General features: G+C 69.7%; 115 protein-coding genes, 1 tRNA gene and 1 riboswitch (1 of these 117 running past the window's edge). Of the genes, 62 read left to right on the plus strand and 54 right to left on the minus strand.

Translation table 11 applies throughout. The features are described from left to right. Positions 1 to 305: 305 nt before the first annotated feature. Together msrQ and msrP are read right to left on the minus strand one after the other, a co-directional pair. The gene (gene msrQ / locus DFP88_RS04705; RefSeq protein WP_110813329.1) at positions 306 to 971 is read right to left on the minus strand and encodes a protein-methionine-sulfoxide reductase heme-binding subunit MsrQ; all 666 of its coding nucleotides are present in this window, start codon (positions 969 to 971) and stop codon (positions 306 to 308) included. Beyond that, positions 971 to 1,879, minus strand: a complete 909-nt coding sequence (msrP, locus tag DFP88_RS04710; protein ID WP_110813330.1) for a protein-methionine-sulfoxide reductase catalytic subunit MsrP — start codon at positions 1,877 to 1,879, stop codon at positions 971 to 973. Before msrP ends, msrQ begins: the two co-directional genes overlap by 1 nt. 187 nt (positions 1,880 to 2,066) lie before the next feature. On the opposite strand from msrP, the gene DFP88_RS04715 reads away from it, so the two are divergent. Beyond that, positions 2,067 to 2,645 carry a HupE/UreJ family protein gene (locus tag DFP88_RS04715; protein ID WP_110813331.1) on the plus strand — a complete coding sequence of 193 codons (579 nt, stop codon included), beginning with the start codon at positions 2,067 to 2,069 and terminating at the stop codon, positions 2,643 to 2,645. Positions 2,646 to 2,731: 86 nt separating this feature from the next. Here DFP88_RS04715 and clpB read toward each other — a convergent pair whose 3' ends face one another. Both clpB and DFP88_RS04725 read right to left on the minus strand, forming a co-directional pair. Continuing rightward, positions 2,732 to 5,347, minus strand: a complete 2,616-nt coding sequence (clpB, locus tag DFP88_RS04720; RefSeq protein ID WP_110813332.1) for an ATP-dependent chaperone ClpB — start codon at positions 5,345 to 5,347, stop codon at positions 2,732 to 2,734. Positions 5,348 to 5,486: 139 nt separating this feature from the next. Continuing rightward, positions 5,487 to 6,035, minus strand: a complete 549-nt coding sequence (locus tag DFP88_RS04725; RefSeq protein WP_181418564.1) for a flavin reductase family protein — start codon at positions 6,033 to 6,035, stop codon at positions 5,487 to 5,489. A 131-nt stretch (positions 6,036 to 6,166) separates the two neighbouring features. Here DFP88_RS04725 and murB point away from each other — a divergent pair, with 131 nt between their 5' ends. Further along, positions 6,167 to 7,153 (plus strand): UDP-N-acetylmuramate dehydrogenase, encoded by a 987-nt coding sequence (murB, locus tag DFP88_RS04730; RefSeq protein ID WP_110813334.1) that lies wholly within the window; start codon positions 6,167 to 6,169, stop codon positions 7,151 to 7,153. A gap of 81 nt (positions 7,154 to 7,234) precedes the next feature. On the opposite strand, the gene DFP88_RS04735 is transcribed toward murB, so the two are convergent. Continuing rightward, on the minus strand, positions 7,235 to 7,480 hold the full coding sequence (locus DFP88_RS04735) for a hypothetical protein (RefSeq protein ID WP_110813335.1): 246 nt from the start codon (positions 7,478 to 7,480) through the stop codon (positions 7,235 to 7,237). Between the two features lie 118 nt (positions 7,481 to 7,598). Between DFP88_RS04735 and pyrF the strand changes: the two genes are divergently transcribed. Both pyrF and DFP88_RS04745 read left to right on the plus strand, forming a co-directional pair. After that, on the plus strand, positions 7,599 to 8,333 hold the full coding sequence (gene pyrF / locus DFP88_RS04740) for an orotidine-5'-phosphate decarboxylase (protein ID WP_110813336.1): 735 nt from the start codon (positions 7,599 to 7,601) through the stop codon (positions 8,331 to 8,333). 160 nt (positions 8,334 to 8,493) lie between these two features. Continuing rightward, positions 8,494 to 8,709, plus strand: coding sequence for an orotidine 5'-phosphate decarboxylase (locus DFP88_RS04745; RefSeq protein ID WP_110813337.1), 216 nt, complete (start codon positions 8,494 to 8,496; stop codon positions 8,707 to 8,709). Positions 8,710 to 8,827: 118 nt separating this feature from the next. Here DFP88_RS04745 and DFP88_RS04750 read toward each other — a convergent pair whose 3' ends face one another. Beyond that, positions 8,828 to 10,075 (minus strand): D-amino acid dehydrogenase, encoded by a 1,248-nt coding sequence (locus DFP88_RS04750; RefSeq protein ID WP_110813338.1) that lies wholly within the window; start codon positions 10,073 to 10,075, stop codon positions 8,828 to 8,830. 122 nt (positions 10,076 to 10,197) lie between these two features. Then, positions 10,198 to 10,289, minus strand: a riboswitch (glycine riboswitch). A 57-nt stretch (positions 10,290 to 10,346) separates the two neighbouring features. Next, the gene (locus DFP88_RS04755) at positions 10,347 to 10,784 is read right to left on the minus strand and encodes an NUDIX domain-containing protein (RefSeq protein ID WP_110813339.1); all 438 of its coding nucleotides are present in this window, start codon (positions 10,782 to 10,784) and stop codon (positions 10,347 to 10,349) included. A 28-nt stretch (positions 10,785 to 10,812) separates the two neighbouring features. On the opposite strand from DFP88_RS04755, the gene DFP88_RS04760 reads away from it, so the two are divergent. Continuing rightward, on the plus strand, positions 10,813 to 12,063 hold the full coding sequence (locus tag DFP88_RS04760) for a DNA polymerase IV (RefSeq protein ID WP_110813340.1): 1,251 nt from the start codon (positions 10,813 to 10,815) through the stop codon (positions 12,061 to 12,063). 53 nt (positions 12,064 to 12,116) lie between these two features. Here the strand turns inward: DFP88_RS04760 and DFP88_RS04765 are convergent, their stop codons facing one another. From DFP88_RS04765 to DFP88_RS04775, 3 genes are all read right to left on the minus strand, one after another. Beyond that, positions 12,117 to 13,022: an alpha/beta fold hydrolase gene (locus DFP88_RS04765; RefSeq protein WP_245904696.1), complete on the minus strand. Its 906-nt coding sequence runs from the start codon at positions 13,020 to 13,022 to the stop codon at positions 12,117 to 12,119. 111 nt (positions 13,023 to 13,133) lie between these two features. After that, positions 13,134 to 14,930 carry a sodium:proton antiporter gene (locus tag DFP88_RS04770; RefSeq protein ID WP_245904697.1) on the minus strand — a complete coding sequence of 599 codons (1,797 nt, stop codon included), beginning with the start codon at positions 14,928 to 14,930 and terminating at the stop codon, positions 13,134 to 13,136. Positions 14,931 to 14,999: 69 nt separating this feature from the next. After that, positions 15,000 to 15,866 (minus strand): N-formylglutamate amidohydrolase, encoded by an 867-nt coding sequence (locus tag DFP88_RS04775; RefSeq protein WP_110813342.1) that lies wholly within the window; start codon positions 15,864 to 15,866, stop codon positions 15,000 to 15,002. Positions 15,867 to 16,023: 157 nt separating this feature from the next. Between DFP88_RS04775 and DFP88_RS04780 the strand changes: the two genes are divergently transcribed. The 3 genes from DFP88_RS04780 to DFP88_RS04790 all read left to right on the plus strand — a co-directional run bounded on the left by DFP88_RS04780 (position 16,024) and on the right by DFP88_RS04790 (position 17,797). Continuing rightward, a tRNA-Val gene (locus tag DFP88_RS04780) sits at positions 16,024 to 16,098 on the plus strand. A gap of 83 nt (positions 16,099 to 16,181) precedes the next feature. After that, the gene (gene ykgO, locus DFP88_RS04785) at positions 16,182 to 16,307 is read left to right on the plus strand and encodes a type B 50S ribosomal protein L36 (RefSeq protein WP_008884645.1); all 126 of its coding nucleotides are present in this window, start codon (positions 16,182 to 16,184) and stop codon (positions 16,305 to 16,307) included. A 167-nt stretch (positions 16,308 to 16,474) separates the two neighbouring features. After that, positions 16,475 to 17,797 (plus strand): ABC transporter substrate-binding protein, encoded by a 1,323-nt coding sequence (locus tag DFP88_RS04790; protein WP_245904698.1) that lies wholly within the window; start codon positions 16,475 to 16,477, stop codon positions 17,795 to 17,797. Between the two features lie 98 nt (positions 17,798 to 17,895). On the opposite strand, the gene DFP88_RS04795 is transcribed toward DFP88_RS04790, so the two are convergent. The 4 genes from DFP88_RS04795 to DFP88_RS04810 form a co-directional block, all read right to left on the minus strand. Next, positions 17,896 to 19,557: a peptidoglycan-binding domain-containing protein gene (locus DFP88_RS04795; protein ID WP_110813343.1), complete on the minus strand. Its 1,662-nt coding sequence runs from the start codon at positions 19,555 to 19,557 to the stop codon at positions 17,896 to 17,898. Between the two features lie 99 nt (positions 19,558 to 19,656). After that, entirely contained in the window at positions 19,657 to 20,445 is a 789-nt protein-coding gene (locus tag DFP88_RS04800; protein ID WP_110813344.1) for an exodeoxyribonuclease III, read from the minus strand. 183 nt (positions 20,446 to 20,628) lie between these two features. Continuing rightward, positions 20,629 to 20,955 (minus strand): hypothetical protein, encoded by a 327-nt coding sequence (locus DFP88_RS04805; RefSeq protein WP_110813345.1) that lies wholly within the window; start codon positions 20,953 to 20,955, stop codon positions 20,629 to 20,631. An 81-nt stretch (positions 20,956 to 21,036) separates the two neighbouring features. After that, positions 21,037 to 21,723: a response regulator transcription factor gene (locus DFP88_RS04810; protein ID WP_110813346.1), complete on the minus strand. Its 687-nt coding sequence runs from the start codon at positions 21,721 to 21,723 to the stop codon at positions 21,037 to 21,039. A gap of 168 nt (positions 21,724 to 21,891) precedes the next feature. On the opposite strand from DFP88_RS04810, the gene ribA reads away from it, so the two are divergent. The 7 genes from ribA (at position 21,892) to DFP88_RS04845 (ending at position 28,279) form a co-directional block, all read left to right on the plus strand. Next, a complete protein-coding gene (ribA, locus tag DFP88_RS04815) occupies positions 21,892 to 22,977 on the plus strand; it encodes a GTP cyclohydrolase II (RefSeq protein ID WP_110813347.1) in 1,086 nt (361 codons plus the stop codon). Continuing rightward, on the plus strand, positions 22,974 to 23,453 hold the full coding sequence (locus DFP88_RS04820; RefSeq protein WP_245904699.1) for a L,D-transpeptidase family protein: 480 nt from the start codon (positions 22,974 to 22,976) through the stop codon (positions 23,451 to 23,453). The genes ribA and DFP88_RS04820 overlap by 4 nt, the downstream gene beginning before the upstream one ends. A gap of 51 nt (positions 23,454 to 23,504) precedes the next feature. Next, the gene (rnhA, locus tag DFP88_RS04825) at positions 23,505 to 23,960 is read left to right on the plus strand and encodes a ribonuclease HI (RefSeq protein ID WP_110813348.1); all 456 of its coding nucleotides are present in this window, start codon (positions 23,505 to 23,507) and stop codon (positions 23,958 to 23,960) included. Between the two features lie 94 nt (positions 23,961 to 24,054). After that, positions 24,055 to 24,582: a 2Fe-2S iron-sulfur cluster-binding protein gene (locus DFP88_RS04830; protein WP_110813349.1), complete on the plus strand. Its 528-nt coding sequence runs from the start codon at positions 24,055 to 24,057 to the stop codon at positions 24,580 to 24,582. Continuing rightward, entirely contained in the window at positions 24,579 to 25,562 is a 984-nt protein-coding gene (locus DFP88_RS04835; RefSeq protein WP_110813350.1) for an FAD binding domain-containing protein, read from the plus strand. The genes DFP88_RS04830 and DFP88_RS04835 overlap by 4 nt, the downstream gene beginning before the upstream one ends. Further along, positions 25,559 to 27,754 (plus strand): xanthine dehydrogenase family protein molybdopterin-binding subunit, encoded by a 2,196-nt coding sequence (locus DFP88_RS04840; RefSeq protein ID WP_110813351.1) that lies wholly within the window; start codon positions 25,559 to 25,561, stop codon positions 27,752 to 27,754. Before DFP88_RS04835 ends, DFP88_RS04840 begins: the two co-directional genes overlap by 4 nt. A 105-nt stretch (positions 27,755 to 27,859) precedes the next feature. Beyond that, the gene (locus DFP88_RS04845) at positions 27,860 to 28,279 is read left to right on the plus strand and encodes a c-type cytochrome (protein ID WP_110813352.1); all 420 of its coding nucleotides are present in this window, start codon (positions 27,860 to 27,862) and stop codon (positions 28,277 to 28,279) included. Between the two features lie 6 nt (positions 28,280 to 28,285). Here the strand turns inward: DFP88_RS04845 and glpK are convergent, their stop codons facing one another. From glpK to DFP88_RS04865, 4 genes are all read right to left on the minus strand, one after another. Beyond that, complete coding sequence (gene glpK, locus DFP88_RS04850) at positions 28,286 to 29,764, minus strand: glycerol kinase GlpK (protein ID WP_110813353.1); 1,479 nt, start codon at positions 29,762 to 29,764, stop codon at positions 28,286 to 28,288. Between the two features lie 52 nt (positions 29,765 to 29,816). Beyond that, on the minus strand, positions 29,817 to 30,251 hold the full coding sequence (locus DFP88_RS04855; protein ID WP_110813354.1) for a hypothetical protein: 435 nt from the start codon (positions 30,249 to 30,251) through the stop codon (positions 29,817 to 29,819). After that, positions 30,248 to 31,855: a glycerol-3-phosphate dehydrogenase gene (gene glpD, locus DFP88_RS04860; RefSeq protein WP_110813355.1), complete on the minus strand. Its 1,608-nt coding sequence runs from the start codon at positions 31,853 to 31,855 to the stop codon at positions 30,248 to 30,250. The genes DFP88_RS04855 and glpD overlap by 4 nt, the downstream gene beginning before the upstream one ends. A gap of 67 nt (positions 31,856 to 31,922) precedes the next feature. Further along, positions 31,923 to 32,957: a LacI family DNA-binding transcriptional regulator gene (locus DFP88_RS04865; RefSeq protein ID WP_110813356.1), complete on the minus strand. Its 1,035-nt coding sequence runs from the start codon at positions 32,955 to 32,957 to the stop codon at positions 31,923 to 31,925. A gap of 162 nt (positions 32,958 to 33,119) precedes the next feature. Here DFP88_RS04865 and DFP88_RS04870 point away from each other — a divergent pair, with 162 nt between their 5' ends. The 5 genes from DFP88_RS04870 to DFP88_RS04890 are packed head-to-tail and all read left to right on the plus strand — an operon-like array spanning position 33,120 to position 37,939. Continuing rightward, the gene (locus tag DFP88_RS04870; protein ID WP_110813357.1) at positions 33,120 to 34,388 is read left to right on the plus strand and encodes an ABC transporter substrate-binding protein; all 1,269 of its coding nucleotides are present in this window, start codon (positions 33,120 to 33,122) and stop codon (positions 34,386 to 34,388) included. Positions 34,389 to 34,396: 8 nt separating this feature from the next. Continuing rightward, positions 34,397 to 35,398 carry a carbohydrate ABC transporter permease gene (locus DFP88_RS04875; protein ID WP_181418565.1) on the plus strand — a complete coding sequence of 334 codons (1,002 nt, stop codon included), beginning with the start codon at positions 34,397 to 34,399 and terminating at the stop codon, positions 35,396 to 35,398. After that, positions 35,395 to 35,817 (plus strand): GNAT family N-acetyltransferase, encoded by a 423-nt coding sequence (locus tag DFP88_RS04880; RefSeq protein WP_110813358.1) that lies wholly within the window; start codon positions 35,395 to 35,397, stop codon positions 35,815 to 35,817. The genes DFP88_RS04875 and DFP88_RS04880 overlap by 4 nt, the downstream gene beginning before the upstream one ends. Further along, positions 35,814 to 36,872 (plus strand): ABC transporter permease subunit, encoded by a 1,059-nt coding sequence (locus DFP88_RS04885; protein ID WP_110813359.1) that lies wholly within the window; start codon positions 35,814 to 35,816, stop codon positions 36,870 to 36,872. The genes DFP88_RS04880 and DFP88_RS04885 overlap by 4 nt, the downstream gene beginning before the upstream one ends. 8 nt (positions 36,873 to 36,880) lie before the next feature. Then, positions 36,881 to 37,939 (plus strand): ABC transporter ATP-binding protein, encoded by a 1,059-nt coding sequence (locus tag DFP88_RS04890; RefSeq protein WP_110813360.1) that lies wholly within the window; start codon positions 36,881 to 36,883, stop codon positions 37,937 to 37,939. Between the two features lie 97 nt (positions 37,940 to 38,036). Here the strand turns inward: DFP88_RS04890 and DFP88_RS04895 are convergent, their stop codons facing one another. Together DFP88_RS04895 and DFP88_RS04900 are read right to left on the minus strand one after the other, a co-directional pair. Next, on the minus strand, positions 38,037 to 38,438 hold the full coding sequence (locus DFP88_RS04895) for a VOC family protein (RefSeq protein ID WP_245904700.1): 402 nt from the start codon (positions 38,436 to 38,438) through the stop codon (positions 38,037 to 38,039). After that, positions 38,435 to 39,598: a MalY/PatB family protein gene (locus tag DFP88_RS04900; protein ID WP_110813361.1), complete on the minus strand. Its 1,164-nt coding sequence runs from the start codon at positions 39,596 to 39,598 to the stop codon at positions 38,435 to 38,437. The genes DFP88_RS04895 and DFP88_RS04900 overlap by 4 nt, the downstream gene beginning before the upstream one ends. A 96-nt stretch (positions 39,599 to 39,694) precedes the next feature. On the opposite strand from DFP88_RS04900, the gene def (DFP88_RS04905) reads away from it, so the two are divergent. The 5 genes from def (DFP88_RS04905) to fmt are packed head-to-tail and all read left to right on the plus strand — an operon-like array spanning position 39,695 to position 42,509. Beyond that, entirely contained in the window at positions 39,695 to 40,216 is a 522-nt protein-coding gene (def, locus tag DFP88_RS04905) for a peptide deformylase (RefSeq protein ID WP_110813362.1), read from the plus strand. Further along, positions 40,216 to 40,662: a hypothetical protein gene (locus DFP88_RS04910; RefSeq protein ID WP_110813363.1), complete on the plus strand. Its 447-nt coding sequence runs from the start codon at positions 40,216 to 40,218 to the stop codon at positions 40,660 to 40,662. Before def (DFP88_RS04905) ends, DFP88_RS04910 begins: the two co-directional genes overlap by 1 nt. Continuing rightward, complete coding sequence (def, locus tag DFP88_RS04915; protein ID WP_110813364.1) at positions 40,662 to 41,120, plus strand: peptide deformylase; 459 nt, start codon at positions 40,662 to 40,664, stop codon at positions 41,118 to 41,120. The genes DFP88_RS04910 and def (DFP88_RS04915) overlap by 1 nt, the downstream gene beginning before the upstream one ends. Then, on the plus strand, positions 41,117 to 41,611 hold the full coding sequence (def, locus tag DFP88_RS04920) for a peptide deformylase (RefSeq protein WP_110813365.1): 495 nt from the start codon (positions 41,117 to 41,119) through the stop codon (positions 41,609 to 41,611). The genes def (DFP88_RS04915) and def (DFP88_RS04920) overlap by 4 nt, the downstream gene beginning before the upstream one ends. Position 41,612: 1 nt before the next feature. Then, positions 41,613 to 42,509: a methionyl-tRNA formyltransferase gene (gene fmt / locus DFP88_RS04925; RefSeq protein WP_110813366.1), complete on the plus strand. Its 897-nt coding sequence runs from the start codon at positions 41,613 to 41,615 to the stop codon at positions 42,507 to 42,509. Between the two features lie 69 nt (positions 42,510 to 42,578). On the opposite strand, the gene DFP88_RS04930 is transcribed toward fmt, so the two are convergent. The 4 genes from DFP88_RS04930 to DFP88_RS04945 form a co-directional block, all read right to left on the minus strand. Further along, on the minus strand, positions 42,579 to 43,022 hold the full coding sequence (locus tag DFP88_RS04930) for a DUF3429 domain-containing protein (protein ID WP_110813367.1): 444 nt from the start codon (positions 43,020 to 43,022) through the stop codon (positions 42,579 to 42,581). Continuing rightward, positions 43,019 to 43,630 carry a LysE family translocator gene (locus tag DFP88_RS04935; protein ID WP_110813368.1) on the minus strand — a complete coding sequence of 204 codons (612 nt, stop codon included), beginning with the start codon at positions 43,628 to 43,630 and terminating at the stop codon, positions 43,019 to 43,021. The genes DFP88_RS04930 and DFP88_RS04935 overlap by 4 nt, the downstream gene beginning before the upstream one ends. Before the next feature lie 87 nt (positions 43,631 to 43,717). Continuing rightward, positions 43,718 to 44,671, minus strand: a complete 954-nt coding sequence (gene ispH, locus DFP88_RS04940) for a 4-hydroxy-3-methylbut-2-enyl diphosphate reductase (protein WP_110814136.1) — start codon at positions 44,669 to 44,671, stop codon at positions 43,718 to 43,720. Between the two features lie 54 nt (positions 44,672 to 44,725). Beyond that, the gene (locus DFP88_RS04945; protein ID WP_110813369.1) at positions 44,726 to 45,295 is read right to left on the minus strand and encodes a LabA-like NYN domain-containing protein; all 570 of its coding nucleotides are present in this window, start codon (positions 45,293 to 45,295) and stop codon (positions 44,726 to 44,728) included. A gap of 90 nt (positions 45,296 to 45,385) precedes the next feature. Here DFP88_RS04945 and folK point away from each other — a divergent pair, with 90 nt between their 5' ends. The 4 genes from folK (at position 45,386) to DFP88_RS04965 (ending at position 49,385) form a co-directional block, all read left to right on the plus strand. Next, positions 45,386 to 45,973: a 2-amino-4-hydroxy-6-hydroxymethyldihydropteridine diphosphokinase gene (folK, locus tag DFP88_RS04950; RefSeq protein WP_110813370.1), complete on the plus strand. Its 588-nt coding sequence runs from the start codon at positions 45,386 to 45,388 to the stop codon at positions 45,971 to 45,973. A 105-nt stretch (positions 45,974 to 46,078) separates the two neighbouring features. Continuing rightward, on the plus strand, positions 46,079 to 46,432 hold the full coding sequence (gene rpoZ / locus DFP88_RS04955) for a DNA-directed RNA polymerase subunit omega (RefSeq protein WP_110813371.1): 354 nt from the start codon (positions 46,079 to 46,081) through the stop codon (positions 46,430 to 46,432). Then, positions 46,429 to 48,609: a RelA/SpoT family protein gene (locus DFP88_RS04960; RefSeq protein WP_110813372.1), complete on the plus strand. Its 2,181-nt coding sequence runs from the start codon at positions 46,429 to 46,431 to the stop codon at positions 48,607 to 48,609. The genes rpoZ and DFP88_RS04960 overlap by 4 nt, the downstream gene beginning before the upstream one ends. 128 nt (positions 48,610 to 48,737) lie before the next feature. Then, complete coding sequence (locus tag DFP88_RS04965; RefSeq protein WP_110813373.1) at positions 48,738 to 49,385, plus strand: DUF2062 domain-containing protein; 648 nt, start codon at positions 48,738 to 48,740, stop codon at positions 49,383 to 49,385. Between the two features lie 66 nt (positions 49,386 to 49,451). Here DFP88_RS04965 and DFP88_RS04970 read toward each other — a convergent pair whose 3' ends face one another. Further along, entirely contained in the window at positions 49,452 to 49,625 is a 174-nt protein-coding gene (locus DFP88_RS04970; RefSeq protein ID WP_110813374.1) for a CsbD family protein, read from the minus strand. Here DFP88_RS04970 and DFP88_RS16815 point away from each other — a divergent pair. Further along, the gene (locus tag DFP88_RS16815) at positions 49,624 to 49,812 is read left to right on the plus strand and encodes a hypothetical protein (protein ID WP_146227422.1); all 189 of its coding nucleotides are present in this window, start codon (positions 49,624 to 49,626) and stop codon (positions 49,810 to 49,812) included. The two genes, DFP88_RS04970 and DFP88_RS16815, sit on opposite strands and share 2 nt — an antisense overlap. Next, positions 49,809 to 50,207: a holo-ACP synthase gene (gene acpS / locus DFP88_RS04975; RefSeq protein ID WP_110813375.1), complete on the plus strand. Its 399-nt coding sequence runs from the start codon at positions 49,809 to 49,811 to the stop codon at positions 50,205 to 50,207. Before DFP88_RS16815 ends, acpS begins: the two co-directional genes overlap by 4 nt. Here acpS and DFP88_RS04980 read toward each other — a convergent pair. Then, positions 50,204 to 50,734, minus strand: a complete 531-nt coding sequence (locus DFP88_RS04980) for a hypothetical protein (protein WP_110813376.1) — start codon at positions 50,732 to 50,734, stop codon at positions 50,204 to 50,206. The genes acpS and DFP88_RS04980 overlap by 4 nt on opposite strands. A gap of 212 nt (positions 50,735 to 50,946) precedes the next feature. Here DFP88_RS04980 and lepB point away from each other — a divergent pair, with 212 nt between their 5' ends. The 6 genes from lepB to DFP88_RS05010 all read left to right on the plus strand — a co-directional run bounded on the left by lepB (position 50,947) and on the right by DFP88_RS05010 (position 55,120). Further along, on the plus strand, positions 50,947 to 51,801 hold the full coding sequence (gene lepB / locus DFP88_RS04985) for a signal peptidase I (RefSeq protein WP_110813377.1): 855 nt from the start codon (positions 50,947 to 50,949) through the stop codon (positions 51,799 to 51,801). Between the two features lie 10 nt (positions 51,802 to 51,811). After that, a complete protein-coding gene (rnc, locus tag DFP88_RS04990; protein WP_110813378.1) occupies positions 51,812 to 52,492 on the plus strand; it encodes a ribonuclease III in 681 nt (226 codons plus the stop codon). Positions 52,493 to 52,544: 52 nt separating this feature from the next. Continuing rightward, positions 52,545 to 53,459, plus strand: a complete 915-nt coding sequence (gene era, locus DFP88_RS04995) for a GTPase Era (protein WP_110813379.1) — start codon at positions 52,545 to 52,547, stop codon at positions 53,457 to 53,459. Continuing rightward, complete coding sequence (locus DFP88_RS05000; RefSeq protein ID WP_110813380.1) at positions 53,456 to 53,788, plus strand: DUF1491 family protein; 333 nt, start codon at positions 53,456 to 53,458, stop codon at positions 53,786 to 53,788. The genes era and DFP88_RS05000 overlap by 4 nt, the downstream gene beginning before the upstream one ends. 78 nt (positions 53,789 to 53,866) lie before the next feature. Further along, on the plus strand, positions 53,867 to 54,589 hold the full coding sequence (recO, locus tag DFP88_RS05005) for a DNA repair protein RecO (RefSeq protein WP_110814137.1): 723 nt from the start codon (positions 53,867 to 53,869) through the stop codon (positions 54,587 to 54,589). A 159-nt stretch (positions 54,590 to 54,748) separates the two neighbouring features. Next, positions 54,749 to 55,120 carry a hypothetical protein gene (locus DFP88_RS05010; protein WP_245904702.1) on the plus strand — a complete coding sequence of 124 codons (372 nt, stop codon included), beginning with the start codon at positions 54,749 to 54,751 and terminating at the stop codon, positions 55,118 to 55,120. Here DFP88_RS05010 and DFP88_RS05015 read toward each other — a convergent pair. Further along, positions 55,117 to 55,866 carry an SDR family oxidoreductase gene (locus tag DFP88_RS05015; RefSeq protein WP_110813381.1) on the minus strand — a complete coding sequence of 250 codons (750 nt, stop codon included), beginning with the start codon at positions 55,864 to 55,866 and terminating at the stop codon, positions 55,117 to 55,119. The genes DFP88_RS05010 and DFP88_RS05015 overlap by 4 nt on opposite strands. Positions 55,867 to 55,998: 132 nt before the next feature. On the opposite strand from DFP88_RS05015, the gene DFP88_RS05020 reads away from it, so the two are divergent. Continuing rightward, positions 55,999 to 57,543 (plus strand): DUF2125 domain-containing protein, encoded by a 1,545-nt coding sequence (locus DFP88_RS05020; protein ID WP_110813382.1) that lies wholly within the window; start codon positions 55,999 to 56,001, stop codon positions 57,541 to 57,543. Between the two features lie 48 nt (positions 57,544 to 57,591). Here DFP88_RS05020 and DFP88_RS05025 read toward each other — a convergent pair whose 3' ends face one another. Continuing rightward, entirely contained in the window at positions 57,592 to 58,764 is a 1,173-nt protein-coding gene (locus DFP88_RS05025; RefSeq protein ID WP_110813383.1) for an acetyl-CoA C-acetyltransferase, read from the minus strand. A gap of 149 nt (positions 58,765 to 58,913) precedes the next feature. Between DFP88_RS05025 and DFP88_RS05030 the strand changes: the two genes are divergently transcribed. After that, a complete protein-coding gene (locus DFP88_RS05030) occupies positions 58,914 to 59,495 on the plus strand; it encodes a DNA-3-methyladenine glycosylase I (RefSeq protein ID WP_110813384.1) in 582 nt (193 codons plus the stop codon). Here the strand turns inward: DFP88_RS05030 and DFP88_RS05035 are convergent. Genes DFP88_RS05035 through pgsA form a run of 3 tightly spaced genes read right to left on the minus strand, consistent with a single transcriptional unit; the run spans position 59,482 to position 60,789 of the window. Then, on the minus strand, positions 59,482 to 59,922 hold the full coding sequence (locus DFP88_RS05035) for a molybdenum cofactor biosynthesis protein MoaE (protein ID WP_110813385.1): 441 nt from the start codon (positions 59,920 to 59,922) through the stop codon (positions 59,482 to 59,484). The genes DFP88_RS05030 and DFP88_RS05035 overlap by 14 nt on opposite strands. Before the next feature lies 1 nt (position 59,923). Next, positions 59,924 to 60,169, minus strand: coding sequence for a molybdopterin converting factor subunit 1 (moaD, locus tag DFP88_RS05040; RefSeq protein ID WP_110814139.1), 246 nt, complete (start codon positions 60,167 to 60,169; stop codon positions 59,924 to 59,926). 2 nt (positions 60,170 to 60,171) lie between these two features. After that, complete coding sequence (gene pgsA, locus DFP88_RS05045; RefSeq protein ID WP_110813386.1) at positions 60,172 to 60,789, minus strand: CDP-diacylglycerol--glycerol-3-phosphate 3-phosphatidyltransferase; 618 nt, start codon at positions 60,787 to 60,789, stop codon at positions 60,172 to 60,174. 84 nt (positions 60,790 to 60,873) lie between these two features. On the opposite strand from pgsA, the gene selD reads away from it, so the two are divergent. Together selD and DFP88_RS05055 are read left to right on the plus strand one after the other, a co-directional pair. Next, on the plus strand, positions 60,874 to 63,015 hold the full coding sequence (gene selD, locus DFP88_RS05050; protein WP_110813387.1) for a selenide, water dikinase SelD: 2,142 nt from the start codon (positions 60,874 to 60,876) through the stop codon (positions 63,013 to 63,015). A gap of 325 nt (positions 63,016 to 63,340) precedes the next feature. Further along, entirely contained in the window at positions 63,341 to 63,577 is a 237-nt protein-coding gene (locus tag DFP88_RS05055; RefSeq protein WP_110813388.1) for a hypothetical protein, read from the plus strand. Here DFP88_RS05055 and DFP88_RS05060 read toward each other — a convergent pair. Continuing rightward, positions 63,564 to 64,211, minus strand: a complete 648-nt coding sequence (locus tag DFP88_RS05060; RefSeq protein WP_110813389.1) for a carbonic anhydrase — start codon at positions 64,209 to 64,211, stop codon at positions 63,564 to 63,566. The genes DFP88_RS05055 and DFP88_RS05060 overlap by 14 nt on opposite strands. A gap of 210 nt (positions 64,212 to 64,421) precedes the next feature. Between DFP88_RS05060 and DFP88_RS05065 the strand changes: the two genes are divergently transcribed. The 3 genes from DFP88_RS05065 (at position 64,422) to DFP88_RS05075 (ending at position 67,055) form a co-directional block, all read left to right on the plus strand. Continuing rightward, a complete protein-coding gene (locus DFP88_RS05065; protein WP_110813390.1) occupies positions 64,422 to 64,736 on the plus strand; it encodes a hypothetical protein in 315 nt (104 codons plus the stop codon). A gap of 124 nt (positions 64,737 to 64,860) precedes the next feature. Further along, on the plus strand, positions 64,861 to 66,246 hold the full coding sequence (locus DFP88_RS05070; protein WP_425450812.1) for a leucyl aminopeptidase family protein: 1,386 nt from the start codon (positions 64,861 to 64,863) through the stop codon (positions 66,244 to 66,246). Continuing rightward, a complete protein-coding gene (locus DFP88_RS05075) occupies positions 66,243 to 67,055 on the plus strand; it encodes a C40 family peptidase (protein ID WP_110813391.1) in 813 nt (270 codons plus the stop codon). Before DFP88_RS05070 ends, DFP88_RS05075 begins: the two co-directional genes overlap by 4 nt. Positions 67,056 to 67,132: 77 nt before the next feature. Here the strand turns inward: DFP88_RS05075 and DFP88_RS05080 are convergent, their stop codons facing one another. Together DFP88_RS05080 and DFP88_RS05085 are read right to left on the minus strand one after the other, a co-directional pair. Next, on the minus strand, positions 67,133 to 67,471 hold the full coding sequence (locus DFP88_RS05080) for a DUF2794 domain-containing protein (RefSeq protein WP_110813392.1): 339 nt from the start codon (positions 67,469 to 67,471) through the stop codon (positions 67,133 to 67,135). A 47-nt stretch (positions 67,472 to 67,518) separates the two neighbouring features. After that, a complete protein-coding gene (locus DFP88_RS05085) occupies positions 67,519 to 67,827 on the minus strand; it encodes an I78 family peptidase inhibitor (RefSeq protein WP_110813393.1) in 309 nt (102 codons plus the stop codon). A 139-nt stretch (positions 67,828 to 67,966) separates the two neighbouring features. On the opposite strand from DFP88_RS05085, the gene DFP88_RS05090 reads away from it, so the two are divergent. After that, the gene (locus DFP88_RS05090) at positions 67,967 to 68,698 is read left to right on the plus strand and encodes an NYN domain-containing protein (RefSeq protein ID WP_110813394.1); all 732 of its coding nucleotides are present in this window, start codon (positions 67,967 to 67,969) and stop codon (positions 68,696 to 68,698) included. Positions 68,699 to 68,702: 4 nt separating this feature from the next. Here the strand turns inward: DFP88_RS05090 and DFP88_RS05095 are convergent, their stop codons facing one another. After that, complete coding sequence (locus DFP88_RS05095; RefSeq protein WP_110813395.1) at positions 68,703 to 69,338, minus strand: TetR/AcrR family transcriptional regulator; 636 nt, start codon at positions 69,336 to 69,338, stop codon at positions 68,703 to 68,705. A 153-nt stretch (positions 69,339 to 69,491) separates the two neighbouring features. Between DFP88_RS05095 and DFP88_RS05100 the strand changes: the two genes are divergently transcribed. From DFP88_RS05100 to DFP88_RS05115, 4 genes are read left to right on the plus strand one after another with little or no spacing between them, the layout of a single operon-like run. Beyond that, positions 69,492 to 69,935, plus strand: coding sequence for a YaiI/YqxD family protein (locus tag DFP88_RS05100; RefSeq protein WP_110813396.1), 444 nt, complete (start codon positions 69,492 to 69,494; stop codon positions 69,933 to 69,935). Continuing rightward, complete coding sequence (locus tag DFP88_RS05105) at positions 69,932 to 70,552, plus strand: HAD family hydrolase (RefSeq protein ID WP_110813397.1); 621 nt, start codon at positions 69,932 to 69,934, stop codon at positions 70,550 to 70,552. The genes DFP88_RS05100 and DFP88_RS05105 overlap by 4 nt, the downstream gene beginning before the upstream one ends. Continuing rightward, entirely contained in the window at positions 70,549 to 71,451 is a 903-nt protein-coding gene (locus DFP88_RS05110; protein ID WP_110813398.1) for an ornithine cyclodeaminase family protein, read from the plus strand. Before DFP88_RS05105 ends, DFP88_RS05110 begins: the two co-directional genes overlap by 4 nt. Before the next feature lie 29 nt (positions 71,452 to 71,480). Continuing rightward, positions 71,481 to 72,296, plus strand: coding sequence for a GNAT family N-acetyltransferase (locus DFP88_RS05115; RefSeq protein ID WP_110813399.1), 816 nt, complete (start codon positions 71,481 to 71,483; stop codon positions 72,294 to 72,296). Between the two features lie 5 nt (positions 72,297 to 72,301). Here DFP88_RS05115 and recQ read toward each other — a convergent pair whose 3' ends face one another. The 5 genes from recQ to DFP88_RS05140 all read right to left on the minus strand — a co-directional run bounded on the left by recQ (position 72,302) and on the right by DFP88_RS05140 (position 78,282). Next, positions 72,302 to 74,356: a DNA helicase RecQ gene (gene recQ, locus DFP88_RS05120; RefSeq protein ID WP_110813400.1), complete on the minus strand. Its 2,055-nt coding sequence runs from the start codon at positions 74,354 to 74,356 to the stop codon at positions 72,302 to 72,304. A 94-nt stretch (positions 74,357 to 74,450) separates the two neighbouring features. Continuing rightward, on the minus strand, positions 74,451 to 75,518 hold the full coding sequence (locus DFP88_RS05125) for a betaine/proline/choline family ABC transporter ATP-binding protein (RefSeq protein ID WP_110813401.1): 1,068 nt from the start codon (positions 75,516 to 75,518) through the stop codon (positions 74,451 to 74,453). An 11-nt stretch (positions 75,519 to 75,529) separates the two neighbouring features. Next, positions 75,530 to 76,564 carry an ABC transporter permease gene (locus tag DFP88_RS05130; protein WP_110813402.1) on the minus strand — a complete coding sequence of 345 codons (1,035 nt, stop codon included), beginning with the start codon at positions 76,562 to 76,564 and terminating at the stop codon, positions 75,530 to 75,532. 119 nt (positions 76,565 to 76,683) lie between these two features. Continuing rightward, entirely contained in the window at positions 76,684 to 77,676 is a 993-nt protein-coding gene (locus DFP88_RS05135) for an ABC transporter substrate-binding protein (protein WP_110814141.1), read from the minus strand. Between the two features lie 318 nt (positions 77,677 to 77,994). Next, the gene (locus DFP88_RS05140) at positions 77,995 to 78,282 is read right to left on the minus strand and encodes a YggT family protein (RefSeq protein WP_110813403.1); all 288 of its coding nucleotides are present in this window, start codon (positions 78,280 to 78,282) and stop codon (positions 77,995 to 77,997) included. A 146-nt stretch (positions 78,283 to 78,428) separates the two neighbouring features. On the opposite strand from DFP88_RS05140, the gene DFP88_RS05145 reads away from it, so the two are divergent. The 5 genes from DFP88_RS05145 (at position 78,429) to DFP88_RS05165 (ending at position 83,070) form a co-directional block, all read left to right on the plus strand. Further along, positions 78,429 to 78,971, plus strand: a complete 543-nt coding sequence (locus DFP88_RS05145; protein WP_110813404.1) for an acyl-CoA thioesterase — start codon at positions 78,429 to 78,431, stop codon at positions 78,969 to 78,971. Positions 78,972 to 79,120: 149 nt separating this feature from the next. Next, on the plus strand, positions 79,121 to 80,506 hold the full coding sequence (locus tag DFP88_RS05150) for an MFS transporter (RefSeq protein ID WP_110813405.1): 1,386 nt from the start codon (positions 79,121 to 79,123) through the stop codon (positions 80,504 to 80,506). Continuing rightward, positions 80,503 to 81,450 carry a penicillin-insensitive murein endopeptidase gene (gene mepA, locus DFP88_RS05155; protein ID WP_245904703.1) on the plus strand — a complete coding sequence of 316 codons (948 nt, stop codon included), beginning with the start codon at positions 80,503 to 80,505 and terminating at the stop codon, positions 81,448 to 81,450. Before DFP88_RS05150 ends, mepA begins: the two co-directional genes overlap by 4 nt. 4 nt (positions 81,451 to 81,454) lie before the next feature. Further along, positions 81,455 to 82,342, plus strand: a complete 888-nt coding sequence (locus DFP88_RS05160) for an esterase-like activity of phytase family protein (protein WP_110813406.1) — start codon at positions 81,455 to 81,457, stop codon at positions 82,340 to 82,342. A 104-nt stretch (positions 82,343 to 82,446) separates the two neighbouring features. Next, positions 82,447 to 83,070, plus strand: a complete 624-nt coding sequence (locus DFP88_RS05165; protein ID WP_110813407.1) for a queuosine precursor transporter — start codon at positions 82,447 to 82,449, stop codon at positions 83,068 to 83,070. 271 nt (positions 83,071 to 83,341) lie between these two features. Here the strand turns inward: DFP88_RS05165 and DFP88_RS05170 are convergent, their stop codons facing one another. Next, positions 83,342 to 85,192, minus strand: a complete 1,851-nt coding sequence (locus DFP88_RS05170) for a hypothetical protein (RefSeq protein ID WP_110813408.1) — start codon at positions 85,190 to 85,192, stop codon at positions 83,342 to 83,344. Positions 85,193 to 85,310: 118 nt separating this feature from the next. On the opposite strand from DFP88_RS05170, the gene arfB reads away from it, so the two are divergent. After that, the gene (gene arfB, locus DFP88_RS05175) at positions 85,311 to 85,724 is read left to right on the plus strand and encodes an alternative ribosome rescue aminoacyl-tRNA hydrolase ArfB (protein WP_110813409.1); all 414 of its coding nucleotides are present in this window, start codon (positions 85,311 to 85,313) and stop codon (positions 85,722 to 85,724) included. Between the two features lie 40 nt (positions 85,725 to 85,764). Here the strand turns inward: arfB and DFP88_RS16820 are convergent, their stop codons facing one another. Both DFP88_RS16820 and pncB read right to left on the minus strand, forming a co-directional pair. Continuing rightward, a complete protein-coding gene (locus tag DFP88_RS16820; RefSeq protein ID WP_146227424.1) occupies positions 85,765 to 86,775 on the minus strand; it encodes a hypothetical protein in 1,011 nt (336 codons plus the stop codon). A 51-nt stretch (positions 86,776 to 86,826) separates the two neighbouring features. Continuing rightward, positions 86,827 to 88,119, minus strand: a complete 1,293-nt coding sequence (gene pncB, locus DFP88_RS05180; RefSeq protein ID WP_110813410.1) for a nicotinate phosphoribosyltransferase — start codon at positions 88,117 to 88,119, stop codon at positions 86,827 to 86,829. A gap of 119 nt (positions 88,120 to 88,238) precedes the next feature. Between pncB and DFP88_RS05185 the strand changes: the two genes are divergently transcribed. Beyond that, positions 88,239 to 89,246, plus strand: coding sequence for an NADP-dependent oxidoreductase (locus DFP88_RS05185; RefSeq protein ID WP_110813411.1), 1,008 nt, complete (start codon positions 88,239 to 88,241; stop codon positions 89,244 to 89,246). Positions 89,247 to 89,261: 15 nt separating this feature from the next. Here the strand turns inward: DFP88_RS05185 and pncA are convergent, their stop codons facing one another. From pncA to DFP88_RS05205, 4 genes are all read right to left on the minus strand, one after another. Next, positions 89,262 to 89,861, minus strand: a complete 600-nt coding sequence (gene pncA / locus DFP88_RS05190; protein ID WP_110813412.1) for a bifunctional nicotinamidase/pyrazinamidase — start codon at positions 89,859 to 89,861, stop codon at positions 89,262 to 89,264. A 10-nt stretch (positions 89,862 to 89,871) separates the two neighbouring features. Beyond that, positions 89,872 to 90,954 carry a tRNA 2-selenouridine(34) synthase MnmH gene (mnmH, locus tag DFP88_RS05195; protein ID WP_110813413.1) on the minus strand — a complete coding sequence of 361 codons (1,083 nt, stop codon included), beginning with the start codon at positions 90,952 to 90,954 and terminating at the stop codon, positions 89,872 to 89,874. 151 nt (positions 90,955 to 91,105) lie between these two features. Continuing rightward, positions 91,106 to 92,704: a phosphoglycerate dehydrogenase gene (serA, locus tag DFP88_RS05200; RefSeq protein WP_110813414.1), complete on the minus strand. Its 1,599-nt coding sequence runs from the start codon at positions 92,702 to 92,704 to the stop codon at positions 91,106 to 91,108. Between the two features lie 86 nt (positions 92,705 to 92,790). Further along, entirely contained in the window at positions 92,791 to 93,948 is a 1,158-nt protein-coding gene (locus tag DFP88_RS05205) for a phosphoserine transaminase (protein WP_110813415.1), read from the minus strand. A 139-nt stretch (positions 93,949 to 94,087) separates the two neighbouring features. Here DFP88_RS05205 and serB point away from each other — a divergent pair, with 139 nt between their 5' ends. After that, a complete protein-coding gene (gene serB / locus DFP88_RS05210) occupies positions 94,088 to 94,969 on the plus strand; it encodes a phosphoserine phosphatase SerB (RefSeq protein ID WP_110813416.1) in 882 nt (293 codons plus the stop codon). A gap of 224 nt (positions 94,970 to 95,193) precedes the next feature. Here the strand turns inward: serB and DFP88_RS05215 are convergent, their stop codons facing one another. Beyond that, positions 95,194 to 96,195: an asparaginase gene (locus DFP88_RS05215; RefSeq protein ID WP_425450818.1), complete on the minus strand. Its 1,002-nt coding sequence runs from the start codon at positions 96,193 to 96,195 to the stop codon at positions 95,194 to 95,196. Positions 96,196 to 96,393: 198 nt separating this feature from the next. Between DFP88_RS05215 and DFP88_RS05220 the strand changes: the two genes are divergently transcribed. The 3 genes from DFP88_RS05220 (at position 96,394) to DFP88_RS05230 (ending at position 99,110) form a co-directional block, all read left to right on the plus strand. Continuing rightward, positions 96,394 to 96,921: an invasion associated locus B family protein gene (locus DFP88_RS05220; protein ID WP_110813418.1), complete on the plus strand. Its 528-nt coding sequence runs from the start codon at positions 96,394 to 96,396 to the stop codon at positions 96,919 to 96,921. Between the two features lie 138 nt (positions 96,922 to 97,059). Next, positions 97,060 to 98,295 (plus strand): dual-specificity RNA methyltransferase RlmN, encoded by a 1,236-nt coding sequence (gene rlmN, locus DFP88_RS05225; RefSeq protein WP_110813419.1) that lies wholly within the window; start codon positions 97,060 to 97,062, stop codon positions 98,293 to 98,295. Beyond that, a complete protein-coding gene (locus DFP88_RS05230) occupies positions 98,292 to 99,110 on the plus strand; it encodes a hypothetical protein (protein WP_110813420.1) in 819 nt (272 codons plus the stop codon). The genes rlmN and DFP88_RS05230 overlap by 4 nt, the downstream gene beginning before the upstream one ends. Here DFP88_RS05230 and DFP88_RS05235 read toward each other — a convergent pair whose 3' ends face one another. Next, complete coding sequence (locus tag DFP88_RS05235) at positions 99,111 to 100,013, minus strand: dihydrodipicolinate synthase family protein (protein ID WP_110813421.1); 903 nt, start codon at positions 100,011 to 100,013, stop codon at positions 99,111 to 99,113. It lies immediately after the preceding gene. A 103-nt stretch (positions 100,014 to 100,116) separates the two neighbouring features. On the opposite strand from DFP88_RS05235, the gene DFP88_RS05240 reads away from it, so the two are divergent. Beyond that, the gene (locus tag DFP88_RS05240; RefSeq protein WP_110813422.1) at positions 100,117 to 100,332 is read left to right on the plus strand and encodes a hypervirulence associated TUDOR domain-containing protein; all 216 of its coding nucleotides are present in this window, start codon (positions 100,117 to 100,119) and stop codon (positions 100,330 to 100,332) included. A 127-nt stretch (positions 100,333 to 100,459) separates the two neighbouring features. Here DFP88_RS05240 and DFP88_RS05245 read toward each other — a convergent pair whose 3' ends face one another. Further along, entirely contained in the window at positions 100,460 to 102,331 is a 1,872-nt protein-coding gene (locus tag DFP88_RS05245) for a phosphatase PAP2 family protein (protein WP_110813423.1), read from the minus strand. Positions 102,332 to 102,636: 305 nt separating this feature from the next. Between DFP88_RS05245 and DFP88_RS05250 the strand changes: the two genes are divergently transcribed. Continuing rightward, positions 102,637 to 103,686, plus strand: coding sequence for a homocysteine S-methyltransferase family protein (locus tag DFP88_RS05250; RefSeq protein ID WP_110813424.1), 1,050 nt, complete (start codon positions 102,637 to 102,639; stop codon positions 103,684 to 103,686). 45 nt (positions 103,687 to 103,731) lie between these two features. On the opposite strand, the gene gyrB is transcribed toward DFP88_RS05250, so the two are convergent. The 4 genes from gyrB to recF all read right to left on the minus strand — a co-directional run. After that, entirely contained in the window at positions 103,732 to 106,152 is a 2,421-nt protein-coding gene (gene gyrB / locus DFP88_RS05255; protein ID WP_110813425.1) for a DNA topoisomerase (ATP-hydrolyzing) subunit B, read from the minus strand. 92 nt (positions 106,153 to 106,244) lie between these two features. Continuing rightward, on the minus strand, positions 106,245 to 106,769 hold the full coding sequence (locus DFP88_RS05260) for a GNAT family N-acetyltransferase (RefSeq protein ID WP_110813426.1): 525 nt from the start codon (positions 106,767 to 106,769) through the stop codon (positions 106,245 to 106,247). Beyond that, positions 106,759 to 107,205, minus strand: coding sequence for a VOC family protein (locus tag DFP88_RS05265; protein WP_110813427.1), 447 nt, complete (start codon positions 107,203 to 107,205; stop codon positions 106,759 to 106,761). The genes DFP88_RS05260 and DFP88_RS05265 overlap by 11 nt, the downstream gene beginning before the upstream one ends. Further along, positions 107,202 to 108,329 carry the 3' portion of a DNA replication/repair protein RecF gene (recF, locus tag DFP88_RS05270; RefSeq protein ID WP_110813428.1) on the minus strand. 27 nt of this gene lie beyond the right edge of the window, so 1,128 of the gene's 1,155 nt are visible here — the last part of the coding sequence; its start codon lies beyond the right edge, outside the window; it ends in the stop codon at positions 107,202 to 107,204. Before recF ends, DFP88_RS05265 begins: the two co-directional genes overlap by 4 nt.

The following is a 108,329-nucleotide window of genomic DNA, read 5'->3' on the forward strand; positions in this document are numbered from 1 at the left end:
CTCCGCCGCTCCGTCCGTCCCGCCCGTCTGGCGCCCCGTGGCGCCTCAGCGCCGCCGGTGAAAGGGGTTCTACGGTTAGTGACGGATCCCCGCAACAGGAAAATGCACCGAACTCGAAGAATTTGTGACAAAGCCAGTGTTCACGCGCGGAGGTGCCTTTTGCACAGGCATCGTTGCGCTCAGACCGTCACTGGCGAAACTTCCGAGAAGGCCCCTGGTTCCGGGCCCTCCCTCTCTCTGCTGCCGTTGGGCCCACCCCCCCCTTCGGGAGTGAATCAGGCCCCTTCCAGCGACTCGAAAGGGGCTCAGGCGGCCTTGTTCGGGCTCTTCCTCTCCATGAGGCCCCGCCAATCGACTCGCAGCGCCAGCAGAAGCGCCGTTCCCACGAGGTAGAGGATGGGTTCGATCTGGAATCCCTTGGCCAGCCAGAGGAAGTGCACCCCCGCCAGGGGGACGATCACGTAGACGAGGCGGTGCATCTGCTTCCATCCCTGCCGCATGCGCCGCATCGCCCAGTCGTTCGATGTCAGGGCCAGGGGGATAAGCAGCACCAGCGCCGCCATGCCCACGGTGATGTAGGGACGCTTGATCGTCTCGGTCCAGACCTGCGCCAGCGCATAGCCCGGATCGAAGAAGCCCCCGAGGTCCAGCAGGACGAAGACGGCGAAATGCGCGAGCACGAAGTAGAAGGCCATCAGGCCGATCGCGCGGCGAAAGCGGATCAGGCTGACGCGGGTCCAGCGCATCAGCGGCGTCACCACCAACCCCGCGACCAGCAGCTGCAAGGCTCGCAGCCCGTATTCCCGCTCGAGGACGTTGATCGGCTCCACCGCATATGGGCCAATGGCCGAGAGAGCGCGCCAGAACTCCCACCCCATCCAGGCAAAGCCGATGACATAGATCAGCCAGGGCGGCACGCGGCGCAGCCCCTTGTTGATGCGCTGCGCGAAAGTCGGGGCCTTGGCCGCCATCAGAACTGCGCCTGCAGGTCCATGCCCTCGTAAAGGCTGGCGACCTCGTCATAGCCGTTGAACATCTGCGTCGGCTGGCGCTGCGCGAAGAGACCGCCGCCGATCACCCGCTCCGTCGCCTGCGACCAGCGCGGATGGTCCACGTTCGGGTTCACGTTGGAATAGAAGCCGTATTCACGCGGGTTCAGCCTGTTCCAGGTCGCCGGCGGCTCCTCTGCCGTCAGGCTGATGCGCACGATGCTCTTGATCGACTTGAAGCCGTACTTCCACGGAACGACCAGCCGGATCGGCGCGCCGTTCTGCTTGGGCATCGGCTGATCGTAGAGGCCCGTGGCCAGAAGCGTCAGCGGATGCATCGCCTCGTCGAGGCGCAGCCCCTCGACATAGGGAAAGTCCAGCACCCCGCGCCGGACGCCCGGCATGTTTTCGGGCTGCACCACGGTCTCGAAGGCGACGTAGCGCGCCTCATCCTGCACGCCGAGGCGGGTCAGGATGTCGGCAAGCTCCACGCCCTGCCATGGCACGACCATCGACCAGGCCTCCACGCAGCGGAAGCGGTAGATCCGCTCCTCCGGGGTCAGGTCGCCCAGCAGCTCCGCAAGGCTGTACTCCCCCGGATTATCGACGAGGCCGTCGACCGTGATGCTCCAGGGTTCGATCACCATCTCGTCGGCGTAGCGCTCGGGGTCCTGCTTGCCGGTGCCGAACTCATAGAAGTTGTTGTAGCTGGTGATCTCCTCGAGGCTGTTGGGCTCGAGCGTCTCCTGTGCGGCGGCCATGCTCGGGCCAAGGCCCAGGCCGGCTGCACCGGAGGCGCCCATGGCGGCGATCAGCCGGCGGCGGTTCATCCAAAGGGCCGGCGGGGTCACATCCGCCCGCGTCAGATCGTTCTTCCAGCGATGGGCCATGGGTCTCTCCTCTGCTGCACCGGTCTCTACCATCATCTACGCGCGAGACCGGCATCGGTCTCAAGGCATCACGACGGCTTTATCGCGTCCCATCGGGCCGCGGGGGCGCGGAAGCCCCGGCAAGACCGTTGCCGCCATGGCCGGCCCATGCTCAAGTCATGCAGATATTCCTGCCGGACCGGAGACCATGACCAGATCCCTGCTTCTCGCCGCCCTCGCCCTGACCCTCGCCTCGCCGGCCGCCGCGCATCTTGCGCCGGGCGAGCATGGCTCCTTCGCCGCCGGCGTGTCGCATCCGCTCTTCGGGGCGGATCACGTGCTGGCCATGGTGGTGGTCGGTATCTGGGCCGCGCTCATCGGCGGGCGCGCGACCTGGGCGGTGCCGCTGGCCTTCGTCGGCGCGATGGGGGTGGGCTACGGGCTGGCGCTGGCGGGCACGCCGCTGCCGCTGGTCGAGCCGGTGATCCTGGCCTCGATGATCGTCTTCGGCGCCCTCGTCGCGCTGACCCTGTCGATGCCGCTCCCGGCGGCCATGGCGACGGCTGCCTTCTTCGGCCTGTTCCACGGCCATGCGCATGGCGGCGAACTGGGCGAGGCGGGCGCCCTGGCCTTCGGCCTGGGCTTCGTGCTGGCCACCGCCGCGCTTCATGCCGGCGGCGTGGCGCTGGGGTCGGCCCTCGCGCGGGCGCGCGTAGAGACAGGTCTTCCGGCCCGCATCGTCGGCGGCGCCGCGGCCCTGGCGGGGCTGGTGATCGCCTTCGGCTAGGCCCCTGCCCCAGCGCTGAACGGAAAAAGGCCCCGGCGGATCGCTCCGCCGGGGCCTTTCTCATCACGCATGGCGCCTCTGCCGGATCAGTGCAGCGGCATGCCCTCGGGGCGCGGGCGCCCCGTGCCGGCGACGCGGTCGCCGATCAGCAGCCCGTCGGGGCCGGCGCTGATCGTGACCTCCTGCCCGTCGCGGATATCACCGGCCAGCAGCATCTCGGCCAGCGGGTCCTGGATGGCGCGCTGGATCACCCGCTTCAGCGGGCGCGCGCCAAAGACCGGATCGTAGCCCTCGTCCGCAAGCCACTGCCGCGCCTCCTCGTCGAGGGACAGCACGATGCCGCGCCCGGCAAGCCGCCGCTCCAGCCGCGCGAGCTGGATCTCGACGATGCCGCCCATGTCGTGCCGGCCCAGACGGTCGAAGATGACCGTCTCGTCCAGCCGGTTCAGGAACTCGGGCCGGAAGTGCGCCCGCACGGCATCCATCACGTCCCGCTTTGCCCCCGCCGCATCGCCGCCCTCGGGCAGCTGGCTGAGGGCCTGACTGCCGAGGTTCGAGGTCAGCACGATCAGCGTCTGCTTGAAGTCGACCCGGCGGCCCTGCCCGTCGGTCAGAACGCCGTCGTCCAGAACCTGCAGCAGCACGTTGAAGACATCCGGATGCGCCTTCTCGACCTCGTCGAAGAGCACGACCTGATAGGGCCGGCGCCGCACCGCCTCGGTCAGCACGCCGCCCTCGTCGTAGCCGACATAGCCCGGCGGGGCGCCGATCAGGCGGCTGACGGCGTGCTTCTCCATGAACTCGCTCATGTCGATGCGCACCATCGCGTCGTCATCGTCGAAGAGGAACTCCGCCACCGCCTTGGTCAGCTCGGTCTTGCCCACCCCGGTCGGCCCGAGGAAGAGGAAACTGCCCAGCGGACGGTTCTCGTCGTTAAGACCCGCCCGCGCCCGGCGCACGGCATTGGCCACGGCGCGCACGGCGACATCCTGTCCGATGACCCGCTTGTGCAGACCATCCTCCATGCGCAGCAGCTTCTCGCGCTCCCCTTCCAGCATGCGGCTGGTGGGGATGCCGGTCCAGCGTTCGACCACCTCGGCGATCTGCTCGGGGCGCACCGCCTCTTCGACCATCAAGGGGTCGTCCGAGGCTTCGGCCTCCGACAACTCCCGCTCGAGCTGGGGGATCACGCCGTAGGACAGCTCCCCGGCCTTGGCGAGGTTGCCCTCGCGCTTGGCGATCTCGAGCTCGGCGCGCGCCTTGTCCAGCCGCTCCTTCAGGGTGCGGCTGCCTTCCAGCTTGTCCCGCTCGGCCTGCCACTTGGCGGTCATCGCATCGCCGCGCTCGGACAGATCGCCCAGCTCCTGCTCGAGCTTGGCGAGACGCTCCTTGCTGGCCTCATCGTCCTCGCGGCGCAGGGCCTCGGCCTCGATCTGCATCTGCAGGATCTGGCGGTCGATGGCGTCCAGCTCCTCGGGCTTGGAGTCCACCTCCATCCGCAGCCGGCTCGCCGCCTCGTCGACGAGGTCGATCGCCTTGTCCGGCAGGAAACGGTCGGTGATGTAGCGGTTCGACAGCTGCGCCGCCGCGACGAGGGCCGAGTCGCCGATCCGCACGCCGTGGTGCAGCTCGTACTTCTCGCGCAGGCCGCGCAGGATGCTGATCGTATCCTCGACCGTCGGTTCCTCGACCATCAGCGGCTGGAACCGCCGCGCGAGGGCCGCATCCTTCTCGACGTACTTGCGGTACTCGTCCAGCGTGGTGGCGCCGACGCAGTGCAGTTCCCCGCGCGCGAGGGCGGGCTTGATCAGGTTGGCGGCATCCATCGCGCCCTCGGATTTCCCGGCGCCGACGAGGGTGTGCATCTCGTCGATGAAAAGGATGATCTCGCCCGAGGCGGCCTCGATCTCCTTGAGGATGGCCTTCAGCCGCTCCTCGAACTCGCCCCGGTATTTCGCGCCCGCGATCAGCGCGCCCATGTCGAGCGCCATCAGCCGCTTGTTGCGCAGCGATTCCGGCACGTCGCCGTTGACGATCCGCAGGGCAAGGCCCTCGGCGATGGCGGTCTTGCCGACGCCCGGCTCGCCGATCAGCACCGGGTTGTTCTTCGTGCGGCGCGACAGCACCTGCATGGCGCGGCGAATTTCCTCGTCGCGGCCGATGATCGGGTCGATCTTGCCCTGCTCCGCAGCCTCGGTCAGGTCGCGCGCGTATTTCTTCAGCGCGTCATAGCCCTCTTCGGCATTGGCGCTGTCGGCGGTGCGGCCCTTGCGGATATCGTTGATCGCGCCATTCAGGCCCTGCGCCGTGACCTTGCCGGCCTCCAGCGCCTTCTTCGCCTCGCTGCGCACCATGGCCAGCGCCATCAGGATACGCTCCACGGGCACGAAGCTGTCGCCGGCCTTCGTGGCCAGTTTCTCGGCCTCGTCGAGCACCCGGCCCGTCGATTGATCGAGGTAGGTCTGCCCGGCATCGCCCGAGACCTTGGGCAGCTTGCCCAGCGCCAGGTCCGTGGCCTGCCGCACGGCCGCGGCATCGCCGCCCGACTGCGCGATCAGGTTGCCGGCAAGGCCCTGCTCGTCGTCCAGTAGCGCCTTGAGCAGGTGCTCGGGCGACAGTTTTTGATGGCTTTCGCGCATCGCGATGGTCTGTGCGGCCTGCATGAAGCCGCGCGACCGCTCGGTGAACTTTTCCAGATTCATCCTGAACCCTCTCCTTCACAAGCATCCGGTCTGCGCGCCCGCCCAATGCGGCACACGTCCTCCGGACCTTGCAAAACAGATGGGTGCAGCCTCTCCGTTGCGCAAGTGTCACACTGCGCGCGGGGCGGGATTTTGCGCCTCAGCCGGCCAGGGGCCCCGGCGCCTTGTAGCTGCGGCCGTGCCAGATCAGCGGGCTGCAGGCCGGGTTCGTCTCGACCCGCGTCACGCCGCCGATCAGCAGGATATGCGTGCCCGTCTCGACGGCCGTCAGCACCCGGCAGTCCATCGCCGCGACGGCGCCCTGCAACTTCGGCTCACCCGAGGGCCAGGCATCCCAGGTCCCGCTCTCGAAGCGTCGCGCCGCCTCGACCTTGCCGGCAAAGGCATCGGCCACCGCCTGCTGCCCCTCCGAGAGCATCGCGAAGGAGAAGCGCCCGCTCTCGCGGACTGCCTGCGCCAGCGCGCTCTCGGTGTTGAGCGAGACAAGAACCGCCGGCGGCTCTGCCGAGAGCGACAGGGCGGCGGTCACGGTGCGGCCCAGCCGCGCCTCGTCCCGCCCGCCGGTGACGACGCAGACCGTCGCCCCCATCAGGGCCATCGCCTCGCGAAAGGCTGCGGCGTCGACAAGGCCCTGCTCGGCGCCATTGAGGTTCAGTTGCAGCGGTGCCAGCGGGCGGTCAGGTGTCATGGCGGGTCCTTCACGGTCTTCACGGATACACATAGCAGAAAACGGCGCGTCTTCATCCCCGCCGGCCTGTGCGGTGGCGCAGGGCGCCCCGCACTGCTAGCTATCCCCGACCCCAAAGCCCGGAGGCGCCCGTGCAGCTTCAGCCCGATTTCGACCTGACCGGCCGCAATACCCTTGGCCTTCGGTCCCGCGCACGTTTTGGCGTGGTGATCGAGCGGCCCGAGGATCTTGCCGCCGCAGCCGAGGCCGCGCGTGCAAAGGGTCTGCCGCTGCGGATCCTGGGCGGCGGCAGCAATACCCTCGCCTCCGAACAGGTGGAGGCGGTCGTCGGCGTCATGCGGATCGAGGGCCGGCAGATCGTGACCCTGCCGGATAGCGGCAGGGCCGTGACCGCAGGCGCGGGCGAGGACTGGGACGAGATTGTCGCCTGGACCATCGCACAGGGCCATGGCGGGCTCGAGAATCTCTCGCTGATCCCGGGCACCATGGGCGCGGCCCCGGTGCAGAACATTGGCGCCTACGGCCTGCAGCTCTCTGACCTCCTCTACAGCGTCACCGCCTGGGACGGCGCCAGCGGCGCGTTCCACACGTTCGGGCCCGAAGACTGCCGCTTCGGCTATCGCAAGAGCCGGTTCAAGGAGGCAGGCAATCGCCATGTCATCACCGAAGTCACGCTGCGCCTGCCGCAGCCCTGGGCGCCGGTGCTAATCTACGCCGGCCTCGACACCCTCGACGCCTCCGCCACCCCCGAAGAGGTGCGCCAGCGCGTGATCGCCCTGCGGCAGTCAAAGCTGCCCGACTGGCAGGTGCTGGGCAATGCCGGCTCCTTCTTCCACAACCCGGTGGTTCCGCCGGACCATGCCGCCCGCGTGCCAGACGCGCCGCAATGGCCGCAGGCGGACGGAACGGTGAAGCTGTCGGCCGGCTGGCTGATCGAGCGCTGCGGCTACAAGGGCGCGACGCGCGGCCCGGCCGGCGTCTACGAGGGCCACGCCCTGATCTTGGTGAACCATGGCGGCGCCACCGCCGCCGACATCGACGCCCTCTCATCCGAGATCAGAACGGCGGTCGAGGACTGCTTCGGCGTCAGCCTGGTGCAAGAGCCGATCCGCCTCTGACCCTCTCTTCTCTTAGCCAAATATCCCGGGCGAGGCCCGGCGCAGCCGGGGCGGGGGCAGCGCCCCCTCTTCCACATCGCGTCAGTTCTGCGGGTCGGCGACCGTCGTGTCATCGGCATCGGGCCGTACCACGACCTCATCCGGCGCGGCATCGCCCTCTTCGCCGGAGACCACGGGCACCTCGGGCTCCGGCACCTCATCGGCCTCGTCCGCACGGAAGACACCGCCCAGCACGAGGACGAGGACCAGCACGATGAAGGCGATGGGGATCGCCGCGTACCAGACCGCCTTGCCGGATCCGCCGCTCTTGCTTGTCTCTCGTGCCATGCGCTCACCTTTTTCAATCTGAAAGGACAACACCCGGCGCTGCCCCGGCGTTCCGCGGCGCTTGACCGCCCGGCACCCGCCCCGCAATAAGCGCCGGATGCCAGACAAGGAGACCGCCATGACGGACGCCACCATCGCCGCCGACGACCGCCTGATCGTCGCGCTCGACGTCGCGGATGCGGTCACGGGGCTGACGCTGGCGCGCAAGCTGGGCGAGCAGGTCTCCTTCTACAAGATCGGGCTGGGGATGCTGACCGGCGGCGGCCTCGCGCTGGCGCAGGAGCTCAAGGACCAGATGGGCAAGCGCATCTTCCTCGACATGAAGCTCTTCGACATCGGCGCAACGGTCGAGGCGGCGGTGCGCGGGCTGGTGCGCTTCGATCTCGATCTGCTGACGGTGCATGGCGATCCGCATGTGGTCCGCGCCGCGCGCGAGGGCGCCGCCGGCTCGCAGACCAAGATCATGGCCGTGACGATCCTGACCTCGCTCGACCGCGCCGACCTCGACGCCTCGGGCATCAAGGCAGGTGACCTGCCCGATCTCGTGGTGGAGCGCGCCGCCCGCGCGCTCGAGGCGGGGGCCGACGGCGTCATCGCCTCGCCGCAGGAGGCGGCTGCGATCCGCGCCCTGCCCGAGGCCGCGGGCAAGCTGATCGTGACGCCGGGCGTGCGCCCTGCAGGCGCCGATCTCGGCGACCAGAAGCGGGTGATGACGCCCGCCCAAGCCATTGCTGCCGGTGCCGATCATGTCGTCGTCGGCCGCCCCGTCTGGCGTGCCGCGAACCCGGCCTCCGCCGCCCGCGACATCCTGGCCGAGATGGCCTCGCCACAGGCGCTGTCGCCGAACCGTTAGGCGCAGCAGCCTTCGGGCCACAGGCGGCAGGCCTGGGTCCGGAAACAAGCTGTTGCCACTTGACAACCGAAGGTCTTTAAAAACTTAGGAACCTTATCCACAGGACCGGTGTTGCCTGCTCAACAGATCGAGCAGATCAAGCACAAAGGCCTGTAGGACCATGAACAACATCCAGATGGGCGACATTCGCTACAATGCCCAGGTCGGCGCCTTCGAAGCCCGCGTCGACGTCATCCGCGGCGGCTCCACCTTCCGCTATCCTTGCCAGGTCGCCGGACCGATCGACATGGACGACGCGCAGGTGCGCGCAAGCCTTGCCAGCCACGCCCTGCGCCAGTCCGACAGCGGCAGCGCGCTGTGGTCGCACCTCGGCTAACCCGTAATTCCCGACATTCCTGCGCCGTTTTCCCGAGTGGCGCTTGAATCAGGGGCTGCCTGCCCCGCTTCTGCCCGACTTGGCCCGCCTTCATGGCGGGCCTTTTTTTCGTCCGGGCTCAGGCCGCGACGGTCGAAAGCCGCCCGGTGCTGCGCGCCGGCGCCTCGATCTGCCCGGCAAGGCTGCCGGCAAGAACCTCGGCCGTGGCGGCCGACAGCGTCCAGCCCAGGTGACCGTGGCCGGTATTGTAGAAGACGCGCGCCCGGCGCCCCGGGCCGACCCGCGGCATCATGTTCGGCATCATCGGCCGCAGCCCGGCCCAGGGCACGCAGCTTTCGGTGGAAACGTCGGGGAAATGCCGCTCGACCCAGGCGATAAGCGGCTGCACGCGGTCCGCGCGGATATCGCGGTTCTCGCCGTTGAACTCGGCTGTGCCGGCAACCCGGAACCGCCCGTTGCCAAGGCGCGAGGTGACGATCTTGGCCGCATCGTCGAGGAGAGAGGCCGTCGGCGCCGCCTCGCGGCTGGCCTGATCGGCAAGGTTCACGGTGATCGAGTAGCCCTTGACCGGGTAGACATTGACCCGGTCGCCCAGCCGCCGCGCCAAGGCGCGCGAGCCGATGCCCGCGGCCACGACCACGGCGTCAAAACGATGCGGCTCGTCCGTGGTGACCACGGCGGCATCGGGGCCGGTCGAGACATCGCGGATCTCGCGGCCCATGCGGAAGGTGACGCCCTGCCCGCGCAGCCACTCGGCCAGCCCGAAGGTGAAGCGGTGGATATCGCCGGTGGAATCGCTCTCGGTCAGGAAACCGCCGACGACGGGGCCGTGCAGCTGCGGCACGGCGGCGCGCACCTCATCCGCGCTCAGCTCCTCGCGCGGGAGGCCGCCCTTGGCCAGCAGCGCCGAGACCCGGCGCGCGGCCTCAAGCTCTTTCTCGGTCTTGTAGAAATGCACGATCCCGGCGCGGCTGAAATCGAAGTCGAGGCCCGCCGTCTCGGCCATCTCGGCCATGCCGGCACGGGCGGCGATCGCGAGGCGCGCGGTCTCGACGGTATTGCGCTCGTAGCTGGGGATTGCGGCAAGGAATTCGGCCATCCAGCTCAGCTTGTGCCAGGAGGGGCGCGGGTTCACCGAGAGCGGCGCCGCCGGGTCGAGAAGCCATTTCAGCCCCTTGGCGACGGTGCCCCAGCGGTTCCAGACCTCGGCGTTCGAGGCAGAGAGCTGGCCGCCATTGGCAAAGCTCGTGTCCATGCCGGCATAGCGCTGGCGATCGAAGACGGTGACATCGTAGCCGCGACGATGAAGCGCGTAGGCGGTGGTGATACCGGTGATACCGGCACCCAGAACGGCGACGTGGGGCATGAAAGCCTCCGATACAGTCGCGCCCCGCCCGTCCTTTTGCCTGAGAGATTCGCTGCCCCGACCTCATGCCGGTGACGACTTTCCCCTTCGGCGGACCCCGAGGGGCCTCTCTCCGGTTCTGCTTGGCCTCGCCGGTCCTTTTGCCTGAGAGACCCGCGGGACGCGGCATGCTCCTTCGGCGGCGGACCGATCCGCGCTCTCCCGGCGGACCAATTCGAGTATTGTACCGCGTGCGCCCCGCATCGCGCAACGGTGAATGCTCTCCGCAGGCTTAGCCCTGCGCAAGGTAAAGCCGAAGCCGGTCCTGCAGGGGCTGTATGGCATCGGGCGCGGCGAGAAAGGCCTCTGGCGTCATCAGCGCCCATCCCTGCCCCTCGTCGCCGAAGGTGATGTCCGCCTCGGCACCCTCGGGCAGGGCGAGGACGAAGTACCAGACCGGCCCCGGCTTCAGCGCATGGGGAAATTGCCGCCCCCAGAGCAGGCGCCCCGCCTCCAGCCGCAGGCCGACCTCCTCGTCCATCTCGCGGGCGGCGGTCTGCAGCGGCGTCTCGCCCGGCTCGCGCCCGCCGCCGGGCAGGTCGAGTAGGCCGGGGTAGTCGATATGCGCAAAATCGTCGCGCCGCGTGATCAGCAGGCGCTGCCCGATATAGACCGCGACCTTGGCGCCGACGAAATCGCTGCCGTCCCAGTCCTGAACCGCCTTTTGCATCGCGTCCCTCCGGCTTATCTTCCTGCCCATGCCATCCCTCTGCCGCGCCTGTCTGACCCGCTTCGACGCCGGGGGCCGCTGCCCCGCCTGCCGGTCGCCGCGCGTGCTGTCGCACCCGGAGCTTTGGGACCTGAGCATCGCGCATATGGATTGCGACGCCTTCTTCGCCAGCGTCGAGAAGCGCGACAACCCCGAACTGGCGGACAAGCCGGTCATCATCGGCGGCGGGCGGCGGGGCGTCGTCTCGACCGCCTGCTATCTCGCGCGGATCAAGGGCGTCCGCTCGGCCATGCCGATGTTCCAGGCGCTGAAGCTTTGCCCCGAGGCAGTGATCATCAAGCCCCGGTTCGAGGCCTATGTCGAAGCCTCGCGTGCGATCCGCCAGATGATGGACGAGATGACGCCCGTGGTCGAGCCGCTCAGCCTCGACGAGGCCTTCATGGACCTGACCGGCACCCAGCGGCTGCACGGCGCGCCACCCGCCGTGATGCTGGCCCGGCTGGTGAACCGGATGCACAAGGAGCTGGGGCTGACAGGGTCCATCGGGCTCAGCCACAACAAGTTCCTCGCCAAGGTGGCGAGCGATCTGGACAAGCCGCGCGGCTTTTCGGTGATCGGCAAGGCCGAGACGGTCGATTTCCTGCGCCCGCGTCCGGTGCGGCTGATCTGGGGGATCGGTCCGGCAGCGCAGGCCAGCCTCGAGGGCGCCGGGATCACCACCTTCTCCGATCTCGAGCGCTGGGACCGGCGCGAGTTGCACGCCCGCTTCGGCGGCATGGGCGAGCGGCTCTGGCATCTGGCCCGCGGCGAGGACGCGCGCCGCGTCAGCGCGAACGAGCCGATGCGCTCGGTCTCGAACGAGACCACCTTCGACACCGACACGGGCGATCCCGATATCCTCGACGGGCATATCTGGCGCATGGCCGAAAAGGTCGCCGGCCGCGCCAAGGCCAAGGGCATCGCTGGCCGCGTCGTGGTGCTGAAACTCAAACGCGCGAACCACACAAGCCTGTCGCGGCGGGTCAGCCTGCGGGCGCCGACGCAGATGGCGGACACGCTTTACCGCACGGCCCGCGGCCTTTTCGACGCGCTGGACGAACGTGGGCCCTACCGCCTGCTGGGCGTCGGGCTGTCCGACCTCTGCCCCGCCGGCACCGGCGGCGAGGCCGATCTTCTCGATCCCGATGCCGCCCAGCGCGAAAAGGCGGAGCGGGCGGCGGATGCGATCCGCGCCCGTTTCGGCGACAAGGCGATCCTCAAGGGCCGGGCCCTGCGCTGACGTGAAAAGGGGGACCAGCGGCCCCCCTTTCCGTCGCGGCCATGGTGCCGTGGTTACTGCGACGCCATCCAGTCGCGGATCGCCGTCACGCTCGCCTCGGGCTGCTCGAAGATCGCGGCATGGCTGGCGCCGTCGATGATGGAGAGTGTCGCATTCGGCGCCGTCTCTTCCATCTGCTGGGCGATCTCGACCGCGTAGACCGGGTCGGCCAGCCCCACGAGGACGAGGACCGGCACCTCGACGCTTGCCAGCGTCTCGCTGCTGTCGGGCCGGTTCGCCAGCACCGTCGCGCCGCCCAGCGCCCCCTCGACCGAGGCCTGGCCGACCACCGCTGACAGGTAGTCCGCCTGCGCCGGCGCGGTCTCGATCCGGGTCTCGCCGGTCAGCATGTTCGGCAGCAGGAAGGGCACGATGGACTGCACGTCCTGCGTCTCCTCGAGCGTCTGGTGCGCGCCGTCCCAGATGCCCGCCTCGATCGCATTGGCCGGCATGTGGTTGCTGTCGATCAGGATCATGCCGTCGAAGACCTCGGGGGCTTCGCGGTACATCTCGAAGACGACGGGGCCGCCCATCGACATCCCGCCGATGGTGGCGCTTTCGATGCCAAGCTCATCCAGCACCGCAAGCGCGTCCTGCGCGTAGGTGGCCACATCCGTCACCTCCTCGGGCGCGGTGGAATTGCCGAAGCCGCGCTGGTCGATGGTGATGACGCGGTGATCGTCATCCAGATCGCCCCGCACCCGCTCGAACAGGGCGCCCGACAGGGGATAGCCATGGATCAGGTAGATCACGTCCCCTTCGCCGCTGTCCTGAACGAAGATATCGGCGCCATTGACGCTGATCGTCTCGCCCTCGCGGTCGGCGGGCATCGGGATGCCAAGGGTCTCTCCGGCTTGCTGCGCCGACAGGGGCGCCGCCAGAAGCCCGGCGGCCGCGCCGCCGAGCAGGGTCGTTTTCAACAGGGTCTTCATCGTGAACCTCCACACTCGTATCGGGCGGTCAACGACGGCGCGGCGCCGGGCGTTGCCTTATGTCCCGATCACGAAGTGCGTGAGATCGCTTTGGTACGCTCAGCCCTGAAGAGGGAACCAGATCGGGATCACGAGGATCGCGGTGATGCCGACAATGACGTTCATCAGCACGCCGATCTTCAGGAAGTCGGTGAACTTGTAGTCGCCCGCGCCGTAGACCAGCGTGTTGGTCTGGTAGCCCACCGGCGTCGCGAAACTGGCCGAGGCGGCGAGCATCACCGCCACCACCAGCGCCCGCGGATCAAGGCCGGTCTGCTGCGCCAGCGCGATGGCCACCGGCGTGACCACCACGGCGACGGCATTGTTGGTCACCAGCTCCGTCAGGATCGAGGTCAGCGTGTAGACCGCCGCCAAGAGCACGATAGGCGGCAGGCCTTCCAGCCAGGGCGCCAGCCCCCCGACCACCAACTCGACCGCGCCGGAGTTCTGCAGCCCCTGCCCGACCACCAGCATCGACAGGATCAGCACGAGGATCCCGGCGTCGACCGAGGACCATGCCTCGTCGCTGTCGATGCAGCGAAAGGCGAGGATCGCGGCCACGGCCAGAAGCGCCAGCACCTCGATCGGGGCCACGCCGAAGGCGGCAAGGCCGACGACCATGACCAGCGCCAGAAGCGCCAGCGGCGCGCGGCGGCGGCGGTAGGCGCGGCCCGGCGCGCGGCCGATGCTCACCAGCTCTCCGCCCTGGGCCAGCCGCTCGAAGCCGCGGTCGGTGCCCTCCAGCAGGATGCGGTCGGCGGGGCGCAGGCGCACGCTGCCCAGTTCGGGCCCGGCGACATGGCCGGGCCGATTCGCGCCCAGCACGCGCAGCCCGTAGCGGTAGCCGACCGACAGCTGGGACACCGTCTCGCCGCCCGAGGCCGCGGCGGGCGAGACCATGGCCTCGGCCACGGTCAGATCGTCCTCGGGGTTGCGCGGGCCGACGCCGCGGCGCAGGCCGACCTCGATCCCCGGCAGGTCGCGCAGCGTCAGGATCTCGGAGGTCGTCGCCTGCGCCACCAGAACGTCGCCCAGCTCCACGACCCGCTCGGCCAGCGCCTCGCGGCTGAGGGTGCGGCCCCGGCGCACGGCGGTCACCTTGATGCCCTGCCGGTTGAAATCGGCGATCTCGCCCAGCGCGCTGCCGATGCCGCGATATCCCTCGAGAACCCGCAGCTCCGTCAGGAAGGCCCGCTCCCCGTCCTCGGCGCCGGTGACGCCGCGGCTGCGCCGGTCCGGCAGCAGCAGCGGCGCGAGGATGCCCAGCGCGGTGCCCCCGATCAGCACGCAGACGATCCCGGGCAGGGTGATCGAGAAGATCGAGAAGTTCTCGAGGCCCTGCGCCTCGGCGACGCCGGCCACCAGCAGGTTGGTCGAGCTGCCGATCAGCGTCAGAGTGCCGCCCAGAACCGCCGCGTAGGACAGCGGGATCAGCAGCCGCGTCTCGGCGATGCCGAGGCTGCGGGCCAGCCGGATGATGACCGGGATCAGCACCAGCACGACCGGCGTGTTGTTCACGAAGCCCGAGGCGATGACCGTCGCCCCGAGAAAGACCACCACCGCCAGCGCCGGATGCCCCTCGGCCCGGGCGATGGCCTGCGCCGCAAGCGCATCCAGCAAACCGGTGCGCACCAGCGCGCCAGAGATGACGAACATCGCCGCGATGGTGACGGGCGCCGAGTTCGCGAAGACGCCGAGGATCTGGTCCTGCTGCACGAGGCCCAGCACCACGAAGACGCCGGCGGCGATCACCGCCGTCACCTCGGGCGGATATTTCTCGAACATGAAAGCGGCGAAGAGAAGGACGAGCAGGGCGAGCGCAACGTAGGGCTGCAGCTCTGCGGGGATGAGAGGCACGCCGTCTCCTTTGGATGAAGGCCACAGCTGAACATAGCTGCGGGCTCGGCGGTTCAATGACCTGAGGGTTTATTCCGCGGCGACCGGCAGCTCGGCCCCGCCGGCGGGCCGCCCCAGCTTCGCGATTTCGGCGATCACCCCCGCCAGCAGGGCGGCGAAGGCGTCGAAGCCGCCATGCGGCTCGATGCGGGCTTCGTCCATGTAGAGGCTGCGGTCAATCTCGACCTGCACGGCATGGGCACGGCGCGCGGGGCGCCCGTATTGCTGCGTCACATAGGCCCCGGCGAAGGGCATGTTGCGCGCCACTCGCAGCCCCGCGGATTTGAACGCGGCCTCCACCCCCTCCATGATCTCTAGCGCGGCGGCGGCGCCGAAGCGGTCGCCCAGCACGACGTCGGGCCGGGGGCCGCCCACCACGCCGGAGGCTTCGATCGCCTCGTGCGGCATCGAATGGCAATCGATCAGGATCGTCTGCCCGAACTGCGCATGAGTCTCGGCCAGCACCGCGCGCAGCGCCTCGTGGTAGGGACGCCAGCACAGGGCCAGCCTGTCCTGCGCCTCATCGAGGCCGATCTTGCCGCGGTAGATCGCGCGGCCATTGGCCACGACGCGGGGAATCACCCCAAGGCCGCTGGAGATGCGCGGGTTGTGCGTGGGGCGCTGCACCCCCTCGACCAGCGCGGGGTCAAGCTCTTCGGCCGCGCGGTTGAGGTCGACATAGGCGCGCGGCACCCGCGCCGTCAGCAGCGGCGCCCCGAGCGACGGCGCCCGCGCGAAGAGCCGGTCGACGAAGGCATCCTCGGACGAGCGCACCGCCAGCGGATCGAGCACGATTCGCCGCAGGAAGGCCTCCGGGTAGGCGCTTCCGCTATGCGGAGAGGCGAAGACCACGGCGGTGGTCTGGATTGCCGGGCGATGAAGGTCGAAGGCGCGCATCCGCGGCTGCCCCTGCACTGGTCTGCACCGAAGATAGCGCCCGAACCCGATTTGCCGAAAGCCCTTGATCCCCCCCGAACGCTCTTTTATAGACCGCGCACCCGACGCGGCCTGGCTGCGCCTCCTGTTCACGGAGAGGCTGGATCGCAAAGGGTACGGGCGGTTAGCTCAGCGGTAGAGCACTACGTTGACATCGTAGGGGCCACTGGTTCGATCCCAGTACCGCCCACCAGTGTTATTCCACCGGCCCCCTTCGGGGGCGCCACGACTGCAACCCAAAGGCGCACCAGCGCGCCGCGAAGATGGAGAGCCGCCATGAAGGTCGCCAACTCGCTCCGCTCGCTCAAGCAGCGCCACCGCGATTGCCGCGTCGTGCGCCGCAAGGGCCGGGTCTATGTGATCAACAAGACCCAGCGCCGGTTCAAGGCCCGCCAGGGCTGAACCGGAGGGCAGGCCCGCAGGGGCCAGCTCCTAGAACAATGGGCCGTCTTCCCCCGGGAAGGCGGCCCTTTCTTCATGTTTCCGCCGATTTTCCGCCTCTCTGCTGGGCAGGACGGGCACGACTGCGCTAGGTTTGCCCCACAGAAGGCAACGAAGGATCGCCGGATATGACAATGCATGCACGCCTACTCCTGGGGGCAACGGCTCTGGCGCTGCTTCCTCTGGCCGCCACGGCGCAGGACGATGACGCCGCGCAGGACGACAGCGCCGCGCAGCAGGCCGAGGCACCGGACGCGGCAGAGAGCGCGGCCGCCTGCGGCGGGCTCAGCGGCGGACAGTGGATCGGCGGCAGCGAAGCCGCCTCGGACGTCAGCACCGCCTCCGCCGCGATGGAGCAGATGGCCCTCGTCCTGCAGGGCAACGAATACGTCGCCCTCTTCACCGCCTCGGAGCCGGCCGAGATCCGGGTCGAGGCGCAGGGCCGCGGGGGCGGCGATCCCTACATCGACCTCTACGACGAGAGCGGCGAGATCCTCGTCTCGGACGATGATTCGGGCGGCGGCCTCGACAGCCGGGCCGAGATCGCGGTCGAGCCGGGCCAGTACTGCCTGACCATGTCGAGCTACGACGGCGCGCCGATGACCGGCTTCGTCAGCGTCGGCCTGTCCGAGCACGAGGCGCTGACGACCGGCGAGGATCCGGCCTCGACCGACGATGGCTGGGACGACCCCTACTACGACGACATGCCCGAGATCGCCGAAGGCTCCTGCGAAGCGCCGACCCGCCAGCTTGGCGACGGCCCGCTCGACCTGACCTCCGCGGTCAGCGACACGGCCTCCGCGGCCGAGGTGCCCTACTGGGGCTTCACCCTGGGCGAGCCGACCGGCGTGATGATCACCGCCGACAACCCGAATGCCGACCCGGTCGTCACCCTCTACGACGGCAACGGCGGCTATCTGGCCGAGAACGACGACTACGACGGGCTCAACAGCCGCATCGACATGACCGCCCCGCTGCCCGCCGGCGACTACTGCGTCGAGATGACGGCCCTCAGCGACCGGTCCGAGCCGATCACTCTGAGCGTCGCCGCCTACGATTCGGAAACGGCGATGCGCGAGATGGTCGCCCGCGGCGAGACCAGCCCGACGATCGGCGGCGACTACCCGATCACCGAACTGGGGGTGCTGGGCGGCCGGCTGCGGCAGGACGTGCAGACCAATGACGAAACCTCGTGGTTCTCCATCGAGGTGCCCGAGAACAGCCTGGTGATGATCGACGCGGTCGCTGGCGGCATGGGCGATCCCGTCCTCTTCCTCTACGACGACTTCGGCCGCCTGGTGGAGCAGAACGACGACGGCGGCGACAGCCTCGATTCGCGCATCGCCACCGAGGTCACCCGCGGCACCTACCTCGTCGGCGTGCGGCAGGTCGGCTCCGGCCAGCAGGGGCTGATCCGGCTGCTGATGCAGCGCTTCGTCCCCGCCGAGTGATCCGGCACCGCAGCGCCATGGGCGCTGCCTGAGAAAACGCAAAAGCGCCCCCGCGATCAGCGGGGGCGCTTTTTCATTTAGGCTACCCGGCGGCGGCGCTACTGGCCGGTGATCGCATCCGCCAGCAGGCGGACCACCGTCTGCTCGTTCAGGTAGCCCGTCACCTCCAGCTCGCGGTCGGTCTGGAAGCGGCGCAGGGCGCGGCGGGTGTTCTCGTCGAAGACGCCGTCGACCCCCCCGGGTTCGAGGTTCAGCCCGTCGAGCCGCGCCTCGACCAGGCGCCGCGTCAGCGGGTTCAGCCCCAGCGCCGTCTCGGTCGCCTGCGCCGATTGCGCTTCGTCGCTGCTGGCCTGTTGCAGCGCCTGAATGCGGGACTGCGCCTCGGCGCGGAAGGCGCCGTTCTGGTAGGAGTTCAGGTAGTCCTCGTAGCCCGCGATGGCATCCGCCTCGCGTGCGCGATCCCAGGCGGCGCGGTCCTGCGCCTCCGCGGCCTGACGCTTCTCCTCCTCGATCATCGACAGCCGGTCTGCGGCGGTCTCGGCGAAGAGGCCGTCGGGATAGCGTTCAAGGTAGGCGCGCAGCCCCGGCTCGTCGCCGGCCGATCCGGTCTCGTCCCAATAGGCGCGGTCAAGCTGCTCGGCCTCGCGGCGCTGCTGCTCGGCCCGCGCCTCGAGTTCCGCGCTGCGGCGGGCGGCCTGCGCCTCGAGCCGGCTGATCTGCTCGGGCGTCAGGTAGGAGGTCTGCGGGAAACCGTTCTGCTGCTGCCAGTTGGTGATCGCCTGCCGCGTGCCCGACCCGAAGATGCCGTCGATGCCGCGGGTGTCGTAGTCCAGCAGGCTCAGGCTGCGCTGGATCTCGCGCTGGCGATCACGCGACAGCTCCAGCCCCTCCTCGGCCAGCCGGGCATCGCGGTTCGGCTCTGCGAGGATGGCGGCGATCGCCTCTTCTGCCGCCTCGGCCTGCTGGCCGTTGGGGAAGCGGCGCAGGTAATCGCGGTAACCCTCGACGGTGTCGAGCGCGGTTGCGCCCTGCCACAGCGTCTCGTCGGCCTCGGTATCGGCCTGCGGCTGCTCCGGCGCCTCGTCCTGCGCCGCCTCGGCTGGCATGAAGACGCGCGATGCGGGCAGGTAGCCGCTCGCCTCCAGCCCCTGCGCCTGCGCGATCAGCGGCGCGAGATCGACCTGCGGCTGGCTCAACGCGCCGCCGGCGAAGGCCGCGGCGGCCTGCGGGCTGCCGGTCAGCACCGTCACGCCTTGCGGGATATCCAGCGGGCCGAGGCCCGCGCGCAGCCAGCTGTCGTAGCGTTCGTCGCCCTCGGCCACGCCCAGCAGCAGGATCGATTCGCCCGGTGCCTCGGCCAGCAGCCGCAGGACGCCCGCCAAGTCGATGGCCTGGGCGCCGGGCGACAGCAGGCGCGGCTCCTCGGCCTCGGCGGTCAGGTACCAGCTGCGCTCCCCGTCGGTCATGAAGCGGCCCGCCATGACCGCGACGAGGCGCTGCGCCCCGGCGGCATCGGCCTGCCAGCTGCGCAGCGCATCGGCGGTGGCATCGGCGCGCCCGTTCGGCAGCGCGGTGACCTCGAAGCCCAGCGCCCGCAGCCCTTCCTGGGCCGGGATCACACTGGCGCCGTTCGGCGTACGGCCCAGCACCTCGTAATATTCGTTTCCGAAGATGAGCGCGGCATCCGTACCGTCCTCCTGCGCCAGTGCGGCGGGGGCGGCGACGATCAGCGCGACGATCGGGGCGATGGGCAGACGCATCTGGCGGGTCCTCCTTGTTCCTTGCCGAACCCGGCGCCGTCGGCGCCGGTTCCGCAAGCAAGACTGCCCCCGCAGGGCGCCGCCATCCAATAACGTGTTCTAGAGGTCGAACGTCGCGAAGACCGGCACGTGGTCCGAGGGCTTCTCCCAGCCGCGGGCGGCCTTCAGCACCCGGCTGGAATGGGCGGCGCCGGCGATGTCGGGCGTGGCCCAGACATGGTCGAGCCGGCGCCCGCGATCCGCCGCTTCCCAGTCCTTGGCGCGGTAGGACCACCAGGAATAGAGCGGCCCCTCGGGGATGTCCTTGCGCGTGACGTCGACCCAGGCCCCCGCCTCCTGCGCCGCGGTCAGATGCTCTACCTCGGTGGGCGTGTGGCTGACGATCTTCAGCATCTTCTTGTGATCCCAGACGTCATCCTCGCGCGGGGCGATGTTCAGATCGCCGACGAGGATCGCCTTCTCGGGCCGTTCGGCGCGGAAGGCGTCGCGCATCTGCGTCAGGTAATCCAGCTTCTGGCCGAACTTGACGTTCTTCTCGCGGTCGGGCTCATCACCGCCCGCGGGGACGTAGTAGTTGTGGATCACCACGCCGTTCTCCAGCCTCGCGGCGACATGGCGCGCATGACCCAGCTCGACGTGGTCGAGGCCGCCCGCATCCTCGAGCGGCAGCTTCGACAGGATTGCGACGCCGTTGTAGCCCTTCTGCCCGCGGGCGATCATGTGCGGGTAGCCCAGCGCGGCAAAACCTTCGAGCGGGATCTTCTCGACCGGGGACTTGCACTCCTGCAGGCACAGGATGTCCGGCGCCTCCTCGGTCAGCAGCTTGTGCACCAGCGTCTCGCGCAGGCGGACGGAGTTGATGTTCCAGGTGGCGAGCGTGAAGGGCATGGGCAGTCTTCCGGCGTGATGGATGCCAGGGTCATGCCCGATCACGGCGCGATCCGCCACCCGGCGCCGGCAAGGGCCGGGCCCCGCAGATCGAGATCGGCAAGGCCCGCCCGACGCTGAAGCCGGTGAACCCTACCGCCGACCACCTCATCCCGTGACGCGGCTGGGGGCGCTGCGCCGCCCCTATTCCGTCAGGTTCAGCGTGTCGGTCATGCAGGTGTTCAGCGTCATCTGATCCTCGACCCCGTCGGCATAGACCAGCAGGAAATCCCATGCGCAGTCCATGTTGTCCGGAATCGTCAGCACCACCGACCCGCCCGGCTGCACGACCTTTTCGCCCAAGCGGTCCGGCCCCCACATCTCGTCCGAGGATTCGGAGGTGAAGAGCCGGTAGAGCACCGTCTGCGTGCCGTTGTTCACCGTCACCTGCCCGGCAAGGGCGGGCGCAGCGGCAAGGACGGCGGCGGCAAGGACGGCGCAGGGCGCGAGGCCGGAACGCAGGGTGGGCATGGCTCTCTCCCGTTGGAACTTCGCCGCCAGCCTAGCGCGCAGGTGCCGGGGGCGAAACCCGCAGGCGTCGCCCCCGATTTTTCAGGCGACCAGCCGGTAGCCCCCCGCCTCGGTCACCAGCAGCTTGGCGTTCGAGGGATCGGGCTCGATCTTCTGGCGCAGCCGGTAGATATGCGTCTCGAGCGTGTGGGTCGTGACGCCCGCGTTGTAGCCCCAGACCTCGTGCAGCAGCACGTCGCGCGGCACGATCCCGTCGGCCGAGCGATAGAGGTACTTGAGGATGTTCGTCTCCTTCTCGGTCAGGCGAACCTTCTTCTCGTCCTCGGTCAGAAGCATCTTCTGCGAGGGGCGGAAGGTATAGGGCCCAAGCTGGAAGATCGCGTCCTCGCTGCTTTCGTGGGTGCGCAGCTGGGCTCGGATACGGGCGAGCAGCACCGGGAACTTCATCGGCTTGGTGACGTAATCGTTCGCCCCCGCGTCGAGGCCGAGAATGGTGTCGCTGTCGGTGTCATGCCCGGTCAGGATCAGGATCGGGCACTTGACCCCCTGCTTGCGCATCAGGCGGCAGAGCTCGCGCCCGTCGGTATCGGGCAGGCCGACGTCGAGGATCACGAGGTCGAAGAGACCCGCCTTGATCTGCGCCATCGCGTCGTGGCCGTTGCCGGCCTCGAAGACGTCGAATTCCTCGGTCATAACGAGCTGCTCGCTCAGCGCCTCGCGCAGGTCGTCGTCGTCGTCGACGAGCAGGATTTTCTTGAGTTGCGGCATAACCGGACCCTTTCAAAACTGGTGGGGGCCGGGCCCCCTGCACATCGCGTGCCTCTGGAAAGGCAGATGTGTAACCTTTACGTGTCCGGCAAGCGTTGCTGCCGCCGCCTCACGGCCAAGTGTCGGAAACGCCCGAAATGTTTCAAGGATTCCGGCAGGACGGGCCCCATGACCTTCTCTCTCGATGCCAGTGAGCGGCGTGCGCGGGCGCTGGCCGACCTGCGGATGGGGGTGCCCGTGGTGCTGGACGGCGGCGACGGCGGCGCCCTCGCCCTCGCGGCCGAGACCATCACACCGGGCCGCCTGGAAAGCCTGCGCGCGCTTGGCGGCGCCCCAGTCCTGGCGATCACGGCACAGCGGGCCAAGGTGCTGAACGCGCCCGCCTACGACGGCGACACGGCGCGCGTCCTGCTGCCGCAGGATGCCGCGAGCGGCTGGGTCCGCGCGCTGGCCGATCCGGCGGACGACCTGCGCGCGCCGATGAAGGGCCCGCTGAAGATGCAGCGAGAGGGCAGCGCGACCCTGCACCGCGCCGCCATCGCGCTGGCCAAGGGCGCGCGGCTGCTGCCTGCCGCCCTCGTGCTGCCGATCGAGGATGCGGCCGTCTTCGCGGCCCGCCACGACCTGACGCGCCTGCCCCCCATGCCCGCCCTGCCCGCCGATCCCGCCCCCATGGCCGATATCGCCGATGCCCGCCTGCCAATGGCGCTGGCGGGGGCCGGGCGCGTGCATGTCTTTCGCCCCCGCGACGGCGGAGAGGAGCATTACGCCATCGAGGTCGGCAAGCCGCTGCGCGACGCGCCCGTGCTGGCGCGGCTACATTCGGCCTGCTTCACCGGCGACGTGCTGGGCAGCCTGAAATGCGACTGCGGCCCGCAGCTTCATGCCGCCCTGTCCCAGATGGGGCAGGAGGGGGCGGGCGTTCTGCTGTACCTGAACCAGGAGGGGCGCGGCATCGGGCTGGCCAACAAGATGCGCGCCTATGACCTGCAGGATCAGGGCTTCGACACGGTCGAGGCGAACCACCGCCTCGGCTTCGAGGATGACGAGCGTGATTTCCGCATCGGGGCAGAGCTTCTGCGCCGCCTCGGCTTCTCCTCCGTCCGGCTGCTGACGAACAACCCGCGCAAGATCGCGCGGATGGAGGAATCGGGCATTGCCGTGACCGAGCGGGTGCCGCTGCAGGTCGGGCGCGGCGCGCTGAACACCGCCTACCTCGATACCAAGGCGGCGAAGTCCGGGCATTTGCTGTGACGCTGGCGCTGACCCCGCGCGGGCTGCGCGCCCTTGGCCACATCTTGCCCTGCGCCATCGGGCGCGGCGGGTTGACGGGTGACAAGCGCGAGGGCGACCTAGCCACGCCGCGCGGGACGTGGCGTGTGACCGGCCTCTTCTACCGCCCCGACCGGCTGGCCCCGCCCGCGCCCTGGGCGCGGCCGATCCGGCCGGGCGATCTGTGGTCGGACGCGCCAGAGGATCCGGCCTACAACAGCCTCGTGCGCGCGCCCCATGCGCCCAGCCACGAGGCGCTGCGCCGCGCCGATCCGATGTACGACATCATCCTGACGACCGACTGGAACGATGCGGCGGTGCCGGGCTGCGGCTCTGCCATCTTCATCCACCGTTGGCGCCGGCCCCGCTGGCCGACTGCCGGCTGCATCGCGCTGGCGCCCGGCGATCTGGCCTGGCTCGCCGCCCGCGCGGCGCCGGGCACCGCGATCCGGGTGTGACGCGCGGGCCGTCCTTGACGCCCCCGGCCCGCCCGGCCTATCGCCCGGCCCATGGCTGATTTCTTTGCGTATACAGACGGCGCCTGCTCGGGCAATCCGGGTCCCGGCGGCTGGGGCGCCCTGCTGATCGCCCGCGAGAACGGCGCCGTGGTCAAGGAACGCCCCCTGTCGGGCGGCGAGGCGCAGACCACAAACAACCGGATGGAGTTGATGGCCGCCATCAGCGCGCTCGAGGCGCTGGGAAAGCCGACGAAGATCACCGTCGTGACCGACAGCGCCTACGTGAAGGACGGCATCGGCTCCTGGCTGGCGGGATGGAAGCGCAACGGCTGGAAGACCGCCGCCAAGAAGCCCGTGAAGAACGAGGAACTCTGGCGCCGCCTCGACGAGGCGACGCAGCGCCACACCGTGCGCTGGGAATGGGTCAAGGGCCATGCCGGTCACCCCGAGAACGAGCGCGCCGACGAGCTGGCCCGCGCCGGAATGGCGCCCTTCAAGAAACGCTGAGGGTTCGCAGGCGTACCGGCGCGGCAGCGGCGGGAACCTCACGCTTCCGGGACGGGTTTGTGCCCGAGGAACCCCCGCATTCCGGAAGGCACCCATGCAAGTTTCCCTCGATATCAACGGCGCGTCCGTCGCGCTGGACCTTGATGCGCGCACCACGCTGCTCGACGCCCTGCGCAACCACGCCGGGCTCACCGGCTCCAAGAAAGGGTGCGACCACGGTCAGTGCGGCGCCTGTACCGTCATGGTGAACGGGCGGCGGATCAACTCCTGCCTGACGCTCGCCGTGATGCACGAGGACGACGAGATCACGACGGTCGAGGGGCTGGCCGAGGGCAATACCCTCTCGCCGCTGCAGCGCGCCTTCATCAGCCACGACGGCTTCCAGTGCGGTTACTGCACGCCCGGCCAGCTGTGCAGCGCCACCGCCATGCTGGACGAGGCCGCGAAGGGCTGGCCCAGCAACGTCACCGCCGATCTCGAGAACGCGACGCCGCTGACCGACGAGGAAATCTCGGAGCGGATGAGCGGGAACATCTGCCGCTGCTCCTGCTACCCCGGCATCGTCGAGGCGATCCGCGAAGCCGCCGACGCCCCGGCGCAGAAGACGGGAGCCGAAGCATGAAGTCCTTCGACTACATCCGCGCCACCTCCGTCGCAGAGGCCGTGCAGGCCGGGGGGACAGGCGCGCGCTACATCGCCGGCGGGACCAACCTGCTCGACCTCATGAAGCTCGAGGTGATGGCCCCCGATACGCTGATCGACATCACCCGTCTCGGCCTCGACCAGATCGAAGAGCTGGACAACGGCGGGCTGCGCATCGGGGCGCTGGTGCCGAACGCCGACCTCGCCGCGGACATGCGCGTGCGCCGCGGTTGGCCGGTTCTCAGCCGCGCCCTGCTGGCCGGCGCCAGCGGCCAGCTGCGCAACAAGGCGACCACCGGCGGCAACCTGCTGCAGCGGACGCGGTGCTACTATTTTTATGACACCGCCGCCCCCTGCAACAAGCGCGAGCCCGGCTCGGGCTGCGCCGCGATGGAAGGCTTCAACCGCATCCTCGGCGTGCTCGGCACCTCGGACCACTGCATCGCCACGCATCCCTCGGACATGGCCGTCGCCATGCAGGTGCTGGACGCCGAGGTCGAGATCGAGGGCAAGGACGGCACCCGGCGTGTTGAGCTGGACGAGTTCTACCGCCTGCCCGGCGACACCCCGCATATCGAGACTGTACTGGCCGAAGGCGAGCTGATCACGGCCGTGATCCTGCCCCCCGCCCCGGGCGGAAAGCACGTCTACCAGAAGGTGCGCGACCGCGCCTCCTATGCCTTCGCGCTGGTCTCGGTCGCCTGCGTGGCCAAGGTAGAAGGCGGCGTGCTCGAGGATATCAGCCTCGCCTTCGGCGGCCTTGCCCCCAAGCCCTGGCGAAACCGTGCGGTCGAGGACCTGCTCAAGGGTCAGGCCCCCTCCGAGGCGCTGTTCGAACAGGCCGCCGAGACCCTTCTGGCCGAGGCCAAGGGCCACGGCAGCAACGATTTCAAGATCCCCCTGACGCGGCGGACCCTCGTCTCCGTGCTGGGCGAAGCGACGAAAGGGGCAGCGGCATGACCAACGAACTGACACTCGACAAGAAGGCCGATACCCGCCGCCTCGACGAGATGGCGCAGGGACTGCTCGGCACGCCGATGGACCGCCCCGAGGGGGTGCTGAAGGTCACCGGCAAGGCGATCTACGCCGATGAAGAGCGGCCCTCGAATCTTGCCTACGGCTATCTCGTGCGCGCCACCGGCCCGATCGGGCGCATCGTCTCGACCAACAAGGACGAGATCGCCAAGATGCCCGGCGTCGTCGCCGTGATCGAGGAAGCGGACCTGCCGCGCAACTCGGTGCAGGGGGCGACGCCGACCGCCGCGCCGACGCGCGGCGATCGGATCGACTACATCGGCCAGCCCCTCGCGCTCGTCGTGGCCGACGGCTTCGAAGAGGCGCGCCATGCCGCGCAGGCGATGACCGCGGTGATGGAGGCCGATACCGGCCTACACTTCGACCCCGAGGCCCCCGGCGCAAGCATCGAGACGCCCGAGGCCAAGCAGGCGAGCCAAGGCGATCTCGACGCCGCCATGGCCTCTGCCGCCTTCACGCTGGACGAGGAGTACCACACCTCCTCAATGCATTCGGCGGCAATGGAGCCGCATGCCACCATCGCCGAATGGAAGGACGGGAAGCTGACGATGCGCGGCGCGTATCAGATGCTCAAGTTCAACCAGAAGTCCGTCTCGGACGCGCTGGACCTCGATCTGTCGCAGATCCGGCTGCTGTCGCCCTTCGTTGGCGGCGGCTTCGGCTCCAAGCTCGGGATCGCGCCCGAGGCGATCGCAGCGGCGCTGGCCTCGAAGGCCGTGGGACGCCCCGTCTCGGTCGCGATGCACCGCCGCCAGGTCTTCGAGACGACGACCCACCGCTCTGCCACCAAGCAGAAGGTGCGGCTGGCGGCGGACAAGGACGGCAAGCTGATCGGCGTGGGCCACGACAACCTCGTCTACAACCTGCCGGGCGAGAAGTTCTCGGAGCCGACGACGCAGGCGACGCCTTTCACCTATGCCGGTGAGAACCGGGTGATCGGGCACCATATCGCCCGGCTGCACCGCCCTGCCGCCGGCTCCGTCCGCGCACCGGGCGAGGCCGTGGGCGCCACCGTCTTCGAGATGGCGATGGACGAGATGGCCGAGAAGCTGGACCTCGACCCGATCGAGTTCCGGGTCCGCAACATCCCCGACCTCGACCCCAGCAAGGGCATCCCCTTCTCCGAGAACCGGATGGAGGCCGTGCTGCGTGACGGCGCCGAACGCTTTGGCTGGAAGCACACGAAGCCCAAGCAGCGGCTCGAGGATGGCTGGTGGATCGGCACCGGCGTCGCCGCCGCGGTGCGCGTCAACATGATGAGCGAGACCTCGGCCCGCGTGCGGCTGACGCAGGACGGCGCCGTGGTCGAGACCGACATGACCGATATCGGCACCGGCACCTACGCCATCCTGACGCAGGTGGCGGGAGAGCTTCTGGGCCTGCCGGCGAACCGGGTCGAGACGCGCCTTGGCGATTCGGACTTTCCGAAGGCCTTCGGCTCGGGCGGATCGGTCGGCGCCTCCTCCTCCGGCACGGCGGTCTACCTTGCCTGCATGGAGCTGCGCCAGAATATCGCCGCCGCCCTCGGCGTCGAGGAAACCGACCTGACGCTGAAGGACGGCCGCGCGATCAGCGGCAATGTCGCGAAACCCCTGACCGAGATCGTCCCCGGCGAGGGCTGGAGTGCGACCGGCACCGTCAAGGGCGGCAAGGCCGGCAGCCTCGTGCGGCAGGCGACTTGGGGCAGCTGCTTCGCCGAGGTGGCGGTGAATGCCGTCACCGGCGAGACGCGGGTGCGCCGCATGCTCGGCAGCTTTGCCGCCGGGCGCATCCTGAACGAGAAGACCGCCAAGTCGCAGTGCATCGGCGGCATGACCTGGGGCCTTGGCATGGCGCTGCACGAAGAGCTCGTGCACGACCCGCGCGACGGCCACATGGTGAACCGCGATCTGGCGGAATACCACGTTCCCGCCAACCTCGACGTGCCGCAGATCGAGGCGCATCTGCTGATGGAGGATCGCGACGACTGGGCGAACCCTGTCCAGGCCAAGGGCATCGGCGAGCTGGGCATTTCCGGCACCGGCGCGGCGGTGATCAACGCGATCTACAATGCCTGCGGCGTGCGCATCCGGTCCCTGCCCGGCACGCTGGACAAGATCCTGGCCGAGCTGCCCTGATCCGTTACGTCATCACGATCACGATGCTGCGGCGCGGGGTTCATCCTCGCGCCGCAATTCATATCTAGAAGGCTCATGGCCAAGGTTAGTGGCCGGGAGTCCTTGATGAAAACGACGGTTCTGGGGCTGGTGTCCCTTCTCGGGGCGGCGACGCCCGCCATGGCACAAGACGTCACCGATGGCGCCCTGCAGTTCAGCCGGCAGTGCACCGCCTGCCACGTGGTCACCACGCCGGATGGCACCACCCTCGCCGGGCGCGGCGCACGCACCGGGCCCAACCTTTACGGCATCGAGGATGGCCGCATCGCCTCGGCCGATTTCTCCTACGGCGACGGGCTGACCCGCCTGGGCGAGGCCGGGGCCAGCTGGACCGAGCAGAACTTTGTCGACTACCTCGCCGATCCCAACGGCTGGGTGCGCGAGCGTCTGGATACTCGCCACGTCCGCTCGAAGATGGCCTATCGCCTGCAGGACGAGGGGCAGGCCCGCGACATCTGGGCCTACCTGCTGTCGCTCGACGAGTAGGACGGCTCAGTCGGCCTCGTCATAGGCCAGCACGCCGCGCACCGCGCGGCGCCAGCCGTCGTATTTCGCCGCACGCCAGCCGTCGTCCTTCTGCGCCTCAAACCGCCGGTCGAGGTGCCAGCGCTGCTCAAAGGCCTCCATGCCCGGGCAGAGGCCGGCGGTCATCCCGGCGACCCAAGCCGCGCCCAGCGCCGTCGTCTCTGTGAACTCTGGCCGGTCCACCGGCGCGCCGAGGATGTCGGCGAGGAACTGCATGGTCCAGTCGCTGGCAGCCATGCCGCCATCGACCCGCAGCACGCTGGGCTCCCCATCCGGCCAGTCGGCCTCCATCGCGGCCAGAAGGTCGCGCGTCTGGTAGCCGACGCTTTCCAGCGCCGCGCGCGCCAGCTCTGCCGGGCCGGTGCCGCGCGTCAGGCCAAAGGCCGCGCCCCGGCTTTCGGGCGACCAGTAGGGCGCGCCGAGGCCGGTGAAGGCCGGCACCAGCACCACCTCTTGGTTGGGATCGGCCTGCTCGGCCAAGGCCTGCGTCTCGGCGGCGCTGCCGATCACGCCCATCTCGTCGCGCAGCCATTGCACCACGGCCCCGGCGATGAAGATCGCCCCTTCCAGCGCATAGGTCGTCTTGCCGTCCAGCCGGTAGGCGATGGTCGTCAGCAGCCGGTTCTTCGAAGCGACGGGCGTCTGCCCGGTGTTCAGAAGCGCGAAGCAGCCGGTGCCATAGGTCGATTTCACCATGCCGGGGCGAAAGCAGGCCTGTCCCAGCGTCGCCGCCTGCTGATCGCCCGCCACCCCGAGGATCGGGATGCGCCCGCCCAGCAGGGTCGTCTCGCCGAAGTCGCCCCCGGTGTCGCGCACCTCTGGCAGCATCGCCATGGGCACGCCCAGAAGATCGCAGATCTCGGGGCACCAATCCCCGGCGTGAATGTCGTAAAGCAGCGTGCGGCAGGCATTGGTGGGGTCGGTCGCATGGACCCGCCCCTCGGTCAGGTTCCAGATCAGCCAGCTGTCGACGGTGCCGAAGGCAAGGCGCCCGGCCTCCGCGGCCTCGCGCGCGCCCTCGACCTCGTCCAGCAGCCACTTGAGCTTCGTGCCCGAGAAATAGGGATCGGCCAGCAGACCTGTCCGCTCGGTCAGCAGCGCCTCGTGCCCCTCCTCGCGCAGCTGGCGGCAGAGGGCGGCGGTGCGCCGGTCCTGCCAGACGATGGCATTGTGGATCGGCGTGCCGGTCTCGCGGTCCCAGACCACCACCGTTTCGCGCTGGTTGGTGATGCCGATTGCGGCGGGGGTCTCCTGCCCCTCGAGCGCGGCCCGGCAGACCGAGAGCGTCGTGTCCCACAGGTCGCCGGCGTCATGCTCTACCCAGCCGGAGCGCGGGAAGTGCTGCGCGAACTCCTCCTGCGCCCGGGCCATGGGCCGCAGGTCGGTGTCGAACAGGATCGCCCGCGTCGACGTGGTGCCCTGATCGATGGCCAGAATGCCCGCCATGGCGGCCCCTCCCTTCCTGCGTGTCGGCCCGCGCCCTCCCCGGCGCGAAGGCTCAGAAGCTGGGCGCGGCCAGCGTATCCTCGGGCCGCGCGGCGCCCGAGAGGGTCGCCCCCGACAGCGGGTCCGAAGCGACGGCGACGGGCGAGGCCCCCGGCAGCCCGGCCTGCGGCGCGGCGGCGCCGGCGGCGGGCACGGCGCCCGGCTCGGGCAGCGGGGCCGAGGTAACGGTCATCTGCCCCGGCACGCGGTCGCAGGTCACGGTCACGATCTCGCCCTCGTCGACCATGCGCACGGCGCGCTGGTCGGCGGTATCGGCCAGCAGCCCGGCCTCGATTCCCCGGCGCGAGGTCACGGCGTCGATCCGCGTCAGGCAGTCGTCGTAGGCCATCGGCAGGGTCTGGATCGGCTGATCGCCCGGGGCGGGGGTGCAGGCGCCCAGCAGGACGAGCCCACCCAGAAAGCCGATGAGGGGTCGCGAGATCGTCATGCCGATTGTCCTTCTGTCGTCAGGCCCTGCTCCTGGCGGGCCGGGACAGCCTGCCGCGCCAGCATCCAGTCGTCCAGACGCTGCACCTCTTCGGGCGACATTCTCAGCCCCAGCTTGGTGCGGCGCCACACCACATCCTCGGCGCGGCGGGCGAATTCATGCTCCATCAGCCAGTCGACCTCGCGCTCGGTCAGCCCGGCGCCGAAGACCTCGCCCATGTCCTGCGACCCGCTGGCGCCGCCGGTGATGCGCACGGCATCGGTGCCATAGGCGCGCACCAGCCGTTCCGCCTGCCGCGCCTCCAGCCAGGGGGTGGCGGCGCGCCGACGCTCGACCTCGCGCGCGAAGCCGTCGACCGGGAAATCCCCGCCCGGCAGCGGCACCCGCGCCGTCCAGGGCCCGCCAACGCCGCCCAGCGCCTCGTCGACGCGGGCCAGCGCCCCCTCGGCCAGCCGGCGGTAGGTGGTGATCTTGCCGCCGAAGATCGACAGCACCGGCGCCCCCTTGTTGCGCGACAGGCGCAGCACGTAATCGCGCGAGGCCGCGGTGGCCGACCCCTCGCCCTCGGCATGCAGGGGCCGGACGCCGGAATAGGTCCAGACGACGTCGCCGGGCGTCACCGGCACCTCGAAGTAGCGCGAGACGAAGTCGCAGAGGTAGGCGACCTCTTCGGGCGTGCACTCGGGCGGCGTGTCGGGATCCGGGTGGTCGGCATCGGTGGTGCCGATCAGCGTGTAATCCCCCTCGTAGGGGATCGCGAAGACGATGCGCCCGTCGTCGCCCTGAAAGAAATAGGCCCGGTCGTGGTCGTAAAGGCGCGGCACCACGATATGGCTGCCCCGCACCAGCCGCAGCTTGTCGCGCCCCGGCTGCTGCACCGTGTCTTCCACGATCTCGGCGGCCCAGGGCCCAGCGGCATTGACCAGCATCCGTGCCGCGATCTGCCGGGTCTCGCCGGTGGTTTCGTCGCGCAGCGTGACATGCCAGCCGCCGCTGTGTGGCACGGCGGCAGTGACGCGGGTGCGGGTCAGGATCGTCGCGCCGCGCTGCGCCGCGTCGCGCGCGTTCAACGCCACGAGGCGCGCATCCTCGACCCAGCAGTCCGAATATTCATAGGCCGTCTTCAGCCCCGGCTTCAGCGGCTTGCCGGCGGGGTCGCGGGCGAGGTCGAGCCGCCGGGTTCCGGGCAGGATCGAGCCGCCGCCGAGCCGGTCGTACAGGGCCAGCCCCGCCCGGATCGCCCAGGCCGGGCGGCGCCCGCGGGTCCAGGGCATCAGCGTCGCGATCACGCGCGAGGCGGGGGTCTTCGGCTCGAACCGCATCTCTGTGTGCAGCGGCAGGACGAAGCGCATCGGCCAACTGATATGCGGCATCGCGGCAAGCAGGGTCTCGCGCTCCTGCAGGGCCTCGCGCACCAGCCGGATCTCGAAGTACTCGAGATAGCGCAGCCCGCCGTGAAACAGCTTGGTCGAGGCCGAGGAGGTCGCCCCGGCGAGATCGCCCATTTCCGCCAGCACGACCTGCAGCCCCCGGCCCGCCGCATCGCGCGCGATGCCGCAGCCGTTGATGCCGCCGCCGATGACGAGAAGATCGGTGCGCTCCATGACGGTGGTTCCTCGGTCAGGTCCTGCTCCGGACCATAGCGGGCAATTCCCCGGTGACCAGTCGCCGCTAGAGAGGGGCCGGCCCGGTCGAGCCGCGCTCGACGATGCCGCAGGCGATCTCGACCCGCCGGGCCGGCGAGGCGGGGCGGGCGACGGCCTCGGCCAGCAGGTCGAGCGCGGTGGCGCCGATCTGCTGCATCGGAATTTCCAGCGCCGAAAGCGGAGGGCTTTGCAGGGCCGCCTGCGGATAGCCGTCGAAGCCCATGACACTGACCTCATGCGGCACCGCGATGCCAAGGTCGGCCAGCGCCATCAGCGCGCCGACGGCCAGCGAATCGCCGGTGCAGAGCACGGCGGTGAAATCGCGGCCCCGCGTCTCGATCCGGTGGCGCAGCGCCTCGGCGGCGAGGTCGGGCACCCAGTCGGGCACTTCCTGCAGCGCCGCCGGCAGGCCGGCCTCGGCCATGCGGTCGGCATAGCCTTCCTCGCGGCGGGTGATGGTGCGCCGGCCGGGGCGGGTCAGCAGCAGGATGCGGCGGTGGCCGTAGGACAGCAGCAGGTCGGTCGCCAGCGCCGCGGCGGCGCGGTTGGCCGGCGCGACGGAGCCGAGGCGCAGGTAGGGATCGTCGCCGTTGATCAGCACCGCCGGAACCTGCGCCCCGCGCAGCCGCGCCGCCGCCTCGTCGTCGCCGGGGGTCAGCAGCAGCAGGCCCGCCACCTGCGGATCGGAGGCCGCCTCCGCGACCGCCGCGGCCTCGTCCGCGGGCGAAGCGATGCGCCGCATCGCGACCTCCATCCGCAGCGCGGCAGCGCGGGCCTTGACCCCCTCGAGCACGCCGAGCGTGAACTGGTTGCGCCCGTAGTCCACCACCGCCGGCTGCGTCGCGGCGAGGATCACCCGACGTCCGGCCAGCAGCGCGGGCTGCGCATAGCCCAGCCGCTGCGCCGCCTCCTGCACCCGGTCCCGCAGATCGGGCCGCACCCCGCCCTCGCCCGAGAGGGCGCGGCTGACCGTGGCGATCGAGACGCCGCAGTCGCGGGCCAGATCCTCGAGCCGGACCCGGCGCGAGGCATGGGGGCGGTGGGTCGGCCTGTCTGGCACCAAAGGTCTCCTGTCGCTGATCAGGTCATGAAAAATATTTACGACTTGTGCAAATCCTTTTCCGCCGCTTTTGTCCGCGCGGCGGCCCTCAGGGGCGCTGCGACCACATGGTTACCGGGCGCGCGGTCTACCGCGGCGGCCCGATCCGGGAGGAGACATCGGATGACACGTATCGCCTTTCACGCGCTCGGCTTCGCCGCCCTGCTCGCCGCCCCCGCGGCAGCGCAGGAGCAGGTCCGCATCATGTGGTACTCGGACGGCAACGAGGGCGCGGTCATGCAGGACCTGCTCGACCGTTTCGAGGAGGAGCATCCCGAGATCGACGTCGTCCTCGACACCGTCGCCTATCAGGTCGTGCAGGAGCAGCTTCCGATCCAGCTCGCCTCGGGCGAGGGGCCGGACATCGCCCGCGTCACCAATGCGCTGAAGACCGATGCCGAGCACTGGCTCGACCTGCGCCCCTACCTGAACGACGCCGCCTACTGGGACGACAACTTCGGCCCCTACCTCGACTGGATGCGCGAGGACGGCTCGGACGCGATCCCCGGCTTTCCGACGCAGCTGACGCTGACCGGCGGTTTCGCCAACAAGACCCTGTTCGAGCAGGCCGGCGTCGAGATGCCGGGCGAGGGCGCGACATGGGACGACTGGATCGAGGCCAGCGCGCAGGTGATGCAGGACCAGCAGCTTCCCGCGGCCTTCGCCATCGACCGCACCGGGCACCGCGTCTCGGCGCCGATGTTCAGCTACGGCGCGATCTACCGGGCCGAGGACGGCAGCCCCGCGCCGATCGACGACAACGCCATGCGCTTCGCCGAGGAGCTGGTGGGCTGGACCGACGAGGGGCTGATGCTGCCCGAGGTCTGGGTCTCGGCCTCGGGCACGACCTACCGCGCCGCGACCGAGGATTTCACCAACGCGCTGGTGCCCTTCTACTATTCCGGCAGCTGGCAGGTCGCCAACCTGTCGCAGCAGATCGGCGATGCCTTCGACTGGGTCGCCGTCGGCAGCCCCTGCGGCGAGGCCGGCTGCACCGGCATCCCCGGCGGCGCGGGCCTCGTGGCGGTGAAATACACCGACCAGCCCGAGGCGGTGGCCACGGTCATGGACTACCTCGCGTCCGAAGAGGTGCTGCGAGAGTTCTCCGAGCGGACACTCTTCATCCCGGCCCATGTCGGGCTGGCCGAGGCCGGCCTCGACTACCAGTCCGAGGACAGCCAGGTGCCGCCCGCGCTCGACGCCTTCGTCGCCAGCTCCTCGCAGATCCTGCCCGAGGCCGCGGCGATGCCCGGCTGGCTCTGGTCGCCGGCCTACTACGGCGCCATCGTCACGCGCATCAGCCAGGTGATGGCCGGCGAGCTGACCCTCGAAGAGGCGCGCCCGCTGATCGACCGCGACATCGCCGACCAGGTCGCGGCCGCGCAGCAATGAGCCTTTAAGTGACCGCCTTCGCCACCCGTCTGGGCGCCGCCGTCGCGGCGCCCTTCGCGCTTCTCGCCCGCGCCATCGACCTGCCCCTGCGCGGCTGGCAGCGGCTGACGGGGATGGGCGGCATGGCGGCAGTCTTCCTCGCGCCGAACCTCGCGATCTTCGGGGTCTTCGTGCTGATCCCGCTGGCGCTGAACTTCGCCTATTCGATGACCGGCGGCACCGACATCCTGCTGCCCGACAGGCCCTTCGTCGGGGCCGATCAATATGCCCGCCTGCTCGACTGCGCCGACTACAGCCGCGCCGTGACCTGCCGCGAGGATGCCTTCTGGACCGCGGCGCGCAATACGGCGGTCTTCGTCGTCTTCCAGGTCTCGCTGATGGTCGCCGTCTCGATGATCACGGCGCTGATCCTGAACCGCAAGATCGCCGGGCGCGGCTTCTTCCGCGCGGTCTTCTTCTTTCCGGTGCTGCTCTCGCCCGTCGTGGTGGGGCTGATCTGGCGCTGGATCCTGCAGCGGCAGGGCCTTCTGAACCTGATCGTCGTCAACCTCGGCTTCGATCCGCAGGTCTGGCTGAACGACCGGCTCTATGCCTTTGCCGCCGCCGTGGGCGTCTCGACCTGGGCGCACATGGGGTTCTACACGCTGATCCTTCTGGCCGGCCTTCAGGCGATCCCGCGCGATCTTTACGAGGCCGCCGAGATGGACGGCACCAAGCCCGGGCGCGTCTTCCGCCGCATCACCCTGCCGCTGCTGGGCCCGAACCTTGCCGTCGTGCTGGTGCTGGCGCTGATCCGCAGCGTCCAGATCTTCGACGAGGCCTATGTGCTGACCGGCGGCGGCCCCGGCACCTCGACCCTGTTCCTGACGCAATACATCTACGAAACCGGCTTCGCCTCGCTCCTGCGCAACCCGGGGCTGGCGGCGGCAGCCTCGATCCTGATGGCCGGGGTGCTGGTGGTGCTGACGCTGGCGCAACTCGCGCTCTCGAGACGGGCGGAGCGGCGATGACCGACTATACCCTGCACCTTGAGCTGCCCTCGGTCGCCGAGTACCGCCACCTGCGGCAGATCGCCGGCATGACCCCCCGCAGCGAGGCCGCGGCCCGCGCCGGCCTGCCCGCCAGCGCCTGCGCGGTGGTCATCCGGCACGAGGGGCGCGCCGTCGGCATGGCGCGCGTGGCCGGCGACGCGCTGGCCTATACGCTGGCCGATGTCGCGGTCGATCCTGACCACCAGGGCCGAGGTCTGGGCAAGCGGATGATGGCGGCGCTGATGGAGCGCCTGCAGCAGATCGCCCCGGCCGAGGCCTTCGTTTCGCTGATCGCGGACGGGGACGCGCAGCACCTTTACGCGAAATACGGCTTTCGCGATCCCGCCCCTGCCTCCATCGGGATGGAGCAGTGGATCGGCCGAAAGGACGCGGAATGAGGCTGGGCTTTCTCCTCGCGCGGCGCGGCGCCACGGGCACCGGGCGCGGCTGGCACTGGACCGATGTTGCCACATGGGTCTGGCTGATCTGCGGCACGGTGCTGATGTTCGGCCCGGCGCTCTGGCTGCTCTCGTCCTCCTTCAAGGGGCCGGCGCAGCTGGCCGAATTCCCGCCCACCCTGCTGCCCTACGTGCAGGCCGAGGTGCAGGTCGAAGGCTACGACGACCCCCTGCCGCTCTACGCGGTCACCCTGCCGGACGGGACCGAGGCCGAGCTGGCGCAGATCCGCCGCATCGGCATCAACGCCCAGATGGTCGACCCCGCCGATCCCGAAACCCGCGTCACCGTCAACATCGATGACCGCGCCCCGATCCGCAGCATCGGCGTGGCGACGGACAACTACGTCACGCCGCTGGTGCAGAACGACTTCCTGCGCTTCTTCGGCAATTCGCTTTTCGTCACGGTCATGGCGACGCTGATCACGCTCTGGACCAACTCCATGGCTGCCTTCGCCCTGTCGAAGTACCAGTTCCGCGGGCGCGGGGCGGTCATGCTGCTGATCGTGGCGACGCTGATGGTGCCGCTGCCGGTGATCCTCGTGCCGCTCTATTCCGTCGTCAGCAGCGTCGGGCTGCTGAACTCCCTCTGGGGTGTGATCCTGCCCACCGTCGCCACGCCCACGGGTGTCTTCATGCTGCGCCAGTACATGCTGACGATCCCTGACGAGCTTCTGGAAGCGGCGCGCATGGACCACGCCTCCGAATGGCAGATCTACTGGCGCATCGTGCTGCCGCTGGCGGCGCCGGCCCTTGCCGTCCTCGCCATCTTCTCCGTGGTCTGGCGCTGGAACGACTTCCTCTGGCCGCTGGTGGTCCTCTCCCGGCGAGAGCTCTTTACCCTGCAGGTCGGCCTCAACTCCTACGCGGGCGAGCTGAACGTGCAGTGGCACTACATCCTGGCGATGACGGTGGTGACGATGATCCCGGTGGTCCTCGTCTTCGCGGTGCTTCAAAGGTTCATCACCAGCGGCATCGCCGGCGCCGGCATCAAGTAAGAAGCGACATGGCAGGCATTATCCTCTCAGGCATCACCAAGAGCTTTGGCCCGGCGCAGGTCATCCACGGCGTGGATCTTCAGATCGCGGAAGGCGAGCTGATGGTCTTCGTCGGCCCCTCGGGCTGCGGCAAGTCCACGCTGCTGCGGCTGATCGCCGGGCTGGACCGGCCGAGCACGGGGACCATCGCGCTCGACGGGCGCGACGTGACCGCCCTGCCCGCCTCGGACCGCGGCCTCGCCATGGTGTTCCAGAGCTACGCGCTCTACCCGCATATGACCGTGCGGCAGAATCTCAGCTTCGGGCTGCAGAACATTCGCATGGACAAGGCCGAGATCGCCGCCCGCGTCGCCGAGGCCGGCCGCCTGCTCGAGATCGAGGGCCTGATGGACCGCCGCCCCACCCAGCTTTCGGGCGGCCAGCGCCAGCGCGTCGCCATCGGCCGCGCCATCGTGCGCGAACCCTCAGCCTTCCTGCTGGACGAGCCGCTGTCGAACCTCGACGCGGAACTTCGCGGCACCATGCGGGCCGAGATCTCTGGCCTGCATGCCCGCCTCGGCGCGACGATGATCTACGTCACCCACGACCAGACCGAGGCGATGACCCTCGCCGACCGCATCGCGGTGATGCGCGCGGGCCGGATCGAGCAGGTCGCCACCCCGCTCGAACTCTACAACCACCCCGCCAACCTCTTCGTCGCCGGCTTCATCGGCGCGCCGAACATGAACCTCTTCGCGGCGCGCGCCTCGGGCGGCGTGCTGAGCCTGCCCGGCGGCGCCGAGCTGCCGCTGCCCGGCACGCCGGCAGGCGCCGATGTCACCATCGGCATCCGCCCGCAGCACCTGCGCCTCGCGCAGGAGGGGGAAGACGCCATCGAGGCCCGCGTCACGCTGATCGAGGCGCTGGGCGCCGAGACGGTCGTGCATGCCCAGACGGCAGAGGGCCAACCCGTCATCACCGTCCTCCCCGGCCAGCCCCCGCTCACCCGCGGCGAGGCCCTGCGCCTGAACTTCGACCCCGACGAGGCTCATCTCTTCGACGAGAACGGCCAGCGCATCGCGCGCTAGCCCCCCCTTTCATGTTTCCGAAAAATACTCCGGGGTCCGGGGCAGCGCCCCAGATGCGCCGGGCGCAGCCCGGCGCCCCCGCCACCGGCGAGGCACTCTACCGCCCCTCCTCGACATCGGCATCCGCCCCCGCCGGTTCCCAAAGCTCCACGGTATTGCCCTCGGGATCGGTCAGCCGGGCATAGCGCCCGTTCTCGTAGGGCTCAGGCGCGACATCGACGACCTCGCCCATGCGCCGCAGCTGCGCGGCCATGGCCTCGAGATCGCGCACCCGGAAGGTGACCAGCACCTGCTGCTCGGGCCGGCCGAAATAGCCGCTGTCCTCGGCGACGGGCGAAAAGGCGGTGCTGCCGCCGGTCTGCCGCCAGAGCGGGCTGGGATGGTCCGCCTCCGGCTCCAGCCCCAGGCGCGAGCGATACCACTCGCTCATCAGCGCCGTGTCGCGCACCCGGAACATCACCCCGCCGATGCCCGAGACGCGCTGCCGGTCCTCGGTCACTGCAGGTCTCCGAAGGCCTCCTTCAGCCGCTCCGCCGCCGCCTCGACCCGCGCGCGCGGCGTGGCGAAGTTGAAGCGGGCGAAGCCCGCGCCCCCCGTGCCGAAGGTGCTGCCGTGGTTCACCGCGATCCGCGCGTCCTGCTCGATCCGGCGCATCACCTCGGCCTCTTCCATGCCGGTGCCGGTGAAATCCGCCCAGCCGAGGTAGGTCGACTCCAGCGGCATCGAGCGCGCGCCGGGGATCGCCGCGATCGCCGCGTCCAGGATTTTCCGGTTCCCGTCGAGGTAGGGGATCAGCGCATCCAGCCATTCGGCCCCGCCGGGCGAATAGGCCGCCGTCGCCATGTGCAGCCCGAAACTGTTGGGCGAAAGGCCCAGCGCCGAAAGCCGCTTGGCAAAGCGCGCGCGCAGGGCATCGTCGGGGATGATCACATTGCCGGTATGGGCGCCGGCGATGTTGAAGGTCTTCGAGGTCGAGGTGAGCATGACCAGCCGGTCCTCCACCCCCTCGATCAGCGCCATCGGAACATGCCTCTGCCCCGGCATCAGCAGGTCGTGGTGAATCTCGTCCGAGACCAGGATCAGGTCGTGCCGCCGCGCGAACTCGGCCACCTCCTCCAGCTCGTCCCGCGTCCAGACCCGGCCGCCGGGGTTATGCGGCGAGCAGAGGATCAGCATCCTCTCGCGCCCGGTCAGGCGGCTCTCGTCGAACTCCATGACGTAGCGCCCGTCCTGCTGCACCATCGGCAGCTCCGTCACTGTCCGGTCGGCGGCGATGATGGTGCGGGCGAAGGCGTGATAGACCGGCGTGAACAGCACCACCGCGTCGCCCGCTTCGGTGAAGGCGTCCAGCGCCACGCCGACGCCGTTGACCAGCCCGTGCGTCGTCGCGATCCATTCGGGGTCGAGCGACCATCCGTGCCGCGTCTCCATCCACCAGCCGATGGCGGCACGATAGGCGGCATCGCCGCCGAAGTAGCCGTAGATGCCGACCTCCTGCATCTCGGCCAGCGCCTCCTGCACCGCCTGCGGCGGGCGAAAGTCCATGTCGGCCACCCACATCGGGATGCCGTCCTCGGGGCTGACCCCGTAGACCCTCTCCATCATGTCCCATTTCGCCGAATGGGTGCCGCGCCGCTCTACCGGGGTGTCGAAGTCCATCTGTCTCTCCTGTCTGTCCGCGCAGGCTAGCGGCACGGGCGCTGGCCGCAAGCGCGCGATATTGCGCCGGGCCGGGGGCTGCCCTAGATCGGGCGCATGAGCCTGCGCCCCATCCTGATCCATCCCGATCCCCGCCTGAAGACCCAAGCCGCCCCGATCGAGGCGGTGACGGATCAGATCCGCACCCTCGCCGAGGACATGCTCGAGACGATGTACGACGCGCCGGGCATCGGCCTCGCCGCGCCGCAGATCGGCGTGATGAGCCGGATCATCGTCATGGACGCCGTCAAGGACGAGGGCGTCGCCCCGCGCCCCATGGCCCTCCTGAACCCCGAGATCATCTGGTCCTCCGAGGATCGCAAGATCGCCGAGGAAGGCTGCCTCTCGATCCCCGAGCAATATGCCGAGGTCGAGCGTCCGGCAGAGGTCGAGGTCCGCTGGCTCGGCCTCGACGGCGAGATGCACCAGGAGCGCTTCGACGGCCTCTGGGCGGTCTGCGTGCAGCACGAGATCGACCACCTCGATGGCCGCCTCTTCATCGATTACCTCAAGCCGCTGAAACGGCAGATGATCACCCGCAAGATGCAGAAGCTGAAGCGCGAGAAGGCGCGCGGTTGATGGCGCTCTACCGGCCCCGCCAGATGGCCCCGTCCGGGACCTGCCGCATCGCCGGTCAGCCGCTGAAACTCTATCGCATCGCGCTCGAGGGCGCGCCCCTGCCAGACCTCGCCGCCGCGCGCGCCCTGGCCGAGGCGCGCCTTCCCCGCGAGATCGAGGAAGAGGGCGGCGCCGAGGGGCCTGGCCTCCTGCTGCTGCATGCCGGCGAGGGCGGCGTCTGGCTCCTGCTGATGTGGTGGGCGCATGGTGATATCCTCTGCCGCCGCCTGCTGCGCGCCGAGACGCCTGCCGGGCCCTTCGTGCCGCATGACAGCCGGGCCCTGATGGCCTGCGTCTGGGAGCTTGCGGTGATCGATCATGAACGGCGGGCCTGGATTCGCCACATGATGACGGCCCGGCCTGATCCCGACGGCTGGGCCGCCGACTTCCTCGAAGGGTTGCACTGATGCACCTGGCCATCCGCCGCCATCCCGACCCGGTCCTGCGCGCGGTCTGCACGCCCGTCGCCAGCTTCGACGCCGGTCTGCGCGCCTTGGCGGACGCCATGCTCGCCGCAATGTACGCCGCCCCCGGCCGCGGCCTCGCCGGGCCGCAGGTCGGCGAGACCCGCCGCCTCTTCGTCGTGGACGTCACCTGGAAGGAGGGTGCGCCCGACCCGCAGGTCTTCGTGAACCCCGAGATCACCTGGGCCTCGGACGTCATCGAGACGGCAGAGGAAGGGTGCCTCTCGATCCCGGACATGCCCTGCCGCGTCCCCCGCCCCGCCGAGATCGCCCTGCGCTGGCAGGACCTGGAGGGCGTCTGGCAGGAGGGCCGCTTCGACGGCGCCGCCGCGCGCTGCATCCAGCACGAGGCCGACCACCTGAACGGCGTCCTGTGCATCGATTACGAGGCCCCCCTATGACCCACCGCCCCTTCCTGCGCTGGCCGCACCCCGTTCTGCGCAGCCCCGCCGCCCCGGTCGAGGCCGTGACGGAAGAGCATCGCGCCATCTGGGACGAGATGATCGCCGCGATGGAGGCGATGCCCGGCGTCGGCCTCGCCGCGCCGCAACTCGGCATCCCGCTGCGCCTCGCCGTCGTCGATGCCAGCGAGGCGCGGGGGCAGGCCGTGCGCATGGCCAATCCGCGGGTCCTACATGCCAGCGCCGAGATGCGCCCGCACGAGGAGGCCTCGCCCAACCTGCCGGGCGTCTCGGCCCTCGTCGCGCGGCCCCGCGCCGTCACCGTCGGCTTCCTGAACGAGGCCGGAGAGCCGGAGGAGCGGGACTTCGTGCTGCTCTGGGCAACCTCGGTGCAGCACCAGATCGACCACCTCGACGGGCGGATGTACTTCGACCGCCTCTCCCGCCCCCGGCGCGATATGCTGCTGCGCCGCGCGAAGAAGGCCTCCTGACATGCGCATCATCTTCATGGGCACGCCCGATTTCGCCGTCCCCGCGCTCGAGGCGCTGGTGGGGGCGCATGAGGTCGTCTGCGTCTACTCCCAGCCGCCCCGCCCCGCCGGGCGCGGCAAGAAGGACCGCCCCTCGCCCGTGCAGACCCGGGCCGAGGCGCTGGGCATCCCGGTGCGGCACCCGTCCTCGCTGCGCGGGGCCGAGGCGCAGGCGGATTTTGCCGCCCTCCGCGCCGATCTCGCCGTGGTGGCGGCCTACGGGCTGATCCTGCCGCAGCCGGTGCTCGACGCCCCGCGCCTGGGCTGCGTGAACATTCACGGCAGCCTGCTGCCCCGCTGGCGCGGCGCCGCGCCGGTGCAGCGCGCGATCATGGCGGGCGATGCCGAGACCGGGATCTGCCTGATGCAGATGGAGGCCGGCCTCGACACCGGCCCGGTTCTCGCGCGCGAGGCGACGCCCATCGACCCGGAGGAGACCTCGGCCGAACTGGCCGCGCGCCTCGCCCGCCTCGGCGCCAAGGCGCTGCTCACTCTGCTCGATACGCCCGCCACCTGGCCCGCCACGCCGCAGCCCGAAAAGGGCGTGACCTATGCCGCCAAAATCGACAAATCCGAGGCGCGGGTGGACTGGTCCCGCCCCGCGGAGGAGGTCGCGCGGCATATCAACGCCCTCTCGCCCTTCCCCGGCGCCTGGTGCGAGGCCGGCGGAGAGCGCATCAAGCTGATCCGCGCGCGCATGTCCGAGGGCGAAGGTGCCCCCGGCACCGTGATCGACGAAACCCGCGTCGCCTGCGGGACCGGCGCGGTGGAGCTGCTGGAGATCCAGCGTCCCGGAAAGCGCGCCATGCCCGTGGCCGAGGCCTTGCGCGGCCGTCCCCTGCCCGCCCGCCTGGACTGAGGCGCCCCGCCGCGCGGGCGGCGGGCCGGGCCGAGGGGGCTCGATGCCCCCGAGGCCCGGCTCCCCCGGCTAGAGCACCGTCACCAGCAGGCAGGCCACCACGCCCGAGGTCAGCATCAGCCGCAGCGGCAGCCACCACGCGGGGGCCAGCCGCCAGCGCGCGAAGAGCCAGTCCAGCGCCAGCAGGCCGGTAAAGCCCAGGATCAGCGCCCAGCCCGCCCGTACCGGCCCGCCGCCGGTGGTGAAGAAGACCCAGAGCGCGGGGATCACCGAGAGCGCGTAGCAGAGGGCCGCGCGCCGCCCCTCGGCCTTGGTGGCAAAGCCCCAGAGGACACCCGACATGAAGCTCAGGATCACCGCGCCGTAGTACAGCTGCACGTAGGGCCCGACGAAACGCGGGCCCAGCGCCTGCCCGCCCCAGAGCCCCAGCTGCGGGACGAGGACCGTCAGGGCGCCCCAGGCGAAGGGGATCAGCCCGGCAAGGCCGAGGGCGAAGGGCGCGCGGGGAATCATGCCCGCTCCACCGCCAGCCGGGCCGCCAGCGCGGCAAAGATCCCGGCGATCCCGCGCGAGATCCAGCGCAGCACCGCGGGCCGGTCCAGCACATGCCTTCGCGCCGCCGCCGCGAAGGCGCCGTAGAGGGCGAAGACCGCGAAGGTCATCGCCATGAAGACCGCGCCCAGCTGCATCATCTCGCGGCTCGCCGTCGCCGCCTCTCCGGTCAGGAAGGGCGGCAGCAGCGCCAGGAAGAAGAGCGACAGCTTTGGATTGAGGATGTTGATCAGGGCGCCGCGCAGCGCCGTGCGCCACCCCGGCTCAGCCACCCGGTCGGGCCGCGCCTCGAGCGGGCCGCCGTCGCGCAGCGCGCCCCAGGCCAGCCACAGCAGGTAGGCGACCCCGGCGAACTTCACGATCTGGAAGGCCAGTGCGCTGGCATGGAGCAGGGCCGCGACCCCGAGGATCGCCGCCGCCAGATGCGGCAGGATACCCATGGTGCAACCGAAGGCCGCCCAGAGCGCCGCCTGCCGCCCGCGCCCCAGCCCCACGGCCAGCGTGTAAAGAACGCCGGTTCCGGGCACGAGGACCACGATCAGCGCGGTCAGTAGAAATTGGATCGACATGGCAATCCCCCCTTTCGCGCCGCCGCGGCGCGCCAGGGGGATGCTGTCACGGCTGCGGCCCGCCGGGCAAGCCCGCAGCGGCGCGGCCTAGGCCGGCTGGCGCAGGATGCGCGGCACCCGGAACTCCACCGTTTCCTGCGCCGTCTCGACGAGCTCGACCGTCACGTCCCAGCGGCTGCGGAAGGCGTCGATCACCTCCTCGATCAGCACCTCGGGCGCGCTGGCGCCGGCGGTCAGCCCGATGCTGCGGATGCCTTCGAGCGCGCGCCAGTCGATATCGGCGGCGCGCTGGATCAGCTGCGCGTAGGAGCAGCCCGCGCGATCCGCGACCTCGACCAGCCGCTTGGAGTTCGAGGAGTTCGGCGCGCCGACGACCAGCAGCGCGTCACAGTCGGGGGCCATGGCCTTGACCGCGCCCTGCCGGTTGGTGGTGGCGTAGCAGATATCCTCGTGCGCGGGGCCGGTGATGGCGGGGAACCGCGCCTGAAGCGCCGCGACAATATCGGCGGTATCGTCCACCGAGAGCGTCGTCTGCGTCACGAAGGCCAGCTTCTCGGGATCGCGCACCGCCACGCTGGCAACGTCGTCCACGGTCTCGACCAGCAGCACCTCGCCGGCGGGAAGCTGGCCCATGGTGCCGACGGTCTCGGGATGCCCCTCGTGGCCGATCATGATCAGCTGCCGCCCCTCGGCATGGTGGCGCGCGGTCTCGTTGTGGACCTTGGTCACCAGCGGGCAGGTGGCGTCCACCTGGATCATCTCGCGCCGCTGCGCCTCGGCCGGGACGGCCTTGGGCACGCCATGGGCCGAGAAGACGACCGGCCGGTCGTCCGGGCAATCGTCAAGCTCCTCGACGAAGACCGCGCCCTTGGCGGCCAGCGCATCGACGACATAGCGGTTGTGCACGATCTCGTGCCGCACGTAGACCGGCGCGCCCCATTTCTCGAGCGCGAGCTCGACGATGCGGATCGCCCGGTCGACGCCGGCGCAGAAGCCGCGCGGGGCGGCGAGGTGCAGGGTAAGCGGAGGAAGCTGCGTCATGCGCCGCATGTAAGCACGGCCAGCCGCCGGGTCCAGCCCGGGGCCGGGACTCCGTCAGCTCTCGGCCAGGTCGTCCTCGCGCGTGCTGCGCGGATCGCGCGGCGGGCGGCCGATCACCTCGCGCAGGTCGTCCAGCTCGATGAAGTTGTCGCATTGCCGGCGCAACTCGTCGGCGATCATCGGCGGCTGGCTGCGGATGGTCGAGCAGACGGACACCCGCACCCCGCGCCGCTGCACCGCCTCGACCAGGCGGCGGAAATCGCCGTCGCCGGAAAACAGCACGATGTGATCGACGTGAGAGGCGATCTCCATCGCGTCGACCGCCAGCTCGATGTCCATGTTGCCCTTCACCTTGCGCCGGCCCATCGAGTCGGTGAATTCCTTCGCCGGCTTGGTGACCATGGTGAAGCCGTTGTATTGCAGCCAGTCGACCAGCGGCCGGATCGGCGAATACTCCTCGTTCTCGAGAACGGCGGTGTAGTAGAAGGCGCGCAGCAGCTTGCCGCGGCGCATGAACTCCTGGCGCAGCAGCTTGTAGTCGATGTCGAAGCCCAGCGCCTTGCCTGCGGCATAGAGGTTCGACCCGTCGATGAAGAGCGCCAGCCGCTCGTCCTTGTAGAACATCGAGTCTCCTTCCAAAACGTCGGGGGCAGGCCGCGGTGCTGACGACCCGTCGCGGGCATCGCGGAAGGCTCAATGTAAGGGGCGCAGGACATGCAGCAAGGGACCGGCGGGCAGGACGCGGGGACAATTCAGCACCTCGTCGCGCTAGGGGCGAACGCCCCCAGCGGCAGCTTCGCGCCAGAGGAAACCCTGCGCCACACGCTGGCCCGCATCACGCGGGATCTCGGCCCGATTCGCGCCAGCAAGCTTTACCGGACAAAGGCCTTTCCCGCCGGCTCTGGCCCCGACTTCGTCAATGCCGCGCTGGTGCTGCACAGCGCGCTGCCGCCGGCGGAGCTGCTGCAGGCGCTGCACGGGATCGAAGAGGGTGCGGGCCGCAAACGGACCCTGCGCTGGGGTCCGCGCCCGCTTGATCTGGACCTTATCGCCAGCGGCGCGCAGGTCCTGCCCGATGCCGAAGGCCAGGCGCTTTGGCGCGATCTTCCGCCAGAGCGGCAGGCTCGCGAGACGCCGGGCACGCTGATCCTGCCGCATCCGCGCCTGCAGGACCGGGCCTTCGTGCTGGTGCCGCTGGCCGAGGTGGCGCCGGACTGGCGTCACCCGCTCCTGGGGCTGACGCCGCGGCAGATGCTGGACCGGCTGCCGCAGGAGGCCCGGGACGAGGTCCTGCCGCTTTGACGGGCCCCAGCCTTGCCAAAACACCGCGAGGGGCGTAAAAGACCCTTTCGCGGGGGCGGCCGGAGTCGGCTGCCCTGCCCCTTATTCATGCCGAAGGAGCATCCGATGGCCCGCGTTACCGTGGAAGACTGCGTCGACAAGGTTCCCAACCGGTTCGAACTGGTCATGCTTGCCGCCCACCGGGCGCGCGAGGTGGCTGCCGGCGCCCCGCTGACCGTGTCCCGCGACAACGACAAGAACCCCGTCGTCGCCCTGCGCGAGATCGCGGACGAGACGCAGCAGGCCGACGACCTGCGCGAGCGGATGATCGAGTCGCACCAGAACCAGATCGAGGTCGACGAGCCCGAAGCCGACCAGATGTCGCTTCTGATGGGTGCCGAGGCCGATCGTCCCGCCCAGGACGACATGAGCGAGGAGCGCCTGCTGCGTGAGCTCATGCAGGTGCAGAAAGAAAGCTGACACAGGAGCCGGCATCCGGCGCTTCGGGCGCGGATTGGCAGACGACAACCGCGGATGCGCTGATCGCGCGCGTCCGCGGCTACAACCCGCGCTGCGACGCCCAGCTCCTGCGTGAGGCCTATGATTTCGGCGCCCTGATGCACGATGGGCAGCGCCGGCACTCGGGCGAGCCCTATTTCACCCATCCCGTCGCCGTGGCGATGATCCTCGCCGAGCAGCAGATGGACGACGCGTCCCTCGCCTGCGCGCTGCTGCACGACACGGTCGAGGATACCAAGGCCAGCTACGCCGAGATCGAGCGCCGCTTCGGCCGCGAGATCGCCGATCTGGTCGATGGCGTGACCAAGCTGACCAACCTTCAGCTGACCAATACCGAGAGCAAGCAGGCCGAGAACTTTCGCAAGCTCTTCATGGCCACCAGCCGCGACCTGCGCGTGACGCTGGTCAAGCTGGCCGACCGTCTTCACAACATGCGCACGATCCGCGCCATGCGCCCCGACAAGCAGGTGCAGAAGGCGCGCGAGACGATGGACATCTACGCCCCCCTTGCCGGGCGGATGGGCATGCAGTGGATGCGCGAGGAGCTCGAGGATCTGGCCTTCCGCGTCCTCAACTTCGAGGCGCGCAACTCGATCATCCGCCGCTTCATCACCCTTCAGAAAGAGACCGGCGACGTGGTCGAGCGGATCACGCACGACATGCGCCGCGAGCTCGAGAAAGCCGGTGTCGAGGCCACGGTCTATGGCCGCGCCAAGAAGCCCTATTCCATCTGGCGCAAGATGGAGGCGAAGAAGCAGGGCTTCTCGCGGCTCTCGGACATCTACGGCTTTCGCGTGATCCTGCAGTCCGAGGCGGACTGCTACCGCGCCCTCGGCGTGATCCACCAGCGCTGGAAATCGGTGCCGGGGCGGTTCAAGGACTACATCAGCCAGCCGAAATCGAACGGCTACCGCTCCATCCACACCACCGTCTCGGGGCGCGACGGCAAGCGCGTGGAGGTGCAGATTCGCACCCAGGAGATGCACGAGGTCGCCGAGGCCGGCGTCGCCGCGCATTGGTCCTACCGCGACGGCGTGCGGGCGCAGAACCGCTTTGCCGTCGATCCCGCGCGCTGGATCGCCCAGCTGACCGAGCGGCTGGAGGGCGGCAACGACGACGACTTCCTCGAGGCCGTGAAGCTCGAGATGTACCAGGACCAGGTGTTCTGCTTCACGCCCAAGGGCGACGTGGTGAAGCTGCCGCGCGGCGCGACGCCCATCGACTTTGCCTTTGCGGTGCACACCAAGGTCGGCAGCGCCTGCGTCGGCGCCAAGGTCGACGGGCTGCGCGTGCCGCTCTGGACGCGCCTCAGGAACGGCCAGTCGGTCGAGATCATCACTGCCGACGGCCAGCGCCCGCAGGCGACATGGGTCGAGATGGCGGTGACGGGCCGCGCCAAGACGGCAATCCGCCGTTCCCTGCGCGAAGAGGATCGCGCCCGCTTCGTGAAGCTGGGCAGCGAGCTGGCGCGCGTCGCCTTCGAGAACGTGGGCCGCCGCGCCACCGACAAGGCGCTGCGCACCGCCGCCCGCACGCTGGGCCTCGACGGGGCAGAGGATCTGCTGGCCCGGCTGGGCAGCGCGGATCTGGCCAGCCGCGACGTGCTGCAGGCGCTCTATCCCGATCTGCCGGATCGCGGCGCCAGCGACGTCGACGCCAACCGCGCGGTCGTCGGCCTCGAAGAGGGGCAGAATTTCACCCGCGCCCCCTGCTGCCAGCCGGTGCCCGGAGAGCGGATCGTCGGCATCACCTTCCGCGGGCAGGGCGTCGTGGTCCATTCGATCGACTGCCCCGGCCTCGCCCATTACGAGGACGAGACCGAGCGCTGGTTGGACCTGCGCTGGCACGAGGGCACCCATGCCGCCGTCAACCTCGTGACGCTGGACCTGACGATCACCAACGACGCAGGCGTTCTGGGCCGCATCTGCACCCTGATCGCCGAACAGTCGGCCAATATCTCGGACCTGCACTTCGTCGACCGTAAGCCGGATTTCTACCGGCTGCTGATCGACGTGGAGCTGCGCGGGATCGGCCATCTGCACCGCGTCTCCAACGCGCTCGAGGCAGAGAGCCAGGTCTCCGCCATCTCCCGGCACCGCGACCCCTCAAAGGCGGCGATGCCGCCGCATCGGCACTAGGCCGCGGCACGGGGTCCATCGCAAAGGCGTGCCTTTCCGGCGGCACCGCGTCGTGATTTAGACACGGCAGACAGGCCCCCGGAGGCACCGGGGCGAGGGACGAGACGCGGCAGGGACGGCAAGGACAGGTGGTCTTCAAACGCAGAGACAGGCGCCCGATCTGGCGCGCGGTGGCCGAGGCGCTTTACCCCCGGGGCGGCTGGCGCCGCGCGGCGGGCTACGTCATGCACCGCGTCCGCCGTCTGCCCGACACGCCCGAGAAGATCAGCCGCGGCATCGCCGCCGGCGTGATGGCCGCCTGGACCCCCTTCTACGGGCTGCACTTCATCGTCGCCGCCGTCTTTGCCCGCGCCGTGCGCGGCAACCTCGGCGCCGCACTGATCGGCACCTTCTTCGGCAACCCGCTGACCTACGTGCCGATCGGCGTCATCGCCCTCGAGACAGGGCACCTGATCCTCGGGCGCCGGCCCCAGCGCGGCCTGTCGGAGTCGCTGATCGACAAGTTCACCGCCGCCGGACAGGATCTGGCCGACAACCTGCTGGCGCTTTTCGGGCCGGAGCGGGCGGACTGGCACGGCCTTGCCGCCTTCTACGACGACCTCTTCCTGCCCTATCTCATCGGCGGGCTGGTTCCGGGCCTCGTCTGCGCCACCGCCAGCTACCACGTGGTCCTGCCGCTGATCCGCGCCTACCAGAACAGCCGCCGCAAGAAGCTGCGGATGCGGCTGGAGCGGCTGGGCAAGCTGCCCGGCAGCGGCACCACGCCCCCGCACTAGCCCCCCAGACACGAAAAAGGCCAGCGCGGGGCTGGCCTTCTTTCGGAATGCGATGCGGCGAGGCGCTCAGTCCTTGAGCTTCTCTTCGACGTCGCCGGCGGTCTTCTGGACCTTGCCTTCGACCTGATCGGCCTGGCCTTCGGTCTTCAGGTCCTGGTTGTTCGTGGCATCCCCGAACTCTTCCTTGACCTTGCCGCCGATGTCTTTGGTCTTGCCTTTGACTTGGTCTTCATTCGCCATGATCGATCTCCTGATGATCTATGGCATCACAACCTGTCCGGAGGCCCCGCAGTTCCGCCATGGCCTTCACCAAGGCGTGCGCGTTGCGCCCGCGGCGGCGATGCGGCAGACACTGGATATGCCAACCGACAGGCGGATACCCATGCCGAAGACCCTTTCCAGACCCTGCGCGCGGGCCGCCGCGTGATCCTCGGCATCGGCACCGATCTGGCGAATATCGACCGCATCGCCGCGACGCTGGACCGCTTCGGCGACCGCTTCCGCAACCGCGTCTTCACCGAGGAAGAGCAGCGCAAGGCCGAGCGGCGCGCCGATACCGCCGGCACCTATGCCAAGCGCTGGGCCGCGAAGGAGGCCTGCTCGAAGGCCCTTGGGACGGGGCTGCGCATGGGCATCGCCTGGAAGGACATGTGGGTCACCAACCTCGCCAGCGGGCAGCCCGTCATGCATGTCACCGGCTGGGCCGAGCGCCGGCTGCAGGAGATGACGCCCGAGGGGCACGAGGCGGTGATCCAGGTCACGCTGACCGACGATCACCCCTGGGCGCAGGCCTTCGTGGTGATCGAGGCGCGGAAGCTCTAGCTGTCGTCGCAGGTCTTGGGCAGCGCGTCGCGCAGGGTCGTCGCCGCCCCGTCGGGCACCGGCATCAGGGTCGCGGCGGTGATGCCCAGCGGCTGGAACGGCGGCTCCTGGATCGTCGGATCCGCGAGGCGCAGGGTAAAGCAGCCGGCGAAGATGCCGGTGTCCCCGGCATCCGAGGTCGCCGCGATCACCACCGGGATGCGGTGGTAAAGGCTGCCCGCCGCTCCCTCGGTCCGGTCGGTGCCCAGCACCACGCGGGTCGAGGCCGCGCCGTCGTAGCCATCGGCGAAGCTGGTGAAGCTCGTGCTCGCGGGGGGCTGCTGCCAATAGGCCCAGGCGCGGGCGAATTCGTCCCGATCGATCGCATTGTAGTAGGATCGCACGACAGAGGCCGCGCTGGTGCGGTCGTCGCGGTAGGGCGGCTTCTCGGCGGATGCGGCGGTCTGGGCCAGCGCCGGCCCCGCCAGCGCCGCGGCGAGATGGACCACCACAAGGCATAGGGGGGCCATGGGTCCAAGCAGGCGCATCGATCCGATCCTTTACCGTCTGGTCTGTCGCGGCGCGCGGGGGCGCGGGTCCGGCCCTTGATCGCCCCGCAGGCCGCGCCGGGCAACCCCCTTCTGGCCCTGTATCCGCCGCGGCATGCCACAGGCGCGTGAGAGGCGGGGCCGCCTTTCTTGACTTGTCCCCCTCCCAAGCCCATGAAGCGCCGGACTTCAGCCCCCGAAGGGACAACGGCATGGCAAGCAATCCGGAGGCCGAGAGCGGCGGCATCCTGAGCGGGATCTGGGAGACGGTGAAGACCATCTTCTGGGCGCTGCTCATCGCGGGCGTCTTCCGGACCCTGTTCTTCCAGCCCTTCTGGATTCCCTCGGGCAGCATGAAGGACACGCTGCTGATCGGCGACTTCCTCTTCGTGAACAAGATGGCCTACGGCTATTCCTACGCCTCCTGCCCCTCGATCCGGATCGACCGCATCGGCCTCGACATCGATGCCGAGGATATCTGCGGCTGGCTCGGCGACGAAGAGGACGGGCGGCTCTTCGGCTCCATGCCGGATCGGGGCGACGTGGCGGTCTTCCTGCATCCCGTGACCGGCGAGGATTTCATCAAGCGGGTGATCGGCCTGCCGGGCGACCGCATCCAGGTCACCGACGGGCGGCTGATCATCAACGACACCCCGGTCGAGGTCGAGGACGCCGGCACCTTCTCCGAGGTGATGGAGCTTCAGGGCCCGCAGGGCCTGCAGCCGCGCTGCCGCAACGGCGCCGTGGGCATGGGCTCCATCTGCGAGAAGACCCGCCTGACCGAGACGCTGCCGAACGGCGTCAGCCATGATATCCTGAACATCGGCACGCAGGCCTCGGACAATACCGGCGTCTATACCGTGCCCGAGGGGATGCTGTTCATGATGGGCGACAACCGCGACAACTCCACCGACAGCCGGGTGCCGCCGACGGCCCGCGGCGTCGGCTACGTGCCGGTCGCCGACCTCGTCGGCCGGGCCGACCGGGTGATGTTCTCCTCGGCCGGGCGGTCGATGCTGGCCTTCTGGACCTGGCGCGGCGACCGGTTCTTCCACGCCATTGACTGATCCGGCGCGCATGACGCTGTCGGGGGACCTCGCAGCCTTTGCCGGACGCCTCGGCCACAGCTTCGCGCGGCCCGAGCGGCTGATCCGCGCTGTGACGCATGGCTCTCTCGGCGGCGCGGCTGCCGAGGACAACCAGCGGCTGGAGTTCCTCGGCGACCGCGTCCTCGGCCTCGTCATGGCCGAGGCGCTGCTGCGCGCCGACCCCGCCGCGACCGAGGGGCAGATCGCGCCCCGCTTCAACGCGCTGGTGCGCCGCGAGATGTGCGCCGAGGTGGCGCGCAGCATCGATCTGGGCGCCGTGCTGCGGCTGGGCCGGTCCGAGACGCGATCTGGCGGGCGGCGCAAGGACGCGCTTCTGGCCGATGCGATGGAGGCGGTGATCGCCGCCATCTACCTCGACGGCGGCATGGATGCCGCGCGCGATGCCGTGCTGCGCCTCTGGGGCGAGCGGATCGGCGCGGTGCAGGCCGATGCCCGCGACGCCAAGACCGCGCTGCAGGAATGGGCGCAGGCCCGGGCGGAGCCGCCGCCGGTCTATGCCGAGGTAGGCCGCGAGGGCCCCGATCACGCGCCCCTCTTCACCATCGAGGCGCGGCTCGCCTCCGGCACCGCCGAGCAGGCGCGCGCGGGATCGAAGCGGCAGGCCGAGCAGGCCGCCGCCGCCGCGCTGCTGGCGCGGCTGACGCAATAGCGGCACACTGGCCCTGCCCCTGCGGCACGAGGCCCATTCAAGGAACGAGACCATGAGCGAAGAGTCGACGCGCGCCGGCTACGTGGCCCTGATCGGAGAGCCGAACGCCGGCAAGTCGACCCTGCTCAACCGCATGGTCGGCGCCAAGGTCAGCATCGTCACGCACAAGGTGCAGACCACCCGCTCCCGCATCCGCGGCGTCGCCCTCGAGGGGCAGGCGCAGCTCGTCTTTGTCGATACGCCGGGGCTGTTCCGGCCGCGCCGCGGCCTTGACCGGGCGATGGTCGCCGCCGCCTGGGGCGGCACCGCCGATGCCGATATCGTGCTGCTGCTGGTCGAGGCGCATCGCGGGCTGACCGAGGGCGTGCAGGCGATCCTCGACAGCCTCGACGAGAAGGTGGGCCGCCGCCCCGTCGCGCTGGTCATCAACAAGATCGACAAGGTCAAGGCCGAGGCGCTGCTGGCGCTGACGCAGGCCCTGAACGAGGCGCATGCCTTCGAGGCGACCTTCCTGATCTCGGCCGAGCGCGGGCACGGCACCGAGGATCTGAAGGCCTGGCTGGGCGCGCGGATGCCGGAGGGGCCCTGGCTTTACCCGGAAGACCAGCTGGCCGATCTACCGCTGCGGATGATCGCCGCCGAGATAACCCGCGAGAAGCTGACCCTGCGCCTGCACCAGGAGCTGCCCTACGAGCTGACGGTCGAGACCGAGGCCTGGGAAGAGCGCGAGGACGGCTCTGCCCGCCTCGACCAGGTGATCTACGTCGCCCGCGACGGTCACAAGGGCATCGTGCTGGGCCGCAAGGGCGAGACGGTCAAGGGCGTCGGCCAGGCCGCGCGCACCGAGCTCGAGACCTTCATGGGCCGCCGCGTGCACCTGTTCCTGCAGGTGAAGGTGCGGCCGAACTGGCTGGAGGAAGCCGAGCGCTATTCCGAGATGGGCCTCGACTTCAAGGACAGCAAGTGAGCCGCCTTGCCGCCGGGATCTGGGTTTCGGCCTATCTCGCGCGGCTGCGGATCGAGGGGATCCCGGCCTTCGTCGTGGCGCATGGCGACGACACCGCGGGCGCGGTGCTGGTCAAGCTGAACACGCTCGACGGGCAGGCCGTGGCGCATCAACGCTCGGTCGATCTGATGAGCGGGGAGCGGCGCTGGGTGGTACTGTCCGAGGGCGCGGAGGCCGAGGTCGACGAGAGCATCCGGCGCCAGCGCGGCTTCGATCCCGATCTGTGGGTGATCGAGGTCGAGGACCGGCAGAGGCGCGCCCTTCTCGACCAGCCGGGTCTGAGCGACTGAGGGCGGACCGGGGGGCTCGCCCCCCGGAGCCCCCCAGAGTATTTTCGGAAACATGAAGGGGCGCGGGGCGGGCCTGTGATCGAGTGGCGCGGCGAAGGGATGGTGCTGGCGGCGCGGCCGCATGGCGAAAGCGCCGCGATCCTCGAGGTCTTTACCGAGGCGCGCGGGCGCCATGCCGGCATCGTCCATGGCGGCACCTCGCGCAAGCTGGCGCCGCTGCTGCAGCCCGGCGCGCAGGTGGCGCTGACCTGGCGCGCGCGGCTGGAGGAGCACCTCGGCACCTTTTCCGTCGAGCCGGTGAGAAGCCGGATGGGCGCCGTCATGGGCGACCGCATCGCGCTGGAGGGGCTGAATGCCACCGCCGCCATGCTCTCGCACCTGCTGCCCGAGCGCGACGCGCATCCGCGCCTCTACCTGCGCAGCCTGGCGCTCCTCGACATGCTGGGCGAGGCGCTCTGGCCGCTGGCCTACCTGCGCTGGGAGGAGAGCCTGCTGGGCGAGATGGGCTTCGGCCTCGATCTCGAGCGCTGCGCCGTGACCGGGACACGCGAGGGGCTGGCCTATGTCTCGCCCCGGACCGGGCGCGCGGTGACTTCGGCAGGGGCGGGGGAGTTCGCGGATCGCCTGCTGCCGCTGCCGCCCGTGCTGCGCGGGACGGGTGGCGGCGCCGCGGCGGAGGTGCTGCAGGGCCTCGAGGTGACGGGCTGGTTCCTGGAGCACCGGCTGTCCCGCAGCCTTGGCGAGCGGCCCCTTCCGGCGGCGCGGGCGCGGCTTCTGGCGGCGCTGGCACGGGCGGGCTAGGCCCCGGCGCGGGGCCGTCCCGACTGCGCGCGTCAGGCCGCCGCGCACCGGTGTCCGCTGCGGCGGCGGGCGGGCTTAAAGGAATGGAAGGCACACGCGACGCCCCGCTTGCCCGGATGCGCGAATCGCCCGATATCTGGGCGCAGGAGGAAGGCGCCGATGACCGATATGTCCGATATTCTGCCCGATGCGGTGCGCGAGGGGCTGGAGCAGGCCCGGCTGAAGGCCCTGCGCCGGTCCAGCCGCCTGAGCATCCAGGACGGCACGCGCGTGTTGCCGGTGCTGCGGCTCTGGGACGGCGGCTTTTCGGTCGCCGCGGGGGCCGAGGTGCTGCCGCGCGGGTTCGTCGACCTCTACGACGGGCCGCGGCACCTCTACCAATGCCTCGTTGTCGCCTCGCAGGTCGAGGGGGCTGAGCGGGTCTACGACTTCAAGTGGAACGCCCCGGTCACCGGCGCCCCCGCCGCCGATTACGTCCGCGACGAGGCCCGGCCCGAGGCGCTGATCCCCGCGCCGGCGCGCGGCGCCTAGATCAGGCCGATCTCGCGGCGGATGGCCTCTTCGCGCAGGCGGACCTCTTCGCCCAGGAAGCGGTCGCCCGCCTGCCCGGCCAGCCAGACCAGCGCGCGGCCCGGCCAGTCGGCCGGGATATGCTCTGACCAGTCGAGCTTGCTGATGGCATTGACGCCCGAGGCTTTGATGTCGCGCTGCATCTGCGTGGCCACGGTGCCGGGCGAGAGGCCGATGGCGCGGATGCCCCGCGCCCGGTACTCGAGATCCAGGGACCGCGTCAGCATCGCCGCCCCGGCCTTGGAGGCACAGTAGGCGGACCAGCCCTCCATCGGGCGATGGGCCGCACCGGAGGAGACGGTAAGCACGGTTCCGCCGCCCTGCTGCAGCATCGCCGGCAAGGCGGCGCGCATGCCGTGGAAGACGCCCTTGAGGTTGATGTCGATCGTCTTGCCCCAATCCTCGGGCAGGATGTCCTCCATCGCGCCGATCGGCTCGATCGCGCCGGCATTGTTGATCAGAACGTCGAGCCGCCCGAAGGTCGCGCGCGTCATCTCGACGGCGGCCTCGACCTCCCAGGAGCGGGTGACATCGCAGGGAATCGCCAGCGATTCCTGCCCAAGCTCGCCAACCAGCGCGCCAAGACGGTCCGCATCGCGCGCGACCAGCGCCAGTTTCGCCCCAGCGGCGGCGAAACTGCGGGCGGCTGCCTCGCCGATGCCGCGGCTGGCGCCGGTGATCAGGACCACTTTTCCGTTCATTGCCATCGCACCCTTCCCTGACTACTTCTCGCGCGAAGCATCGGGCACTAGGCTGCCGGCGACAACCCGGTCGCGGCGCGCGCGACGGAAGACTGCCGCCGGGGCACAGGCCCGTATACCGAAGAAGGGGGAGAACCCATGGCATCCACGAGAGTCACCGCCCGCACGACGGCCTGCACCGCCGCCCTGATCGCCGCCGGCTGCACCGCCGGCGCCGCCCGCGCCGATGTCACGGCGCAGGAGGTCTGGGAGAGCTGGAAGGACGGCATCACCGCCTTTTCCGCAAGCGCGGAGATCACCGCCGGATCGGAGGAAATGGCGGGCGATACCCTGACCGTCACCGATATCGAGATCAGCGGCATGTCCGAGGGCAGCAGCATCGAGGGCGCGCTGGCCGAGCTGACCTTCACCGAGACCGGCGACGGCAGCGTCGAGATCGGCAGCTCGCCCGAGATGACCTATACGGCCCGCGAAACCGATGCCTGGGGCGAGGAGACCGTGATGGAGTTCACGCTGACCCAGACCGGTCAGCAGGTGACCGTCAGCGGCACGCCCGAGGAGATGGTCTACGACTTCAGCGCGGGACGCTACGCCATGCGCATGGATTCCATGACCATGGACGGCGAGCCGGTAGAGGGCGACATGCTCTTTGCGCTGAACGAGCTCAGCGGCAGCTACACCCAGTCGGGCGAGACGCTGATTGATTTCATCTACTCGCTCGAGGCCGGCTCGGTCGATATCCTCGTCGACATGACGGAGCCCGAGACGGAGTACAGCCCCTCGAGCACGATCAGCTACTCGGGCAAGTTGCAGAACCTCTCGACCGAAGGCACGGCCACGGTCCCGACCGGCGAAAAGATCGCCGACGAGCCCGGGGCGCTGTTCGCCGAAGGCCTCGATGTGGCGTTCAGCTACGCCTACGGCCCGGCGGACTTCATCTTCTCGGCGGACGATACCCAGTCGCGGACCTCGGGCGCCGTCACACTGGAAAGCGGCGGCCTCGATTTCGCGATGAACGGCGAGGCCGTCAGCTACGACAGCGATTCGACCGGCATCGACGCGACGATCAACCTCTCGCAGCTGCCCTACCCTGTCGAAGTCGCGGTGGCCGAGACCGGCTTCTCGCTCGAGCTGCCGCTTGCCGCGACCGAGGAGGACGCCCCCTTCGGCCTGACGATGCTGCTGCGCGAGCTGACGCTGAACGACGAGGTCTGGGACCTGTTCGATCCGGAGGCCAGCCTGCCGCGCGATCCGGCGACCTTCCGCCTTGGCCTGTCGGGCAGCGGCAAGCTGGACGCGGACCTTTACGACGAGGAGCGGGCAGAGGCGCTGAACGGCGCGGACTTCCCCGGGGAGCTGACGGCGCTGAACCTCGACACGCTGGAGCTGGAGGCCGCTGGCGCCTCGGTCACCGGCGAGGGCAGCTTCAGCTTCGACAACAGCGACACCACAACCTTCCCCGGTTTCCCGCGCCCCGAGGGCAGCATCGACCTGGTGATGACCGGCGTGAACGGGCTGATCGACAACCTGTCGGAGATCGGCCTGCTGGCGCGCGAGCAACTGATGGGCACCCGGATGATGCTGGGCATGTTCACCACCAATGCCGGTGACGACAGGCTGACTTCGACCATCGAGGTCGACGGGACCGGCAAGGTCTTCGCCAACGGCCAGCGCCTGCAGTAAGGCGCGGCGCGGCGCCCGGACCCCGCAGGCGGCGGGGTCCGGGCGCGATCACCGCTCGATGCAGAGGGCGACGCCCATGCCGCCGCCGATGCAGAGCGTGGCAAGCCCCCGCCGGACGTCCCGGCGCTGCATCTCGTGAAGCAGGGTGACCAGCACCCGCGCGCCGGAGGCGCCGATCGGATGGCCGAGCGCGATGGCGCCGCCATTGACGTTCACCCTCTCTGGATCCCAGCCCATCTGCCGGGTCACGGCAATGGCCTGCGCGGCAAAGGCCTCGTTCGCCTCGATCAGGTCGAGGTCGCCCGCGCTCCAGCCCGCCTTGTCCAGCGCCTTGCGGCTGGCATGGATCGGCCCCTCGCCCATGTAGGCCGGATCGAGGCCCGCCGTCGCATAGGAGGCGATCCGGCCCAGCGGGGCGATGCGGCGGCGCGCGGCCTCCTTGCCCGTCATCATCACCACGGCGGCGGCGCCGTCGTTGATGCCACTGGCATTGCCGGCAGTGACGGTGCCATCGGGCGTGAAGGCCGGGCGCAGCCGGGCCAGCGTCTCGGTGGTGGTGCCGGGGCGGATATGCTCGTCGGTCTCGATCAGCGTCTCGCCGCCGCGGCCGGGGATGCTGACGGCGGCGATCTCCTCGGCGAAGCGGCCGGCCTCGCGCGCCGCCTCGGCCCGGGCCTGGCTGGCGGCGGCGAAGGCGTCCTGCTCTTCGCGGGTGATGCCATGGCGGGCGGCTACGTTTTCGGCGGTCTGGCCCATGTGGTAATCGCCGAAGGCATCCCAGAGGCCGTCCTTCAGCATCGTGTCGATGAAGGTGACCTCGCCCATCTTCTGCCCGGCGCGCAGGTTGGCGGCATGGGGGGCGCGGGTCATGTTCTCCTGCCCGCCGGCGCAGACCACCGCGGCATCGCCGAGGATGATCCGCTCGGCCCCCAGTGCCACGGCGCGCAGGCCGGAGCCGCAGACCTGGTTCACGCCCCAGGCCGCGCTTTCCTGCGGCATGCCGGCGGCGAGATGGGCCTGCCGGGCCGGGTTCATCCCGGCGCCGGCGGTCAGCACCTGGCCCATGACGGTCTCGCCCACCTCTTGGGGGCGCACCCCGGCCCGCTCCAGCGCGGCGCGCAGGGCGGTCGCGCCCAGCTCATGCGCGGGCACCCCGGCGAAGGCGCCGCCGAAGCTGCCGACGGCGGTGCGCGCGGCCCCGGCGATGACGATCTCTGTCATGGTAGTCTCCCCTGCTGCGGGCGCGATGCTAGGGCGGCGCCGGGGGCGGCACAACGCCGGCCCGCGCGCGACGCTGCGGCGGCAGGAGCGGGGGTTTCACACCCCCGCGCCCCCGTGGGATATTTGCAAAGAGAAGACAGGGGGCGCCGATGATCGAACGTTGCGGCTGGTGCGGGAGCGATCCGCTCTACCAGGCCTATCACGACACGGAATGGGGCGTGCCCGAGCGGGACGGGCGCGCGCTTTATGAAAAGCTGATGCTGGACGGGTTTCAGGCCGGGCTGAGCTGGATCACCATCCTGCGCAAGAGGCCCGCCTTTCGCGCCGCCTTCGAGGGCTTCGATCCCCGGGCGATCGCCGGCTGGGGCGAGGCGGATGTCACGCGGTTGCTGGGCGATCCGGGCATCGTGCGCCACCGCGGCAAGATCGAGGCCGCCATCGGCAATGCCCGCGGCTGGTGCGAGATCGAGGCGCGCGAGGGATTCTCGGCCTATCTCTGGCGCTACGTCGAGGGCGCGCCGCTGCAGCCCGCTTACGCCAGCCAGGCCGAGGTGCCGACCCAGACGCCGCTGTCGCAGCAGATCAGCCGCGACCTGAAGCGCGAGGGCTTCCGCTTCGTGGGGCCGACCATCGTCTATGCCTTCATGGAGGCCGTGGGGATGGTGAACGACCATGTCACCGCCTGCCATAGGCACGAAGCCGTGGCCGCGATGGGCGCTACCAGCGGCTGAGCGCGTCCTCGTCTTGGGTCGTCGCCTCGACCCAGTGTTCGCCCCGCTGCGTGATCTCCTTCTTCCAGAAGGGGGCGCGGGACTTGAGGTAGTCCATCAGGTAGTCCGCGGCCTCGAAGGCGGCGGCGCGGTGGGCGCTGGCCGTCGCGACCATCATGATCGGCGCGCCCGGGGCCAGGGGGCCGTGGCGGTGGATCACGAGAACCTCGGCCAGATCCCAGCGGCTGCGCGCGGCGTCCACGATCTCGGCAATCGCGCGCTCGGTCATGCCGGGATACTGCTCGATCTCCATGGCGATGAGCCCGCCAGCCACGTCGCGCACGACGCCGGTGAAGCTGACAATGGCGCCCGCGCCCGTCGCCCGGGCGGTAAAGGCGTCGAGTTCCGCGCCTGCTGCGAAGGCTTCCTGCTGGACGCGGACCGTCACCTCAGCCCCCTGTCATCGGCGGGAAGAAGGCGACCTCGCGCACGCCCGCCAGGGGCGCGTCCCACTCTGCCAGTTCCTGGTCCAGCGCGACCTTGAGGGCCGCAGTATCGGCGAAGGCGGCGGCATAGCGCGGCTCTCGCGCGCGCAGTTCCTCGACCAGCGCGCGAGGGGTGGCGGCCTGCGTCTCGACCCGTTCCTTCGGCAGGCCGATGCGTTCGCGGACCCAGGCGAAGTAGAGCACCTGCAGCGTCATTTCGGACCCTTGAGGAAGGGCAGCGCCTTGCGGAAGTAGTCCCAGCCCGTCGCCAGCGTCAGCGCAGCCGCGACCCAGAGCAGCGCCACCCCGAGGAAGGTCGCCCAGCCTGCCGGCCCCTCGCTGACCCGCGCGAGGCCGTGCGGATCGGCCCCGCCCAGCGCCACGTAATCGAGGCCGGTGCCGAGGAAGAGGATGCCGATGGAGACCATCTGGAAGGTCGTCTTCCACTTCGCGAGCTTCGTCACCTTGAGCGTGCCCGCCTTGTCGCCAAGGAATTCGCGCAGGCCCGAGACGAAGGTCTCGCGGAAGAAGATCAGCGTCGCGGGCAGCAGGATCCAGGGGTTCATGCCGGAAAAGCCGGTGACGACGAGCAGCGCGATCAGCACCATGGCCTTGTCGGCGATGGGATCGAGCATCGCGCCGAACTTCGATTCCTGCTTCCAGGCCCGGGCGAGGTAGCCGTCGAAGTAGTCGGTGACGGCGGCGCCGATGAAGAGCGTCAGCGCCAGCCAGTCCGCCCAGGGGCGGTAGAAGAAGAGGAACATGACGGCGACCATGGGCGCCGCGAGCAGGCGCAGGACGGTCAGTACGTTGGGAAGGGTCCATGTCATGCGCCCATACCTAGCGCCCTTCGCGGCGCGGCGCCACTGCCGCCGCTTATGGTGCGCGCGGCCTTAAGCGGGTATGACCGGGCCATGATCGCCCTGCCCCCCCTGACCCGAGACCTCGTGCTGATCGGCGGCGGGCATTCGCATGCGCTCGTGCTGCGGCGCTGGGCCATGGACCCGCTGCCGGGTGCCCGGCTGACGCTGATCGATCCCGGTCCCGTCACCGCCTATTCCGGCATGCTGCCGGGCTATGTCGCCGGGCATTACGCGGCGCGCGACCTGCAGATCGACCTCGTGCGGCTGGCGCGGCGCGCCGGGGCGCGGCTGGTGATCGGGCGGGCCGAGGGGATCGACAAGGGCGCGCGTCAGGTGCGGGTCGCGGGGCGCGCGCCCATCGGCTTCGACGTCGCCAGCCTCGACATCGGCGTGACCTCCGCCATGCCAGAGCTGCCGGGCTTTGCCGAGCATGCGGTGCCGGTCAAGCCTCTGGGCGCCTTCGCGACCCGGTGGGAGGCCTTCCGGCGCGCCCCCGGCCCCGTGGCCGTGATCGGCGGCGGTGTCGCCGGAGTCGAGCTTGCCATGGCCATGGCGCATGGACTGGGCCGCCGCGCCGAGGTCACGGTCATCGAGCATGGCAGGGCCCTTGCCGGCACCTCCGGCCGCGCCCGCACGCTGCTGCTGGCGCGCCTGCAGGCGCTGGGCGTGACGCTGATCGAGGGGGCCGAAGTCGCCAAGGTCGAGGCCGAGGCCCTGGTGCTGGCGGACGGGCGCCGCCTGCCCGCCGCCCTGACTGTCGGCGCCGCCGGGGCGCGGGCGCAGGGCTGGCTGTCCGAGACGGGGCTGGAGACGAAGGGCGGCTTTCTCTCCGTGGGAGAGACGCTGCAGACCTCCGACCCCGCGATCTTCGCCGCCGGCGATTGCGCCGAGATGCTGCATGCGCCGCGCCCGAAGGCCGGGGTCTTTGCGGTGCGGCAGGCCCCGGTCCTCGCCCGGAACCTGCGCGCCGCGCTGACAGGCGGCAGGATGCGCCGCTACAGCCCGCAGCGCGATTACCTCAAGCTGATTTCTCTGGGCGAAAAGGCGGCGGCGGCCGAGAAGGCGGGCCTCGCCCTCGCCTCGCACTGGCTCTGGCGGTGGAAGGACCGGATCGACCGCCGCTTCATGGACAAGCTGAGCGACCTGCCGCCCATGCCCGCGCCGAAGCCCCCGCGCGAGAGTGCCGCTGGCGCCGATCCCTCGGCAGAGCCGATGTGCGGCGGCTGCGGCGCCAAGGTCGGCCGCGGCGCGCTGAAGGCGGCGCTGTCGGGGCTGACAGGCGCGCAGCGGGATGATCTGGAGGTTCTGCCGGGCGACGACGCGGCGCTTCTGCGCATGGGCGGCGCGCGGCAGGTGCTGAGCACCGATCACCTGCGCGCCGTCACCGACGACTGGTCCCTGATGACGCGGATCGCCTGCCTGCATGCGCTGGGCGACGTCTGGGCCATGGGGGCGCAGCCGCAGGCCGCGCTGCTGACGGTGATCCTGCCGCGCCAGTCCGCCGAGCTGCAGCAGCGCGCCATGGCCGAGATCGGCGCCGCCGCCGAGGCGGAGCTGACCGCCGCCGGCGCCGCGCTGATCGGCGGCCACAGCTCCATGGGCAGCGAACTGACGCTGGGCTTTTCCGTCACCGGGCTTCTGGAGCGTGATCCGGTGACGCTGGGCGGGGCGCGGCCGGGCGATGCGCTGATCCTGACCAAGCCGCTGGGCTCTGGCACGATCCTTGCCGCCGAGATGCGGGGCGCGGCGCAGGGGCCCGACGTGGCCGCCTGCTGGCAGGCGATGCTCCAGCCGCAGGGCGCGGCCTCGAGCATCCTCGGCCCAGACGCGCGGGCGATGACGGATGTCACCGGCTTCGGCCTTGCCGGGCACCTCGCGGCGATCTGCGAAGCCTCGGGCTGCGGCGCCGCGATCGACCTCGGGGCGGTGCCGATGATGCAGGGGGCCGAGGCGCTGGCCGCCGCCGGGGTGAAATCGACGCTCTGGCAGGATAACCGCGACGGCGCCGGGCCGGTCTTCGGCGCCGCCGGGCAGCGCGGCGCGCTGCTCTTCGATCCGCAGACCGCGGGCGGGCTTCTGGCCGCCGTGCCGCAGGAGGCGGCGGAGGAATTGATGACGCGGCTGCGGGCGGCGGGCTACCCGGCGGCGCGAATCGGCACGGTCGAGGCGCTGCCCGGCATCCGGGTCGCGTGAATCCCGCGCCGCACTGCCCCTGCGGCAGGACCGGCGCGACATCAACGCAGACGTGATGCCCCCCGGCGGGCGCTGCCAGGCGGACCGGCGCGGGCGCTCGCCTTTCGATCCGGCCCTTGACCCGCGGCAGAGTATGCCCTGTGCAGAAGCACTTACCTCCTATCCTTCCGCGCCGCGCCCCTAGCCTTCCGGAGGCCGGCCTGCCCGGATGCTCGATGGATCGGTCCGGAGGCGGATGGCATGGTCCCGACAGCGGAGATGCATCCGCTGCGGGTATGATAGCGTATCATTAACAACCATTGATGATGAGCAGGCGGGTGATCTGATGCTGCACAGACTGACGATACGGGCGATGCGGGATCGCGATGTCAGCCTGCAGCGCGATACCACCACGCGGGAAGAGCTTTGCGCGCTGTTCCATGCCGAGCTGTCGGGAGCAGAGGTGATGCGGAAGATCGCGAAGGCGGACCTCCCCGCCGCGCCCGCCGGCACCGGCCAGCCGTGCCGCGCCCGGCAGGCGCTGCGGCAGGCCTGGCGTGCCGCCGATCCTAGAGCGGCGTGAAGCTCTCGCTCTCGTCGTCGTAGATCTCGAGGCCGCCGGCACCGATGTCGTGCCAGAGACCGTGCAGCGTCAGACGCTCCTGCTCGACCGCCTCGCGCACGAAGGGAAAGCCGATCAGGTTCTGCAGGCTGATGCGAATCGCCCCCTTCTCGAGCGCGCGCACCCGCGTCGCCTCGTCGCCCTCGGGCAGATCGGCGACGCCGGGGCGCAGGATCTCCATCCAGCGGCCGACGAAGCTGGTCTTTTCCTCGAGCTCGGGCGCCTGTCCGGTGACCATGTCGTAGCAGCCGCGCACGCCGCCGCAGCCCGAATGCCCCAGCACGATCAGGTGACTGACCTTCAGCGTCCGCACCGCGTATTCCACCGCGGCCGAAGTGCCGTGGTGATCCCCGTCGGGCGTGTAGGGGGGCACGAGATTGGCGATGTTGCGGTGAATGAAGAACTCGCCCGAGTCGGCGCCGAAGATCGAGGTGACGTGGACCCGGCTGTCGCAGCAGGACACGATCATCGCACGCGGATGCTGCCCCTCTTCGGCGAGGTTGCGATACCAGCTGCGATTCTCGGCGTATTGCGTCGCCTTCCAGCCCTGGAAGCGACGAACGAGGTAGTCGGGGAGCGGGCGCGCGGTCCTCATCGGGAAGTCTCCTTCGGTTCGCAGGCCTTCTAAAGCCTCCCGCCGCGGATTTCGATAGGGCGCGAGGCGCGCGTTCACTGTTCCTGAACTGTTCTCGGGCATCCTAGCGCCATGGATCAGTCAGCCTCGCCCATAGCCCGATACGCAGCCCCGGTCGCGATCTTCGCGCCGCCGCCGCCTCCGCCGCTGGATTCCGAACCCCTGGTCCGGATGATCGCCGCCCTGGGTCCGCAGGCCGCGACCCAGCGGCTCGACCGCGGGCGCGAAGACCTGATGCATCGCCTCGACAGGCTGCAAACCGCCCATCGCGCGCATGAGCTGCGCAGCGTCCTGTCGGATGCCATGGCCACCGCCGACCTCGCCGGAGAGCTGGGGCTGAGCGATCTGCACCGCGTTGCGCTGGACGTGGCCGGCTGCGCGGGCCGCAACGACGGCGCCGCGCTCAGCGCCACGCTGGCACGGCTGCTGCGCCTGGGCGAGCATGCGGCCGACAGGATCGCCGCGCTGGGGCCCGCCGCCGGCTAGGCGAAGGCCGGACGGCCGTTTGGCCGGGCCCTCTCCGCGGCGGCAGCCTTGCGGCCAGACCTGCGGGGTCTAGGCTACCGGTGGCGCTACTGACCGGCGCCGCCAGCACAGGTCCGATACTGCCGTGATTCCCGATTTCGCTTCCGCCGGTACCCCGGCCACGCCGCTTCACCTCGTCACCCCCGACAGCCTCGAGGAGGCGCTGTCCGCCCTGCCTGCCCCCGCAGAGGCCTGGGCCAGGGCGCAGGGCTTTGCCGCGAAGCCGGGCGAGGTGCTGGCATTGCCGGATGCGGAAGGCGGGCTGGCCGCCGCGCTAGTCGGGCTGGGCGATGCCGCCGCCGCACGCCGCGGGCGCTTTGCCGCCGCCGTGGCAGCCGACCGCCTGCCGGCGGGCACCTATGCCCTGGCCGGAAGCCCGAGCCCCGCGATTGCCGAAGAGACAGCGCTGGGCTGGCTGCTGCAGGGCTACCGCTTCGACCGCTATGCCAAGCAAGGCGCGGTCAAGACCGCCCTCCTCTGCCCCGAGGGCGTCGATGCGGCCCGCGTTCAGGCCATCGCCGCGGGCGAGGCGCTGACGCGCGACCTGATCAACACCCCCGCCTCGGACATGGGCCCCGCCGATCTCGAGGCGGCCTGCAACACCCTTGCCCAGCGCTTTGGCGCGCGCATGGCGGTGACCCGCGGCGCGGATCTGATCGCCAAGGACCTGCCGCTGATCCATGCCGTCGGCCGCGCCGCGGCACCCGACCGCGCGCCGCGCCTTATCGACATGCGCTGGGGCAGCGAGGGTCCGGCGCTGACGCTGGTCGGAAAGGGCGTCTGCTTCGACACCGGCGGGCTGAACCTCAAGCCCGGCAGCTCCATGGGGCTGATGAAGAAGGACATGGGCGGCGCGGCCACCGTGCTGGGGCTGGCGCAGATGATCATGGCGCTGGAGCTGAAGGTCAGGCTGCGGGTGCTGATCCCGGCGGTCGAGAACTCGGTCAGCGCCGACAGCTTCCGTCCCGGCGACATCCTGCACAGCCGCAAGGGGCTGACGGTCGAGATCAACAACACCGACGCCGAAGGACGGCTGGTGCTGGCCGATGCGCTGGCCCTCGCCGCCGAAGAGGACAGTGCACTGACCATCTCGATGGCGACGCTGACCGGTGCGGCGCGGGTCGCCGTGGGGCCGGATCTCGCGCCCTTCTACGCCAGCGAGGACAGTGCCGCCGCGGCCATCGCCGCCGGCGGGGCCGCGGTCGCCGATCCGGTCTGGCGCATGCCCTTCCACGAGCCCTACGAGGCGATGATCGAGCCGGGGATCGCCGATCTCGACAACGCCCCCTCGGGCGGCATGGCCGGCAGCATCACCGCCGCGCTGTTCCTGCGCCGCTTCGCGCCCGCGCCTTACGTGCATTTCGACATCTACGGCTGGAACCCCAAGGCCGCCCCCGCCCGCCCCAAGGGCGGCGTCGGCATGGGGGCAAGGGCGCTGCTGGCCGCGCTGCCGCAGCTTCTGGACCTGTGAGCGGGCGGGACCGCAGGCTCACGCCCGGCAATGGCCGCGTCGCCCTTGAGGGGCGCGGCCTTGCCGCCGAGCGGCAGGTGCCGGGCGAGGCGGCGCGCGTCACCGCCCCCGTCACGGCCCTGCGCGCCGCGCCCGAGGGCGCGCGCGACCGGCAGCTGATCAGCGGCGAGGGCGTGCGCGTCCTCGAACGGCGCGGCGGTTGGGCCTTCGTCCAGTCGGAGAAGGACGGCTACGTCGGCTACCTGCGCGAGGAAAGCCTCGGCCCGGCGCAGACACCGACCCACCGGGTCGCGGTCCCGGCGAGCCACCTCTACCGCGACGCCGACCTGAAATCCCCGGATCTCGCGCCGCTCTCCTTCGGCGCGCTGGTGACGGTGACGGCGGAGCACGAGAGCTTCCTCGAGACGCCGGAGGGCTTTATCCCGCGGCCGCACCTGCGCGGGCTGGACCGGCCCTTCGCCGATCCGGTCGCGGTCGCGCGGCTGCACCTGGGCGTGCCCTACCTCTGGGGCGGCAACGCGATCTGGGGCATCGACTGCTCGGGCCTCGTGCAGGCGGCCCTGACGGCCTGCGGCGCCCCCTGCCCCGGCGACAGCGACATGCAGATGACGCTGGGCGTGGAAGCGCAGGGCGATCCGCGCCCCGGCGATCTTTGGTTCTGGAAAGGCCATGTCGCCATGGTCGCGGAGCCGGGACTGCTGATCCATGCCTATGCGCATATCATGGCGGTGGGGCTGGAAGAGGCCGATACGGCGCTGCGGCGGATCGAGGCCGCGGGCGATCCGCTGATCGCGCGGCGCCGGCCCTGAGCGCGCAAGGGGGCTCTGCCCCCGGCCCGGCGAAGCCGGGCCTCCCCCGGGATATTTGAAAAGAGAAGAAAGGGCGGTCAGTCTACGACGCGGAAGCGGCGCGCCTCGAAGACGCGCAGGACGGCCGTCAGATCCTGACCCCGGCGCAGCACCTGCCCCTCGGGGCCGAGGACCGCGTATTGGCCCTGCCGCAGGCGCAGGGCGGGGCGCTTCTCGATCCGGTAGAGCGGCGTCTCGGCGGTGCGGCGGAAGACGGAGAAGACCGCGACGTCCTTGAGCGCGGAGATCGCGTAATCCCGCCATTCGCCCGCGGCGACCATCCGGCCATAGACCGAGAGGATCGGCCCGAGCTCCGTGCGGTGGAAGGAGACCTGCTCTGGCTGCCGGGACAGCGGGATCGGTGGGGGCGCGGACATGCCCCCAGATTGGACATGGCCGCGGCGTTAATCAAGGGCGAGGCGCGTCAGCCGCAGGCGATGCGCGAGATCCGCTCTGCCTCGTCGATGTGGAAGGTGATCCGCTCGGGCTGGAAATCCATCGTCACCATGTCGCCGGGGCGCTGGATGCGCACCTGGCCGAGGATCAGCTCGCGCTCGAGCGCGGTGACGGGCTGGCCGACCAGATCGCCGTGCTCCGCGGCGCCGCAGCTGTCCTGACCGGCGTCCGGCAGGGCGGGGGGCTGCGCGCCTGTCGGCGGCACCGCGCCGGGCGGGGTGGAGGAGGCGCCGCAGGCGGCGAGGATCAGCAGGAGGGGAAGGGCATGGATTTTCATGACGCGAGACTGCGCCAGCGCCGCGCCGGGTGCAAGCGGCGCCCCCCGGGCCGGCGGGGACGCGCCCAACCGGCCCTTGACCGCGGGCGACACAGACCGCACGAGGGGACCTGCGCCACACCGACTGCAGCAGGGTCCCATGCCAGAAGCCGCCAGACCGCTCTACGCCGTCCTGATCGACGCCGACAACATCCCCGCCCGCTTTGCCGGCCCGATCCTGAAGGAGATCACCTCCTTCGGGGAGCCGGCGCTGCGCCGGGTCTACGGCGACTGGTCGGCGGACCGGCTGCGCCCCTGGTCCGAGCATGTCCGCACGCTGGGCCTCGTCGCGCATCAGGAGACGGCCAATACCAAGGGCAAGAACGCCAGTGACATCGGCCTCGTGATCGACGCGATGGATATCCTGCACACCGGGCGCTTCGACGGCTTCGTCCTCGTCAGTTCCGATTCGGACTTCACCGCGCTTGCGAACCGCATCCGCGAGCAGGGCCTCGACGTGATCGGTATCGGCGAATCCAAGGCGCCCGAGGCGCTGCGCAACGTGTGCAACCGTTTCATCCTGATCGAGAACATCGTGGACGAGCCGGCGCCGGTGCAGCGCACGGGCCCCGATGCGAGCGAAAGCGTGCAATCCACCGCCAAGCGCCCGCCGCTCGAGGCGGTGCCGCTGATCCTCAAGGCGATGGACAAGATCGACCAGGACGACGAGTGGTATCCGCTTGGCCCGCTGGGCCAGTACATCACCGCCGATTCCCCGGATTTCGACGTGCGCAGCTACGGCAAGCGCAAGCTGAGCGACCTTGTGTTGGAACTCAAGCGCTTCGAAACCCGCAAGAGCGGCAACCAGCTGGAGATCCGGCGCAAGGACTGATGCCTCAGGCCGGTGCGCCCTGCCGGACGCCGTAGCGCGCGAGGAACATCTCGACCGCGCCATCGGCGACCCGCGCAATCTCGGCCTCGGTGAACTCGGCGTCGATGTTGAACAGCGCCCGCGCCACCAGATCGGTCTTGCACAGGTCGTGAAACTGCATCGCGGCAAGATCGACGTCGTCGATCTGCAGCTCACCCGCCTCGACGCAGCGGCGCAGCGCGGCAGCCAGCTTGTCGCGCGGCCGCAGATGCGCGGTCTCCCAGAAAGCCTTGCCGATATCGGGGAAACGCTCGCTTTCCGCGACGAAGATGCGGAACAGGCGCAGCCCGGCTTCGGAGGTGGCGAAGTCGATGTTGAACCGCGCGACCGAGCGCAGGAACTCTGGCAGCGGCAGGTTCGGATCGATCCGGGTGGCCGAGATCGCGGCCTGCCGCGCGGCCTGCGCCTTGATCACCTCGAGGAACAGCAGCCGCTTGTCGGGAAAATAGCTGTAAAGCGTGGCCTTGGAGACGCCGGCGGCGCGCGCGATCTCGTCCACGCTGGCGCCCTCGAACCCCTCGCACATGAAAACGTCGCAGGCGCCGGCCAGAACCTGGTCGAACTTGCGGCCCTTTCGGATGGCTTGGGTTTCGGTCGTCATCGTCTCTCCTGTTACATCGGCACGTTAACGGGCGCGTGACACCCGGCGCAACAGCACTGCCGCGGCGTTCCTGCGCAAGCCTACGATCCTCCGCGCCTTGCGCCGCCCCCGGACCCGCGCGATTGTCCGCCCCGGAACGAGCCGGAGAGACACATGATCTATGTCGATGCCGATGCCTGCCCAGTGCGCGCCGAGGTCGAGCGTGTCGGCACCCGCCACAAGGCCCGCATGGCCATGGTCTCGAACGGTGGCATCCGCCCCTCGCAGAACCCGCTGATCGAGACGGTCGTGGTCGATGCGGGCCCCGACGTCGCGGATCGCTGGATCGCCGATCGTTGCGGCGCGGGCGACGTCGTGATCACATCCGATATGGTGCTGGCCGATGCCTGTGTGAAGACCGGGGCGCGGGTGCTGCGCCCCAATGGCGAGGCGCTGACAGAGGCCAATGTGCGCGAGGCGCTGGCGATGCGCGATCTCGCGGCCGACCTGCGCGCCGCCGATCCCTTTCGCCAGGGCGGGGGCCCGGGCTTTACCAAGGCGGACAGGTCGCGGTTCCTGGACGCGCTGGAACGAGAGATGAGAAGGACGACGAGATGACGATCAAGGCGGTAGTCTTCGACATCGGCAACGTGCTGATCGAATGGAATCCCGAACGCTTCTACGACAGCGTCATCGGCGAAGAGCGCCGGCGCGCGATGTTCAGCGAAACCGACCTGCACGGCATGAACGAGCGCGTCGACAAGGGCGAGGCCTTTCGCGACACGGTCATGGCCCATGCCGCCGACCTGCCCGAATGGCGCGCCGAGATCGAGATGTGGCACGACCGCTGGATCGAGATGGCAAGCCCCGCGATCGACCATTCGGTCCGGCTGCTGCGGGCCCTGCGGCGGCGCGGCGTGCCGGTCTATGCCCTTTCGAATTTCGGGGTCGAGACCTTCGCCCTCGCCGAGACGCATTACCCCTTCCTCGAAGAGTTCGATAAGCGCTTCGTCTCGGGCCACCTCGAGATGGTGAAGCCCTACCCCGAGATCTACGAAACGCTCGAGCGCGAGACAGGGCTGGCGCCCGAGACCCTGCTGTTCACCGACGACCGCGCCGACAACATCGAGGCGGCGCAGGCGCGCGGCTGGGGCGTGCACCTCTTCGAGGGGGCCGAGGCCTTTGCCGCGCGACTGGTGCAGGAGGGGCTGCTGACCGAGGAGGAGGCGCGATGACCCGGCTGATCGGGCCGGAGGTCGAGGATCGGCTGGACTGGCTGTCGCTGACCCGCGCGCTGGCCGAGGGGCACGAAAGGCCCCCCGCCGAGGTGCGCGACAGCTTCATCCAGAAGGACGGCAAGACGCTTCTGACCCGCAGCGCCTGGATCGACGGGCTGGGCATCGCGGTGAAGGTGGCCACCGTCTTCCCCGAGAACCCCGCGGCCGGAAAACCGGCGGTGGGCGGGGTGATGTCGCTGCTGTCGGATGCGGATGGCGCGCTCGAGGCGGTGATCGACTTTCATCTCGTGACCAAGTGGAAGACCGCCGGCGACAGCCTGCTGGCGGCGACGCGGCTGGCCCGGCCCGACTCGCGCAACATCCTGATCGTCGGCGCCGGCACCGTCGGCCAGTCGCTGCGGCAGGCCTATGGCGCCGCCTTCCCCGAGGCGCGCTTCACCCTGTGGAATCGCAGCGCCGAGGGGGCGGAGCGGTTTCGCGCCACCAACCCGGACATCGAGATCGCGACCGACCTCGAGACCGCGGTGGCGCAGGCCGATATCGTGACCGTCGCCACCATGGCGAAGGAGCCGGTGATCCGCGGCGACTGGCTGCGCCCGGGTCAGCACATCGACCTGATCGGCGCATTCACCCCCGAAATGCGCGAGGCGGACGATACCGCGCTGCAGCGCGCGCGGATCTTCGTCGACAGCCGCGAGACGGTGATGGGCCATATCGGAGAGCTGGCGATCCCGCTGGCTTCCGGCGCCATCGACGAGGCCGCCGTGCTTGCCGACTACCGCGACCTCGGCGCCTTCCGCCGCGAGAGCGACGAAGAGATCACGCTCTTCAAGAACGGCGGCGGCGCGCATCTGGACCTGATGACGGGGCGCTACATCCTGGACGCGGCGGGTTAGCGCGACCCGGCGCTATACCCCGGCACGTCATGGCATCCATCTCCATCCAGCCCTTTGACGAACGGCACTTCCCTGCAGCCCTGCGCCTGTCGCGCGAGGCCGGCTGGCCGCATGGCCCCGAGGACTGGGCGCTGTCGCTGCGCCTGTCGCAGGGCTGGGTGGCGCTGGATGGGGATGTGGTGGTCGGTACAGCGCTGCTGACGCCCTTCGGACCTGACCTCGGCACGGTGAACATGGTCATCGTCGATGCAGAGCGGCGCGGGCAGGGCATCGGCGGGCGGCTGTTCCGGCAGGCCCTCGCGGCGGGCGATCGCCGCAGCCTGCGGCTGGTGGCGACGCCGGAGGGGCAGCCGCTTTACGCCCGACGCGGCTTCGAGGCCAGGGGGCCGATCCAGCGGCACGAGGGTCTCGCGCGGGCCCCGGCCCCTACCCTCGCCCGGCTTGAGGGCCACGAGGCGCTAGACGAGATCGCGGCGCTGGACGCACTGGCCAGCGGCGGCGACAGACGGGCGATGCTGGAGGAGATCCTGCGTATCGGCACGCTTGCCACCCTTCGGCGCGAGGGGCGGCTGGCCGGTTTCGGCCTGCGGCGGCCCTTCGGCGGGCGGCAGGTCATCGGGCCAGTGATCGCCCCGGCGGCGGAGGATGCGCGCGACATTGTCTGCGCCCTCTGCGCCGGGACCGAGGGGCCGCTGCGGATCGACGTGCCGGCGGACGGCGCGCTCGCCCCATGGCTGCCGCAGATCGGCCTGCCGCATCACGGCGGCGGGCTGGCGATGCGGCTGGGGCCGGAGCGAGGCGAGGCCGCGGCGCTGCAGGCGCTGGCGAGCCAGGCCTTCGGCTGAGCGGCCTAGCCCTCGGCGAGGATTTCGAGGAAGGCGGGGCCAAAGCGTTCGATCTGCCGTTCGCCCATGCCGGGCAGACGGCCCAGTTCTTCTTCGGTGCCCGGCCGCCGCTCCGCGATGTGGCGCAGCGTGGCGTGGTTGCAGCTAAGGTACTTGCCCGTCCCGTCCTCGCCCCGCGCGAGGCGCTGCTGCGCCTCGGCCAGCCGGTCGTAGAGATCGCCGGCCTCGCGCCCCGCCAGCGCGCGGCGGGCGGGATGCACCTCGGGCGCGGGGGCGCCGCGGATCACCGACAGGAAGGCATCGCCGTAGCTGTCGAGCTTCTTGGTGCCGACGCCGCCGATCCGGGCCATCTGGTCCAGCGTCTCGGGCCGGGTCTCGGCCATCTCGATCAGGGTGCGGTCGTTGAAGACGATATAGGCGGGCACGCCCTGCGCCTCGGCCAGGGCGCGGCGCTTGGCCTTCAGGGCCGACAGCAGCGGCGCGTCCTCGTCCGAGACCAGCGCCTTGACCTGCGGGCCGGATTTCGCGGCCTGGATCGTGTCGCGGCGCAGGGTGATCTCCTGCTCGCCCTTCAGGATCGGCAGGGCGGCATCGGTCATCCGGAGGCCGCCGTGACGTTCGGGATCGGGGCGCAGAAGGTCGCGGCCCAGCATCTGTCGGAAGACCGCCTGCCATGCCGCCTTGGACAGGTCCTTGCCGACGCCGAAGGTCGGCAGGTCGTCGTGGCTGCGCTGGCGGATCTTGTCGGTCGCCTGCCCGCGCAGCACGTCGATCAGGTGCCCCATGCCGAAGCTTTCGCCGGTGCGCAGCGCCGCCGAGAGCGCCATGCGCACCGGCGTCGTGGCATCGAACAGCTCGGGCGGGCTGTCGCAGAGGTCGCAATTGCCGCAGCTCTGCACCTCTTCCCCGAAGTAGTGCAGCAATGTCTCGCGCCGGCAGCGCTGCGCCTCGGCCAGCCCGAGCAGCGCGTTCAGCCGCCCGTGGTCGGCGGCGCGGCGTTCGGGCGGGGCGTTCCCTTCGTCGACCTGCTGCCGGCGAAAGCGGATGTCCTCGGGGCCGTAGAGCGTCAGCGTCTCGGCCACCGCGCCATCGCGGCCGGCGCGGCCGATCTCCTGGTAATAGGCCTCGATGGATTTGGGCAGATCGGCATGGGCGACCCAGCGGATGTCGGGCTTGTCGATGCCCATGCCGAAGGCGACCGTGGCGGCCATGATCAGCCCGTCCTCGCGCTGGAACCGCTCTTCCGCGGCGCGGCGATCATCGGCCTCCATCCCGCCGTGATAGGACAGCGCGTTGTGGCCATCCTCGCGCAGGGCCTGTGCCAGCGTCTCGGTCTTGGCGCGGGTGCCGCAGTAGACGATGCCGGACTGCCCGCGCCGCTTGCCCGCGAAGGCGAGGATCTGGCGCCGCGGCTGATCCTTGACGGAAAAGGCGAGGTGGATGTTCGGCCGATCGAAGCCGTGCAGAAAGACCTCGGGCTGCCGCTCTCCGAAGAGGCGCTGGATGATCTCGGCCCGCGTCTCGGCATCCGCCGTGGCGGTAAAAGCCGCCAGCGGCACGTCGAGGCTGCGGCGCAGGTCGCCGATGCGCAGGTAGTCGGGGCGGAAGTCGTGGCCCCACTGGCTGACGCAATGCGCCTCGTCCACCGCGATCATGCCGACCCCGGCGCGCGACAGGGCGGCGGCGGTGCCCGAGGAGGCGAGCCGCTCGGGCGCGATGTAAAGCAGCTTGAGCGCGCCGGAGGCGAGGCTGTCCCAGACGGCCTCCGTCTCTTCGGCGGTATTGCCCGAGGTCAGCGCGCCGGCTTCGACCCCGGCGGCGCGCAGGGCACGCACCTGGTCCCGCATCAGCGCGATGAGCGGAGAGATGACGAGGGTGACGCCGCCACGGCACAGGGCGGGCAGCTGGTAGCACAGCGACTTGCCGCCGCCCGTGGGCATGATGGCCAGCGTGTCGCGCCCGGCGGTGACCGCATCGACGATCTCTTCCTGGCCCGGACGGAAGCCGTCGAAGCCGAAGATCTCGCGCAAAAGCCGGGTCGGCTGCGTCTCGGTGGGCATCGTCACTCCTGATCGGGCGGGCGGCCAGACTACAGCGCCCGCGTCCGCCGGACCAGAGGGGGCGCCGGCGGAAAACCCGCCGGCGCCAGCGGCATCACGCCGCGGTGTCCGAGGACTCTTCGGCCTCGGCGCTGGATTTGGCCGGCACGAGGGCGCGCATGATCTCGGGCATCTCGATCGTGCCGACGGCCCGGCCGCGCCGCATCACGCGGAAGCGGCGATCCATCTGGCCCTGCGCATCGGCGATGACGCTTTCCAGCGTGGCATCGTGATCGACCTCGCCGGAGACCTCGCCCTCGGGCGGGGTCTTCTCCATCACCGAGCGGACGCGCAGAACGCGGGCCCGGTTAATGTCGGCCACGAAGTCCTCGATGTAGGGATCCGCCGGATCGAGAAGGATCTTCTGCGGCTCGCCCTGCTGCACGATGGCGCCGTTGTTCAGGATCACAAGGTGATCCGCCAGCTTCAGCGCCTCGTCGAGGTCGTGGGTGATGAAGACGATGGTCTTGTGCAGCTCGTCCTGAAGCTCGAGCAGCAGATCCTGCATGTCGGTGCGGATCAGCGGGTCGAGCGCCGAGAAAGCCTCGTCCATCAGCATGATGTCCGAGTTCGAGGTCAGCGCGCGGGCGATGCCGACACGCTGCTGCTGGCCGCCGGACAGCTGGTGCGGGTACTGGCCGCCGTAGCCGCCGAGGCCGACGCGGTCGAGCCACTTGTTCGCCTCGCCCTCGTATTCGGCGCGCTTGCGGCCACGGGTCGCCAGCGCCATGCCGGCGTTCTCGAGGACGGTGCGGTGCGGCAGAAGCGCGAACTTCTGGAACACCATCGACATGGATTCGCGGCGCAGCTTGCGCATCCGCCGCGTGTTCCATTTCAGGATGTCCTCGCCCTCGACCAGCACCTCGCCGGCGGTGGGTTCGATCAGCCGGTTCAGGTGGCGGATCAGGGTCGATTTCCCCGACCCCGAAAGCCCCATGATGACGGTGATCTCGCCTTCCTTGATGTCGACGTTGATGTCGTTGAGGCCGAGCACGTGGTTGCGGGTCTCGAGAAGATCGGCCTTGGACAGGCCGCCCTTCACGTCTTTCAGCGCAGAGGCCGGATCCTCGCCGAAGATCTTGTAGAGGTGCCGGATCGAAACCTTGATGTTCTTGTCAGTCATGATCTGGCTCCTCAGCGGCTGGACTGGCTGGCGTCGATGCGCGCCAGGGCAGCCTTGGTCACGCGGTCGAGCGCAATGGCCAGGACAACGATGCCGAAGCCGGCGACGAGGCCCACGCCCAGTTCAAGGTTCCGGATGCCGCGCAGCACGAGGATGCCAAGGCCCGGGGCCGAGACCATCGAGGCGATGACGACCATCGCGAGGCTCATCATGATCGTCTGGTTCACGCCGGCCATGATGTTGGGCAGGGCAAGCGGGATCTGGACGCCGAAGAGCTTCTGGTTGCGGGTCATGCCGAAGGCATCGGCGGCCTCGATCACGTCCTTGTCGACAAGGCGGATGCCGAGGTCGGTCAGGCGCACCACGGGAACGATGGCGTAGAGGATGACGGCGATGCCGTAGAGCTTCGGCTCGGTCACGCTGAACAGGAAGATCAGCGGGATCAGGTAGACGAAGGGCGGCAGCGTCTGCAGCATGTCGAGGATCGGAATGACGATCCGCTGCATCCGGTCACTGCGCGACATCAGGATGCCGATCGGCACGCCGATGAGCACGCAGATGAAGGCACAGACAAAGATGATCGCCAGCGTCTCCATCGCGTAGCCGTAGTGGTCCACGAAGGCGAGGATGGCGAGGAAGAGGGCGACGAGGCCGACGATCTTCCAGGCGCGGGTCACCGCGTAGACCAGCAGCAGCAGCACCGGCAGCATGATGAACCAGGGCGTCTGCGTCATGACGTACAGCATCTCGCGCAGCATCCAGCTGAGCGGCTGGGTCAGCGGGTCGACCACCACGCGCAGCCCGTCACGCAGCGCGAGGAAACCGGCCTCCAGACCCTGCGTCAGATCCCGTGTCTGCGGGATCGCGCCGCAAGCATCGTGGAGCGCATCGAGCGAAGGGAAGGGGAAGTCCCAGAACGAGGTGGTGTTCTCGGTGCCGCTGGTCTGCGCCAGCAGATCCGCCATCGACATCGGCGCGCCGGACGAACCGCCATCGCACCAGTTTCGCAGCCCCAGCGTGTCGAACACGCCGTCGTAGGTCGCCATGTATGATTTCGGACCGCCTGAGGTCCGCCCTGATTGTTTCTGGAAATACGAAACGGGGCCGCGCCTGGCGGCCCCGTTCGATGGCGAAGCGGCAAGGCCGCTCCGCCATCGTGATCGCCTTACTGCTGCAGCAGGGCGTTCAGGTTTTCACGCGCGCTGTCGCTGATCCAGCCGGACCAGACATCGGGCATCTCGGTCAGGAAGTGCACCGCGACCTCTTCGCCCGAGGCGTTGTTCTCGTCCTGCCAAGCCAGCAGACCGGACATGGTGTCGGTCTTGAAGGTCATGTTGCGGAAGAACTCCGTGACCTCGGGGTTGTTCTCGGCGAATTCGGTCGTGACCGAGGTCAGGATCGGCGCGGCCGGGAAGTCCGAGACCTGCGGATCAGGCGTGTCCTGGTTCTGCAGGGCGGTGAAGGCCTCTTCGTCGACGCCGCCAAGGTCGACACGGGTCATGTCGTACTTGCCGAGCGGAACGGTCGGGCCCCAGTAGTAGCCGAACCAGGGCTCACCGGCGCTGACGGCCGAACCCATCGACGAGGCGAGCGTCTCGCCGGAGCCGTGGTTGAAGACCTCAATGCCGGAGGATTCGAGATCCAGCGCGCGGACGAGGTTGTCCGACACGATCCGGCAGCCCCACCCGTCGGGGCAGTTGTTGAACTGGCTGCCGACCAGCTCGGGGTTCTCCATGATCCCCTCGATTGTGGTCAGCTCGGGGTGCTCTTCGGCGAGGGAGGTGGGGATCCACCAGCCTTCGACGCCGCCCGGATCGAGAACGCTGGTCAGGCGCTCCATCGTGCCGTTCTCTTCGAGGCTGGTATAGGCCTCACCGGCCGAGTTCAGCCAAAGGTTGGTGACGACGTCCGGCTCGCCGTTCTCGGAAACCGAGGTGATGGCCGGGATGGTGTCGGAGCTGACGAGGGTGACATCGCAGCCATAGCCCTGCTCGAGCAGGAACTGCGCGATGTTCGTGGTAACCTCGGCAGCGGCCCAGTTCATCTGGGCGATAGAGACTTCGCCGCACTGGCCGGCATCGTCCTGCGCCTGGGCACCGATCGGCAGAAGCAGAGCGGTCGCAACGGCGGCGGTCGACGTCATGGTCAGTTTACGCATGTCGTTCTCCAAAATCGTGAAAAGGAACCCGATGAACAGCAACGGAGCCGCAGTCGCGCAGGTGGCGCAGCGGGCCGCTTTTGGAAGGCGAGAGGCGCGCTTGCCGAAGCAGGCGGTGCCTCTGCTGTGATGTCCCGTCATCAGGCATTGGCGGGTATCTAGCGGAAAACCGCCCAGAAAGCAAACCGCTGGTGCCGTTTTCCGACATTTTGGCCTTCGATAGCGGCAAAACCCCTGCGCGGCGCACAAGAAAAAGGCACCTCGCGCAGGGCGCGGGTGCCTGATGGGCTTCTTGAGAAGCCTGCCGATGTGCGGCGGTCAGTAGAACAGGGCGATGTTGTTCCGCAGGATGATCTCGAGCGCGTAGATCGCCAGCAGCGCGACCAGCGGCGAGAGGTCGAGGCCGCCCATGTTCGGCAGGATGCGGCGCAGGGGCGCGTAGATCGGATCGAGCAGGCGCTGCAGGCCGTACCAGATCTGCGCCACCAGCGGCTGCTGCAGGTTCAGCACCTGGAAGCTGATCAGCCAGCTCATGATGAAGTGCGCGAAGATGAAGAACTTCGCGACGCTCAGGATGAGCATCAGGATCTGGAACAACGAGATCATGCAGGGCCCTTTACGGCAATGAAGGAGGCCCCGGTGAGGTAGGGATCGCGGGCGCAGAACGCAACAACCTTGCGTCACGCGGCGGCCCATCGCGTTGACGCGGCGCCGGTGCGCGGCAAAGCCTGCGATCCCGAAGGAGCCTGCCGATGTACCCTTTCCTGCGCCTGCTCTGGCAATTGTCGAAACACCGCGGCGATGCGCCGCTGCCGCCCCTGGGCACCCATGTCAGCACGCATCTGTGCCTGCCCTGGGACCTCGACCTCTGGCGCGAGCTGAACAACGGGCGGACGCTGACGCTTTACGACATGGGGCGCATCCCGCTCTCGGTTCGCACCGGGCTGAGCGGGGTGCTGCGCGAGCGGGGGCTGGGCATGGTCGTGGCCGGCGCCTCGGTCCGCTACCGCCGCCGGATCACCCTGATGCAGCGGGTGACGATGAAGAGCCGGGCGGTCTGCTGGGACGCGCGCTTCGTCTACATCGAACAATCGCTCTGGCGCCCGGACGGGGAGTGCGCCAACCACGTCCTGCTGCGCATGGCGGTGATCGCGGCGCAGGGACGGCGCGGCATCGTGCCGCCCGCCGAGGTCATGGCGCCGCTGGGGGCCGAAACCTCGCCCCCGATGCCGGGCTGGATCGCCGCCTGGGCCGAGGCCGAGGACAAGCGCCCCTGGCCGCCGATGCCGGACTAGGGGGAGCCGGGCGGCCGGGGCATCGAGCCCCGCCGCCCGGCGCCGCGGCTGCGCGCGGCCTCCTCCGACCCGGTGCCGCGCACAAGGCCGATTGCCCTGAGGTGGCCAGTGCTGTCATCTCCGCAGGAGCAGCAGCAGGAGCGGCGCGCATGGCGACAGAACCGGCCTCAGGGGCCCGGACCGCAGGGGAGCAGAAACGCCGCATCTGGGGCTGGATGTTCTTCGACTGGGCGCAGCAGCCCTATGCCACGCTGGGGCTGACCTTCGCCTTCGGCCCCTACTTCGCCGAGATCGCCGCCCGCCGCTACGGCGCCGAGGGGCTGGACCCGCAGGCGGCGGGCGCCGCCGCGCAGAGCCTGTGGTCGGTGGGGCAGACCCTCTCGGGCCTTGCCATCGCGCTGACGGCGCCGGTGCTGGGGGCCTGGGCCGATGCCTCGGGGCGCAAGCTGCCCTGGATCGCGGCGCTCTCGGTGATCGTGGTGGCCTGCTCTGCCGCGCTCTGGATGCTGACGCCGGACGGCGCGCTGCTGATCCCGGCGCTGATCCTGTTCTTCACCGGCTTTGCCGCGGGCGAGGCGGCGAACAACGTCGCCAATGCGATCCTGCCCTCTCTGGGCAGCGGGCGGCAGATCGGCCGCATCTCGGGCAGCGGGGCGGCCTTCGGCTACTGGGGCGGGGTCTTGTCGCTGCTCCTGATGCTGGGGCTGCTGGTCGACAATGCGGATGGGCTGACGCTGCTGGGCCGGGCGCCGGCGCTGGGCCTAGACGGTGCGGCGCGCGAGGGCACCCGCGCCGTGGGGCCGGTGATCGCGCTGTGGTACGCGGTCTTCATCATCCCCTTCTTCGTGCTGCTGCGCGACGTGCCGGCGCCGCAGCCGGCGCGCGAGCCGGTGCTGACACGGCTGCGCCGGCTCTGGGCGCAGGTGACCGGGCGGCGCAGCCTTGGCGCCTTTCTGCTGTCCTCCATGCTGTACCGGGACGCGCTGGGGGCGGTCTATGCCTTCGGCGGGGTCTATGCCACGCTGGTGCTGGGCTGGGAGGTGATCGACATCGGCATCTTCGGCGTGATCGGCGCCGTCGTCGCGGCGCTGGCCAGCTGGATCGGCGGGATCGCCGATCAGCGCGTCGGGCCCAAGCCGGTGATCATCGCCTCCGTCCTGATCCTGATCGCGGTCGGCTCGATCATCGTCGGCATGTCGCGCGAGGTGCTGTTCGGCGTGCCGCTGGCGCCCGGATCGCGCCTGCCCGACATCATCATGTACGTCTGCGGCGCGGCCATCGGCGGGGCTGGCGGGTCGCTCTATGCCGCCTCGCGCACCATGATGACCCGCCATGCCGACCCCGAGCGCCCGGCAGAGGCCTTTGGCCTTTTCGCGCTGTCGGGGCGGGCGACAGCCTTCCTCGCGCCGATGCTGATCGGTGTGGTCACTTATGCGACAGGCTCCACGCAACTTGGCTTCCTGCCGGTGATCGCGCTTTTCCTCCTCGCCCTCCTGCTGCTAGCCTGGGTCGACAAGGACGGAGACCGCCCGTGACCCCTAGCCTGCCCCGACTTCTCGCCTCCGGCGCCCTGGCGCTGGGCCTCGGCCTTGCGGCCTGCGGCCCTGCCTCCGGCCCCGGCGGCGCCGCGCTTCAGCGCAACCTGCTGCCCGCCGATCCGTCGCTGAATGCCGGCGACACACGGCTGGCCCAGCCTCTGCTGACCGCGCGCGCCACGCCCTCTGCCCATGGGCCCGAGGCGCTGGGCTTCTATTCCGCCGGCTGCCAGGCCGGCGCCCAGGCCCTGCCCGAAAGTGGGCCAACCTGGCAGGCGATGCGCCTGTCGCGCAACCGCTTCTGGGGCCAGCCCGACCTGATCGACTACATCGAGGATCTGTCCCGCGCCGCGGCCCAGCTTCCGGGCTGGGAGGGGATCTACGTCGGTGACATGAGCCAGCCGCGCGGCGGGCCGATGCCCGGCAGCCATGCCAGCCACCAGAACGGCATCGACGTCGACATCTGGCTCGACGCGCCGCAGCGGCTGGACCTGACCCGGGCCGAGCGCGAGGCGATCTCGGCCAGCAACTTCCAGCGCGGCAATGGCGCCTATTCCAACAGCGCCTGGACCCCGCAGCACGAGGCGCTTCTGCGCGCCGCGGCGAGCGATCCGCGGACGGAGCGGATCTTCATCTTCCCCGGCGCCAAGGTCTCGATGTGCGAGAATGCCACCGGCGACCGCAGCTGGCTGCGCAAGATCCGGCCCTGGTACGGGCATGCCGATCATATCCACGTGCGGCTGAACTGCCCCGCCGGCAATCCAGGCTGCGAGCCGCAGGATCCGATCCCGCCGGGCGACGGCTGCCAGGATGCGCGCGACTGGGTGAACAACATCCTGAACCCGCCGCCCCCCGATCCGAACTGGACCCCCGCGCCGCCGAAGCCGCCGGTCACCATGGCCTCGCTGCCGCCGCAATGCACCGCCGTGCTGAACAGCAACTGACCGGATGAGGCGCTGGATCCTCGCCGCGGCCCTTCTGGCCGCGGCCCCCGTCTGGGCGCAGGATGCCGGGAGGGCCGAGGTCTTTGCCTGGCGCGATGCGCCGGAGGGGACGGGCGGCTTTTCCGGCATCGAGGTGACGGATGACGGGGCGGGGTTCCTCGTCCTGTCCGACCGCACCTACCTGCTGCGCGGCAGCTTCACCCGCGACGAGGCGGGCCGGGTCACCGGCGCCACGACCGAGGAGCGGCTTCCCCTGCGCGGCCCCGGCGGCGCCGCCCTGCCCGGCGGGCGGGGCGACAGCGAGGGGCTGGCCCTCGATGCCGAGGGCGGCATCTGGATTAGCTTCGAAGGCCCGGCGCGGGTCCAGCGCGGCATCGGCCCCCCCGGCGAGACTGAGGTCCTGCCCAGCCCGCGCGAGTTCGCCGGCATGGGGCGCAACGCCGCGCTGGAGGCGCTGGCGATCGGGCCAAACGGCGCCATCTACACGATCCCCGAACGGGCCGGGCGCGCGGACCAGCCCTTCCCCGTCTTCCGCTACACCGATGGCGGCTGGACGATCCCCTTCTCGCTGCCGCGGATCGGCAACTTCGCGATAAGCGGGGCCGACATCGGCCCCGACGGGCGCCTTTACGTACTCGAAAGAGACTTCGTCGGGATCGGCTTTCGCAGCCGGGTGCGGCGCATGGCGTTGGACGGCACCAGTGCGGAGGTCCTGATCGAAAGCGGCATTCGGCAGTTCGACAACCTCGAGGGCATTTCCGTCTGGCGCGACGACGCGGGGGACCTGCGGCTGACGATGATCTCGGACGACAACCTCAACCCGCTGCAGCAGACCCAGATCGTCGAGCTGACGGTGCCCGAAGCCGGCCAAGGCCCCGCGCCCCAGCGTTGACGCCGCCCCGGCGCGGCGCTAAGCCGCGGCGCCGCCCGGGCTTACGCAGTTTTGCGCCAAGGCGGCCAAGTCGCCGCACCCTTGCCAAAACGGACCATAGCATCATGCGCCTTCTCCCCGGCATCGCCCTCATGGGGCTCGTCGTCGTTACATCGAACATCCTCGTCAATTTCCTGATCCTCGACGGGCTCTTGACCTGGGGCGCCGTCACCTATCCGATCGCCTTTCTCATCACCGACGTGACCAACCGCTGGTACGGGCCCGCCGCCGCGCGGCGCGTCGTGCTGGCCGGCTTCGTCACCGGCATCCTGTGCTCGCTGATCGGCACGCAGGTGCAGCTGGAATACGGCCCCGCCGTCACGCTGCGCGTCGCCGTCGCCTCGGGCGCCGGCTTCCTGGCGGCACAGCTTCTGGACGTCGGCGTCTTCGACCGGCTCCGGCAGGGCAGCTGGTGGCGCGCGCCCCTCGCCTCGACCCTCGTGGGGGCGAGCGTGGATACGGCGCTCTTCTTCACCATCTCCTTCGCGGGCTTCATCAGCTTCGGCCCCGCCGCCGATGCCGCGACCGCCTGGGGCCGCGAGGCCGCGCCGCTTCTGCTGGCCGGGCCCGAGGTGCCGCTTTGGGTCAGCCTCGCGCTGGCCGACTGGTGCGTGAAGATCACGCTGGCGATGATCGCGCTGATCCCCTTCCGCCTGATTATTAGGCAGCGCCCCTCTGCGCCGGCCTGAGGCCCTGCCGGAGACGCGGATCACGCGGCATTTTATTTGACATGCGCGTCCGGGGTGTCAGCCTGATCCATAGGCGAAACATCAGAAAGGAGGTGATCCAGTGTCTAAAGAGGTATTGGAGAAGGGTGTCGGGACAGCTCGGGGGACGCGCGACTGAGGCAGCCCTCGGTGGCAGTGACCTGCGGGTGGATACGGTCTAACCGGCCCACCTCCTGATCTTCTGGAAAGGGCCGTCCCATCGCCGGGGCGGCCCTTTTTTCATTGCGCAAGCCTAGAGGCCGACTTCCGCCTCGGCCTCGTCGATGGCGTCCAGGATCTGCGCCTCGAACTCGGCCCGGCCCAGCTGCTCCTCGAGCGACAGAAGCAGGTAATCGACGCCGAGGCTGACCGTGACGCCGCCGATGACCCCGCCGACAAAGGCCCCGACAACGGTGCCCGCACCGGGCACGACGCTGCCGATGGTCCCGCCGGCCAGCGCCCCGGCCGCCGCACCGCCGCCACCGCCGACCAGCTTGCCGCCGGCCAGCTTGGCCAGGGCCTGAGCGGCCAGCTTGACCGTGCCCTTCGCGCTGAGCTTGGCCATGACCTTCGCGCCGATGGCCCCGGCGAGCGCACCCCCGGCAAGGCCCCCGGCCCCGCTCAGGGCCAGACGCTCCGGCAGAGCAATGGCGCCCTCCGGCAGGGTCGGCAGGCCCAGGGGCGGGGCGACCAGCTGCACTGAAGCCCCCTCGGGCAGGTTCAGCGGATCGGCCAGCAGCGCGGCCCGCTGCGCCTCGAACCGCGCGGCGGCCTCTGCCGCCAAGGCGCGGGCCTGCGCCGCCTGCGCCTGCGCGGCATCGAAGGCCCCGCCGGCCAGCACCGTCTCGGTGAAGCGGTCCTGCAGGTAGGCCTCGGCATCCCCGATCAGCAGGTGGCCCGTGCGCAGGTATTCCGCCGGCAGGCTGTAGTACCAGTCGAGGAAGGCGGGCACCTGCCCGCGCGCGGCGTCGAAGCCGGCGGCCATGGCCTCTCCCAACTGGGCATCGGCGGCGTCGATCTCGGCCTGCACCTCGGCCCGCAGCGCCTCGAGGCGGGCCGTGGTGCCGGGGGCGAAGAAAGCATCGGCGATCCGCTCCGCCTCTATCGCCTGCCGTAGGCGCGCGGGCCCGGGCAGGCGCGGCACCGCCCCCTCCTGCCCCGGCAGCGCGGGGAGGTCGGCGGCGCCCGGCGCGCCCGGCGCTTGCGCCTGCAGCTGAACCTGCGGTCCGGCGGCGCCGGCCGCCCGCTCTCCCAGCGCGAGGCCCTCGGCCAGCACGGCCAAGGCCAGCACCGCGATGAAGCCGGCAAGTGCGACCTGCCCGCGGCGCAGCGGCGGCGGCACGGGGTCTGCGCTGGCGCCGAAAAGACGCCGCAACTCCGCCCGCCGCAGCAGGCAGGCGCCGAAGATCAACGCGAGCCCGAGGTAGTAGGCGAACCCCGCCGCCGCCTGCCAGAGCGTCACCGGCAGGCCCCAGCCCAGCCGCCCGGCATAGCCCGCCGCCGCGGCCTCGGCGCCCGAGAGGATCGCGGCGGCATCGGTGATCCAGGCGACGAGGGCCGAGGGCCCGTGGTAGCTGCCCTGCGCCGCGACCGCCGATGACAGCGCGCCGGGCAAAGCCGCCACGCCCACCGCCAGCCGCAGCGCCGTCAGCAGCACCGCCGCCAGCAGCGACCCGCCCCAGATCGCGGCGGCGGGCCGGGCAAAGGGTTTCAGCGCCGGCCCGACCATCCGCGTCGCGGCCCAGGCGCCCAGCGGCATCGCCAGCGCGGCAAGGCCGAGGTCGACCGTCACCAGCGCCCCGCGCCCCACCGCATCCGCCAACAGCGTCGCCCCCGCCCAGAGCGCCAGCGGTACCGCCAGCACCAGCCGCAGCGCCCAGCCCGAAAGCCAGCCGCGCCATGGCGCCCCCTCTTCGAACAGCGAGAGGAAATGCGCCCGCCGGACGGAGGCGAGGTAGGCCAGCGTCAGCCAGAGCGGCGCCGCGACGACCCCCGCCAGCAGCCCCGCCTCGAGCGCGCTCGCCGTGCCCGCGCGCGCCGCCAGCGCCCAGACGAGGGCGAGGATCGCGAGGACCCGGATCAGGTAAGCTGTGCCCCTCGTCACGCGGGCCCTCCCTCGACGCCCTGCGCCCAGCGGCTATTGTGCCGGGGACGCGGGACGGGTTTAGCGGCCTTCCGCGCGGAAGGCGACGGAAACGACGGGAACGGCAAGGGGGGCGCGCATGCTGCGCATCGACGACAGGATCGCGCTGGAGGAATGGGAGATTACGGAAAGCTTCGCCCGCGCCTCTGGCCCCGGCGGGCAGAACGTCAACAAGGTCTCGACCGCCGTCGAGCTGCGCTTCGAGGCCGAGCGCAGCCCCTCCCTCCCCGATCCCGTCAAGCGCCGCCTGCGCCGCCTTGCGGGCCGCCGCTGGACCGCCGAGGGCGCGGTGGTGATCTTCGTGCAGGACACCCGCTCTCAGGCCCGCAACCGCGAGCTGGCGCGCGAGCGTCTGGCCGAGCTGGTGCTGAAGGCGACCCATGTCCCGAAACGCCGCGTGCCGACGAAGCCGACCTACGGGTCGAAGATGCGGCGGCTGGAGGGGAAGAAGCAGCGGGGGCAGGTGAAGGCGCTGAGGGGGAAGGTGGAGTAATGAGCACTGCCGCAATTATAACAGCTCGGTAATTAAAGGCTCAGCCCACCCAAAACCTGAACAAAGCGCTTGCTATTAAATTAAGAGCTATAGCTGATAGTCCGGTCAGAGCAATCCATGCGATAAAAACTAATTTCGCCTTTCTTTGAGAGACTTTCTGTTCCGCAATAAGATTCTCATCACCTTTATTCAACAGGAGATACGACATAGGTCTCACCCTATCAACATACACCTCCAACGCCTTTCCGCAGACGTAACCTAGTGATGTAGCCATAACCAGACCAAGCAGCGCTGAATAAAGCAGTTCATTATACGTTTGCATATGGTGAGCTGTAGGCTCGCTCGTTGATAGCAGCACAGGCTGTGCGGCAATATAGTAAAGCACCGAAACTAGCAGAGCGGCGGAACATATGCTGATAGTTAGGAAGTGAAAGTGATGACTGTGGCGCTGAAGAAACTTTAGCCACGCCGGCTTCTCAACAATGGTAAGGCTATCAACCCATTCAGAAACCTGCGCTTGGAAGTGCCTAGCTGCCGCATAGTCTACATACGTTATTTTTGAATGGCCGTGCAGATTTTGCGCCATGAGGCCTAGGGAATAATTTCCATAGTCCGTGGTTTTGGCTTTACGAAACGCCCCGACCGGTGATGGTAGATCCACCTCAAGCTTATACTGAAGCGTCTGATTACTACCAGCCGGTATCAAAATAAAGTTGTACTCCAGCGTAAGATTTAAAGTGGCAGACGGGTTTCCGACATTGAACAACTTAAATCTAGAGAAGCTACTAAAAACCTCCCTTTGGCCATTGACGTAGACCACTGTGACAGCGCAATTGCCGATCTTGGCTCCATATGAAGCTAGGCACTGCTCGATCTTGAAATTCAGCTGAATGAGATCTTCAAACGATATGCGATACCCCGGACCGATGCAGTCCCGCAGCTGCTCCTTTCGACCAGTGAGTTCGTTGTAGATCGACTGCAAATCGTGAAAAGTGAGGGAAGTATTTGACTGCCCAATATTAACAATTTCTTCGTTATGACCGTCTGCCAAACCGAATCACCCCCCCTAAAAAACACTAGGGGCTATACTAGTGGTTGAAATTCACACCACAACCTCCCGCTCCGCCTGCGCCCCGACCCCAAACACCCGCTTGTAGCGCGCCACTTCCGCCTCCGGGCCCATGGCCTTGCGCGGGTTGTCCGAGAGCTTGACCGTCGGGCGGCCCTCGGCGGCGACGGCCTTGCAGACGAGGGAGAAGGGCGCCAGCGCGTCGCCCTTCGTCAGGCCGATGAAATCGTTGGTCAGCAGCGTGCCCCAGCCGAAGCTGACCTTGACCCGCCCCGAAAACCGCTGCGCGAGGGAAGTCATGGCCGCGACGTCCAGCCCGTCCGAGAAGATGACCAGCTTCTCGCGAGGGTCCTCGCCGCGGCTTTCCCACCAGCGGATCGCGGTCTCGGCGGCCTGCACCGGATCGCCGCTGTCGATGCGGATCCCGGTCCATGAGGTCAGCCAGTCCGGCGCATGCTCCAGAAACCCCGGCGTGCCGTAGGTGTCGGGCAGGATGATGCGCAGGTTGCCCTCGTGCTCTTCCTGCCAGTCGCGCAGCACTTCGTAGGGGGTACGGGCCAGCGCCTCGTCGCCCTCGGCGAGGGCGGCATAGACCATCGGCAGCTCGTGCGCATTGGTGCCGATCGCCTCGAGGTCGCGGTTCTTGGCGATCAGGCAGTTCGAGGTGCCGGTAAAGGCCTCGCCCAGCCCCTCGGTCATCGCCTGCACGCACCAGTCCTGCCAGAGGAAGGAGTGCCGGCGCCGGGTGCCGAAATCGGCGATCTTCAGGTCGGGCACCTCGCGCAGCACCTCGATCTTTTCCCACAGCTTGGTCATCGCGCGGGCGTAGAGCACCTGAAGCTCGAAGCGGCCCATGCGCTCCAGCACGGCGCGGGAGCGCAGCTCCATCAGCACGGACAGCGCCGGGATCTCCCACAGCATGACCTCGGGCCAGGTGCCCTCGAAGGTCAGCTCGTACTGGCCGTCCTTCTTTTCCAGCTGGTAGGGCGGCAGGCGCAGCCCCTCGAACCAATCCATGAACTCGGGCCGGAACATCTGCCGCTTGCCGTAGAAGGTATTGCCCCGCATCCATGTGCTTTCCCCGCGGCTGAGCGAGAGGGAGCGGATGTGATCGAGCTGCTGGCGCAGCTCTCCCTCGTCGATCAGCTCGGCCAGGCGCACGTCCTTCGAGCGGTTGATCAGCGAGAAGGTGACCCGCGTGTTGCGGTGCCGCAGGAACACCGTCTGGCACATCAGCAGCTTGTAGAAATCGGTATCGATCAGGGATCGGACGATCGGGTCGATCTTCCAGCGGTGGTTCCAGACGCGCTCGGCGATATCGACCATCAAGGCCTCCCATTCCTCGGACAGGGACTAGGGCAGAGCGGGGCGGGCTTGTAAAGTCGCCGGAACGGCCCCTGCCCCGGCGCGTTTGCCCCGCAGCCGATCAGACAGGAGGTCCAGCCATGACCGAACCGACCCAGAGCCGCCCGGGCGAGGCCCCCGCGGGTGATCCCAGCACAGCCGAGCAAGGCAGCGGCGAGACCATGCGCGTGGTGCGGCTGCACCGCTTCGGCGGGCCAGAGGTGCTGCAGCTCGACGAGGTGGAGCGGCCGGTGCCCGGGCCGGGACAGCTTTTGGTGCGGGTCTTCGCCTCCAGCGTGAACCCGGTGGACTGGAAGATCCGCGAGGGCGGCTTTCCGCCCGTGGGCGAGGACGCCCTGCCCTTCGCCATGGGACGCGACGTCTCGGGCGTCGTCGCGGCGCGCGGCCAGGGCATCGACAGCTTCGATGACGGCGCCGAGGTCATCGCGATGACGCGGATCGGCCGCGGCGCCTATGCGCAATACGCCATCGTCGAGCCGGGCGATGCCGCCGCCAAGCCCGCCTCCCTAGGCCACGAGGAGGCCGCCTGCCTGCCGCTGGCCGGGCTGACCGCCTGGCAGGCCCTGATCGACCACGGCGGGCTGCAGGAGGGGCAGCGGGTGCTGATCCAGGGCGCCAGCGGCGGCGTCGGCCATGTCGCGGTGCAGATCGCGCGAGACCGCGGCGCCGAGGTCATCGTCACCGCCCGCAGCGAGGATGAGGCCTTCCTCAAGGAATGCGGCGCCGCCGAGGTGATCGACTACCGCTCCGAGCGGTTCGAGGATCGCGCGGGCGCGGTGGATCTCGTGATCGACCTCGTGGGGGGTGAGACGCTCTCCCGCTCCTACGGCGTGCTCAAGCAGGGCGGCCGGCTGGTCTCGGTCGTGGCAAAGCCGGACGAGGCGGCGCTGGCAGAGCGCGGCGCGACCGGCACGATCTTCATGGCCGACGAAAGCGGTGTCCAGCTCGACGAGCTCATGCGGATGGTCGAGCAGGGCCGGCTGACGCTGCGCCTCGACCGAAGCTACCCGCTGGACAAGGCCGCCGAGGCGCAGGAGGCCCAGAAGACAGAGCATGTGCAGGGCAAGATCGCCCTCAGCATCCCCTGACGCGCCGGGTGGCGGTCAGAGCACCGTCACCCCCGCCGCCGCCATCCGGTCCAGCATCGCCGCGCGGCTGCCGCGCAGGTCGATGGCCCGCGACAGGGCCGCCGGCACGGTGACGCGGTAGCCCAGCGCCGCCGCGTCCAGCGCCGACCAGGCGACGCAGTAATCGAGGGCGAGGCCCACCAGCGTCACCGCCTCGATCCCCCCGGCCCGCAGCATCTCGTGCAGGCCGGTCGGCGTCTCGTGGTCGTTCTCGAAGAAGGCGGAGTAGCTGTCGATATCGGGGCGGAAGCCCTTGCGCACCACGGCGCCCACATCGCGCAGGTCCGGGTGGAAGGCCGCGCCGGGCGTGTCCTGCACGCAGTGGTCGGGCCAGAGGACCTGCGGGCCATAGGGCATCTCGATCTCGTCGAAAGGCGCCCGCCCGTCATGGCTCGAGGCAAAGCTGGAATGGCCGGGCGTGTGCCAGTCCTGCGTGCGGATGACGGTGGCGAAGTCCTCCATGGCGGCATTGATGCCGGGGATGACGGCGTCCCCCTCCTCGACCGGCAGGGCGCCGCCGGGGCAGAAGTCGTTCTGCACGTCGATCACGATCAGGGCTTCGGTGGCGTCACGCATGGCAGTCTCCTCATGTCTCGCCTTGGGCACGGCCAGAGGCCGGCAGATGGTCCAGCGCCTGCACCACGGCATCGGCCGCACGCTCCAGCCCCGGCGCGTCGAGTGTCTCGGCCTCCACGGCGGCGAGCAGCGGGCGGTCGTGCGCCGCGCGCGAGCGGCTGTACGAAGGGTCATAGTGATCCACCATCAGCGCCTCGGCCAGCGCGACATGCCGCCCCTCGGACAGCAGGCCCTGCCAGCGTTCGACCACCTCGTGGCCGCGGATGCGGCGCAACTGATCGAGAAGGGCGGCAAGGCGCGCTCGATCGGCGCTGACATCGGCATAGGCGCTGGCAAGGAACTTCGCCCGCGCCTCTATCGGGGCCCGTATCTCGATCCGCGGCGCTTCCCCCATCTGCGCCCAGACCGAGGGCGGCAGGATCAGATCGCCGACCTTGCTGCTCTCGGCCTCGACCAGCACGGGGCGGGCGGGATCGAGGCGCGCGAAAGCGGCGGCAAGCGCGCTTTCGAACCCCTTCTGCGCCGGCTGCCCGCCTGCCATGGCCCCGAGGAGCGAGCCGCGATGCCGGGCCAGCCCCTCGAGGTCGACGACCTGCACCCCGCGCGCCTCCAGCAGCGGCAGGAGGGCCGTCTTGGCGGTGCCGGTATAACCGTCGAGCAGCACGAGGCGGTGCGGCAGCGGGGTGTCGTAGAGCATCTCCGTCACCGCCCGGCGCCAGGCCTTGTAGCCGCCCTCCAGCACCTCGGCGCGCCAGCCGATCTGGGAAAGGATGCTGGCGAAACTGCCCGAGCGTTGCCCGCCGCGCCAGCAATGCACCAAGGGGCGCCAGCGGTAGGGACGGTCGGCCAGCGGCCCCTCGATATGACGGGCGGCATTGGCGGCAACCAGCGCGGCGCCGATCTTGCGGGCCTCGAAGGGGGCGACCTGCTTGTAGATGGTGCCGACGCGCGCCCGTTCCTCGTTCGAGAGCACCGGCAGGTTGATGGCGCCCGGAATCCGGTCCTCGGCGAACTCGGCCGGAGAGCGGACGTCGATCACCTCGTCATAGGGATGGTCGAGAAACTCGGTCACGCGGCTGAGCTGGGCGGTCATGGCGGCCTCCTGCGGGGACGGGGCGTCATACCGCGCCGGGCGGGGGCCGGAAAGGCCCGGACGGCAAAGGGGACGCCGCATCCGGCGCCCCCTTCTTCTCTTTGCAAATATCCCGGGGGGCTGCGGGGGGCTGGCCCCCCGCTCCGCCGGCTCAGCCCTCGTCGACGTCGAAGACCAGCGTGGTGACCTGCTGGAAGAGGCCGGTGTCGCGCAGCTTCTGCTGCACCGGCTGCGGCACCTCGTCATCCACGTAGAGAAGCGCGATGGCCTGCCCCTCCTTGGTGTTTCGCCCCAGCGTGAAGTTGGCGATGTTCACGCCGTTCTCGCCCAGCGTCACGCCCAGCGTGCCGATCACCCCGGGCTTGTCGCTGTTGGTGGTATAAAGCATGTGGCGCCCGATCTCGGCATCGACGTTGATGCCCTTGATCTGGATGAAGCGCGGCTTGCCGTCCGAGAAGACGGTCCCGGCGACGGACCGCTCGCGATCCTCGGTGACGATGGTCACCTTCACGTAGCCCTCGTAGGTGCCGGACTGGTCCTGCCGGGTGGTGGAGATCTGGATCCCCTTCTCCTTGGCCATGACCGGGGCCGAGACCATGTTCACGTCCGGATTGGCCTTGCGCATGATGCCCGCGACGACGGCGGCGTTCAGCGCGGCAAGGTTCAGCTCCGCCGCCTCGCCGTCGTACAGGATGTTGATCGCCTTGATCGGCTCGGGCGTCATCTGCCCGGTGAAGTTGCCGAGGTGGCCGGCGAGGTTGATCCAGGGGCCCATGATCTTCGCCTCTTCGGCGCTGATCGAGGGCATGTTGATCGCATTGGTCACGGCACCCGTCAGCAGGTAGTCCGACATCTGCTCGGCCACCTGCAGGGCGACGTTCTCCTGCGCCTCGGAGGTCGCGGCGCCGAGGTGCGGCGTGACGACGACATTGGGCAGGCCGAAGAGCGGGCTCTCCGTCGCGGGCTCTTCCGCGAAGACGTCGAAGGCGGCGCCGGCAACGCGGCCCTCCTTCAGCGCCTCGGCCAGCGCCACCTCGTCCACCAGACCGCCGCGGGCGCAGTTGACGATGCGCACGCCGGGCTTGAGCTTGGCGATGTTCTCGCGGCTCAGCACGTTGCGCGTCTGGTCGGTCAACGGGACGTGCATGGTCAGGAAATCGGCCCGGCCCAGCAGGGCATCAAGCTCGACCTTCTCGACGCCCAGCTCGGTGGCGCGGTCCTCGGACAGGAAGGGGTCATAGGCCACGACCTTCATCTTCAGCCCGCGCGCGCGGTCGATGACGATGGAGCCGATGTTGCCGGCGCCGATCACGCCAAGGGTCTTGCCGGTCAGCTCGACCCCCATGAACTTCGACTTCTCCCACTTGCCGGCATGGGTGCTGGCGCTGGCCTCGGGGATCTGCCGGGCGACGGCGAACATCATCGCGATGGCATGTTCGGCCGTGGTGATCGAATTGCCGAAGGGCGTGTTCATCACGATGATGCCGCGCTTGGAGGCGGCGGGAATGTCGACGTTGTCGACGCCGATGCCGGCGCGGCCGATCACCTTGAGGTTGGAGGCCTGCTCGATCAGCTTTTCGGTGGCCTTGGTGGCGCTGCGGATGGCGAGGCCGTCGTACTGGTCGATGATTGCGGCCAGCGCCTCCTTGTCCTTGCCGAGCTTGGGCTGGAAATCGACCTCGATCCCGCGGTCGCGGAAGATCTGGACGGCGGCATCCGACAGGGCGTCGGAGATGAGAACCTTGGGCATGGAATGCTCCTTGCGGGCCGGGGCGGCGGGGTGAACCCCGCCCTACCCCGGATGGGATGTTGTGAAAGGCTGGCGTAGGGCGGGCTTCAGCCCGCCACCGCCGCCTGCGCGTCGATCTCGGCCTCGAAGGCCTGCTCGATCCAGGGCATCAGCGCCTGAAGGTCGCTGGTCTCGACCGTCGCGCCGCACCAGATCCGCAGCCCCGCCGGCGCATCGCGATAGGCGCCGATGTCATAGGCTACGCCCTCGGCCTCGAGCCGCTTGGCCACGGCCTTGGCGAAAGCCGCGCCGTCCGTGATGCGACCGTCGGTGAACTTCAGGCAGACCGAGGTGTTCGACCGCGTCGCCGGATCCTGCGCGAGGTTGGCGATCCAGTCGCGTCCCTCGCAGAAATCCCAGAGCACCTTGGCATTGGCATCGGCGCGGGCCATCAGCCCCGCCAGCCCGCCGACCGACTGGCCCCATTTCAGCGCGACGAGGTAATCCTCGACCGCCAGCATGGAGGGGGTGTTGATCGTCTCGCCCTTGAAGATGCCCTCGATCAGCTTGCCGCCCTTGGTCATGCGGAAGATCTTCGGCAGCGGCCAGGCGGGGGTATAGCTCTCCAGCCGCTCCACCGCGCGGGGCGAAAGGACGAGCATGCCATGCGCCGCCTCGCCGCCCATCACCTTCTGCCAGGAGAAGGTCGCCACATCGAGCTTGTCCCAGGGCAGGTCCTGCGCGAAGGCGGCGCTGGTGGCATCGCATATGGTCAGGCCAGCCCGATCCGCCGGGATCGCATCGCCATTCGGCACGCGCACGCCCGAGGTGGTGCCGTTCCAGGTAAAGACGACGTCGGTGTCGAAATCGACCTCCTTCAGGTCGACGATTTCGCCGTACTCGGCGGTCTTGATCTCGGCCTCGATCTTCAGCTGCTTGACCACGTCGGTGACCCAGCCGGCGCCGAAGCTTTCCCAGGCGAGCATCGTCGCCGGGCGCGCACCCAGCAGCGACCACATCGCCATCTCGACCGCCCCGGTGTCCGAGGCGGGAACGATGCCGATGCGGTAGTCCTCGGGGATGCCCAGGACCTCGCGCGTCAACTCGATCGCCTCGGCGAGCTTGGCCTTGCCGATAGCGGCGCGGTGCGAGCGGCCCAGGGGCGCGTCCGACAGCTGATCGAGCGAGAATGTGGGGATCTTGGCACATGGGCCGGACGAAAAACGCGGATTTGCCGGCCGCGTGGCCGGAGGCGTGGTGACCATTGCTGGTATCCTTACAGATATGCGCCCTTCGTTGGGGAAGGGTGTCCCACCGCCGGACATAGCGCCGCCCGATGCCTTCCGCAACGGAGAGGATCGTTCTAAATGGCGCGACACCTCCGCAAGAACCGAAAGCCGCCCCATGACCCAGTCCCAGACCGCCGTCCTGATTGCCGCCCCCGGAGCGTTGGACATGGCCCGCGTGGAGGCGCTGCGCGCAGCCTGGGGCGGCAGCGCGCTGCGCCTTCTGTCGGCAGGCGAGGCCGCGGAGTTCGACCTGTCCGCCGCCCCCGCGGATATCGAGGTCCAGTGGCAGCAGATGCAGGAGGCCGGGATCGACCTTGCCGTGCTGCCCACCGAGGGGCGACGCAAGCGGCTGCTGCTCGCTGACATGGACAGCACAATGATCGCGCAGGAATGCATCGACGAGCTCGCGGCCGAGGCCGGCGTCGGCCCCCGCGTCGCCGAGATCACGGCCCGCGCGATGAACGCCGAGCTGAACTTCGAAGAGGCTTTGACAGAGCGTGTCGCCCTGCTCGAAGGGCTGGACGAAGCGGTGATCGCCCGCGTCCTCGAGACGCGCATCACCCTCGCCCCCGGCGGCGCGGTGCTGGTGGCGACGATGAAGGCGCATGGCGCCCATGCCGCCCTCGTCTCCGGCGGCTTCACCGCCTTCACCGGCCCCGTCGCCGCCCGCCTCGGCTTCGACGAGCACCGCGCCAACGTGCTTCTGGCCGAAGAGGGCAAGCTGACCGGCCGCGTCCAGCCGCCGATCCTGGGGCGCGAGGCCAAGGTCGAGGCGCTGGAGGAGATCGCCAAGGGCCTGGGCCTTACCGCGCAACAGGTGCTGGCCGTGGGCGACGGCGCCAATGACCTCGGCATGCTGACCCGCGCTGGCCTCGGGGTGGCGCTGCATGCCAAGCCGGTCGTGGCGGCGCAGGCCCGCACCCGCATCAATCACGGCGATCTGACGGCCCTTCTCTACCTGCAAGGCTACCGCAAGGACGGTTTCGCCGGCCTCTAGCGCCCGCGATTCGGGGCTTGGTCAAGGACGCCGCAGGCGCGGGCGCAGCCCGGCATCCTTGACGAAGCCGCGACTCGCAGAACCCTGAGGCAGGCTGCTTGAGGACGCGGACCGCGCCCTCAAGCGCCTCCCCAGCAAAAGCACCCCCTATCCGCCGGACCTCGGCCCGGCCGAAAGCGTCGCCTCCCCGCGCTCGAAAACCGAATGCGCGGAAGCGCGCCTTTTTACAGGCTGGCCCGCAGCGCCTCCACCGGGCGGATGGCGCCGACCTCGATGCCGCGCCAGTTCTTCAGAACCGGGTCGAGCCGCTTCTTCGCCAGCGGATGCTCCGCCTCCAGCACGCCCAGCGCGACCAGCAGTGCCGCGGCCACCGATTCGGCCGCGCGCGTGGTGCCGTCGGTGATCTTCAGCGCGAAGCCCACCTGCCGCTCGGGGAGGATGCCGAAGAAGACACCCTCGGCGCCGGTCTTGATCGCGGCGCGGCCGGGCATGGCGCGCATCAGCTCGGTGCAGGCGCGGGTCACGCCCGCCACCAGCTCGGGATGCGCCATCATCGCCTGCACCAGCCGCACCTGCGCGGCAGCACGGGCGCCGGAGCGGCCCTCGGCACTCGCGAAACCGGCCATTGCCATGGCCAGCGCGTCCAGCCGCATCGCGAAGTTCGGGGCCGAGCAGCCGTCGATGCCGTAGTACGGGCTTTCCGCCTCGCAGACCTCTTCCGTTGCGGCGCGCACGGCGCGCTGCACCGGATGGTCGATCTCGACGTAATCCGCGTCCCCGCCCAGCTGCCGGTTAAGCGTCAGGAAGCCCGCATGCTTGCCCGAGCAGTTGTTGTGCACCTGGCAGGGGGCGGCATGGGCACGAATGAGCGCGTTGCGCGCCGGCTTGTCGGCGGGCGTCTGCGGGCCGCAGCGGAAGTCGCTGTCGGTCAGGCCGAGGTCATCCAGCCAGTCAGTGACGCGGTCGGTATGGATGCGTGCGCCCTGGTGGCTGGCGCAGGCCAGCGCCAGATGCTCGGGCGTCAGGCGCGCGGCATCGGCGGCACCGCTCTCGATCAGCGGCAAGGCCTGGATCATCTTGCAGGACGAGCGAGGGAAGATCACCGCCTCCGGATCGCCCCAGCCGGCGATCATCCCGCCCGGACCCCAGACCGCCACATGCCCGCGATGCACGCTTTCCACCGCGCCGCCCCGCAGCACCTCGACCAGCTCCGCACCCTCGTTCACCGGCATATCGTTCTCCCTTCGGCGGGCTTTCGCGCAGAGAAGTGAGTGACCGGGGCTTTCCCGGTGCCCGCCTTTGTTGCTACTGGTCTGGCTATCGGGTTGATGCCGCCCCTTCCAGCCGAAAAGCCCTCGCATCAGAAGGGTCGCACCGGCAGGAAGCCCAGGGGCGGGCGAGGCTAGACAGAGGGACGACACACGATGACCATTCGCCGATTTCTTCCCGCCGCGATGATCGCCGCCCTTTCGGCCGGTGGCGCAGCGGCGCAGGACACCACCTCGAACCGGGTTGCGGCCGATACCGACTGGAGCGTCTTCCAGGAGACCGATCCGACGGAATGCTTCGGCGTCTCCGCCCCGAAGGAGCAGCTGAACACCCAGGACGGCCAGCCGGTCGAGGTGAACCGCGGCGAGACGCTGCTCTTCGTCTTCTACCGCCCGGCCGAGGGCGTCGACGGGCAGGTGACCTTCACCGGCGGCTACCCCTTCGCGGGCGGCTCCACCGTCACGATCGAGATCGGCGGGACCGAGTACCAGATGTTCTCCGAAGGCAACTGGGCCTGGCCCGCCACGCCCGAGGACGATGCCCGCATCGTCGCCTCGATGCGCCGCGGCGCCGAGGCGGTTGTGACCGGCCAGTCCAGCCGCGGCACCACGACGCGCGACACCTTCTCGCTGATGGGCTTTACCGCGGCCATCGACGAGGCCGCGCAGCGCTGCAGCAGCTGACCCGGCGCCTGCCGCGGCAGGCCCTTGAGACGCAGACCACCGGCCGGGACGCTTGATGGCGCCCCGGCTTTGCCCATATGGAGCAGGCAGCACCGGTGCGGTGCATCCTGCAGTTTCTGACCCCGGAAGGTTTGGCGCATGACGGCGACGGCCCCGAAGATCGATACCTCCGCCGCCGCGCCCGCGCGCGGTGCCGCGATCACCCCCGATCTGCTGACCGTACCGCGCAAGCTCTCCGAAGAGGGCGGCGTGAACCTCGTCGGCCTGACGCGGCCGCAGCTGACCGCCGCGCTGATCGAGGCCGGAACCCCCGAAAAGCAAGCCAAGATGCGCACCAACCAGGTTTGGCAGTGGCTCTATCACTGGGGCGTGCGCGACTTCGACGCGATGACCAACCTCGCAAAGCCCTTCCGCGCCATGCTGGCCGAGCAGTTCCGCATCTCCCTGCCCGAGATCGTCAGCCGCCAGATCAGCACCGACGGCACCCGCAAGTACCTCGTGCGCATCGCCGGCGGGCACGAGGTCGAGACGGTCTACATCCCCGAAGAGGATCGCGGCACGCTCTGCGTCTCGAGCCAGGTCGGCTGCACGCTGACCTGCTCCTTCTGCCATACCGGCACGCAGAAGCTGGTGCGCAACCTCACCCCCGGCGAGATCGTGGGCCAGGTCATGCTGGTGCGCGACGATCTGGGCGAATGGCCCGTCCCCGGCACACCGCGGGACGAGACGCGGCTTTTGTCGAACATCGTGCTGATGGGCATGGGCGAGCCGCTGTATAACTTCGACGCCGTGCGCGACGCGATGAAGATCGCCATGGACGGTGAGGGGATCGCCCTCTCGCGCCGCCGCATCACGCTCTCGACCAGCGGCGTCGTCCCGGCCATCGCCAAGACCGCCGAAGAGATCGGCTGCCAGCTCGCCGTCTCCTTCCACGCGACGACGGACGAAGTGCGCGACAAGCTGGTCCCGATCAACAAGCGCTGGAACATCGAGACGCTGCTTGCCGCGCTCAAGGAGTATCCCCGCCTGTCGAACTCAGAGCGGATCACCTTCGAATACGTCATGCTGAAGGACGTGAACGATTCGGACGAGGATGCGCACCGGCTGGTCGAGCTGATCCGCGGCATCCCGGCCAAGATCAACCTGATCCCCTTCAACGAATGGCCCGACGCCCCCTACCGGCGGTCCTCGAACAACCGCATCCGCGCCTTCGCGGACATCTTGTACAAGGCCGGCTACGCCAGCCCGATCCGCACCCCCCGGGGCGAGGATATCATGGCCGCCTGCGGCCAGCTCAAATCGGCGACGGAACGCGGGCGCAAGACCCGTGCCCAGATCGCCGCGGAAACCAGTGAGGGGGAGGGCGCGCAATGAAGATCACGCTCAACAAGGTCGAGTTCGAGCCGCTCGCCGTCAGCGAGCCCATGCGCGACGCGATCATGGCGCAGCCGCAGATGGCCAACGCCACATGGCGCGATGTCTGGCACTGGGACATGGAAGCGCAAAGCGCCAAGACCCTCGTCACGCTGACGCAGACCGGCGCCGTGCCGCTGCCCAACGGCCTTGTCTTCTTCGTGCCCAAGCCCGGCACCGAGGACGCGCCGCAGCGCGCCGACCAGTCCAGCCAGAAGATGGCGGGCCGCATCCTCGAGGCGGTCGGCACCCGTAACCCGGTGGAGCTGCTGCGCGCGCTCGCCAAGGTGCTGATGCTGCCGCAGAAGAAACTCCCGCTCGAGCCCTTCGCGCCGCTGAACGATGTCGCCTCCTACACGCTGAAGATGCATGTCGACCACTCGATCGTGCAGATGCGCTGCGCCTCGCGCAACCTTAGCTTCTACATGGCCGTGCCGGGCCAGGTCGCCTTCCACGCCGATGTCACCGGCGTGAAGGACGACGAGGCCTACGAGGCGCTGGTCGCCGAGAAGCCCGAGCTGAAGACGCTCCAGCCCCGTTTCCTCGTGCCGCCGCGCAACCGCGCCAACCGCGACATCCGCGCCATGGCGCTGATCCACCGCGCCCGCACCCTGCAGGCCGAGGCGCAGCAGCGCCAGTCCGGCGGCGAAGAGGTCCTGCCCGAAGCGCTGCGCATGAGCCTCGGCATGGTGCAGGCGGAACTCAGGATGCTGGCGCAGAGCGCGCAGAAGCAGGCGCCCCAGCAGGCCAAGCCGAAGCCGATCGTCGCCGTCTGATCAGCAGGCGGGGGCCTGCGCCAGCGCCGCTTCGAGGCGCGGCAGCACCTCCGCCGGCAGCGGCAGCACGGGGCGCGGCGGATCGCACACCGCCAGCCCCTTGATCCGCGCCGCGGCATACATCACCCGGAACCCGCCGAACTCCTGCACCAAGCCCGAGAGCGGCGCGAGTTCGTCGCTCAGCGCCTTCGCTGCCTCAACCTCCCCTGCCGCGGCCAGACGCGCCAACCGCAGCGCAGGCGCAGGCAGCAGCCCGCCGATGACGCTGAACCAGCCATCCGCGCCCGACAGCAGGACCTCCGGCGCCCCGGCATCGCCACTGTAGCCGATCGCAAAGCCCTCGGCGCAGCTGGCCCGCAGGCGGGCGATCTGCTGCGGCAGGTCCGGCACGCCCGAGGGCATCTTGACCGCCGCCACCCGCGGCAAATGCGAGAGCTGCGCCACCAGCGCCTCGCTGAAGGTGAAGCCCGTCGTCCTGGGGTTGTTGTAGAGGCACAGCGGCAGGCCGGAGGCCCCGGCAACGCTCTCCACGAGCTGCGCCACCTCCGCCTCGGTCAGCGGCTGGTAGGACACCGGCGCCAGCAACACGCCCGAGGCGCCTTCCGCCTCGGCGTCCCGGGCCAGCGCCTGCGCCGCATCCGTGCGCAAGGCGCCAACGCCCACGATCACCGGGGCGCGGCCGCCCGCCACCTCCACCGCAACCCGCACCGCCTCGCGCCGCACCTCGCGCGTCAGGTAGGGATAGCCGCCGGTGCTGCCCAGCAGCCCGATGCTGTCCACCCCGGCCGCGCAAAGCCGCTCGATCAGCGCAGCCAAGGCGTCAGGCTGCAGGCGCCCCTCTGCATCCGCCGGTGTCAGCGGAAAAGCGGACAATCCGCAAAACATGGACAAGGGGGCGGACATGGGGGCCTCGGCACTACGCAACACCTCCGCACCATGCGCGCCGCCCCGGAACCCGCGCAACCCTCGCCGGGTTGCCGCAACGACATCAGGATCGGAGGACGCGATGGCCGACTACAAGGACGGCGACACGGTCAAATGGAACTGGAGCGGCTCGACCGCCAGCGGCACCGTGAAGAAGAAGTACACCGGCAAGATCACCCGGAAGATCAAGGGCACCGAGGTCACGCGCAACGCCAGCGAGGACGATCCAGCCTATCTGATCGAAAAGGACGACGGCGACGAGGTTCTGAAAAGCGGCAGCGAGCTGTCGAAGGCCTGACCCCTTCTTCTCTTCGCAAATATCCCGGGGGTGAGGCCCGCCAGGGCCGAGGGGGCAGCGCCCCCTGCCCCCTCTTCGCCGGCACCGGCCCCTGTCACTCCAGGGGCCGGCAGTCGCTTTCGAAGGGTCAGCCGTCGATGGTGACGGTGATGCCGGTTTCGGTGGTCTCGGCGGTCAGCTCGACCCCCTCGGCCTCGACGCTGTCGAAGCTGCCGGTCAGGCTTTCCGCCGTCAGGACGGTCACCGTCTCGCCCGCCGCGGGCATCTCGTCGCCGAAGTCGACGCGCAGGGTGCCGCCCTCGATCTCGGTCGCGCCCACCGTCAGCCCGGCCTCCGTCACCACGAGCGTGCCGCCGGTGACCAGCAGGTCGCCCGCGCCGAGGGCCGTCTCGGTGCCCGCGACAAGCGTGCCCTCCTCGAGGCGGGTGCCGCCCGCGTAGGCGCTCTCGCCCAGCAGCTCCAGCGTGCCGGCGCCGGATTTGGTCAGCATGCCGGGGCCGTCGATGTCGTTCTCCCAGCGGTCGTGACCCTCGAGGCCCTCGCCCTCCAGCGTCACGGTTACGTCGCCCGGAAAGCTGCCGTAGCCCGCCGCCGCCGCGACGAGGTCGAGGCGACCCCAGCCGTTGCTCTCGTCCAGCACCGGGTAGCCGCTGTCGATGCCGGTGGAATAAAGCACCACGCGGCGCTGATCGGCGTCGAGGTAGGGGAACCGCGTCTCGAGCAGCACCTCGGCGCCCTGCGGCACGATCATCTCCTGGCCGGCGGCCTCCGTGTCCTGCGGCAGGCCGTAGGTCATCCGCTCGCGGTAAAGCGCGCGGGTCTCGTCATCCGCGGCCCAGCGATCCTCGCCCGCGTCCTCATGCGCCATGTCCCAGAGCGCCTGCGCGTCGCCGCCGGCCAGACCCTGCAGCATGTCCTCGCGCGCCTGCACCTTCAGATCCTCGAAACGTGGATCGCCCAGGTAGGCGGCGGCCGTTGCGGTCGCCATGACGCGTCCGCCGATCACGTCGAGCGGGCTGTGCATGCCGGTGACGACGCGGTTGTTGCCAAGCTCCGAGGCGCGGATCAGCAGCGGCGCGTACCGCTCGGGCAGCGCATAGGCATAGGCATAGGCGGCGACGTAGCCGGCATTGGTATGGCCCGAGGGGAAGCCGCCGTCCTTGTTGCGGCCGCGGGTCTCGCGCGCGCTCAGAAGCGCGGGCACCACCGCGACGCTGGTCTCATAGGTCTCGACGGGGGTGTCGTTCTCGGGGCTGACCGGTTCGGTCCCGGTCTGCACCACCTCGCCCGCGTCGTTCATCCGCCAGGGCCGGGGCGAGGCGTAGAAATACTTCGCCGGCGAGGTCGAGCCCTCGGGACCGCGCATCGCATCCATGAAGGCGACGAAGTCGCCAAGCTCGGACTCCAGGCTGCCATGCTGCACGCCCTCGTCGTCCTCCTTGACGCCAAGCTCGGCCTCGGGATCGAAGTCGGTCAGCTCATGCGCGATGGTCGTCGTGGCGCCGGCGGCCTCGCGGTAGCCCTCGGCCAGCGGGCCCATGCCCTCGATCACCGAGAAGCCCTGCGCGCGGCGGTCGTCGAGATAGGCTTCCAGCGCCTGCTGCGGGCTGCGGTCGGTGGTGACATCGACGACGTAGGCGATGTTCGCCTCCCAGACGGCGGGGTCCACGATCTGGACCTGCGAATAGTCCATCGCGCCGTCGCCATTGGCGCCGCCCTGGCGCCAGGCCTCGTCGCCCAAGCTCCAGATATCATCGAAGCCCGAGAGGATCGCGATGATCGGGTTCTCGTCGCGGTCGTACTTCTTCAGCTCGGCGCCATCCGCGCCCGTTCCGGCCTGGGCCTGGTAATGCTCGACGACGGGCAGCGGGCCGCTCACCTCGGGCAGCGGAACCGTGAAGGGGCCGGCCCCCTCGGGCGCGGCAAGCGCGGGGGCGGCAAGGCTGCACAGCAGCGCGGCGGCAGAGGCGGTTCCGGCCAGGCGGGCAGAGGCGGGCATCTCGATCATCCTTCCATGGGGTGGTCTCGCCGGCTGGCTAGAGAGCGCAGGTATCAGTTCGGTGACATCACGCCTCGAGCGCCGCGAGGGAAGGAGGGGCAAGATCCGACATCGTTCAACACGATCCTGAAGGCTTCTCATTAGGCTGCACCGCCCGATCCGGGCTAACACGATCAGACCCGCCCAAGGCGCCGGCCCGCCGGCGCCGGACGGCGGGACCGAGGACCATTGCATCGGCGCCCCGCTGCGCCGGCAGGCTCGGGTCAACGATGGTCTTGGACGCGCCGCAACCAGGAGACTGCGCCATGAGCGAGAACCGTCTGACCGCCGCCCTCGACAAGGGCCCCGTGATCTGTGCCGAGGGCTTCCTCTTCGAGCTGGAGCGGCGCGGCTACCTGACCGCGGGCGAATTCGTCCCCGAGGTCGCGCTGGAACACCCCGAGGCGCTGCGCGCGCTGCACGTCGATTTCCAGCGCGCCGGATCGGATATCGTCGAGGCCTTCACCTACAACGGCCACCGCGAGAAGATGCGCGTGATCGGCAAGGAAGAGCTGCTCGAGCCGCTGAATCGCGCCGCCCTGCGCATCGCCCGCGAGGTCGCGGACAACAAGCCGGGCAACCTCATGGCCGGGAACATCTCCAACACCAACATCTGGGATCCCGCCGATCCCGCCCGCCAGGACGAGGTCCGCGCCATGTTCCGCGAGATGGTCGGCTGGGCCGTCGAGGAAGGCGCCGACATCATCGTGGGCGAGACCTTCTACTACGCCGGAGAGGCGCTGGCCGCGCTGGAGGTGGCGAAGGAGAGCGGGTTGCCCATCGTCCTGACGTTGGCGCCGATGGCCGCGAACGAGCTGATGGACGGCACCGGCATCGTCGAGACCTGCCAGCGGCTGGAACAGGGCGGCGCCGATGTCGTCGGCCTCAACTGCTTCCGCGGGCCTCAGACGATGATGCCCTGGCTGAAGAAGATCCGCGCCGCGGTCTCCTGCCACGTCGGCGCGCTGCCGATCCCCTACCGCACCACCGAGGCGGAGCCGACCTTCTTCAATCTTTCCGACACCAACGGCTGCACCTGCCCGGCCCCGCATGGCCGCACCTTCCCCACTGCGCTCGATCCGCTGTTCTGCAACCGCTACGAGATCGGCGCCTTCGGCAAGGAGGCTTACGGTCTTGGCGTGAACTACCTCGGCGTCTGCTGCGGCGCGAGCCCGATGCACATCCGCGAGATCTCCGAGGCCGTGGGGCTGACGACCGATGCCAGCCGCTACTCCGAGCGGATGGAGAACCACTTCATGTATGGCACCAACGCCCGGCTGCCCGGCCATATCAAGGCGCTCGGCGAACAGGCCTAGGGCGCGACCGCGCGCCGGCGGCCCTTTGCCGCCGGCGCGCCTTCCTCAGAAGTCGAGGTTCTCGACGCTCAGCGCGTTGGTCTGGATGAACTCGCGCCGCGGCTCGACGACATCGCCCATCAGCTTGGTGAAGATGTCGTCCGCCTCGGCCACGTCGTCGATCTGCACCTGCAGCATCGTCCGTGCGTCCGGGTCCAGCGTGGTCTCCCAAAGCTGGTCGGGGTTCATCTCGCCCAGGCCCTTGTAGCGCTGCAGCGTCAGCCCGCGCTCGCCCTCTTCGAGGATCGCCTTGAGCAGGTCGAGCGGGCCGTGGATCAGCGTGTTGCGATCCTTGCGCACCAGCGTCGCGGGACGCTCGTAGATCTCCTGCAGGCTCTGGGTGAAGCTGCCGGCACGGCGGCTCTCGCCCGAGCGCAGCATCGGCCCGTCGAGGGTACGCACCTCTTCGACGCCGCGCAGGATACGGGCAAGGCGGATGCCCTTGTCCTGCGTGATCCGGCCCTGCCAGCCACGCTCCCACTCCAGCGCGATCTGGTCGAGGCGCGCGGCCACGCGGTCGGCCACGCCCTGCAGGTCGGCATCGACCGCGCCGGGCACGAAGGCGCCGGCGATCGCCGCCTGTTCGAGGATGTGGCGCTGGTAATGCGTCGGGAAGGCATCGAGCACGCGGCGCAGCTGCCGCGCCTCGGTCACCACGCGCAGAAGATCCTCGCCCGCCAGCTCCGACCCGTCGCCCAGCCGCAGCAGCGTGCTGTCGAGGCCCTGATCGATCAGGTAATCGTCCAGCGCCGCCTGGTCCTTGAGGTAGACCTCGGACTTGCCGCGGCTCACCTTGTAGAGCGGCGGCTGCGCGATATAGAGATAGCCCCCCTCGATCAGCTCCGGCATCTGCCGGAAGAAAAAGGTCAGCAGCAGGGTCCGGATGTGCGCGCCGTCGACATCGGCGTCCGTCATGATGACGATCTTGTGGTAGCGCAGCTTGCTGATGTTGAACTCGTCGCGCCCGATGCCGGTGCCCATCGCCATGACGAGGTTGCCGATCTCCTGGCTGGACAGCATCCGGTCGAAGCGCGCGCGCTCCACGTTCAGAATCTTGCCGCGCAGGGGCAGGACGGCCTGCGTCCGCCGGTCGCGCCCGGTCTGGGCCGACCCGCCGGCGCTGTCACCCTCGACGAGGAAGAGCTCGGTCTTGGTCGCGTCCTTCTCGGAGCAGTCCTTGAGCTTGCCAGCGAGGAAGTTCACGTCCATCGCCGTCTTGCGCCGCGTCAGGTCGCGCGCCTTGCGCGCCGCCTCGCGGGCCAGCGCAGCCTCGACGATCTTCTGCGTGACCATCTTGGCCTCGGCCGGGTTCTCTTCGAACCACTCGGACAGCTTCTCGCCCACGAGGTTCTCGACCGCGGGCCGCACCTCGGAGGAGACGAGCTTGTCCTTCGTCTGGCTGGAGAACTTCGGGTCGGGCACCTTCACCGAAAGGACGCAGGTCAGCCCCTCGCGCGCATCGTCGCCGGAAAAGCTGACCTTTTCCTTCTTCGCGAGGCCGGAGTCGCTGGCATAGCGCGTCAGCGTGCGGGTCAGCGCGGCGCGGAAGCCGGCCATATGTGTGCCGCCGTCGCGCTGCGGGATGTTGTTGGTAAAGGGCAGCACGGTCTCGTGGTAGGTGTCGTTCCACCACATCGCGACCTCGACACCGATTCCGTTGACCTCGCCCTCCATCCAGATCGGCTCGGGCATCATCGGCGTCTTCGACCGGTCGAGGTACTTTACGAATTCGCGCACCCCGCCCTCGTAGAAGAACTCGGTCTTCAGCGGCTCGGCCGGGCGCTCGTCCTCGAGGACGATGCGCACGCCGGAGTTCAGGAAGGCCAACTCGCGCAGGCGTTTTTCCAGCGTCGCGTAGTCGTAGTCCAGGTTCGAGAAGGTCTGGGTTGAGGACAGGAACCGCACCTCGGTCCCCGAGCGGTGGCCGACCTCTTCGGAGACGACGCGCAGCGGCTCGACCGTGACGGAGTTCTCGAAGCGGACGTAATGCTCCTTGTCGTCGCGCCAGATCCGCAGCTCAAGCCAGTCGGACAGCGCGTTCACGACCGAGATGCCGACCCCGTGCAGACCGCCCGAGACCTTGTAGCTGTTCTGGTCGAACTTACCGCCCGCGTGCAGCTGGGTCATGATGACCTCGGCGGCGGACATGCCCTCTTCGCGGTGCATGTCGACGGGGATGCCGCGGCCATTGTCGGTGACAGAGACCGAATTGTCGGCCCAGATCTTCACCGTTACCCGGTCGGCATGACCGGCCAGCGCCTCGTCGATGCCGTTGTCCACGGCCTCGTAGATCATGTGATGCAGACCCGATCCATCGTCGGTGTCGCCGATATACATTCCCGGACGCTTGCGCACGGCATCCAGGCCCTTGAGAACCTTGATGGATTCGGCGCCATAGGCGGCGGGTTGCAGTGCCGGTTCGGCCATATGAAACTGTTCCTGAGGTTTGCACCCCCAACATAGGGATTCTGGTGGAAAATGACCAGCTTGAACCGAGGTTTCGGGGTCCTGGGGCGCGCCTAGAAGAGGTGCCCCAGCAGGTCGACCGGCGCGTCATCGTCCCAGGCCCGCGCGCCCAGCGGCAGGACCATCAGCCCGCGCTCCGATCCTTCGGCGACCCAGCCGGTGCGGGCGCCCGCCATCTCGACCCAGCGCAGCGGGTTGGGGGCCGGCACGAAGCCGTGGCCGGCGTAGATCGGCCTGTCCCCGAAGAGCAGCAGGAAGTCCGCCGGCATCGCCCGCGCCTCTTCCAGCATCGCCTCCATCAGGCGCCCGGCGATCCCTTCGCCGCGGCGATCGGGATGGGTCGCCACCTCGGCGAGGCCGGCGATGGTAGCGAGGTCCTCTCCCAGCCGGATCGCCCGCAGCGACAGCGCCATGTGCCCGATGATCGCCTCCTCGCGCGCGATCAGCCTGACGTGGTGGCGCTGCATGAAGAAGCTGCGCCCCTCGAAGGTGCCGCTGAAGCACAGGTCCAGCAGCGCGCCCAACTCTGCCTCGAGCTCCGGCGTCAGCCGCGCCTCCTCGATCCGCTCAATCTGCATGATCGGGCTCCGGCAGGGTCAGCGTGCCATCCTCGCTCAGCGGCCAGAAGGGGTTATGCGCCAACTCCCAGACATGGCCGTCAGGATCGGCGAAATACCCCGAATACCCGCCCCAGAAGACCTTTTCCGGCGCCTTGAGCGCCTCGGCCCCGGCAGCCAGCGCAGCCTCGAAGGCGGCATCGACCTCGGCCTCGGTGGAAAGGTTCTGCGCCAGCGTCATCGCGCCGGTGCCCAGCCTCGCCTCCGCCCGCCCCTGGTCCCTGGCCAGCGCGCCGCGCTCGAAAAGCGAGAGGGCGAGGCCGTTCAACTGGTACAGCGCCAGCCCCTCGGTGCTTCTGGCGTGCAGGCGCCAGCCAAGCGCCTCGTAGAAGGTCCGCGCCCGGGCCATGTCCGCCACGCCGAGGGTAATCAGGGTCACGCGCTGCGCGATGCTCATGGGGCCGGTCTCTCCTCCACGACCGAGGCGCCCTCCGCCTCCGTCACCTCGAGATACTGCGCCCGCGCGCCCAGCGTGTCGAACAGTTCCGCCCCGGTGCCGGTCAGGAAGGCCTGGGAGCCAAGGGCCGCGATCTCGTCATAGAGCGCGGCGCGCCGCCCGGCATCGAGATGCGCGGCCACCTCGTCCAGCAGCAGGATCGGCGCGGCGCCCAGATCCTGCGCCAGCGCGCGCGCATTGGCGAGGATCAGGCTGATCAGCAGGGCCTTCTGCTCTCCGGTCGAGGCGTCTGAGGCCGCGACACCCTTGGCCCGCCAGACCGCCCGAAGATCGCTGCGATGCGGCCCCACCAGCGCGCGCCCCGCCGCCATGTCGCGGGGGCGCCCCTCGGCCAGCGCGGCGCGCAGCGCCTCTTCGTCCTCGATCAGCCGCTCGGGGTGTTCGAGCGCGAGGTCGGCGGCGGGAAAGGCGGTTTCGGCCGCGCCCTGCGCCGCCATCAGCCGGGCGATGGCCGCCGCCCGCCCCGCCTCGAGCGCGGCGCCGGCCTGCGCCATCCGCCCCTCGAGCGCGGCATACCAGGCCGCGTCGCGCACCATGTCCTTGAGCAGGCGGTTCCGTTCGCGCATCGCCTTGTCATAGGCCAGCGCGACCTCGGCATGGGCGGGATCGAAGCTCATGGCGGCGCGGTCGATGAAGCGGCGGCGCCCCTCGGCGCCCTCGATCCAGAGCCGGTCCATGGAGGGCACCAGCCAGAGCACCCGCAGCACCCGCCCCAGCGCGACCTGCGGCGCCGCCTTGCCGTCCAGCGTGACGGAGCGGCTTTGCCCCGGCTCGGCCCATGTCTCGATCTCGTGGGTGCCATCCGGGCCGGCGGTGCCTGCGGCGATCTTCCAGCCAAGCCCCTCGGGGCGGCGGGACAGATCCTCGGCACTGGCGCGGCGCATTCCGCGCCCCGGCGACAGAAGCGAGACGGCCTCGATCAGGTTGGTCTTGCCGGCGCCGTTCGGGCCGTAAAGCGCGACGGGCCGCCCGTCGAAGGACAGCCGCACGCGCCGGTGCGAGCGGAAGTGCGACAGCAGCAGCGCCTCAAGCCGAAGCCGCGCGCCGCTTCTGTCATCGGGTCC

The sequence above is a fragment of the Pseudoroseicyclus aestuarii genome (assembly GCF_003217255.1).
GTDB lineage: Bacteria > Pseudomonadota > Alphaproteobacteria > Rhodobacterales > Rhodobacteraceae > Pseudoroseicyclus > Pseudoroseicyclus aestuarii.

Coding starts and splice junctions, on each gene's coding strand:
- DFP88_RS04890 (WP_110813360.1), top strand. CDS start 36,881: ATGGCAGGCATTATCCTCTCAGGCATCACCAAGAGCTTTGGCCCGGCG.
- arfB (WP_110813409.1), top strand. CDS start 85,311: ATGCTGCGCATCGACGACAGGATCGCGCTGGAGGAATGGGAGATTACG.
- glpD (WP_110813355.1), bottom strand. CDS start 31,855: ATGGAGCGCACCGATCTTCTCGTCATCGGCGGCGGCATCAACGGCTGC.
- DFP88_RS04760 (WP_110813340.1), top strand. CDS start 10,813: ATGCCATCCCTCTGCCGCGCCTGTCTGACCCGCTTCGACGCCGGGGGC.
- def (WP_110813365.1), top strand. CDS start 41,117: ATGACCCACCGCCCCTTCCTGCGCTGGCCGCACCCCGTTCTGCGCAGC.
- DFP88_RS05030 (WP_110813384.1), top strand. CDS start 58,914: ATGATCGAACGTTGCGGCTGGTGCGGGAGCGATCCGCTCTACCAGGCC.
- DFP88_RS05085 (WP_110813393.1), bottom strand. CDS start 67,827: ATGAAAATCCATGCCCTTCCCCTCCTGCTGATCCTCGCCGCCTGCGGC.
- DFP88_RS05165 (WP_110813407.1), top strand. CDS start 82,447: ATGCGCCTTCTCCCCGGCATCGCCCTCATGGGGCTCGTCGTCGTTACA.
- ispH (WP_110814136.1), bottom strand. CDS start 44,671: ATGACGCAGCTTCCTCCGCTTACCCTGCACCTCGCCGCCCCGCGCGGC.
- DFP88_RS05260 (WP_110813426.1), bottom strand. CDS start 106,769: ATGCAGATTGAGCGGATCGAGGAGGCGCGGCTGACGCCGGAGCTCGAG.
- DFP88_RS05205 (WP_110813415.1), bottom strand. CDS start 93,948: ATGGTCACCACGCCTCCGGCCACGCGGCCGGCAAATCCGCGTTTTTCG.
- DFP88_RS05055 (WP_110813388.1), top strand. CDS start 63,341: ATGCTGCACAGACTGACGATACGGGCGATGCGGGATCGCGATGTCAGC.
- gyrB (WP_110813425.1), bottom strand. CDS start 106,152: ATGGCCGAACCGGCACTGCAACCCGCCGCCTATGGCGCCGAATCCATC.
- rpoZ (WP_110813371.1), top strand. CDS start 46,079: ATGGCCCGCGTTACCGTGGAAGACTGCGTCGACAAGGTTCCCAACCGG.
- DFP88_RS05235 (WP_110813421.1), bottom strand. CDS start 100,013: ATGTCCGCCCCCTTGTCCATGTTTTGCGGATTGTCCGCTTTTCCGCTG.
- msrP (WP_110813330.1), bottom strand. CDS start 1,879: ATGGCCCATCGCTGGAAGAACGATCTGACGCGGGCGGATGTGACCCCG.
- DFP88_RS04800 (WP_110813344.1), bottom strand. CDS start 20,445: ATGCCCTTCACGCTCGCCACCTGGAACATCAACTCCGTCCGCCTGCGC.
- serA (WP_110813414.1), bottom strand. CDS start 92,704: ATGCCCAAGGTTCTCATCTCCGACGCCCTGTCGGATGCCGCCGTCCAG.
- recQ (WP_110813400.1), bottom strand. CDS start 74,356: ATGCCCACCGAGACGCAGCCGACCCGGCTTTTGCGCGAGATCTTCGGC.
- DFP88_RS05065 (WP_110813390.1), top strand. CDS start 64,422: ATGATCGCCGCCCTGGGTCCGCAGGCCGCGACCCAGCGGCTCGACCGC.
- DFP88_RS04970 (WP_110813374.1), bottom strand. CDS start 49,625: ATGGCGAATGAAGACCAAGTCAAAGGCAAGACCAAAGACATCGGCGGC.
- rnhA (WP_110813348.1), top strand. CDS start 23,505: ATGGCTGATTTCTTTGCGTATACAGACGGCGCCTGCTCGGGCAATCCG.
- DFP88_RS05110 (WP_110813398.1), top strand. CDS start 70,549: ATGACCCGGCTGATCGGGCCGGAGGTCGAGGATCGGCTGGACTGGCTG.
- DFP88_RS05230 (WP_110813420.1), top strand. CDS start 98,292: ATGAAGATCACGCTCAACAAGGTCGAGTTCGAGCCGCTCGCCGTCAGC.
- DFP88_RS05105 (WP_110813397.1), top strand. CDS start 69,932: ATGACGATCAAGGCGGTAGTCTTCGACATCGGCAACGTGCTGATCGAA.
- ribA (WP_110813347.1), top strand. CDS start 21,892: ATGACCTTCTCTCTCGATGCCAGTGAGCGGCGTGCGCGGGCGCTGGCC.
- DFP88_RS04835 (WP_110813350.1), top strand. CDS start 24,579: ATGAAGTCCTTCGACTACATCCGCGCCACCTCCGTCGCAGAGGCCGTG.
- DFP88_RS04880 (WP_110813358.1), top strand. CDS start 35,395: ATGACCGACTATACCCTGCACCTTGAGCTGCCCTCGGTCGCCGAGTAC.
- fmt (WP_110813366.1), top strand. CDS start 41,613: ATGCGCATCATCTTCATGGGCACGCCCGATTTCGCCGTCCCCGCGCTC.
- DFP88_RS04935 (WP_110813368.1), bottom strand. CDS start 43,630: ATGTCGATCCAATTTCTACTGACCGCGCTGATCGTGGTCCTCGTGCCC.
- DFP88_RS05220 (WP_110813418.1), top strand. CDS start 96,394: ATGACCATTCGCCGATTTCTTCCCGCCGCGATGATCGCCGCCCTTTCG.
- DFP88_RS04745 (WP_110813337.1), top strand. CDS start 8,494: ATGAACAACATCCAGATGGGCGACATTCGCTACAATGCCCAGGTCGGC.
- DFP88_RS04885 (WP_110813359.1), top strand. CDS start 35,814: ATGAGGCTGGGCTTTCTCCTCGCGCGGCGCGGCGCCACGGGCACCGGG.
- DFP88_RS04725 (WP_181418564.1), bottom strand. CDS start 6,035: ATGACACCTGACCGCCCGCTGGCACCGCTGCAACTGAACCTCAATGGC.
- lepB (WP_110813377.1), top strand. CDS start 50,947: ATGGCAAGCAATCCGGAGGCCGAGAGCGGCGGCATCCTGAGCGGGATC.
- DFP88_RS04840 (WP_110813351.1), top strand. CDS start 25,559: ATGACCAACGAACTGACACTCGACAAGAAGGCCGATACCCGCCGCCTC.
- DFP88_RS05160 (WP_110813406.1), top strand. CDS start 81,455: ATGAGGCGCTGGATCCTCGCCGCGGCCCTTCTGGCCGCGGCCCCCGTC.
- DFP88_RS05015 (WP_110813381.1), bottom strand. CDS start 55,866: ATGGCAATGAACGGAAAAGTGGTCCTGATCACCGGCGCCAGCCGCGGC.
- DFP88_RS04735 (WP_110813335.1), bottom strand. CDS start 7,480: ATGGCACGAGAGACAAGCAAGAGCGGCGGATCCGGCAAGGCGGTCTGG.
- DFP88_RS04845 (WP_110813352.1), top strand. CDS start 27,860: ATGAAAACGACGGTTCTGGGGCTGGTGTCCCTTCTCGGGGCGGCGACG.
- DFP88_RS04945 (WP_110813369.1), bottom strand. CDS start 45,295: ATGTTCTACAAGGACGAGCGGCTGGCGCTCTTCATCGACGGGTCGAAC.
- DFP88_RS05100 (WP_110813396.1), top strand. CDS start 69,492: ATGATCTATGTCGATGCCGATGCCTGCCCAGTGCGCGCCGAGGTCGAG.
- DFP88_RS04910 (WP_110813363.1), top strand. CDS start 40,216: ATGGCGCTCTACCGGCCCCGCCAGATGGCCCCGTCCGGGACCTGCCGC.
- DFP88_RS05125 (WP_110813401.1), bottom strand. CDS start 75,518: ATGACTGACAAGAACATCAAGGTTTCGATCCGGCACCTCTACAAGATC.
- pncA (WP_110813412.1), bottom strand. CDS start 89,861: ATGCGTGACGCCACCGAAGCCCTGATCGTGATCGACGTGCAGAACGAC.
- DFP88_RS05135 (WP_110814141.1), bottom strand. CDS start 77,676: ATGCGTAAACTGACCATGACGTCGACCGCCGCCGTTGCGACCGCTCTG.
- selD (WP_110813387.1), top strand. CDS start 60,874: ATGATCGCCCTGCCCCCCCTGACCCGAGACCTCGTGCTGATCGGCGGC.
- pncB (WP_110813410.1), bottom strand. CDS start 88,119: ATGGTCGATATCGCCGAGCGCGTCTGGAACCACCGCTGGAAGATCGAC.
- glpK (WP_110813353.1), bottom strand. CDS start 29,764: ATGGCGGGCATTCTGGCCATCGATCAGGGCACCACGTCGACGCGGGCG.
- rnc (WP_110813378.1), top strand. CDS start 51,812: ATGACGCTGTCGGGGGACCTCGCAGCCTTTGCCGGACGCCTCGGCCAC.
- DFP88_RS05020 (WP_110813382.1), top strand. CDS start 55,999: ATGGCATCCACGAGAGTCACCGCCCGCACGACGGCCTGCACCGCCGCC.
- DFP88_RS05185 (WP_110813411.1), top strand. CDS start 88,239: ATGACCGAACCGACCCAGAGCCGCCCGGGCGAGGCCCCCGCGGGTGAT.
- DFP88_RS05140 (WP_110813403.1), bottom strand. CDS start 78,282: ATGATCTCGTTGTTCCAGATCCTGATGCTCATCCTGAGCGTCGCGAAG.
- DFP88_RS04750 (WP_110813338.1), bottom strand. CDS start 10,075: ATGCCCCACGTCGCCGTTCTGGGTGCCGGTATCACCGGTATCACCACC.
- DFP88_RS05115 (WP_110813399.1), top strand. CDS start 71,481: ATGGCATCCATCTCCATCCAGCCCTTTGACGAACGGCACTTCCCTGCA.
- DFP88_RS04855 (WP_110813354.1), bottom strand. CDS start 30,251: ATGACGATCTCGCGACCCCTCATCGGCTTTCTGGGTGGGCTCGTCCTG.
- DFP88_RS04830 (WP_110813349.1), top strand. CDS start 24,055: ATGCAAGTTTCCCTCGATATCAACGGCGCGTCCGTCGCGCTGGACCTT.
- msrQ (WP_110813329.1), bottom strand. CDS start 971: ATGGCGGCCAAGGCCCCGACTTTCGCGCAGCGCATCAACAAGGGGCTG.
- DFP88_RS04930 (WP_110813367.1), bottom strand. CDS start 43,022: ATGATTCCCCGCGCGCCCTTCGCCCTCGGCCTTGCCGGGCTGATCCCC.
- DFP88_RS04900 (WP_110813361.1), bottom strand. CDS start 39,598: ATGGACTTCGACACCCCGGTAGAGCGGCGCGGCACCCATTCGGCGAAA.
- DFP88_RS04980 (WP_110813376.1), bottom strand. CDS start 50,734: ATGCGCCTGCTTGGACCCATGGCCCCCCTATGCCTTGTGGTGGTCCAT.
- DFP88_RS05010 (WP_245904702.1), top strand. CDS start 54,749: ATGACCGATATGTCCGATATTCTGCCCGATGCGGTGCGCGAGGGGCTG.
- folK (WP_110813370.1), top strand. CDS start 45,386: ATGCAGCAAGGGACCGGCGGGCAGGACGCGGGGACAATTCAGCACCTC.
- DFP88_RS05095 (WP_110813395.1), bottom strand. CDS start 69,338: ATGACGACCGAAACCCAAGCCATCCGAAAGGGCCGCAAGTTCGACCAG.
- DFP88_RS04715 (WP_110813331.1), top strand. CDS start 2,067: ATGACCAGATCCCTGCTTCTCGCCGCCCTCGCCCTGACCCTCGCCTCG.
- DFP88_RS05145 (WP_110813404.1), top strand. CDS start 78,429: ATGTACCCTTTCCTGCGCCTGCTCTGGCAATTGTCGAAACACCGCGGC.
- DFP88_RS05240 (WP_110813422.1), top strand. CDS start 100,117: ATGGCCGACTACAAGGACGGCGACACGGTCAAATGGAACTGGAGCGGC.
- pyrF (WP_110813336.1), top strand. CDS start 7,599: ATGACGGACGCCACCATCGCCGCCGACGACCGCCTGATCGTCGCGCTC.
- DFP88_RS05090 (WP_110813394.1), top strand. CDS start 67,967: ATGCCAGAAGCCGCCAGACCGCTCTACGCCGTCCTGATCGACGCCGAC.
- DFP88_RS04870 (WP_110813357.1), top strand. CDS start 33,120: ATGACACGTATCGCCTTTCACGCGCTCGGCTTCGCCGCCCTGCTCGCC.
- rlmN (WP_110813419.1), top strand. CDS start 97,060: ATGACGGCGACGGCCCCGAAGATCGATACCTCCGCCGCCGCGCCCGCG.
- def (WP_110813364.1), top strand. CDS start 40,662: ATGCACCTGGCCATCCGCCGCCATCCCGACCCGGTCCTGCGCGCGGTC.
- DFP88_RS05025 (WP_110813383.1), bottom strand. CDS start 58,764: ATGACAGAGATCGTCATCGCCGGGGCCGCGCGCACCGCCGTCGGCAGC.
- DFP88_RS04810 (WP_110813346.1), bottom strand. CDS start 21,723: ATGCCGCAACTCAAGAAAATCCTGCTCGTCGACGACGACGACGACCTG.
- pgsA (WP_110813386.1), bottom strand. CDS start 60,789: ATGACATGGACCCTTCCCAACGTACTGACCGTCCTGCGCCTGCTCGCG.
- DFP88_RS05245 (WP_110813423.1), bottom strand. CDS start 102,331: ATGCCCGCCTCTGCCCGCCTGGCCGGAACCGCCTCTGCCGCCGCGCTG.
- DFP88_RS04775 (WP_110813342.1), bottom strand. CDS start 15,866: ATGCGCGCCTTCGACCTTCATCGCCCGGCAATCCAGACCACCGCCGTG.
- era (WP_110813379.1), top strand. CDS start 52,545: ATGAGCGAAGAGTCGACGCGCGCCGGCTACGTGGCCCTGATCGGAGAG.
- DFP88_RS04795 (WP_110813343.1), bottom strand. CDS start 19,557: ATGCGTCTGCCCATCGCCCCGATCGTCGCGCTGATCGTCGCCGCCCCC.
- ykgO (WP_008884645.1), top strand. CDS start 16,182: ATGAAGGTCGCCAACTCGCTCCGCTCGCTCAAGCAGCGCCACCGCGAT.
- DFP88_RS16815 (WP_146227422.1), top strand. CDS start 49,624: ATGATCGATCTCCTGATGATCTATGGCATCACAACCTGTCCGGAGGCC.
- DFP88_RS04790 (WP_245904698.1), top strand. CDS start 16,475: ATGACAATGCATGCACGCCTACTCCTGGGGGCAACGGCTCTGGCGCTG.
- DFP88_RS05150 (WP_110813405.1), top strand. CDS start 79,121: ATGGCGACAGAACCGGCCTCAGGGGCCCGGACCGCAGGGGAGCAGAAA.
- DFP88_RS05130 (WP_110813402.1), bottom strand. CDS start 76,564: ATGGCGACCTACGACGGCGTGTTCGACACGCTGGGGCTGCGAAACTGG.
- DFP88_RS05265 (WP_110813427.1), bottom strand. CDS start 107,205: ATGAGCATCGCGCAGCGCGTGACCCTGATTACCCTCGGCGTGGCGGAC.
- DFP88_RS04755 (WP_110813339.1), bottom strand. CDS start 10,784: ATGCAAAAGGCGGTTCAGGACTGGGACGGCAGCGATTTCGTCGGCGCC.
- DFP88_RS05080 (WP_110813392.1), bottom strand. CDS start 67,471: ATGTCCGCGCCCCCACCGATCCCGCTGTCCCGGCAGCCAGAGCAGGTC.
- serB (WP_110813416.1), top strand. CDS start 94,088: ATGACCCAGTCCCAGACCGCCGTCCTGATTGCCGCCCCCGGAGCGTTG.
- clpB (WP_110813332.1), bottom strand. CDS start 5,347: ATGAATCTGGAAAAGTTCACCGAGCGGTCGCGCGGCTTCATGCAGGCC.
- mnmH (WP_110813413.1), bottom strand. CDS start 90,954: ATGACCGCCCAGCTCAGCCGCGTGACCGAGTTTCTCGACCATCCCTAT.
- DFP88_RS04805 (WP_110813345.1), bottom strand. CDS start 20,955: ATGCCCACCCTGCGTTCCGGCCTCGCGCCCTGCGCCGTCCTTGCCGCC.
- DFP88_RS05250 (WP_110813424.1), top strand. CDS start 102,637: ATGAGCGAGAACCGTCTGACCGCCGCCCTCGACAAGGGCCCCGTGATC.
- def (WP_110813362.1), top strand. CDS start 39,695: ATGAGCCTGCGCCCCATCCTGATCCATCCCGATCCCCGCCTGAAGACC.
- DFP88_RS05060 (WP_110813389.1), bottom strand. CDS start 64,211: ATGAGGACCGCGCGCCCGCTCCCCGACTACCTCGTTCGTCGCTTCCAG.